The organism is Pseudomonas sp. YeP6b (assembly GCF_025642995.1).
Lineage (GTDB): Bacteria > Pseudomonadota > Gammaproteobacteria > Pseudomonadales > Pseudomonadaceae > Aquipseudomonas.
Window position 1 is genome coordinate 4,161,934 of record NZ_CP080090.1, and the last position, 115,343, is coordinate 4,277,276.

A 115,343-nucleotide genomic window follows, 5' to 3' on the forward strand; every position below is an offset into this window, starting at 1 on the left:
CACGACCTTTGCGAGTTGGCTATTGGCCGGCGTCGCCCAGAAATTGCACTCGTTCATAAAACCCAGGTCGGTCACGCTGTCGCCAAATCCCAACACCGGGCGCTCACCGTTAACGGCCTGGTCTCGACGCAGCAATTCCTGGACCGCATGGCGCTTGGCCAGACCATTGGGCAGGAACGCAAGGTTGTTGCCGTTGCCGTGAATGTGCATGTCTTCCAGAAGGCCGCGAGCCTGAACTTCTGCCAGCACCTTTTGCAGCACCGAGTCGTCGGACTCGTTGTGTTTGGTCACGACATAGTTGAGCAGGCCTTGTTCTTCGACCACCCAGCCGCGCAGGGAAAAGCCCATTTCCTGGCCGATCGCCAAGGTTGCTGCGCTGAGCGCAGGCAAACGGTTTTGATAGGCTGCGAGCAGCTCAGTCATCTGCCCATGCCAATCCTGGTCCAACGCCCCGTCGGGCTGAAGAATCACTCCACCGTGGGAGCACACCGCCCCCGCGACAAAGGGCAATTGCACGCGGCTGTAAGCCTCGACGCTGCGCGCGGTGACCGGAACCACGTCGGCCGATTCCAGCAGCCACTCGACAAAGGTTTTCTGCACCGCACTCATGTAACCGTTGGGCCGTCCATCAATATCCAGCGTCGCCGTGTGCCGGGCACAGCCTTCGGGCATCTTGCGTGCCGTCTGGAACAAGGTGTCATCAAGGTCGATGAGTATCAGGGGACGTTTACTGCTCATCGACGATGACCTCTGCGTTCAATGCATCTATTAACGATTGGGGAACCGCCTGTGCAGGTGTTTCGCTACAGATCAACACCCGCTCGAATTGGCCTGGCCGCACGTTGTAAAGAAAATTGGGGATGCCCAGGCCATAGTTGTCGGAGAACGACAACGCGTGCCCGATCTCATGCCCCAAGGCAATCGGCGAACGCGTGGTGGAGCTGAAATGAACGTCAGCCCCCGCCTGCTCAAGGCGTTCGGCCAACAGAAACGGACGCCACACGAATTCCCCGGTGCCCACGACGAGAATCCGCTCGCCCGGCTTGGCCTGAATATCCGGTGCAAGCGTGTCATCCACATGACACACGCCCAAGCGCCCCCAATCATTGCGCGGATCAATTGGCCAATCGCCCACCGCCACCGCCCCGACATCGGGCATGTGCGGCAACGGCGCGCTCACATCTTCAAGAAAGCGGTACGTGCCCTGAAGCAACGACACCTCATCGGCCGTCTCGCCGAGGGCATTACGCACAGCCCCTTGGGACCAGTCGGTCAGCACGCACGTCACCACCCGCTCGACCTTGCTCAGCCCGGCCTCTATCAGCGCGCGGTACAGATTGATGAACGTCTTGCCGGTTGAGGCCTCATCGTCCACCAGCACCAAGGAACGCGCCTGGTGCATCATTTCCCGAATAGCAGGATCGGTTGGCTGATGAATCAGATGTGCACTGGCGTGGCTGTGTTCCTCTTCGAAACGGGCAAACATCTCAGTGCCCACCGGATGCCGGGTGCTCACTAGATAGACCGTGTCCTGGCGAGTCTTGCTATATACACGGTGCACGCCGGCGCCAAGGCCCACGGCGGTCTCGGCCATGCCGATCACCAGCACCGGCCCAGGTAAATCTGCGGGAATCCTGGCGGCAAGGCTTGCGTAACTGGCCTGCATGGTCGATGGACGCACAGGAATATGCTTGCCCAACACCCGCGACACAAACAGGAACGCGCGCTTTGGATTGCGTCGTTCAGCGAATCCAAAGAGCGATTCGGGTTCGAAGGCGCATTGGTCTATATCAACCTCCATCAACCCGCGCTTGAGTTGCGCGCTGAGTCGGCGTGTCGATGTTTTTACTACTGCGGATTCCATGTACGACATTCCTAAAAGAGGCGTGTAGTGAGTGCAATACCCCTCACTATTTCTTAAAGCCGGGTGCCTCTACGGGTTTCTGGCTTCGATTCGCCAGAGCGAGGATTGAGCTTCACGGGCCATTTCCGAAGTCGAATACATTCGGCCCGTTGGGGATTTGGAAGGCGACACCTGGCAGGCATCCAGAAAGGCTAGGAGCAGGCCTGCCTTGACGGCAAAGTTCATGTTTTGCGCGTCCGGCAGGGTCGACGTCACCATCGCGATGACCCCGCCACTGGTATCAAACAGCGGGCTGCCACTGGACCCAGGCTGAATCGCCGCGGTGAACTGCAGCAAACTGGCATCGTTGTGCAACCCGAACAAACTCGACACGCCTCCCTGAGTCACATGCACACCGCCTCCCGCCAGGCCCGCCATTGGGAAGCCCAGGGCAATCACTGACTCGCCCAACGCACAACCCGCGCCGTCCTTGAAAAGCACGGGCAATAATGTCGGGCAGTCCTGAATCCGCAACAGCGCGATATCGTTACGTTGATCGACCAGGACCACTTCAGCGCGGTAACGGCCTGCAAAAGAAGAAATGTGCAGTTCCTGCATGTCCTCAATCACATGGGCACATGTCATTACGTGGTTGGGTGAAACGGCAAAGCCGGTGCCAGTGGCAGAACCACGGTTTCTTGGAGAGTCGCCGGAATAAGGGCGGCGATTGGGGTGTGCGTCATCAATGTTAATGCCCATGCGCCGCCCCATCGCGGCGAGGCCATAGGCGGAACCTTCTGCGAGCGCGCGGAACTTCCACTGATCGTTACGCTTATAAAATTCGCCGATGACAATGGCCGACTCGCCGTTGTTACGCAAATCCAGGTGCAACTCCACCTCATTGTCGACTTGAAGACGCAACTCTTTGAGTTCACTGACAGGGCCTGCTGCCGCAAAGGTGTAAACGACCAGCAACACCGCTTCACTGCCACCAGGCAACGCAGACAAATCAAGGGAACAACCAATCGAGGCTTGCTTGCCGCTCCACTCCATCCACTTCTGGGTGATTTGAAACAGCGCGGGATCACCCGTTGGCAGGCGCTTCTCGGTGACCGGGAGTAACGCCACGGCAGCGTACTCACCGAAAGCGGTGGCGTTACCGGAGTCAAGTGTCCATGCAGTCTTCACACCTGAAATAGCGGTGTTTGCTCCGGGCGTAAGCGCCTTCATCCTAACCTTCCCTGATCGACGTGGCGGCAATTATGTCAATACAGACACAATAATTCACTCTTTGTCTGGCGCTGTGACATCAAGAAGACGCTATCACGGCAACCGTGATGGGCTTCACGCGTACGCCCCCGACCCATCGGCTGGGCGGTTCTGGAAGGCCCAACCGACGAGTGGCGAATATTCCGGCCAGATTTACCCCGGTGGCGCGGGTATAGCCGATACCGCCGGAATAGCGCGGATTGATCTCCAACAAATAGGGAACGCCCAAGTCGTCGTCCCGCGTCTGCACATTCACCAAACCATCGCACTTGAAATGCGCTGCAGCCTTGAGGGCCAACTCCACGGCCGCTGATTCGCGCTCGAATGTCTGGTGAACGCCCTGCTTCCTTCTACCCACGAATGCCACGGGCCTACCCGCCTCGCACACCATGTCGACCGAACACTCGCTGCCGGCCAAGTAGGGCATGACCAGCATAGGCGCATGCTCTGCGCCCGACATGTAGATCTTCAGGTAGGTGTCGAAATCGACTTCCCGCGCGTCCGGATTTTGCAAACAGCGGAACGGGTCGACATCCGACTTGAACCGCCAGAACCCCTGGCCGTAGATCCCGACCACAGGCTTGATGCAAACCTCTCCCTGAGCCGACAACACCTCGTAAGCCGCAGCCAGCTCCTGAGCATTGGTGACCGTTATCGCGGGGGTGCAAGCAAGCCCCGCCCGTTCAGCCTCGGCGATGAACAGGCTTTTATCGTCCACCTTGTCAAAGGTGTCCATGGACATACCGCCGGTGACCAGGCGCAAACCTGCAGCCTCGAATCGGCCCCGTGCCGCTTCATACTGGCTGCCAATACGCCCCGCAAGGATGACTTCTATACGCTGCTCAAGTGCCGTCTCGATCACCCAGTCAATACGCGCCTGGTTATCCTGTGGCTCTTGAAAGCCAACGTCGGCCTGCCCTGTGATCTCAGGTCGATCCTGGCGGTGGGAGGCAAAAACCCTGACACTCGCCGGTAATGCCTCACGCGCACCGATAATAATGTCGCGCTGGCTGGATTGACCTTCAAGAAACCAGATCACGTGTAAGCTCCTAAATGAACATCGGCGAAAATCGCCGCACTCGTTGGGCAAAAGCTCCCAACGCCATGTAATTTTTCCGACACAATAAAGAACATCAGGCAAAAGGCTACTTAAATCCTGTTTCGCGATATGCCTCCACCCCATGCAGCGTCGCGCGCTCATCGCTGCGGCGAAAGGGACTCGCCCCTGATGATCCGGTGAACCAAGACGATTTGCGCAAAACATTGATCCAGAGCGGTATGTGCTCGGATCAAATCGGTTAAAAGGTCCCTTCAAGCAACTAGCGGTACTCAAGCAAGTAACGGCAACTTCCCCCGCTACACGAGAAACATTCGCTTAAACCCCGCGCAAACAATATTCATTATCATTTGGCGGATGAAAACTTCGTTACTCATTAAACAAAACAGAATTGATTAAATGCCCGCTAATCCCCGTCCCATAAGGGCTACAGCCCCAAAGAGGTGCACTATGTCCTTATTCCATCGAATAATTTCGCTATCGAAATTTTACTTGCCCGGTGTTTAGCCATAAAATCACCGCGATTGATTGCAGTGCGACATATCGTCACTGCATCGTTACTTTTTCGAGCTCAGAGACCTTTGCTCTCTGTTAAGGATTTCCAGCATGACCGAAGCGACAGGACTCATGGCCCACAACTGGGGCTTTGCCATTTTCCTCCTCGGTGTTGTCGGCCTTTGTGCCTTCATGCTCGGCGTCTCCAGCCTCCTCGGGTCAAAAGCCTGGGGCCGCAGCAAAAATGAACCGTTCGAGTCCGGCATGCTGCCTACAGGTGGCGCCCGCTTGCGGCTCTCAGCCAAATTCTATCTGGTCGCGATGCTGTTCGTGATCTTCGATATCGAAGCCCTCTTTCTCTTTGCCTGGTCTGTGTCCGTCCGCGAAAGCGGCTGGACCGGATTCGTCGAAGCCCTCGTTTTCATAGCAATTCTGTTGGCAGGCCTTGTCTACCTATTTCGAGTGGGCGCCCTTGATTGGGCTCCGGAAGCTCGTCGCAAGCGGCAAGCGAAGCTGAAACAATGAGGCTTTGGCGATGCAATACAATCTCACCAGGATCGACCCGGATGCTCCTAACGATCAGTACCCTATCGGCGAACGGGAAACCGTTTCCGATCCGTTAGAAGATCAAGTCCACAAAAACATCTACATGGGCAAGCTGGAAGACGTGCTGAGTGGCGCGGTCAACTGGGGACGTAAGAACTCCCTGTGGCCGTACAACTTCGGTCTTTCTTGCTGCTACGTGGAAATGACCACCGCCTTCACGGCGCCCCACGACATCGCGCGCTTTGGCGCCGAAGTTATCCGGGCATCACCGCGCCAGGCGGATTTCATGGTTATCGCCGGAACCTGCTTTATCAAGATGGCGCCGATCATTCAGCGTCTCTACGAGCAAATGCTCGAGCCAAAGTGGGTCATCTCCATGGGTTCGTGCGCCAACTCCGGTGGCATGTACGACATCTACTCCGTCGTTCAAGGGGTGGACAAGTTCCTGCCCGTGGACGTCTACGTGCCTGGCTGCCCGCCCCGCCCTGAAGCTTTTCTGCAAGGCTTGATGCTGTTGCAGGAATCGATTGGCAAGGAGCGTCGCCCACTTTCCTGGGTCGTCGGCGATCAAGGCGTGTACCGCGCCGAGATGCCTTCGCAAAAGGATGCGCGCCGCGAACAGCGAATCGCAGTCACCAACCTGCGCAGCCCCGACGAAGTCTGATCCAGCACCGCTTCTTAAATAGAACGAAAACCTGGCTTCATTCTTTACGTTGACCGAAAGCGATAAAAAACCATGACTACAGGCAGTGCTCGACGCATCCCGCCTTATAAGGCAGACGACCAGGATGTGGTTGTCGAACTCAATAACCGTTTTGGCCCTGACGCCTTCACCGCCCAGGCCACGCGCACCGGTATGCCGGTGCTGTGGGTGGCGCGTGCCAAGCTCGTCGAAGTCCTGAGCTTCCTGCGCAACCTGCCCAAGCCGTACGTCATGCTCTATGACCTGCATGGCGTGGACGAGCGTCTGCGCACCAAGCGCCAAGGGCTGCCGAGCGGCGCCGATTTCACCGTGTTCTATCACCTGCTGTCGATCGAGCGTAACAGCGACGTGATGATCAAGGTCGCCCTGTCCGAGAGCGACCTGAGCGTGCCGACCGTCACCGGTATCTGGCCGAACGCCAGTTGGTACGAGCGTGAAGTCTGGGACATGTTCGGCATCGACTTCCCCGGCCACCCGCACCTGACGCGCATCATGATGCCGCCGACCTGGGAAGGTCACCCGCTGCGCAAGGACTACCCTGCGCGCGCCACCGAATTCGATCCCTTCAGCCTGACCCTGGCCAAGCAACAGCTTGAAGAGGAAGCAGCACGCTTCCGCCCGGAAGACTGGGGCATGAAGCGCTCCGGCACCAACGAGGACTACATGTTCCTCAACCTGGGCCCGAACCACCCTTCGGCTCACGGTGCCTTCCGTATCATCCTGCAACTGGACGGCGAAGAAATCGTCGACTGCGTGCCGGACATCGGCTACCACCACCGTGGTGCCGAGAAGATGGCCGAGCGCCAGTCGTGGCACAGCTTCATCCCGTACACCGACCGTATCGACTACCTCGGCGGCGTGATGAACAACCTGCCGTACGTGCTCTCGGTCGAGAAGCTGGCCGGCATCAAGGTGCCAGACCGCGTCGACACCATCCGCATCATGATGGCCGAGTTCTTCCGGATCACCAGCCACCTGCTGTTCCTGGGTACTTACATCCAGGACGTCGGCGCCATGACCCCGGTGTTCTTCACCTTCACCGACCGTCAGCGCGCCTACAAGGTCATCGAAGCCGTTACCGGTTTCCGCTTGCACCCGGCCTGGTACCGCATCGGCGGTGTGGCCCACGACCTGCCGAATGGCTGGGAACGCCTGGTCAAGGAGTTCATCGACTGGATGCCCAAGCGTCTGGACGAGTACCAGAAAGCCGCCCTGGACAACAGCATCCTCAAGGGCCGCACCATCGGCGTCGCGCAGTACAACACCAAAGAAGCCCTGGAATGGGGCGTCACCGGTGCCGGTCTGCGCTCAACGGGTTGCGATTTCGACCTGCGTAAAGCGCGCCCGTACTCCGGCTACGAGAACTTCGAATTCGAAGTCCCGCTGGCGGCCAACGGCGATGCCTACGACCGTTGCATCGTGCGCGTCGAAGAAATGCGCCAGAGCCTGAAGATCATCGAGCAGTGCATGCGCAACATGCCGGCAGGCCCGTACAAGGCGGATCACCCGCTGACCACGCCGCCGCCTAAAGAACGCACGCTGCAGCACATCGAAACCCTGATCACGCACTTCCTGCAAGTTTCGTGGGGCCCGGTGATGCCGGCCAACGAATCCTTCCAGATGATCGAAGCGACCAAGGGTATCAACAGTTATTACCTGACGAGCGATGGCGGCACCATGAGCTACCGCACCCGGATTCGCACCCCAAGCTTCCCGCACTTGCAGCAGATCCCTTCGGTGATCAAAGGCGAGATGGTCGCGGACTTGATTGCGTACCTGGGTAGTATCGATTTCGTTATGGCCGACGTGGACCGCTAAGCATGAACAGCACGCTTATCCAAACAGACCGTTTCACCCTGAGTGAAACCGAGCGCTCGGCCATCGAGCACGAGTTGCATCACTACGAAGACCCGCGCGCGGCGTCGATCGAAGCCCTGAAGATCGTCCAGAAGGAACGTGGCTGGGTGCCTGACGGCGCCCTCTACGCCATCGGCGAGATCCTCGGCATCCCGGCCAGCGACGTTGAAGGTGTGGCCACGTTCTACAGCCAGATCTTCCGCCAGCCGGTGGGCCGCCACATCATTCGCGTGTGCGACAGCATGGTTTGCTACATCGGCGGCCACGAGTCCGTGGTCAGCGAGATCCAGAACAAGCTGGGCATTGGCCTCGGCGAAACCACCCCGGACGGCCGCTTCACGCTGCTGCCGGTGTGCTGCCTGGGCAACTGCGACAAGGCGCCGGCGTTGATGATCGACGACGACACATTCGGTGACGTGCAGCCTGCTGGCGTGACCCAATTGCTCGAGGGCTACCCATGACCCTGACTTCCTTCGGCCCGGCCAACCTGATCAAGCGTTCGGCCGAGACTCACCCGCTGACCTGGCGCCTGCGTGACGACGGCGAAGCCGTTTGGCTCGACGAGTACCAGGCCAAGAACGGTTATGCGGCTGCGCGTAAAGCCTTCGCCGACATGGCCCAGGACGATATCGTCCAGACCGTGAAAGACGCCGGCCTTAAAGGTCGCGGCGGCGCCGGCTTCCCCACCGGCGTCAAATGGGGCCTGATGCCCAAAGACGAATCCATCAACATCCGCTACCTGCTGTGCAACGCGGATGAAATGGAGCCGAACACCTGGAAAGACCGCATGCTGATGGAGCAACTGCCCCATCTGCTGATCGAAGGCATGCTGATCAGCGCCCGCGCGCTGAAAACCTACCGTGGCTACATCTTCCTGCGTGGCGAATACACCACCGCCGCCAAGCACCTCACCCGTGCCGTGGAAGAAGCCAAGGCCGCCGGCCTGTTGGGCAAGAACATCCTCGGTTCCGGTTTTGACTTCGAACTGTTCGTGCACACCGGCGCCGGGCGTTACATCTGCGGTGAAGAAACCGCACTGATCAACTCCCTCGAAGGCCGCCGCGCCAACCCGCGTTCCAAGCCGCCCTTCCCTGCCGCCGTGGGCGTGTGGGGCAAGCCGACGTGCGTGAACAACGTTGAAACCCTGTGCAACGTGCCGGCGATCATCGCCGACGGCGTGGACTGGTACAAATCGTTGGCCCGCGAAGGCAGCGAAGACATGGGCACTAAGCTCATGGGCTTCTCCGGCAAGGTCAAGAACCCAGGTCTGTGGGAACTGCCGTTCGGCGTGACCGCTCGCGAGTTGTTCGAGGACTACGCCGGCGGCATGCGCGACGGCTACACCCTCAAGGCCTGGCAGCCAGGCGGTGCCGGCACCGGCTTCCTGCTCCCTGAGCACCTCGATGCACAAATGTATGCCGGCGGCATCGGCAAAGTCGGCACCCGTATGGGGACTGGCCTGGCGATGGCGGTGGACAACACCGTGAACATGGTCTCGTTGCTGCGCAACATGGAGCAGTTCTTCTCCCGCGAATCCTGCGGTTTCTGCACCCCGTGCCGTGACGGTTTGCCCTGGAGCGTGAAGCTCTTGATGGCGATCGAGAAAGGCGAAGGCCAGCCAGGTGACATCGAGACCCTGCTGGGTCTGGTCGGTTTCCTCGGCCCAGGCAAGACTTTCTGTGCTCACGCACCGGGCGCCGTGGAACCATTGGGCAGCGCAATCAAATACTTCCGCTCGGAGTTCGAAGCCGGCATCGCGCCTACCAGCGCCGCCGTCCCGCCTCTGGCAAGGCCGATCGTAGTCGGCGCGTAACGCTTTAAAAGGCGAAGGGTCCGTGCCCTTCGCTTTCTCATGTGCTGACGCCGTTATGGCTGTGTTGATGCACATGAATAACAAGATTCCATTAGCCACGCCCGCTGACAACGGGCCAACGAAGAACTTTGAACCATGGCCACTATCCACGTAGACGGCAAAGCGCTCGAAGTCGATGGGGCAGACAACCTGTTACAGGCATGTCTCTCACTAGGCCTCGACATCCCTTATTTCTGCTGGCACCCAGCCCTTGGTAGCGTTGGCGCCTGTCGCCAGTGTGCGGTCAAGCAGTACACCGACGAAAACGACACCCGTGGTCGTATCGTCATGTCCTGCATGACCCCAGCCACCGACAACACCTGGATCTCCATCGAAGATGAAGAATCCAAGGCGTTCCGCGCCAGCGTTGTCGAATGGCTGATGACCAACCACCCCCACGACTGCCCGGTCTGTGAGGAAGGCGGTCACTGCCACCTGCAAGACATGACGGTGATGACCGGCCACAACGAGCGCCGTTATCGCTTCACCAAGCGTACCCACCAGAACCAGGACCTCGGCCCGTTCATTTCCCACGAAATGAACCGCTGCATCGCCTGCTACCGTTGCGTACGTTTCTATAAAGACTACGCTGGCGGCACCGACCTCGGCGTATTCGGCGCCCACGACAACGTGTACTTCGGTCGCGTTGAAGACGGCGTGCTCGAAAGCGAGTTCTCCGGCAACCTCACCGAGGTCTGCCCGACCGGTGTGTTCACCGACAAGACCCACTCCGAGCGCTACAACCGTAAGTGGGACATGCAGTTCTCGCCAAGCATCTGCCATGGCTGCTCCAGCGGTTGCAACATCTCCCCGGGCGAGCGCTACGGCGAACTGCGTCGCATCGAAAACCGCTTCAACGGCTCGGTCAACCAGTACTTCCTGTGCGACCGTGGCCGTTTCGGCTACGGCTACGTCAACCGCGAAGACCGCCCGCGCCAGCCACTGCTGGCCGATGGCGCCAAGCTGAGCCTGGACGACGCGCTGGATAAAGCCGCCGACCTGCTGCGCGGCCGCAACATCGTCGGTATCGGTTCGCCACGCGCCAGCCTCGAAAGCAACTACGCGTTGCGCGAACTGGTCGGCGCCGAGCACTTCTACTGCGGTATCGAAGCCGCTGAGCTGGAGCACATCCGCCTGGTCCTGCAAGTGCTGAACGACAGCCCGCTGCCGGTTCCGAACATGCGTGACATCGAAGACCACGACGCGATCTTCGTGCTCGGCGAAGACCTGACCCAGACCGCCGCGCGTATCGCGCTGTCGCTGCGCCAGTCGGTCAAAGGCAAGGCCGAAGAGATGGCCGACGCCATGCGCGTACAGCCTTGGCTCGACGCCGCGGTGAAAAACATCGGCCAGCACGCGCTGAACCCGCTGTTTATCGCAAGCCTTGCAGAAACCAAACTCGACGACATCGCCGAAGAATGCGTCCACGCCGCACCTGACGACCTGGCCCGCATCGGTTTCGCCGTGGCCCACGCCCTGGACGCCAGCGCGCCTGCCGTCGAAGGCCTGGACACTGAAGCCGTTGAACTGGCCCAACGCATCGCCGACGCCCTGCTGGCCGCCAAGCGCCCGCTGATCATTGCCGGTACCTCGCTGGGTTCCAAAGCGCTGATCGAAGCCGCCGCCAACATCGCCAAAGCCTTGAAGCTGCGCGACAAGAACGGTTCCATCAGCTTGGTCGTGCCGGAAGCCAACAGCCTCGGCCTGGCCATGCTCGGTGGCGAATCGCTGGACGCAGCCCTGCAAGCCGTAATCGACGGCAACGCTGACGCCATTGTGGTACTGGAAAACGACCTGTACACCCGCACGGATTCGGCCAAGGTCGACGCCGCGCTGGATGCCGCCAAAGTGCTGATCGTTGCCGACCACCAGAAGACCGCCACCAGCGATCGCGCCGACCTGGTACTGCCAGCCGCCACCTTCGCCGAAGGCGACGGTACCCTGGTCAGCCAGGAAGGCCGCGCCCAGCGCTTCTTCCAGGTGTTCGATCCGAAGTACATGGACGCCAGCATTCTGGTTCACGAAGGCTGGCGCTGGCTGCATGCCCTGCGCGCAACCTTGCTGAACCAGCCGATCGACTGGACCCAGCTCGACCACGTAACAGCCGCCGCCGCTGCCAGCGCGCCGCAGCTGGCGCGGATTGTCGACGCTGCACCGTCTGCATCGTTCCGCATCAAGGGCATGAAACTGGCCCGTGAACCGCTGCGTTACTCCGGCCGTACCGCCATGCGTGCTGATATCAGCGTGCATGAACCGCGTACGCCGCAAGACATCGACACCGCGTTCGCCTTCTCCATGGAAGGTTACTCGGGTTCGGTCGAGCCACGTCAGCAGGTGCCATTTGCCTGGTCGCCGGGCTGGAACTCGCCGCAAGCCTGGAACAAGTTCCAGGACGAAGTCGGTGGTCACATCCGCGCTGGCGACCCGGGCACCCGCCTGATCGAAAGCACCGGTGACTCGCTGAACTGGTTTGCCGCCGTACCGCGTCCGTTCAACCCGGCCCAGGGCACCTGGCAGGTTGTGCCGTTCTTCCACCTGTTCGGCAGCGAAGAGACCTCTTCCAAAGCCGCACCGGTTCAACAGCGCATCCCCGCCGCTTATGTGTCCGTGGCCAAGTCCGAAGCCGACCGCCTGGGCGTCAACGACGGTGCCCTGCTCAGCTTGAACGTGGGTGGCAAGACCCTGCGTCTGCCGCTGCGCATCAGCGATGAGTTAGGTGCCGGCCTGGTTGCACTGCCAAAAGGCCTCGCGGGTATTCCACCGGCGATCTTTGGCCAAACCGTTGACGGTCTGCAGGAGGCAGCGCAATGACCTGGTTCACCCCTGAAGTGATCGACGTGATCATCTCGGTCGTCAAGGCCATCGTGATCCTGTTGGCCGTGGTCGTCGCGGGCGCTTTGCTCAGCTTCGTCGAACGTCGCCTGCTGGGCTGGTGGCAGGACCGTTACGGTCCGAACCGCGTCGGCCCATTCGGCATGTTCCAGATCGCTGCCGACATGCTCAAAATGTTCTTCAAGGAAGACTGGACCCCGCCGTTTGCCGACAAGGTGATCTTCACCCTGGCACCGGTCGTGGCCATGAGCGCCTTGCTGATTGCCTTCGCCGTCATCCCGATCACCCCGACCTGGGGCGTGGCGGACCTGAACATCGGCTTGCTGTTCTTCTTCGCCATGGCCGGTCTGTCGGTCTATGCGGTGCTGTTCGCCGGTTGGGCCAGTAACAACAAGTTCGCCCTGCTGGGCAGCTTGCGGGCGTCGGCCCAGACCGTGTCCTACGAAGTGTTCATGGGCCTGGCGCTGATGGGCATCGTGGTGCAGGTTGGCTCGTTCAACATGCGCGACATCGTCGAGTACCAGGCGCAGAACCTGTGGTTCATCATTCCGCAGTTCTTTGGCTTCTGTACGTTCTTCATCGCTGGCGTCGCCGTGACTCACCGTCACCCGTTCGACCAGCCGGAAGCGGAGCAGGAACTGGCCGACGGTTACCACATTGAATACGCCGGCATGAAATGGGGCATGTTCTTCGTCGGTGAATACATCGGCATCATCTTGATCTCGGCATTGCTGGTCACGCTGTTCTTCGGCGGCTGGCACGGCCCTTTCAACATCCTGCCGCAACTGGCATTCTTCTGGTTCTTCTTGAAGACGGCGTTCTTCATCATGCTGTTCATCCTGCTGCGCGCGTCTATTCCCCGCCCACGCTATGACCAAGTGATGGATTTCAGCTGGAGATTCTGCCTGCCGCTGACCCTGATCAATTTGCTGGTGACGGCTGCTGTTGTGTTGTTGAACACGCCAGCCGGCGCGGTTCAGTGAGGATTTGACCCATGTTCAAATATATTGGCGACATCGTTAAGGGTACCGGTACCCAGCTGCGAAGCCTGGTGATGGTTTTCGGCCATGGCTTTCGCAAACGCGACACCCTGCAATACCCGGAAGAAGCGGTGTACCTGCCGCCGCGCTATCGCGGCCGTATCGTGCTGACCCGCGACCCCGATGGCGAAGAGCGTTGCGTAGCTTGCAACCTGTGCGCCGTGGCGTGCCCGGTGGGTTGCATCTCCCTGCAGAAAGCTGAAACCGAAGACGGTCGCTGGTACCCGGACTTCTTCCGCATCAACTTCTCGCGCTGCATTTTCTGCGGCCTCTGCGAGGAAGCTTGCCCGACCACCGCGATCCAGCTGACACCGGATTTCGAGATGGCCGAGTTCAAACGTCAGGACCTGGTGTACGAGAAAGAAGATCTGCTGATCTCTGGTCCCGGTAAAAACCCTGATTACAACTTCTATCGTGTTGCAGGTATGGCCGTTGCCGGTAAGCCGAAGGGCGCCGCACAAAACGAAGCCGAGCCGATCAACGTGAAGAGCTTGCTGCCTTAAGGAAGAAAGATGGAATTCGCTTTCTATTTCGCGTCGGGTATTGCAGTGGTGTCCACGCTTCGCGTGATCACCAACACCAACCCCGTGCACGCCCTGCTCTACCTGATCATTTCGCTGATCGCCGTGGCCATGACCTTTTTCAGCCTCGGCGCACCGTTCGCCGGTGTGTTGGAAGTGATCGCCTACGCCGGCGCCATTATGGTGCTGTTCGTGTTTGTGGTGATGATGCTCAACCTGGGGCCGGCTTCGGTCGCCCAGGAACGCGTCTGGCTCAAGCCCGGCATCTGGCTCGGCCCGGTCATCCTGGCAGCCCTGCTGCTGGGTGAACTGTTGTATGTGCTGTTCGCTCACCAGAGCGGCCAGGCCATCGGCCACACCACCGTAGACGCCAAGGCCGTGGGCATCAGCCTGTTCGGCCCGTACCTGCTGGTGGTCGAACTGGCTTCGATGCTGCTGCTGGCTGCAGCCATCACCGCCTTCCACTTGGGCCGCAACGAAGCCAAGGAGCAATGACGATGCCTGCTATCCCTTTGGAGCATGGTCTGGCGGTCGCCGGCATCCTGTTCTGCCTTGGCCTGGTCGGCCTGATGGTTCGCCGTAACATTTTGTTCGTGTTGATGAGCCTGGAAATCATGATGAACGCCGCCGCACTGGCCTTCATCGTTGCAGGTGCACGTTGGGGCCAGCCGGATGGGCAAGTCATGTTCATCCTGGTGATCAGCCTGGCAGCCGCCGAGGCCAGTATTGGCCTGGCGATCCTGCTGCAACTGTATCGTCGCTTCCACACGCTTGATATCGACGCTGCCAGTGAGATGCGCGGATGAACATGATCTTTCTGACTTTCGTATTTCCCCTGATCGGTTTCCTGCTGCTGTCGTTCTCCCGTGGACGCTGGTCGGAAAACCTGTCCGCCCTGGTGGGTGTGGGCTCCATTGGCCTGTCGGCAATTGTCGCCGCCTACGTCATCTGGCAATTCAACGTGGCGCCGCCGGAAGGCGGCCACTACACCCTGGTGCTGTGGCAGTGGATGTCGGTGGAAGGCTTCAAGCCCAACTTCGCCCTCTACGTCGACGGCCTGTCGATCACCATGCTCGGCGTGGTGGTGGGTGTGGGCTTCCTGATCCACCTGTTCGCGTCCTGGTACATGCGCGGTGAAGCCGGTTACTCGCGTTTCTTCGCCTACACCAACCTGTTTATCGCCAGCATGCTGTTCCTGGTGCTGGGCGATAACCTGTTGTTCCTGTACTTCGGCTGGGAAGGTGTGGGCCTGTGCTCCTACCTGTTGATCGGTTTCTACTACAGCAACCGCAACAACGGGAACGCGGCACTCAAGGCGTTCATCGTCACCCGCATCGGCGACGTGTTCATGGCCATCGGCCTGTTCATCCTGTTCCAACAAGTGGGCACGCTGAACATCCAGGAACTGCTGGTGCTGGCACCGCAGAAGTTCCAGGTCGGTGACTTCTGGATCACCCTGGCGACCCTGATGCTGCTGGGTGGCGCCGTGGGTAAATCCGCGCAACTGCCGCTGCAAACCTGGCTGGCGGATGCGATGGCCGGTCCTACTCCCGTTTCCGCACTGATTCACGCGGCAACCATGGTAACCGCCGGTGTCTACCTGATTGCACGTACCCATGGCCTGTTCACCCTGGCGCCGGAGATTCTGCATCTCGTCGGCCTGGTGGGTGGCGTGACCCTGGTACTGGCCGGCTTCGCCGCGCTGGTGCAGACCGACATCAAGCGTATCCTCGCCTACTCGACCATGAGCCAGATCGGCTACATGTTCCTGGCCCTGGGCGTGGGTGCCTGGGACGCGGCGATCTTCCACCTGATGACCCACGCCTTCTTCAAGGCCCTGCTGTTCCTTGCCTCCGGTGCGGTGATCGTTGCCTGCCACCACGAGCAGAACATCTTCAAGATGGGTGGCCTGTGGAAGAAACTGCCGTTGGCCTACGCCAGCTTCATCGTCGGTGGTGCCGCACTCGCTGCCCTGCCATTGGTGACCGCAGGTTTCTACTCCAAAGACGAAATCCTCTGGGAAGCCTTTGCCAGCGGTAACCAGAACCTGCTGTACGCAGGCCTGGTGGGTGCCTTCATGACCTCGCTGTACACCTTCCGCCTGATCTTCATCACCTTCCACGGTGAAGCCAAGACCGAAGCACACGCAGGCCACGGTATCTCCCACTGGTTGCCACTGTCGGTGCTGATCATCCTGTCGACCTTCATCGGCGCCATGATCACCCCACCACTGGCCGGTGTACTGCCGGAAAGCGCCGGCCATGCCGGTGGCGCGGCCAAGCACAGCCTGGAGATCGCCTCGGGCGCCATCGCCATCGCCGGTATCCTGCTGGCGGCCCTGCTGTTCCTCGGCAAGCGTCGCTTCGTTACGGCTGTTGCCAACAGCGGCATCGGGCGCTTCCTGTCGGCCTGGTGGTTCGCTGCCTGGGGCTTCGACTGGATCTACGACAAACTGTTCGTCAAGCCTTACCTAGCCATCAGCCATGTACTGCGCAAAGACCCGCTCGACCAGACCATCGGTTTGATCCCGCGCGCCGCCAAGGCCGGTCACACCGCCCTGAGCCGCAGCGAGACTGGCCAACTGCGCTGGTATGCAGCTTCCATGGCGGCCGGTGCCGTTCTGGTGATCGGCGCCATCGTGGTGGTAGCGGTCTGACTATGTCTATGCACTTTGCGAACTTGCGAAAGGAAACGAGCCCGTCATGATTCTGCCCTGGCTAATCCTGATCCCCTTTATCGGCGGCCTGCTCTGCTGGATGGGTGAACGCTTCGGCGCCACCCTGCCCCGCTGGATTGCGTTGCTGACCATGTCCCTGGAACTCGCGCTCGGCCTCTGGCTGTGGGCCCATGGTGACTATTCATTCGCTCCGGCACCGGGTGCCGATCCAACCTTCGCGCTTGAATTCAAGCACGTGTGGATCCAGCGCTTCGGCATTAACGTGCACCTGGCCCTCGACGGCCTGTCGCTGTTGATGATCCTGCTGACCGGCCTGCTGGGTATCCTCTCGGTACTCTGCTCCTGGAAAGAGATTCAGCGTCACGTGGGCTTCTTCCACCTGAACCTGATGTGGATTTTGGGCGGTGTTGTCGGCGTGTTCCTGGCGCTGGACCTGTTCATGTTCTTCTTCTTCTGGGAAATGATGCTGGTGCCGATGTACTTCCTCATCGCGCTCTGGGGTCACAGTTCTTCGGACGGCAAGAAAACCCGGATCTACGCGGCGACCAAGTTCTTCATCTTCACCCAGGCTTCCGGCCTGATCATGTTGGTGGCGATCCTGGGTCTGGTATTGGTCAACTTCAACAGCACGGGCGTGATTACCTTCAACTACGCCGACCTGTTGAAAACCAAGATGTCCCTGACCACCGAGTACATCCTGATGCTGGGCTTCTTCATCGCCTTCGCGGTGAAGCTGCCGGTGGTGCCGTTCCACTCCTGGCTGCCGGATGCTCACGCCCAGGCGCCGACTGCGGGCTCCGTGGACTTGGCGGGCATCCTGCTGAAAACCGCGGCCTACGGCCTGCTGCGTTTCGCCCTGCCGCTGTTCCCGAATGCCTCGGCCGAGTTTGCGCCGATCGCCATGACCCTGGGTCTGATCGGGATCTTCTACGGTGCGTTCCTGGCCTTCGCCCAAACCGACATCAAGCGTCTGATTGCCTTCTCGTCCGTTTCCCACATGGGTTTCGTACTGATCGGCATCTACTCCGGCAGCCAGCTGGCGTTGCAAGGCGCAGTGATCCAGATGTTGGCCCACGGTGTTTCGGCCGCCGCGCTGTTTATCCTCAGCGGCCAGTTGTACGAGCGCCTGCACACCCGTGACATGCGTGAGATGGGTGGCGTGTGGTCGCGGATCGCGTACCTGCCGGCGATCAGCCTGTTCTTTGCCGCCGCGTCCCTGGGCTTGCCGGGTACCGGTAACTTCATCGGCGAGTTCCTGATCCTGATGGGTTCGTTCGTGCACACGCCGTGGATCAGCGCCATTGCTACTTCCGGCCTGGTGTTCGGTTCGGTCTACTCGCTGATCATGATCCACCGCGCGTACTTCGGCCCGGCCAAGTCCGACACCGTTCTGCAAGGGATGGATGCTCGCGAACTGATCATGGTGCTCGGCCTTGCGGTACTGCTGATCTACATCGGCGTGTACCCGCAACCGTTCCTGGACACTTCTGCCGCGACGATGCATGGCGTGCAGCAGTGGTTCAGCACCGCCTTCACTCAACTCGCTTCGGCACGGTAAGAGCGCTATGGAATTCACGATCCAACACTTTATCGCGCTTGCGCCGCTGCTGATCACCAGCCTCACCGTTGTAGCGGTGATGCTGGCGATCGCCTGGCGCCGCAATCACTCACAAACGTTCCTGCTGTCCTGTGCCGGTTTGAACCTGGCCCTGCTGTCGATCATCCCGGCCCTCAAGGTTGCACCACTGGCGGTCACCCCGCTGATGATGGTCGATGACTTCGCGCTGCTGTATATCGCGTTGATCCTCGTCGCCACCCTGGCCTGCGTCACCCTCGCCCACGCCTACCTCGGCGAAGGCGGCACCGGTTACCCAGGCAACAAGGAAGAGCTGTACCTGCTGATCCTGCTGGCTGCGGCCGGCGGTATCGTGCTGGTCAGCGCGCAGCACCTGGCCGGCTTGTTCATCGGCCTGGAGCTGCTGTCGATCCCGACTTACGGCTTGGTGGCCTACGCCTTCTTCAACAAGCGCTCCCTGGAAGCCGGCATCAAGTACATGGTGCTGTCGGCCGCCGGTTCCGCGTTCCTGTTGTTCGGTATGGCCCTGCTTTACGCAGAAGCCGGCAGCCTGAGCTTCACCGGTATCGGTCACGTCCTGGCGACTACCAATAGCCCTGCACCGATTGCCCAACTGGGCCTGGCGATGATGCTGATCGGCCTGGCGTTCAAGCTGTCCTTGGTGCCTTTCCACCTGTGGACCCCGGACGTGTACGAAGGCGCCCCGGCGCCAGTGGCCGCGTTCCTGGCCACCGCGTCGAAGGTTGCGGTGTTTGCGGTGATGGTGCGTCTGTTCCAGATCTCCCCTGCCGCCAACACCGGCGTGCTGAGCAACGTGCTGACCATTATCGCGATTGCGTCGATCCTGTTCGGTAACCTGCTGGCCCTGACCCAGAACAACCTCAAGCGTCTGCTGGGCTATTCGTCCATCGCCCACTTCGGTTACCTGCTGATCGCCCTGGTGGCGAGCAAAGGCCTGGCCGTGGAAGCCATGGGCGTGTACTTGGTCACCTACGTGATCACCAGCCTCGGCGCGTTCGGTGTGATCACGCTGATGTCCTCGCCGTTCAAAGGCCGTGATGCCGACGCTCTGTACGAATACCGCGGCCTGTTCTGGCGCCGTCCGTACCTGACCGCCGTACTCACCGTGATGATGTTGTCCCTGGCGGGTATCCCACTGACCGCGGGCTTTATCGGCAAGTTCTACATCGTTGCCACCGGCGTTGAAGCCCACGAATGGTGGTTGGTTGCGTCCTTGGTACTGGGCAGCGCCATCGGCGTGTTCTACTACCTGCGCGTGATGGTCACCCTGTACCTGATCGAGCCAAACCTGCGCCGTGTGGATGCCGAGCTGCACTGGGAACAGAAAGCCGGTGGCGTGATGCTGCTGGCTATCGCCCTGCTCGCGTTCTTCCTGGGTGTGTACCCACAACCGTTGCTCACCCTGGTGCAGCACGCGGTGCTGGGCGTTTGATCGCTTAGTAACATGCGGTAAACAGAACGGCGCCTTCGGGCGCCGTTTTGCGTTTCTGGGGGCAGGTAGTTTTACCCTCCCCTACTCGCCGAAATTTCCTTCTCTATCTGCCTCTGCATCTGGCATCTGCGCGCCGAAGGCCGCCGTATGGTGGTTGCGTTTTAGGAAAGTTCCCACAACCAGGTCACTTGACCCATGGCGAGTGGGCCACCAAACTATACGCAGGCTAAGTACAGAACATGGATGCTCTATTTATCGAATTGCCGGCCTTCGAGCGGCATCGCAAGGACTATCTGAGTGACGAGCTTTTCCAAGGCTTTCAACAGGAGTTGATGAAAAACCCGGAAGCGGGTGACGTGATCGAGGGAACTGGCGGGTTACGCAAGGTTCGCTTCGTGGATGAGCGACGTAACAAAGGCAAACGCGGTGGCCTGCGGGTCATTTACTACTGGTGGTCGGGCGGTACGCAATTCTGGCTGTTCACCCTGTACGGCAAGCACGAACAGGACGACCTAGCCCCCCATCACAAAAAAGCCCTAAAACACATGCTGGACAGGGAAATCAAAGCGAGAACACACCATGAAACGTGAAATCTTTTCCGAACTGGTCGAAGGCTTCGACGCACTGGCTGAAGAACGCCAAGGCAAAGTCACCCTGCGCACCCACAAGGTCCGGCTCAACAACCTGGCCCCGCTGACGGCCGAAGAAGTGGTCGCCGTGCGCCAACAGCTCAACCTCTCCCGTTCGGTGTTCGCTATGTACCTGCGCACCAACGTCCGTACCCTCGAAAACTGGGAGCAAGGCCGCGCAAAGCCAAATGCCCAGGCCGCCACCTTGATTCGGCTGGTGGCGCGGTTTCCAGAAACCGTGGCGCAACTCGCTGCATTAGGTTGAGACACTCGCCGCAACCTCTGTGGCGAGCGGGCTTGCCCCGCGTTGGGCTGCGAAGCAGCCCCAAAACCAGGCGCAGCGCTTTATCTGAAAGAATGCAGCGATACTGCACTTCAGACATGCCACTGGCCGCAGTAGCGCGTTCGGGGGGGGTTGGCGGATACAAAGGAAGCTTGATGGCGCAGTCGAATGCGGGGCGTTGGCCGCCCCGCATCCAGGCGTTCGCTTAGAACGCGATACCGACTTTGAAACCGTACTCGTCACGCTTGAGCTTGGTGTTGTCGGCGACATACGAGTCATCGTCGAGCTTGTATTCGGTACGGGTGTAATACAGGCCCGCCATCACCGGCAAGTCGCCCTTCTGGTTCATCAGCAGGCTGACTTCGGCGTAAGGGTTGGTGCGGTCCTTGAGGTCCACGGTGTCGCTGCCGACGCCGTCGACCTTGAGCCTGGAGCGGCCGTCGATAGTACGACGGGCGCCGGCTTCGACGCGCAGGGTCATGTCATCGAACTGGTGGTTGTAACCCAGTGCGGCCTTGGCGAACGGCGATTTGTTGGTGAGCTTGACGTCGTAATCGTTGGTGTCCGGCTCGTAGCGGGTCCAGCTGTAGCCACCGCCCACAATCACGTCGACGAAGTTGCGCGCGTCCAGCGCGGCACGCCAGCCGAGGTCCAGGTCAGCCTGGCCTTCCTTGAGCTTGTTGTCGCTCTTTTCGCCGTACTTGGCTTCGATACCGGCCTGGTAGATAAAGCCGGACTCGGCGGTGAGCTTGTTGCCGAAGTTGTAGAACAGACCCGCTTCGGGCATGTGGTCCTTGTCGCTTTTGCTGCCGCCTTCAAGTTTGAAGTCGTTATAGCTGCCCTGCAAACCGAGGATGGAAATCGGGCCGGTGGACGGTGCGGCGAACACCACGGCAGGCGCGGCGACCAGCGCCAGCAGCGAGGAACCCTTAAGCAGTTTTCCGAATAGCTTGGACATCGTTTTACATCTCCTTGTCTGGTGAGCAAATTATTCAGGAAACGGTTCGAACCCCGGCTTTCGCCAAAGGTTCGAATTAATTTGCGTCGACTTGGAGCAAAAACGATTCAGTGAAGGCTCTACCTCAAGTTTCTTTTGAATTAGCCACTACTAAGCCATCAAGGGCTTCGCGAAGCAGAGGATGGGCCGGCAGACGAATGCCCAAGGTCTCGTGCAGCACTGTCAACAGCTCATCGGTGCTCTCGATTGCGCGCTTTTCACTGGGCCGATCCAGGTAGTGGACGGCATAGTTGGCGTTATTCAAGGTGTAGCGTTTGCCCGGCGCGAGCAGCGCGGCTTTGAGTTGACCGACAAACGTTGAAGCCGGGTGCGTCGACACGTACCAGTTGCCGATTTCATAGTCGATATCCGCCTGCTCTTGCAGGTCGAACACATACAAGCCACGCCACTCCTCGCCGACCTGGGCCCACAAGGTGTAATCGGCGCCATTGAACGTCAGGCGATAGGGTTCATGGGCGGTGGCCTGGGTTGCGTCCGTGTCCAACTGCAACGGGCTGCTCGGCACCATGCCGCCGAAGCCGACGTCGGTGACGTAGCGCACGCCATCCAGGGTGACCAGGCTCAGGCGATGGGTGCGACCGGTGCGCGCATCCGTTGGCCCGCCCATCACCACCCAGCCGGTATGGCCGCGCGCCTCGAAGCCCAATTCCTGCAACAGCGTCAGAAACATGTGGTTCAGCTCGAAGCAATACCCGCCACGCCCGTCGAGCAGTACCTTTTGCTCGATGCTCGGCAAGTCGATTGGCACCGGGGTGCGCAGCAGTGTCGACAGGCTCTCAAAGGCAAAGGTGCACACATGGCGCAACTGCAGTTCGCGTAAGGTTTGCAAGGTTGGCGGTGGCGGCGAGTCATAGCCCAGGCGTTGCAGGTAGAGCTGACGGTGAGTCAATCGGGGCATGGCGCGATCCTTGAGCGCGTGGCGAAGGCGTCACTATGCCGTGCCAGCCTGCGACTTGTCATTTTGACTGAACCTTTTTGAACACTTGCCTATCCATCTATAACAAGACAGGGAGGCAACATGAGTACCGCAAAAATCTACACCATCAACTATCAGCTGCACGGTCAACCGAAGTCCTTTGTGGTGCGCGCAGAAGTCATGAACAACGCCGAGGCCTGGCATTGGGCCGCGGTGGATGCCGACATCGCCCATGTCAGCCGCATTGGGCGTGTAGGTCACGAACAGGTGAAAAAAACCACCCGGCCTTGGGCGGAGAAGTTCGGTATTACCGAGGTCACTTGGGTACCGCCCAAGTAAGCACAGCCGCATAAACAAGCCCCATAAACATCAGCCCCGCGATGGCGGGTCTGATGCGGGTGCTTCACGTTGTCTTCAAGTCGCCCAACGGATCGTAGGGCGGCTTTTTTTTCGGCTGCTTTTCCTTGTCCAGCGGGGCTATCGCAGGCCCGATGGGGTCGACCGGGTCGGACACGTCGGGGGAATCCGGGTCAAAGCCCAGTTCGTCCTTGCCGCTGGCATGCTCGCTTGAACGCGGGCCTTTCGGGGGATTGCTCACAGTGACCTCCTAAACTTAAAGCGGGCGGGCTTTGTCGTGCAGGTTTTCCAGGTCTTCCTCGACCCGCTCCACATCGTCGTCATGACGCTGGGCCGGGTCATTGGGACGCAACGCATCGTTGTCACGTTCCTCTTCGCCGGGCGTGCGGTCGGGGTTGGGTGTACCAGGCGGTGGCTGTTTATAATCGGGCATGATGGTCTACCTCACGGTGGCTACACAGGTTTAGAGAAACCGCCGCGAGCCATCGTTCAACTTGATTGCGCAAAGCGTGCGAAGATGCCACCCCGCCCCTTCTTGAGACCTGACCCGGATGTTCGAGCTCAAACCCTGCGACCCTGCCACCTTCCGCCAACAGACCCGACGCAGCACGCTTATCATCGCCGTGCTGTTCGTGGCCCTGGCAATGCTGCTGTCGAGCCTGGCGGTGATGCTGTTTGGCACGCCCGGCGGTGACAACTTTCGCTTCAATGTCGGCGGCGTGTTCGCCGGCGTATTGATCACCGTCGCCCTGGTGCGCGGCCCGTTCTGGACTCAGCCTTGGCTGGCGCCGGCGGTGTATGGCTGGCAGCTCAAGCGCAGCTTGATGAGCGTCACCAACGTGATGCACAAGGTCACCGAACGCGTGCAAGCCAACGACCCGACGGCGATCAAACTGCTGCGTTTTTACCACTTGGGGCTCACGCAGATGCATGAACTGGACGCCAACTCCAGCGCCCAGGCGCAATTGGTCGGCGAGATCGACGTACACACCGCGAAGATGCAGGCCTTGGGGATAGACACCGAGCAAACCCGCCTCGACCCCGCCTGGCTAGGCAGCGTTAAAAAGGCCTGACAGCGTCAGTTAGAAAGCTTGGTTCGCCAGCAGAACACCGCGCTCACCGCGATTGCCGCGCCAGCCAGGCCAAACACCCAGGGCGCCGAGGCCACGGGCAGCAACAGGCCGGCCAGCAAAGGCCCGAGGCCGGCGCCGACGTCGCGCCACACTGCGTTGGAGGCCAGGGCTGAAACGCGCATCGAACCGGGGTTGCGCTCGGCCACCAAGGTGGTCACCAGCGGCAGTTGTAGCGCGCGCAGCACCAGCACCGCCGCCGCGCCGACGATCACCCAATAACTGCCGAACGCGGTCAGGGCCAGGGCACTCAAAAACGAAAACAGCAGCAGCATCGAGGTCGCGCCAAAACGTTGCGCCGCCCGGCCGCCCAACGGGCTCAGGAGCATCTCCGAGGCATACCGCAGGGCCATCAGGCCACCGGCGATCAGCACCGCATCGCCGCCGAGAAGCTTCTGTGCCTGGATCGACAAGCCAAAGATAAACAGCCCATCGAGCGCCACACCTTCGATAAACGACCAGGTTGCCACACTGTCAGGCCACTTGAAGCGCCGCCCGGTGCTGTGCAAGTCATGGCTTGCGGTGGGTAAGCCGCGCGCCACCCACAGGCCGACCAGGCAGCAACCGGCGAGAATCACAAAGATCGGGCGCGGCCCGGCCCATAAGGTCAGCCAGCCACCCAGCGGCAACGCCAGCATCGGCCCGAGGGCGATCACCGCCCGTGAACGCCCCGCACGGCGGGCTGCGCCAGCGGGTTCGGAAGTCGCCAACACTTGGGTCGAGAGGTTCAACGCGGCAAAACACAGGCCCCAGATCAGTCGTAACCCCAGCAGTGCGGCGAAACCCGACAACCGCGAGTTGCCCAAGGCACACACCGTGGCAGCACCGGCGGCGATCATGCAGGTCAGCCGGTCGCCGTTGCGCGCGTAGAAATTCAACACATGCCGGTAACCGAAAATCCGCACCAGGCGGTTGGCTGCCAGCAACACCCCGGCCTGGGCCAGCGTGATGCCAAAGGCCTGGGATTGCATGGGCAGCAGCAAGTAGAGCAGCACGTCACTGGGCAGGCATAACGCGAGGGTCAGCGCGGCGCGTCGGGAGGTGAGATCAGCAGTGCGTTGGGCCAGGCTGGGCATAAATCTGAAACATCCCGAAATATTCAGGTCGCAACGTTAGCCTTCTCACGCCGGGTTTTACAACGATCTATCCGGCTTTTTTCCATAGGGCAGTAAACGCAGGCCGCTGGCCACACTGCCCACCAGTGCAAACCCGCAACCCAGCCACAGCGCGTATTGCGGGCCGCTGCCCAGGGACAGATGAAAACAGAACGCCACCAACGACGCCCCCAGCGTCTGGCCCAGCAACCGCGAAATCGCGACGATGCCGCTGGCCCCACCGCTGCGGGCCAACGGTGCGCTGGTCATGATCGCCTTGAGGTTGGGCGATTGAAAAAAGCCAAACCCGGCGCCGCACAGGGCCATGCGCCAACCAATATCAAAGGCTGACGCGCCATTGCCCAAGTTCGCCAACGCGGCCATGCCCACGCTGAGCATCAGCAAGCCGACGCCGCACAGCACGCCCAGCGACACCCGATCCGCCAGGCGCCCCGCCACCAAGGCCATGACGGCGACCACTGCCGGCCACGGCGTCATCAGAAACCCGGTTTCTACCTGGCTATGGCCGAGCACCGCCTGCAACAGGAACGGCAGCGACACAAAGGCAAGGCCCTGGGCGCTGAACGCGCAGATCGCGGTGAGGGAAGACAGCGCAAACACCGGCCGTTTGAACAAATCCAGAGCCAGCATCGGCGCCGGATGACCGGCCTGACGGCGCAGCAACACCGCGCCGCACATCAGCGCCACGGCGATCAGGCCCAAGGTCAGTGCGCCCTGGGCACCGTGTACCGCCGTGCCCAGGCCGAGCACCAGCAGGGCAAACAACCCGGCACATAGCAACGCGGCGAGACGGTCGAAGGCGTGGCCGGTCATGGGCAGCGTGGGTAATGAACGCAGGCCCAGCCCCAGGGCCAGCAGCCCCAGCGGCACGTTGATCAGGTACAACCAATGCCAGGTCGCCACCGACAGAATCGCCGACGCAGCGGTCGGCCCGAGGGTGAACGCCAGCCCCACCACCAACGAGTTATAACCCAGGCCACGCCCAAGCATTTTTGAAGGGTAGATATGCCGCAGCAACGCGGTGTTGACGCTCATCACCGCCGCCGCGCCCAGGCCTTGCGCCACGCGCGCGGCGGTCAGCGTCAGCAGCGACCCGGCCAGCCCGCAAAACAGCGACGAGATAATAAACAGCAGCAACCCGCCGAGGTACACCCGGCGGTGCCCCAGCACATCGCTCAACGACGCGAACGGCAGCACCGTGGCGATAATCGCCAACTGGTAGGCGTTGACCACCCAGATCACCGAGGCGGAGTCGGTGCCGATGCCTTCGGCCAGGGTCGGCAGCGCCGTATTGACGATAGCCGTGTCCAGGGTGGCCATGCCGATCCCCAAAGAAAGGGCGATCACTGCCGGCAGGCGTTTATTGGCGGGCAACCCATCGGCAGCAGAAGACATGAACAACCTGGCGCTGGTAACAAAGGCGTTTAGATTACGGGCAGCCGGGAAATTTTTCAGTGGCCGTTTGCCTGTCTGTCAAAGTTTTCATGTCCACTGTGGAGCGATAGTGAGCAGAAGGCTTTCTGTGGAGAGCGGGCTTGTTGTGACAGGCGCAGATTGCGACGGACTTGGCGCGGTTGCAGGAGCCCAAGCTGCGCATCGCCTCCCTGCCCCGCTTCCAGCACCGCCAGTGTGATCGCTCCATAGACGCTCCGCGTCCACTCTCAAGGTGGTAACGCAGAGCGTCACGGGAGGCGTTCCCACACAGGGTGGGAACGATCATTCAGGTGGTCCCTGCCTTCAGTTGTTGTCGAAACCGAGCTGACGGTACAGCGTTTTCATGTCGTAGTAATCGGTGCATTCGACAATTTTATTGTCCTGAATCCTGATCACGCAGGTACCATCCACGTTGATCTGATTGTAAGTTGCGCCATAACCGAACAGCTCGCCCTTTTGGGTTCCCGTCATATGCCACTGAATCGTCCCGCCGCGCTCGCCAAGGCTGATCAGGTCGCTGATAACCTTGAAATCGGGCAATGCCTTTCTGATCTGGTCAAAAAAATCGCCCAACTCGTTCCGTCCGCGCATGATTTGCCGCGCGGCCTTGTCCTCATAGACAGTCGTCTCTGAAAATATCGCGAGAAATCGCTCTTTTGAGGGTGTGGACCAGCTCTCGGCCCACTCGTTGATCAAATTACGCTGTTGATCTGTCATGTTGAAACTCCTAGGAAAGTTGGAAACAGTTCAGCGACAACCTGACGGTTAACGCGTCCATCCCTCGCCTGTGACAGATACAACTTCAGCTCCTGCTGAGCAGATACTCCCTCTGAACCCAAAGCGCTAACCAAGCGTAGCCTGCACGGCGCTTAAATCAATCGCGCCACGACCCACCCATCCGCTACCGCTTGGAATGAGGCATACGACACCGAGTCGCCAGGCACAGCTTTTCGGGCAATCTGCGCCGCCGTTCGCTTGATCAGCGGGTTGCCGTCGATGTCTTTGCGTTCGCGTTTGGTTTCGCTGCGGGTCATTTTCATGTCGCGGCCCAATAGCCGGCGCTGCATGGATACCAAGCTGCCTGCATCGCAGGCAAGCCCTCTCCCACAGTTTCAGATGTGCGCCTAAACGCAGATTGCACTCAGGTCCAGATGCCCATCCTTGAGCGGCGGGCACCAGTAATAACCCCCGGTCAACGGCGTGCTGATGCGATACAACCCATCCACAATCCCATCCTCCAACCCGCTCATGCGCCGCAGTTGCGCTTCAAACGCATCAAAGGAATGACCAAAGGCAAGGAACATCAACCCCGCCTGACCGTTCTCGGCCCAAGGCATCGAGCGGCGCACCACGAAGGCTTCCGGGGTGAAGCTTTCCTGGGCCGTGCGTTTGGTGTGGGCGGACTCGGGTGCGTCTTGCAACTCTTCGTTATCACCATGGCGGCGGCCGATGATGTGGTCGCGCTCTTGCGCAGGCAACGCGGCAAAACCGTCGAGGTCGTGCTGCCATTGCTGGATCGCGGCAAAACTGGCGCCACTGTCGGTCATCGCGGCTTCAACCGCTGCATCGTCGTGGGGGTTTTCGGTGCCGTCTTCGTAGTCGGTCAAATCGAAACCGGTCTTGTAACGGAAGCCTTCGGTCATCTGCACCAGGCGAAACGCCGGGGCCAAGGCTTTTTCAAAGGTGCGGCTACGCAACAGCAGCTCACCACGATCCACGCCATGCAGCCACACCCACAGCGCCTGCTGGGTCGAGGGGTTATGCGCGCCCGGGCCGCTGACGGCCGGGAATGCGCGCAAGCCTTCAACCTTTGCACCCAAGGCGGTTACCAGCGGCTCACCAAAACCGACCACCGCGGCCGAATCCGCCAGCTGCACCAGCGCGTCCAATGCGGCGGGCACGGCTGCCAGGCTATCCACGGCAAAAAACAGATGGCGTGCCTGCAACGGCACCGGTGCGGCAAGAATGCCCGGCTGGTACTGACTCATGTGAACTCCTTCTGAAAAGCCGCGCAGTTTACTCCGACGAGCGTGACACACACAGCGGCGCGTACAAGAAAGCGCACAAGCCTTGCCATAGAGCCGGTTGTTGGGCGACTCTCTAGTCATGTTTTGCAACTATTCCAGGGGTAGCGACATGACCACCAGTAACCTGCTCGCTCAGTTGTTTCCGACTTCCGCCAACGATATTCCCGAGCAATTTCGCCTCGCAGCGCCCATTGAACAGCGTGATTACTTGGTCGACGGCCAGTTGCAGGTGTGGAACGGGCCGTTGGCTCAGGTGCTGAGCCCGGTGCAACTGGGCGATGAGCGCGTGCATATTGGCAGCACGCCGTTGCTGGACGCCGACACCGCCCTCACCGCCCTCGACGCCGCCGTGCGCGCCTATGACCGTGGCCAGGGCGAATGGCCGACGATGCGCGTGGCTGAACGTATCCAGCATGTGGAAGCCTTCTTGCGGCGCATGCGCGAACAGCGTGATGCGGTGGTCAAGCTGTTGATGTGGGAGATCGGCAAGAACCTCAAAGACTCGCAGAAAGAGTTCGACCGCACTTGCGACTACATCACCGACACCATCAATGCGCTCAAAGAGCTCGACCGCCGCAGCAGCCGCTTCGAGCTGGAACAGGACACCCTCGGGCAAATCCGCCGCGTACCGCTGGGCGTGGCGCTGTGCATGGGGCCTTATAACTACCCGCTGAACGAGACCTTCACCACGCTGATCCCGGCGCTGATCATGGGCAACACCGTGGTGTTCAAGCCGGCCAAGCTCGGCGTGTTGCTGATTCGCCCGCTGCTGGAGGCGTTCCGCGACAGCTTCCCGGCCGGGGTGATCAACGTGATCTACGGCAGTGGCCGCGAAACCGTCAGCGCGCTGATGGCCAGCGGCAAGATTGATATTTTCGCGTTTATCGGCACCAACAAGGCCGCCAGCGACCTGAAAAAACTGCACCCCAAACCGCACCGTTTGCGCGCGGCATTGGGCCTGGATGCGAAGAACCCTGGCATCGTGCTGCCCCAGGTGGACCTGGACAATGCGGTCAACGAGGCCGTCACCGGTTCCCTGTCGTTCAACGGCCAGCGCTGCACCGCACTGAAAATCCTGTTTGTACATGAAGACGTGGTCGACAGCTTTATCGAAAAATTCAACACCAAGCTTGCGACGTTAAAGCCTGGCATGCCGTGGGAAGACGGCGTGTCGCTGACGCCACTGCCGGAAGTGGGCAAGGTCGATTACCTCAACGCGCTGGTGGGCGATGCGGCGCAGCACGGCGCCCAAGTGGTGAATGCCAACGGCGGCATCAGCCGTGGTTCGTTCTTCTACCCGGCAGTGCTGTACCCGGTGAACCCGCAAATGCGCGTGTACCACGAGGAGCAGTTTGGCCCGGTGGTGCCGATCGTGCCTTACCGTAACCTGGAGACGGTGATCGACTATGTGCTGGACTCGGATTTCGGCCAGCAACTGAGCATTTTCGGCACCAACGCCTTGGAAGTCGGGCGGCTGGTGGATGTGTTTGCCAACCAGGTCGGCCGTATCAACATCAACGCCCAATGCCAGCGCGGGCCGGACACGTTCCCCTTCAACGGCCGCAAGAACTCGGCCGAGGGTACGCTGTCGGTCCATGACGCGTTGCGCGTGTTCTCGATCCGCACCCTGGTGGCGACCAAGTTCCAAGAGAGCAACAAGGCGCTGGTCAGCGATATCTTGCGCAACCGTGATTCGAGCTTTTTGACCACTGACTACATTTTCTAAGAACACCTCAATTCCTGAGTGAAAGCAGTCTTGTGTGGGAGCAGGCAAGCCAGCGCCCACACAAGCCCGGCTCCCACAATTTAGACCGCGTTCGCCCTGACTACCGAGGCCACTTAACTACCGATGAACCTGCCCTTCTTCGCCCGGCGCCTGTTGCGCCCCTTGCTCGACCCCTACCGGCGCTATCGCCATGCCAAGCTGATCCACGCCGTACGCGTGTCCATCGGTTTGTTGGCGACGATACTGCTTACCACCGGCATTAACCTGCCCCACGGTGAGTGGGCTTCGGTGACCATGCTGATCGTGATCGGCGGCTTGCAACACCACGGCAACATCGGCAAAAAAGCCGTGGAGCGCGCCTATGGCACCTTGATCGGCGCCAGCGTCGGCTTGCTGCTGGTGGTGCAACAGGCCTATTTCGGCCAGCCGTTGCTGACCTACTTGTTGATGTCGGTGGTGTGCGGGTTCTTTTCCTATCACGCCATCGGCAAGGGCGGTTATATCGCGCTGCTGTCAGCGATCACGGTGTTTATTGTCGCCGGCCACGGCGATAACCCGATCTCGGATGGCTTGTGGCGCACCGTGGACATCCTGATCGGCATTGTGTTGGCGCTGGCGTTCTCCTTCGCCCTGCCGCTGTACGCGGTGTACTCGTGGCGCTACAACCTGGCCAGTGCATTGCGCGACTGTGCCGAGATTTACAGCCGGATCATCAGCGGCCAGTCGGTCACCGATGATGAGCACTTCAAGCTGCTCAACCGCCTGAATGCAGCGATGCTGCAACTGCGCTCGTTGATGCCGTCGGTGTCCAAGGAAGTGCGCATCTCCATGACCGAGTTGGACGCCATCCAGCGACACTTGCGCATGTGCATCAGCACCCTGGAGATTCTCGGCAATACTCGGCCCGATCCACGCGATGAACAGGCGATGGCGCGCATGCAGGTGATGTTGAAGGCCGAGCATCGGCAGATTCGGGTGCATCTGGTGGGGATGGCGCGGGCATTGAAGTTGGGGTTTACCGACCGGCTGGATCGACCGGCCGCGCAGGTCTCGGATGAAGCCGGGTTGGAGGCGCCGGTACAGAGTGCACTGGATGGGTATCGGTTATTGACGTTGCAGTTGGCGAGCAACGTCGACGCCATGCGTCAGCGGTTGGCAAAAACGTCGAGCCATTGGAAGATTTGAGTTAGGGAAAAAGAACAGTCTACGGTTGAGTAGAACTGTCCCGACTCAGTACTCCTTACAGTGGCTTCAAGCAGGACCTATATAGCGACTGCGCAGAGTTTCTATGCTGACCTGAAAGACGTAAAAGGATTAGACCGTATCGTCGGATCGATCTGTTCCTCAAAAAGATAATAGGTAATGTATTGGTTCATAGGCCTGGGCCTGCGCACGCGTGCCAATGGTGACTGTTTGACGCAAGAAAGCGAGACAACGCTATGTTTACGATAGCGTTGTCTCACTGAGTTCAAGCGTATTACCGCACAGGCGTTTTGAGAAATTAAACAGCGCTAAGGAACAAGGAGCTCTGTCCAGGTGTGTTCACCGAAATCAGTGTGCGAGTTCCATTAAACTGGTTATACGCCATTGATACACCTCCTCCATTGACGACTGCCGTGGTCCAAAAATAGGTTGTGGCCTGAGGGCCGACTGAAATTGGAATTTTTCCAAAAGCGTGGTACAGCAACCCCCAGTCGGTTTCGGTCAGTTCACGTGCGCTTGGAAATCCGCCGCCTATCAGCGCATTCCGATTAATAACAAAGTTGGCTTGGCCATCTTTTGCATTGCCCCATCCCACTAAATGCAGCATCCAGCAGTTCGATACGTTCACCGTATAATTTACGCTGTTTCGATTTGCATCAGTGACCGTGATAACCGCTGAGCCGCTACGCAAACCTGTGATTTTTCCAGTATTTGCATCAACTGTTACCCGATCCCCTATAGCCGAGAAGGTGTAAGGGCGGCGCCCCCCTTCTGGTAGCCTGGTAATGGTATTACCAGGGAAATCATTAATCAGATTAATGCCCGAGAGTATGCTTTGCCCAGACAACATGACGAGTGAACTGTCTATTCGCAAGGGTGACAACAACAGGTACGTCGTCTGTGGAAATGCAATAGTCTGGCCGTTAGTGTTGATCGAACACGTGATGATTATTTTGTTGCCGTGGGGCACGCTGTTTAACCAACTTCTTGATACCGCTATATTCGCCAGTCCGTTCAGTGCCTCGGATTCCAAGATCCTATAGTCGCTGCGTACGGTCAACGGCACGACGCCCTCACTGTTCAGCGTTATCGTGATTGTTTGTCCAGCAACACTGAGAGGCCACTTGGTTATTGCGATGTACGCATCGCCCACGAGGTAGCTCAATTCCAGCGTCCCACCGTCAGCAATCCCATTAATAAGCGCCCTCGGATAGTCGGCGACACTGGCAGTTTGCACCGTCAGTTCCTGAGTCTCTGACGTCGGTGTTTTGCCCCCCACTGTCACCTGGTAACTTAACTTGATAGTTTGGCCCGCGCTCTGGGCGAGGATTTGCGCACTGATGGGGAAGAACACTGTTCCACCGGTTGTCCCGGTCTGGGGCGCAATGTTGACGACGTTGCCATTTGGAATGCTCCAGTTGAGGCGGATTACATCGGCAGGGGACATGCTGCGGTACGCCACCGCCACAGCGGCGCCATTGAGATAGTTCTGCAGCGTGATCGTCTGCGGCCCTGGCTTGTTGTCGAAGGCCGGCGCCGGATACGTCAATACGGGCGTGCCCACCACCCGCACCGTGCTGCTGCCCGAGCGCCCAAGCAATGCCCCTGTTGGGGTGAACAGCTCGAACGACATGCGAACAAACCCTTCCTCTTTGAAATACTCATTGGGCACCGGCGTTTGATTGCCGGCCCTTTGCGTGTGGGAAAACGGCGGCAAGCGCTTGCTCGTTTGTGTACCGTCAGCCTTGATCAGGGTCAGCGTCACAACGATCTGGTTGGGTGGGCTGGCGATCGCTACCGAGCGTGGCGGTGTCGCCAGCACGCTGAGAGGGAGATTACTTTGGGTGCCCAGATCCAACAGCGTTGACTCAAGGCCATTGACATAAAACAACGGTGGATCAAACAGCGCGGGGTCCAGGTTGCTGCTCAATAGGTAGGGCGGCGAAAACTTATCGTTCCCCTCCGGGATGTTTCCGGCCACATCTATCACGGTGCAAATGAGCGCTACGGTGCCCGATTGACTGATCCTCTGGAAAACCGCCGACGGAATAAACACTCGATACGGCCCCGCCCCGGCGGCCTCTGCGGCGCTCAAACGGCGTTTGGTGGCGATACCGTCCAAATAGACGAAAATTTCGTCGTTCTCACGGGCGTTCTGATACTTATCAACCAGGGCCCACATTCCGTTTGCTGCTGTGCTTGCATCAATATCCGCGTCTGCCGAAAAACCTTCAGCCACCACGCGCAATCCATCGTGCCCGAAGATGTCCGGCCTACGGTCTATGCCGGCAGGGCGGGTTTTCTTGACCAGATACTTCTCGGTAGTCGAACGACTTCTCTGACCGCTAGCCTTGCGCACCACTTCCCAGTAAACATCGACTAAGCCCTCCTGCAGGCTGGTCGGGAGGAGGTTGTTCAGGAGGACGTTCAAGAAGTACCGCGGTGCCTTGGTGGTAATGCTGCCCTTGCTCAACTCTTTGCCATTACCGTACAGGTAGAATTCGTCACCGATGGTGTCAGCGAACCAAGCCTCGGAGGAGAACTCGGCATAAGGGTCGCTGGCGCGTAGCCCCAAGGCCCATTTAGCTTTTTCAGGGTAATCGAGCTTATCTGGCGGGTCGGTTTTATCAAGCTGGATGCCGAAGGTCGCGGTGGGTGGATCCAGGGATATGTCAACGGTTGAGCCGGTTGGAGTCGTCATCATCATTACCTTGCTGGTTCAGGGCGCGCGGGAACCGCGCGATGGGCAAGGTGAATGAAGCGCTTGGGGTATTAACCGAATCTACTGTCAGAATTGACAGTGGCGACGAGTGGTCAGTGGGCCGCGATCAAGCGATACGTCAGCGGTTGGCGAAGACGTCGAGCCATTGGAAGATAGGGTAATAAAAAAGGGCCGCCTACCGTTAAGTAGAGCTGCCCCATTGCATGGTCACATGCGTTTACTGAAGTGACCAAGTACCTCAAGTCGGAATAAAACTCACTGTATTCGATGCTTGATTGGCGATCAGCGCGAGTCTGGTATTGGGCACGAAAGCAATGCTTGCAGCGTTTTCGAAGCCCGTGAGACGTCTGATGATTTGGTCCGTATCAACATTGATAACGAACACCGAATCACGGTAAGCCGCTAAACCTCCAGGGCCCACCGACCCCACCCAGAGCTCTCGCGCATTCGGATTGAGCGCAGCGCCCCAAGCGTAACGAACACCCGGTATCTTCTTGATAACGACGTTTTTAGCGGGATCAATAACGAGGATATTATCAACGTCAGTGACATAGACGCGGCTGGCCGCGCCACTGTCCGGGCCAAACACCATCTGTACGGGTCTATTAGTGCCTGGAATTCTTCCCACAAGGCCGCTGCGGCCGCTGGCATTAACGATACCCACCTCCAAATAGGAGGAGATGAAAACCTGTGTTTGCTCACGATTGATCGCCATAGCGACCGGGTCACGCGTCACGGCGATACGGTTAATACTTGTACCCGTTGCCGTATCATGCACAGATACCAGTGCGTTTCTGGTGCACGCTACGAACAAGCGCAAGCCATCGGCACTCATCGCGAGCCCCGAAACATCGTCACCGCCTGCGATCTGAACGGTCATAATCGTCTGGTAGGTCGAGGTATCGATGACCGTGTAGCTGCGGCTACCAAAATTGCTGACATACAAACGCTTATTATCTGGACTCAACACCGAATCGAAAGCCATCGGTACTCCAAAAATGGTGTTGATGACGCTACGCGTCTTGATATCAATCACCGAAATCGAATTGCTATCCCGACAGGTTACAAAAGCCCGCAGCCCGTCGTTGGTAATACTAATTGCGTGTGGCCCTACCCCTACAGCGACAGTGGCGGCAACCCCACCGGCCTGTGCTTGAAACGTCAGTACCTGAAAATCTGAGCCGGTTCTTTTCAGCCCCGACGTCACTTCGTAATTTAACCGGATAACTTGGCCCGCGCTCTGGGCAATAATTGACGAACTGATAGCGAAGAACACAAGCCCACCGATCACCCCGGCCTGCGCAGGAATGCTGGCGAAAGTGCCATTGGCAAAGGGCCATTTAAGGTTGATGGCGTGTGCAGGGGTCATACCCTGGTACGCCACTGCCACAATGGCACCACCCGCGTAATCATTCGGGGCGATAGTCTGAGGCCCAGGCCGGTTGTTGAAGGATGGCGCAGTGAGCCTCAAAGCCGGCGTGCCCACCATCCGCACCGTGCTACTGCCCGAGCGTCCAAGCAATGCCCCTGTTGGGGTGAACAGCTCGAACGACATGCGAACAAACCCTTCCTCCTTGAAATACTCATTGGGCACCGGCGTTTGATTGCCGGCCCTTTGCGTGTGGGAAAACGGCGCCAAGCGCTTGATCGTTTGCGTACCGTCAGCCTTGATCAGGGTCAGCATCACAACGATCTGGTTGGGTGGGCTGGCGATCGCTACCGAGCGTGGCGGTATCGCCAGCACGCTGAGTGGGAGATTACTTTGGGTGCCCAGGTCCAACAGCGTTGACTCAAGGCCATTGACATAAAACAACAGTGGATCAAACAGCGTGGGGTCCAGGTTGCTGCTCAATAGGTAGGGCGGCGAAAACTTATCGTTCCCCTCCGGGATGTTTCCGGCCACATCTATCACGGTGCAAATGAGCGCTACGGTGCCCGATTGACTGATCCTCTGGAAAACCGCCGACGGAATAAACACTCGATACGGCCCCGCCCCGGCGGCCTCTGCGGCGCTCAAACGGCGTTTGGTGGCGATACCGTCCAAATAGACGAAAATTTCGTCGTTCTCACGGGCGTTCTGATACTTATCAACCAGGGCCCACATTCCGTTTGCTGCTGTGCTTGCATCAATATCCGCGTCTGCCGAAAAACCTTCAGCCACCACGCGCAATCCATCGTGCCCGAAGATGTCCGGCCTACGGTCTATGCCGGCAGGGCGGGTTTTCTTGACCAGATACTTCTCGGTAGTCGAACGACTTCTCTGACCGCTAGCCTTGCGCACCACTTCCCAGTAAACATCGACTAAGCCCTCCTGCAGGCTGGTCGGGAGGAGGTTGTTCAGGAGGACGTTCAAGAAGTACCGCGGTGCCTTGGTGGTAATGCTGCCCTTGCTCAACTCTTTGCCATTACCGTACAGGTAGAATTCGTCACCGATGGTGTCAGCGAACCAAGCCTCGGAGGAGAACTCGGCATAAGGGTCGCTGGCGCGTAGCCCCAAGGCCCATTTAGCTTTTTCAGGGTAATCGAGCTTATCTGGCGGGTCGGTTTTATCAAGCTGGATGCCGAAGGTCGCGGTGGGTGGATCCAGGGATATGTCAACGGTTGAGCCGGTTGGAGTCGTCATCATCATTACCTTGCTGGCTTAGGGCGCGCGGGAACCGCGAGACGGGCAAGGTGAATGAGGCGCTTGGGGTATTAACCGAATCTACTGTCAAAATTGACAGTGGCGACGAGTGGTAGATATACGCAAGAATCTGACAAACAACGCAGTGATCATGAATCTGCCGTTACCCAGTCTTTTTCTTACATTTTTTTCACGATTTCTTCACATCCAGAGACGTAGGGTGAAGCCTCATCCGTTACAAATGTTGTACATCAAGCCCGCCGCCCCAGCGGGCTTTTTTTTGTTTTGTGAGTTATCGCGCCGCTTTGGTGGCGGGCGTGGCGGCTTGTTCACGGATGGCGCGCTGGGTATCGAGCACCTTGGCCAGCGCGGTTTCAGCTTCAGGGCTTTGCTGCGGCACGCGAATCGCTGCCGAGACCAGGGTAATCAACTTGGCCATCACCTCGGCGTCCGTCGCCGGGCGGCCCAAGCTCATGGAGTTCATCAGCAGGCGCAGCTCAGTCCCCGCCATCACCCCGGAAATCGCCTTGAGCGCAAATTGCAGGCGCACGCCCAGCTCATTGCGGGGCAGGTCCGGCAGGGCCAGAGCGAAGGCTTCGAAGAAACGCTGGAAGACCGGCTGGTAATGCACCTTGAGGTATTCCTGGATAAACGGCGAGGTGTCGCTGTAAACCCGGCCCAGGAACCGAATGAATGAACGCCCTTCCCCACTGGCCGGGTCACTGCGCTCCAGACCCATTGCCGGCGCGAACAACACACCGAGCAAGGTATCGCAGTCGAGAGGGCCGCTGGATTCGGCTTCACAGCGCGCCAGCAGTTCCAGGCGCTGCTCGTTGAGCGGCTCCAGACGCTGCATCAGCAAGGTTTTCATCAGGGAGTCCTTGTCCCCGAAGTGATAGTTCACAGCGGCCAGGTTCACCTGGGCACGCTCGGTAATCTGCCGGAGCAGAACGGCGTCATAACCGTATTTGATGAAGAGAGCCTCTGTCGCATCCAGCAGTCGAGTCTTGGTAACGTTTGGAGCGCTGAGTTTCTTCGCGACCATAGGAGTTCCACGGGGGAAATATTGTTTTAAAAAATAATTTGATTTTTTATACCGGGGCAGCCCTTCGAAAGCAAGTACTGCCACTGCAGTATGCATCTAAAAGCCCGTGTAACCGGGCCCTCTGAGACTAGCCGAGGGCAATGGGACCTGCCCGATCCGCTTGACTGAGAATTCGTTTCAAAGGGTAAAACCGCTCTACATCCGTGGCTGGCGAAGCGCATGGAACACGGTTACTATTCAAACAATATTTTAAAAACAAGAAATAAAACCAGTCCGTGACGCGTACCAGGCAACTCCCAAACTTGTTACAACCATTTACCGGGGGCAAGCGGTACCGTCAAGACTGCAGGCGTAGTCACGATGACAGACATCTCCGCGCACCCAGGCTTGATCTCCCTGCAAGGCATCGGCAAAAGCTATCAGCTCGCCGGGCAGCACCTGTCCATTCTTAATGATGTGTGCCTGTCGATTGCCAGCGGTGACAGCTGCGGCATTCTCGGCGCCTCCGGCTCCGGCAAAAGTACCCTGCTCAATATCCTCGGCTTGCTGGACTTGCCCAACTGCGGCCAGTACCACTTTGCTGGCCACGATATTTTCAGCGCCAGCCCGGATGAGCTGGCGGCGATTCGCAACCAGCAAATCGGCTTCGTGTTCCAGAGTTTCAACCTGCTGCCGCGCCTCAGTGCCCTGGACAACGTCGCCCTACCCCTGAGTTACCGCGGCGTGTCGCGCCATGAATCAGTGGAGCAGGCGTTGCGCATGCTTGAGCAAGTCGGCCTGGCCGAGCGCGCCCACCACCGCCCGGCTGATCTCTCCGGCGGCCAGCGTCAACGCGTGGCGATTGCACGCGCGTTGGTCGGCAAGCCTTCGGTGATTCTCGCCGACGAACCCACCGGCAACCTCGACAGCACCACCGCCCAAGAGATCATGGACTTGCTCCTGGCCCTCAACCGCGAGCAGCAGGTGACGCTGATTATCGTCACCCATGACGCGCATATCGCCGAGCGCCTGGAACGCAAGATCCTGGTGCGCAATGGCGTGGTGCATGAGGCCGGGCGCCTATGAGCCTGCGGGTCGAACAAAGCTTGAGCCAACTGCTGCACGAGGCGTTTGTGAGCCTGCGTACCCTTGGCAAACGTTCGGTCCTGGCGCTGCTGGGCATTGTGATCGGCAGTTCATCCGTGGTGGCGCTGATCAATATCGGCCATAACGCTTCCGTGGATGCGGCGATGATTTTCAAGGACATGGGCACCGACACCTTGGTCGCCCAGTTCCCACCCAAAGGCAACAGCAGCGCACCAATGCGCGCCAGCCTCGACCTCGAGGCGGTGCGCCAGGCAATACCGGGCATTGCCCATATCGGCGCGCTCAGCGTGTTCGGCGGCCCCGTCGTGTTTCACGGCCGCACCGTCAACGCCAACTTTGTCGGCACTACGCCGGATATCAAGGATGCCATGCGCCTGGCCGTGCGCGAGGGGCGTTTTTTATCGAGTTTCGACGCCGGCGAAACCTACGGCGTGATTGGCGACCAAGTCGCCCAGGCCCTGAGTACACCGGGCGACCCGCTGAAACTGGGGGATCGCATCCGCATCAACGACTACCTGTTCCTGGTGGTGGGCATCCTGCACAACCAACCCCGGGCCATGCTGATGCCGGTGCAAGCCAACGAATCGCTGTTCATCCCCGCCGAAGGCATGCGCCGCATCTACCCGACGCCGCAAATCGGCAACGTGATCATCCGCGCCGCGCCGGGCCAGGACATGGAGCGCATCGCCCGCGACGCCGCCAGCGCCCTGAAAAGCCAGCTCACTGACCACGATGTCGACATCCAGGTGCCCCAGCAAATGATCGATGGCATGACCCGCCAAAGCCGCACATTCGCCTATTTGTTGCTGGCCCTGGGCGCCATCTCGCTGGTGGGCGGCGGTGTCGGCGTGATGAACGTGATGCTGATGAATGTCTCGGAGCGCCGCCGTGAAATCGGCATCCGCATGGCCCTGGGCGCACGCCAACGGGACATTCGCAACCTGTTCCTGCTGGAGGCGGTCACCCTGACGGCCGTCGGTGCGCTCTGCGGCGCCGTGCTGGGCATGACCGCCGCCTGGCTCTACGCCTGGCTGTCGGGCTGGGTATTTTCCCTGGCCGCCGCCGCCCTGCCCTTGGGCGTGGGCAGCACGTTGCTGGTGGGCTTGTTCTTTGGCATCTATCCGGCGGTGTCGGCCTCGCGGCTGCAGCCGGTGGAGGCCTTGCGTGATGAATAAATGGCTATGGCTGCTCGCGCTGGTCAGCCTGCCCGGCACGGCCGCCGACGTGGTGATCAACCCTTCAGCTGCCAGCACCACTCGCAGCGGTTACGACCGAGGGGTGTCGTTGAACGCCCAGGTGACCACGATGACCCTGGGTGACGCGGTGTACCTGGGCTTGCGCAACAACCCAGCAATCCGCAGCGCCTACCTGCAACGGGTGGCGCAGAAGTTCGACCTGCGCGTGGCCGAAGACACGTTCAACCCCAAGCTCACCCTCAACAGTTATTACCGCAACAGCCGTGGCTCGGCCGACAATGCGCGCAACGCCAGCCTGGCGCCGAATGCGACCTTGCTCGGCGAGTACGGCACCCGGCTGAGCATGGCCTGGACCCAGCAACTGAACACCGCCGACCGCGCCGGCCGCTACCGTAGCGACGGCCTGGACCTGGCCCTCATCCAGCCGCTGATGCGTGGCGCAGGCTGGGACGCCACCACCGCGCCGCTGCGCCTGTCACGCCTGTCTGAGCAAGCCAACCGCCTGAACCTCAAGGCCACGGTGGCGCAGACCATCAGCCAGATCATCGCCACCTATCGCGAACTGCTGCGTGCCCAGGAGCAGTTGAGCATCGTCCAGGACGCCCTCAAGCGCTCCGGCACTTTGCTCGAGGTGAACAGAGCCTTGATCAGCGCCGGGCGCATGGCCGAGTTTGAAATCGTGCAGACCGAAGCCGACATTGCCACCCAGCAACTCGGTGTGGAAGAAGCCCAGAACCAGCTTGATACGAGCCGCCTCGCCCTGCTGCGCCTGCTGGCCTTGGACCTGTCAACGCCGATCCGCGCCAGCGAAGCCCTGGAGGCCCAGCCGATGACCATCGACAAACGCCAGGCCTTCAACCTGGCGCAAACCCAGCAACCGGAATACCTCGCCGCCCTGCTCGGCAGCCAGCAGGCCGACCTGAACCTGGTGATCGCCAAGGATTCCGGGCGCTGGCAGGTGGACCTGGTGGCCGGTGCCAACCAGATACGCGACGCCTACAACAACGACAATGGCAACACCAATAACCGTACCTGGAACAGCTACGCCGGGGTGCAGGTGCAGATCCCTATTGGCGACATCAGCACGCGCCAGGCCGAAGTGCGCGCGCGGGTCAATGTGGAGGATCAGGAGATCCGTATCACCGACGCCCGCCAGGAATTGGAACGCAACGTCAACGACGTGGTGCGCGACCTTGGCACGCGCTGGCGCCAATATGAAATCGCCCAGCGTGCGGTGGGATTGTCACGGCGCAAGATCGAGATCGAGCGGGAAAAACTCAGCGCCGGGCGCTCCACCAACTTCCAGGTGCTGAGTTTCGAGACCGACCTGCGCAACGCCGAAAACGCGCAGCTCAACGCGCTGATCGCTTATTTGAACGCCCAGACCCAGCTCGACTTGACGCTGGGCATGACGCTGGAAAGTTGGGAAATCGCCCTCAATGACTACTAATAAAAAACGCCTGCTGGGTGCTGTGTTGACCGTGCTGCTGGCGGGCGCGGGGATTGCCCTGTACACCCCCGCCGACACGCCCGTTGCGAGCACCGCACAGTGGCTGGCGGTAAAACCCGACCCGCTGGTGCACCAGATCGGTCTGGTAGGCAAAATCGAACCCGACACCACCATCACCCTCACAGCGCCGTTCGACGGCAACGTGCTGGCCAACCTGGTGGAGCAAGGCCAACGCGTCGAAGCCGGCCAGGTGCTGCTGCGCATGGACCCGGCCACCCTCGAAGTACAACTGCGTGACGCACTGTCCGCCCAACTCAAGGCGCGGCGCACCGTACAGGAGATGCAGGACTGGGACAGCAGCCCCGCCGTCAGCCGCGCGCGCCGCAGCCTGCGCACCGCCGAAATGACCGCCGGCAACACCCAGCGCAAACTCACCGAGAGCGAAAACCTGTTCAAGCGCGGCATCATCCCGCGTAACGAGTTGGACGACCTCAAACAGCAGACTCAGCAGCAACAGCTGGACCTCGCCTCTGCCCGCAGCGACCTTCAGCAAGCGCAGGATCAAGGCCGTGGCGAATATAAACAGATCGCCGATATGGAACTGACCAATGCCACGGTGAAATACGACGCCCTGCACAAGGTGCTCGACGGCAAGGAGGTCAAGGCGCCGTTCTCCGGCATCGTGGTGCCCGCGCCCGGCAACAACAGTTCGCCCCAGGGCGGTGGCAACAACAACGCGCCGGTACAGGCCGGCAGTAAGGTCAGCCAAGGCCAGGTACTGTTTGGCCTGGCGAATATCGAACGGCTGAAAATCGTCGCCAAGGTGTCGGAGCTGGACATCAACCAACTGCACCAGGGCCAGGCGGTGGAAGTGATGGGCGATGGCTTCGACGGCGAGCGCCTGACCGGTGCCGTCAGCGTGGTCAGTGGCCTGGCGATTGCCAGCGACAGCCAGGGCAGCGCGCAGTTTCCGGTGACGTTGTCGATTCCCAAGCTCACGCCCCAGCAGTTGCAACGGGTACGACTGGGGATGAGTGCGCGGCTGACCATCGTCACTTACAACAATGAACAGGCGATTGTGATCCCAAGCCAAGCGATCAACCGCGATGACATGACCGTGGAGTATCGCCCGGCAATGGACCTGCCGGTGGAACGGGTGAAGGTAACCACCGGGCAATCGACCGCCCAAGGCGTTGAAGTGTTTGGGCTCAAAACGGGTTTCGTAAAAGCCGGGGGCTGAACCCCTCCTCAAAATCAGTGGAGATCAACAATGTGGGAGCTGGCTGGCCTGCTCCCACATTTAGATTGAAGTGAGTTTGGCAGCCAATGCCTTAGCCTGAATCGCCACGTCGGTCACCGCCGTGCTCTCCCACCACATCCCCCGCAACGGCGGGCCCATGGCGAACAGGCGCCCGCTGACATTGCCTTCGGCATCCACCACCGCCCCCGACACATCCGCCGCAATCCCCAACGCCAGCGGCCCAGGCTGGATCAACCCGCGCTTGAGCAATTGCTGCGGCAATGCCCGGGCCACGCGACGCCAGTCGTATTCAATGCCGCTGGAGTTGATCAACGCCGCCCCTGACACCTGGGTCACAACCTGTTCACCCCGACGCCGTAAATGGATGGTTACGCCATCCGGCGAACCCACCAAGCCCTTGAACGACGCTGCCTGAACCCGCAACCGCCCTTCCCCCTGCAAGCGCGCCACCAGCTGCGCGCTCAATGGCGGTGAACGGTGGTGATGGCTTTCCCACCACGGCCGTACATGGCGCACGAACTGACGTTTCTCGCCTTCGCTGGCCTGGCTCCACAAACGGCCGATATGCGCACGCACGGTGTCCAGCGGCGCCTGCCAATCGATGCCCTGGGCCTGCGCAATCCGGCACTGGCGGCGTACCTCGCGCAGCAGTTGCCTCGGGCTGCGCAGACTATGGTCGGCAGCCAGAAAATCTTCCCAGCTCGGGGGCTGGCGGCGTACATGGGGCAGCAGACCATGGCGCGAGAACACCTCGATCGGCCCACGATGGCCCGCCTGCTCCAGCGACACCACGGCGTCCACCATGGTCAGCCCGGAACCGATGATCAACACCGCCGATTGCGGGTCGATCTGGGTCATCGCCTGCACATCCCACGGGTCGACCGCCGCAGCGTTCAATCCGCTGGACTCAGTCTGCGGCGTACGTGCCGCCGGGAACATGCCGGTGGCCAATACCGCATAGGCGCCGCGCAGTTGCTGGCCGTTATCGAGCGTGAGCACGGTGGACGTCTCATCCACTTGCAGGTCGACCCCTTCGCCACACACATGCTCGACAGTGGAGGCTGACAGCGCCCGGGCTTCGGCCAGCCGCTGCTGCGCATACAGCCCAAAAATCCCGCGCGGCGGGAACAGTTCGCTGATCGGTACGTGCTGCTGATCCGATTCCGGCCAACCGCCGGCGCCGATGTAGTCAGTGAGCCACTGGGTCAGGTCATCGGCATTGTCCGGGTCGACACTCATGCGCGCGGCATTGCCGTTCAAGGTGTGGCCCAGCTCGACCGCACTGTAGGCCTCGCCACGGCCCAGTTCGGCGCGGGGCTCGATCACCAGGATGCGACGCTGCCCGGGCAGGCGCAGCAGTTGCACGGCGAGCAGCGTGCCGCTCAGGCCGCCGCCGATGATCAACACATCAGCGTCGCGGATGGATTCAGTCATGCACGTTCGCCCTTACTGTTTACCCAGATAAATATCATGCAAATCGCCGCGTGCCAGCAACTCAGCGGCGCTGCCGCTCAAGACCACGCGCCCAGTATCCAGCACGTAACCCTGGGACGCATAGCTAAGCGCGACGTTGATGTTCTGCTCGGCGATCAGGAAGCTCACCTGCTGCTCGCGGTTGAGCTGCGCGATGATCTCGAAAATCTCCTGCACGATCATCGGCGCCAACCCCATGGAGGGCTCGTCGAGCAGCACCAACGTAGGGCGGGTCATCAACGCGCGGCCGATGGCGACCATCTGCTGCTCGCCGCCGGAGGTCAGCCCGGCGCGGGTCTGGCGTTTGGTCTTGAGCCGCGGGAACCAGGAGTAGATGCGTTCCAGGTCGTGCTCCAGGTCCTTGCGGCTCAGGCGCCGCACAAAGCCGCCACTGCGCAGGTTGTCTTCCACGCTCAGTTGGCCGAAGACATGCCGGCCCTCCAGCACGTGGACCATGCCCTGGCGCACGCGCTGGCTGGGGTCGATGCCGGCCAGGTCGCGGCCCGCATACTCGATCACGCCCCGGCTGACCTCGGCGCGTTCGGCCCGCACCAACCCCGAGATTGCCTTGAGCGTGGTGCTCTTGCCCGCGCCATTGGCGCCGAGCAAGGCGACGATGGCGCCCTTGGGCACGCTCAATGACACCCCGGCCACCGCCAGGATCGCGCCGTCGTAGATGACTTCAATATCATTGACCGTCAGCAGCGACGGCTGCGCAGGTTCAGCGGCGAGCTGGCTCATGGTTTATTCATCCCCGGTGCAGGTGCGTGGCGTCAGGCCTTTTTCCTTGGCAAACGCGGCGGACTTCTCATCGATCAGCGGGCGCAATAGCGCGCGGTCGGCGGCGATCCAGTCGCTGATCAGCGTCCAGTTGGCGCCGTCCCACTGCTGCACCCGCGCCGAGCCGCCGCCTTCATGGTCGCGGCACGACAGCTTGAGGTTCTGCATCAGGCCCAGGTAACCCATACCCTTCAATCGAGCGTCGTCGATGTTCAAGTGTTCCAGGCCCCAGCGGCCTTCTTCGCCGTTGAGTGGGCGCTTGCCGAATTTGGCCTGGCCGGTGCGGATCGCTTCCACGGCCACGGCGGCATTCACCAGGCCTGAGTTGTAGTAGACGCTGCCGAAGTTTTTCAGGTCCTTGAGGTCGCTGTGGCCCTTGTCGAGGATGTATTGCTTGAGGCGTTTGTGGATCTCAAAATCGCTGCCTGCCGGGTAAGGCGTCAGCGCCAGATAACCTTTGGCGGAAGCGCCGGCGGGCAGTACGTCTTCGCTGGAGCTGGCCCAGATATCGCCGATGATATGGTCGACCGGGAAGCCAAAGCGTGCGGCGGTTTTCACCGCCACGGGCGTGGATACGCCCCAGGTGCGCAGGAACACCCAGTCCGGATTCGCCTGGCGCACCTGACGCCATTGCGCCGACTGCTCGTTGCCCGGGTCGGCCACTGGAATCTGGATATTTTCAAAGCCGTATTTCTCCGCCAGCAACTTCAGCGGGCCGAGGGTTTCGCGACCATAGGCCGAGTCGTGATAAACCGTGGCGATCTTCTTGCCCTTGAGTTTGTCGAAGCCACCTTCGCGCTGGGCGATGTAGTTCACCAAGGTCGAGGCTTCGCTGTAGAAGGTCAGCATCACCGGAAAGTTATACGGGAACACCGTGCCGTCGGTGGCCTCGGTGCGGCCGTAACCGAGGGTGATCAGCGGGATCTTGTCCACCTCGGCACGCTCACTCAGCGCGTACGCCGCCGGCGCGCCATTGGGTTGATACACCGCGACCGGCGCGCCATCCAGGCCATTCTTGAAGCGCTCGTAGCACTCGATGCCCTTCTCCGCCGTCCACTCGGTCTCGCACTCCTGCCACACCAGTTTCACCCCATTGATGCCGCCTTCGACCTCGTTGATGTAACGCAGGTAGTCGATCATCCCGGCCCACACCTGCACGCCGCTGGACGCGTACGCGCCCACACGGTAGGTGGCCAGGGGAATGAATTGCTGGTCGGGCGAGGCCATCGCCTGAGGCACAGCGCCCGCCAATGCGGCCAGCGCGAAGGCGGCGCCGACCAGGGAACGTTTCAAGGTTGCACGCATGTTGGATTCTCTTGAGGGAATGTTAGAAGCGCAGCGGCCACTGCCGCAGACGGTCACGCAGGTTGTGCAACAGGCGAATCAACCCCTCGGGTTCCTTGATCAGGAACACGATGATCAGCACGCCAAAGATGATTTTCTGCAGGTTCTGCAACTGCCCCGCATCCACCGAGCCACCGAGCAACGCCTGGCCTGCATGGCTGAGAAAAATCGGCAGCAAACTGATGAAGGCCGCGCCGACAAAGTTGCCGGCGATGCTGCCCATGCCGCCGATAATGATGATGAACAGGATCTGGAACGAGCGGTTGATATCAAAGCTGCTGGCGCTGGCCGTGCCCAGGTAGGCGAAGGCCCACAGCGCGCCGGCAATGCCTAAATAGAACGAGCTGACAGCGAACGCCAGGCGCTTGTAGCGCACCACTGGGATGCCGACCACGGCGGCGGCGGTGTCCATGTCGCGGATCGCCATCCAGTTGCGCCCGACCTGGCTGCGCACCAGATTCACGGCGGTCCAGGTCAACAACAGCACCGTGATCAGGGTCAGCAAGTAGCGCCCCAACGGCGTGTTGAGGTCATGCCCGAACAGCGCCAGTTTTGGCGCGGAAATGGTCCCCGAGGAGCCGTAGTTGTAGAACCAGGGAAATTTGACGAACAGCCACTCCAGGAAGAATTGCGCCGCCAACGTGGTGACCATCAGGTAGAAACCCTTGATTCGCGAGCTGGGCAAACCGAACAACAGCCCCACCAGTGCGCTGATAATGCCCCCACCGAGCAGCGCCACCGGCAAACCCAACTCCGGCAGACGCAACAGAAAGCCGTAGGTGGCAAACGCGCCGACGGCCATGAAACCCGCCGCGCCCACCGAGGTTTGCCCGGTGTAGCCGGTCAACAGGTTAAGGCCCAACCCAGCCAGGGACAGCACTAGGAACGGGATCAGGATCGCGTTGAGCCAATAGTCATTGCCCCACAGCGGCACCACGATAAAAGCCAGCGCCAACAGGCCAAGCAGGCCCCACGGCACGCGCCGCTGGATCAACACTAACGGCGCGGTTTCTTGAGCAACGGGAATCGACATGGTTTCAGACTCGCTCGATGGCGCGCTCGCCGAACAGGCCGGCGGGACGGATATACAGGAAGGCCAGGGCCAATACGTAAGCGAACCACGGCGTGATACCGCCGCCGATCAACGGGCCGATATACACCTCGGCGAGGTTCTCCGCCGCGCCGACAATCAGCCCGCCGACAATCGCCCCACCAATCGAGGTAAAGCCACCGATGATCAATACCGGCAAGGCCTTGAGCACCACCAGCGACAGCGAAAACTGCACACCCTGACGCGCGCCCCACAACAGCCCCGCCACCAGCCCGACCACACCGGCCACGGCCCAGACGATCTGCCAGATGCGGTTGAGGTTGATGCCGATGGACAGCGCCGCCGTGGTGTCGTCCGCCACCGCGCGCAACGACACGCCGATGCGGGTCTTGTTGAACAGCAGCGCCAACACCGTGACCAGCACCACCGCAGCCGCTGCGGCGATCAGGTCGAACTGGCTGAGCATCAGCGGCCCGACAAACAGCGGCACGTCGTCGATGCCCAAATCCAGCGCGCGCACCTGCGAGCCCATCAAGCCTTGGGCCAGGCCTTCGATAATGAACGACAGGCCCAAGGTAGCCATGAACAGGGTGATCTGCGAACGGTTGACCAGCGGGCGCAACACCAGCCGTTCGATGAGCAAGGCGCCGACGATCATCACGATCACCGTCAGCAGCAGCGCCAGGGCGAACGGCACGCCTTGGTCATGCAGGCTGACAAAGGTCAGCGCGGCGAACAGCAGCATCGAGCCCTGGGCGAAGTTGAACACGCCGCTGGCCTTGTAGATCAGCACGAAGCCGATGGCGACCAGCGAGTACAGGGTGCCGGCGAGCAGGCCGCCGAGCAGGGTTTCAAAGAAGAAGGTCATCAGTGCACCACGCCCAGGTAGGCTGCGATCACCTCGGGGTTGGCCTGTACCTCGGCCGGCGTGCCATCGCCGACCTTGCGCCCGTAATCGAGCACCACCACGTGGTCGGACAGGCTCATGACCACGCCCATGTCGTGTTCGATCAACACCACGGTGGTGCCGAGGTCGCGGTTCACGTCGGCGACGAAGCGCGCCATTTCCTGCTTTTCCTCGGCATTCATCCCGGCCATGGGCTCGTCGAGCAGCAACAGGCTGGGGCCTGCGATCAACGCCCGGCCCAGCTCCACACGCTTTTGCAGGCCGTAGGACAGGTTGCCCACCAGCACGTCGCGATGGGCTTGCAGCTCGAGGAATTCGAGGATGCCTTGGGCGCGCAGGCGGAAAGCTCCAGCCTCACGCCGGGCGCGGGGCAAGCCTAGGGCCTGTTCGATAAAGGTGCTGCGCATATGCCGCGACAGGCCGGTGAGGATGTTGTCGAGCACGCTCATCTTCTTGAACAGCGCGTTGTTCTGGAACGTGCGGCCGATGCCTCGGCGCGCGGCGCCCAACGGGTCGATGCGGTGGAAGTGGTGTTGCTCAAACACGATCTCGCCGGCATCAAAGCGATACACGCCGTTGAGCACATTGAGTAACGAGCTCTTGCCCGCACCATTTGGCCCGATCAACGCGCAGATTTCGCCGCGCTGCACGTCAAACGACAACGCATTGATGGCCTTGACGCCTTTGAACGACAGCGAAATATCTCGCACCTGGAGAATGGCCTGGCTCATGCGATGTCCCGTTTTAATTCAGCCAGCCACACCGGCTCGGCCGTGGATTTGAGCGGTTGCCAGATATACGACAGGCGCTGAAAGCCGAGCAGCCTGCGCACGCGGTTTTTCAGCAACTGGCGCAGGCCGCTTTGCGGGTGGGCGATGGCCCAGTCGCACAGGCGTCGGCGCCACGTGCCGTGGGGTGCGAGGCGGCTTTCGATGTCGTCGGCCAGGTGCTGCAAACGCTCGGGCGACAGCAGCAAGCCCGTCGGCGCAACTTCACTGCGATCACGCCGGGCCGAGCCAGAGCTTTCGGGAAAGGCCAGGCCGTGGCCGCTGTTCAGCCACTGTTCCAGCACCACCGCCAACCCGCCTTGCCAATGGGTGCCCTCCTCGCTCCACAACGCGGTTTCAGCGCTGGGTTGCCACCAGCGATGCAGGTGCTGCGCCGGGTCTACGGGGCCGAGCAGTTGGGCGAAATCCACCGGGTTGGCGGACTGCCAGTGCCGCACTTGCTGGCGGCCCTGCGCATAAGAATGGGTGGGGCGAATGCGCCACAGCTGTTGGTACAGCACCTCGGGCTCAAGGTTATCGGCCAGGGTCAGTACCTGCCCGCCGATGGACTGAGCGGCCAAGGCCAACAGCAACAGGTTCGGCTCGAAAGCGCCGCTGAGGGCCAACCGCGATTGCTCGTTGAAGCCCTGCTGACGCAAGCCATCTGCCAGGCGCTCGACATCGCGCAAGGTGTCGATCCAGCGCCAGGCGCACCACTGGCCCTGGCGCTTATGGCGCAAGGCGGTGTGCAGCGGGGTGATCTGCGCCCAGTGGTGCAGTTGTTCCAGGGCCTTGGGCAGATTGCCAAGCAGCTCGGCGGGCCATTCCAGGGCCAGCGGACGTTTGAGTTCGTGCACGCTCATAGGGGTAATGCTCCTATTGGGTGGTTAAGCGTTCGGTGGTCCGCTGGCTGAGTTATTTGGATCAATACCGATCAACTGTGGGAGCTGGCTTGCCTGCTCCCACATTGAGCAAGGTGTTTCAGTTAGAGGGTGGTGGCCTTGAGGTCGCGATAACCGGCGCCCGGGTGGTTCGCCCCCAGCCGCGCGCCGTCGCCGAACAGCTTCTCGCGCAAGGTGCCCGGGGCGTATTCGGTCTTGTACACGCCGCGCTTTTGCAGCTCCGGCACCAGCAGGTCGACGGCGTCGATGAAGGTTTCGTGGGTCAGTGCATAGGCCAGGTTGAAGCCGTCCACGTCGGTCTCTTCGACCCATTCCTGCAACAGGTCCGCTACCGTCTCAGGGCCGCCGACGAACAGTGGGCCAAAGCCGCCGATACCGACCCAGTCGGCCAGCTCGTTCGGCGTCCAGACCTTGTTTGGGTCGGCCGTAGAGAAGGCTTCCACTGCCGATTGAATGGCGTTGGTGTGCACGTGCTTGAGCGGCTCATCCGGTTTGAACTGGCTGAAGTCGATCCCGGTCCAGCCGGAGATCAACGCCATCGCGCCTTCATAGCTGACGTAGGATTTGTATTCCTCAAACTTGGCCTTGGCCTTCGCGTCGGTCTCGCCGACGATCACGGTCTGCAAGTTGAAGATGAGGATTTTCTTCGGGTCACGCCCAGCGTCGGCCGCGCGGCGGCGGATATCGGCCACGGTCTTTTTCAGCAGCACCTTGGACGGCGCAGCGACGAACACGCACTCGGCTTGCTCGGCGGCAAACTGCTTGCCACGGTTGGACGCTCCCGCCTGGTAGAGCACCGGCGTGCGCTGTGGCGAGGGTTCGCACAAATGAATGCCGGGCACCTGGAAGTGTTTGCCGACATGGCGGATCTCGTGGATTTTGCTCGGGTCGCTGAAAATTCGGCGTTCGCGATCACGCACTACCGCGCCCTCTTCCCAGCTGCCTTCCCAGAGCTTGTAGCAAACCTCCAAGTATTCCTCAGCGTAGTCGTAGCGCGCGTCGTGTTCGGTTTGGGCTTTCTGGCCGAGGTTCTTCGCGCCGCTTTCCAGATACGAGGTGACGATGTTCCAGCCGACGCGGCCCTTGGTCAGGTGGTCGAGGGTTGAAAGCCTGCGGGCGAACGGATACGGATGCTCGAACGACAACGAGGCGGTCAGGCCGAACCCCAGGTGTTCGGTGACCAACGCCATCGGCGCGATCAATGACAACGGATCGTTGACCGGCACCTGCGCGGCCTGGCGAATCGCCGCGTCACCGTTGCCGTTGTACACGTCATAGATGCCCAGCACGTCGGCGATAAACAGGCCGTCGAACTTGCCGCGCTCGAGGATTTTCGCCAGGTCGGTCCAGTATTCGAGGTCTTTGTACTGCCACGAACGGTCACGCGGGTGCGCCCACAGGCCCGGAGACTGGTGGCCGACGCAGTTCATGTCGAAGGCATTCAAGCGGATTTCACGGGACATCAAAGCACTCCGTTGAGGTGGTAGTTGCCGACAATCTGGTATTTCCAGCGCAACGGATCATCAAGGCTGGGCGGCAGCGCGGTGCGTTGGCCGGTGAGTTCGAATTCGGTGTTGCTGGCGAAGATCAGCGCTTCGGCGGCAGCGATTTGCGCTTCGGTAGAGGCGACGGGGCTTGGGTGAGTGTCGGCGCGCTCCAGCAAGGCGGCGGCCACATCGACGCGGATCTGCCAATCGCCGAAACGGCTGATCACGTAGGGGTCGTCGCTTTTCTCAACCGTGCGGCGAGTGTCTTCCAGCAGTTGGCGAGCTTGATTCAGTGCAGTCATGGGGCAGGCTCCTCAGTTCCAGGCGTGGCGCGCGGGCTTCACGCCGTTGAGCACGAAGTTGCCGATCAGGTGGTATTTCCAGCGGGCCGGGTCGTGCAGGGTGTGGGTGCGCGCGTTGCGCCAGAAGCGGTCGAGGTTGTGCTTGCCGGTCACCGAGCGCGTGCCGGCCAGTTCGAAGAGCTTGCTGCTGGCGAGCAAGGCAGTTTCGGCCGACAAGACTTTGGCCTGGGCAACGACCAGCGAAGCGTGAGCCACCGTGTCTTCATTCGGTTCGGCCAAGGCGAGGTCGACCGCCTTGCCGGCCTTGGCGAGGATGGCTTCGGTGCCGTGCACACGCCATTGCAGATCGCCGATAGCGGCGATGGTGAACGGGTCTTGCCAGCCGTGTTCCTGCTGGCTGTCGATCCATGGGCGGGCCTGACGCGCGTAGATTTTTGCCTGCTCCAGCGCGCCAAGGGCGATGCCGGTGTCGACCGCCGCCTGGATAATCTGCGAAATCGGGCCATTGGCGGTGGGTTGGTCAAAGGCCAGGTGGGCCGGAATCACCGCCGTGCGGGGCACGGTCACGCCGTCGAGGGTCACGCCACCGCTGGCGGTGGTGCGCTGGCCGAAGCCATCCCAGCTATCAATCACAGTGAGGCCTGGCGCATCACGCTCGACGAAGGCAATAAAAGCCTGATCGTTTTCGTTATTGCCGACGGTGGGCACGATATGCGCGAACAACGCGCCGGTGCAGTAGAACTTCTCGCCGTTGATTTGTGCGGTGTCGCCGTCAAAACGAATCTGGGTATCGAAAGTGCCGGCGTTTTTGCTCTTGGCTTCGGAGAAGGCATTGCCGAAGCGGTAACCCGCCAAGACCTTGCCGAAGTAGTGCAGCTTTTGTTCCTCGCTGGCGGTTTGCAGCAGGATGTCGACGACGCCAAGGTGGTTTTGCGGGATTTGCCCCAGTGAGGGATCGGCGGCGGAGATCAATTTGATCACCTCTGCCACCGTCACATAGGACACCTCGGCGCCGCCGTAGGCCTTGGGAATGGTGATGCCCCACAGGCCGCTGGCAGAGAACGCCTCGAGTTCGTCCACGGGCAGGCGCCGCTCGCGGTCGCGCACGCTGGCGTCGATGGCGAAGCGGGCGGCCAAGCGCGTGGCGACCTCAATGGCTTCGGCATCCGAGCGGATGATATGGGCAGGGTGTTGAGGGTGGGCTGACATGGGCCGACTCCAGGCTCCGAGGGGATACTGGAGTGTTTGCAGGAGTCGTGCCTGAATTTAATCGCCAATAAAATCAGCAGGTTGCTGAATAAATAAGGCTATTTGGCGCGCTTCAAAGCAGCAAAGTGTCCATCCACTGTTGCCGGGTAAACAGTTAGATCACCACATTGCGCACAAAGCGCACCGCCACCTCACCCTCATTGCGATAGGCATGGGCCTGGCGACTGGCGAACATATAAAACTCACCGGCGGCGACGTGTTTTTCTTCGTCATCAAGGATCAGGGTCAGGCGGCCTTCGAACACAAACAGCTGCACGCTCCAGCCGTCCGGGTCGGGTTCCGGGCTGTAGCGGTCACCCGGCTCCAGGCGCATCTCCCACAATTCCACTTCGCGTCGAGCGGTGGCCTTGGCCAGCAACACGGCTTTACTGCCGGGGATGTCACCGGCCCAAGCCAGCTCGTTGATGCGGCTATGGTCGAGCGCATCGGGGGCCTGGATCAGGTCGCTGAAGGCCACGTCCAATGCCTCGGCCACGCGGTCCAGGGTCGACAGGCTGACGTTCTTCTCCCCGGCTTCGATGGCCACCAGCATGCGCCGACTGACCCCGGACTTTTCCGATAGCGCGGTCTGGCTCATGTCGGCAGCATGCCGCAGACGACGGACGTTCTGGCTGACGTGTTGCAGGACCGATGCCCGTTGTGGATTTTCTTTGTGCACTATATTGCTCATGAGGTAGGTGTGCGCAGTATACTGCCCAGCGTGCGGCGCATTGTGCGGTCCGTGCCTTTCCCTTGCAAGACCGAGCCGCCATGACAGCCCCGAACACGCCCTCACGTTTCAACCGTTTCAGCAAAGCCGAATGCATCCTGGTGGTGATCACCATGATTTGGGGCGGCACCTTTTTGCTGGTGCAACATGCGATGACCGTCAGTGGGCCGATGTTTTTCGTGGGCCTGCGGTTTGCGGCGGCGGCGATTGTGGTTGGGTTCTTTTCCTTGCGTACCCTGCGCGACCTGACCCTGTTTGAATTGAAGGCGGGCGCTTTCATCGGCACCTCGATCATGTTCGGCTACGGCATGCAGACCATCGGCCTGCAGACGATTCCGAGCAGCCAATCGGCGTTTATCACGGCGCTGTATGTGCCCTGTGTACCGCTGTTGCAGTGGCTGGTGCTGGGCCGTCGCCCAGGGCTGATGCCGGCCATCGGCATCATGCTGGCGTTTACCGGGTTGATGCTGCTCACTGGCCCGGCCGGCGCATCGCTGAACTTCAGCCCCGGCGAAATCGCCACGCTGATCTGTGCGGTGGCGGTGGCTGCCGAGATCATCCTGATCAGCGCGTTTGCCGGGCAGGTGGATGTGCGCCGGGTGACCGTGGTGCAACTGGCCACGGCGTCGTTGCTGTCGTTCCTGATGGTGGTGCCGATGGGTGAAGCCTTGCCGGGTTTCTCCTGGCTTCTGCTGTTCAGCGCAGTGGGCCTGGGCTTGACCAGTGCGGTGATCCAGGTCGCGATGAACTGGGCGCAGCAGAGTGTTTCACCGACACGTGCCACCTTGATCTATGCCGGTGAGCCGGTGTGGGCCGGTGTAGTTGGGCGGATTGCCGGGGAGCGCTTCCCGCCGATTGCGATGGTCGGGGCCGCGCTGATTGTGGCGGCGGTGATTGTGAGTGAATTGAAAACGAAGGGGCAGAAGGCGCTCGAACTGCAAGCTGAGAGGGAACAGGAACAGCAAGGGTAAGGTCAGACTGCTGGCGATGGCTGTCAGATCGCCATCGCGGGCAAGCCCGACTCCCACAGTGTGGGGTGTCGCTGGCTGGAATGGGTTCACCTGAAACAATGCTAAATCGGGGTTTTCAGCCTACTTTGTAGGATCCTGCCACATCTTGCCGTTTGGTGATCGAGAAAGCGGCACGTATGATGCATCCCAAACTCCCGCAGATTAGAAGCCTATGTCCCTGATAGTTCTACTGCTTCTGCCTTTTATTGGCAGCTGTCTGGCGGCCTTGCTGCCGCACAATGCACGTAACACCGAATCCCTGTTGGCCGGCCTTGTAGCTCTGGTCGGCACCATTCAAGTCGCCCTGCTCTACCCCCAGATCGCCCACGGTGGCGTGATCCGCGAAGAATTCATGTGGTTGCCCAGCCTTGGGCTGAACTTCGTGTTGCGCATGGATGGTTTTGCCTGGCTGTTCTCGATGCTGGTGCTGGGCATCGGCACGCTGGTGGCGCTGTACGCGCGTTACTACATGTCGCCGGACGACCCGGTGCCGCGTTTCTTCGCGTTTTTCCTGGCCTTCATGGGCGCCATGCTCGGGCTAGTGATTTCCGGCAACCTGATCCAGATCGTGTTCTTCTGGGAACTGACCAGCCTGTTCTCGTTCCTGTTGATCGGCTATTGGCACCATCGCGCCGATGCCAGGCGCGGTGCCTATATGGCGCTGATGGTCACCGGTGCGGGCGGCCTGTGCCTGCTGGCGGGCGTGATGCTGCTGGGGCATATCGTCGGCAGCTACGACCTGGACCAGGTGCTGGCGGCGGGCGACCAGATTCGCGCGCACTCGCTGTACCCGGTCATGCTGGCCCTGGTGCTGATCGGCGCCTTGAGCAAAAGTGCACAGTTCCCGTTCCACTTCTGGCTGCCCCACGCGATGGCGGCGCCGACCCCGGTTTCAGCCTACCTGCACTCGGCGACGATGGTGAAGGCCGGCGTGTTCCTGCTGGCCCGCCTGTGGCCGTCGCTGTCCGGCAGCGAAGAATGGTTCTGGATCGTCGGCGGTGCCGGCGCGATCACCCTCCTCCTCGGCGCTTACTGCGCTATGTTCCAAAATGATCTCAAGGGCCTGCTGGCCTACTCCACTATCAGCCACCTCGGGCTGATCACCTTGCTGCTGGGCCTCAACAGCCCACTGGCCGCCGTCGCTGCGGTATTCCATATTCTCAACCACGCCACGTTCAAGGCCTCGCTGTTCATGGCCGCGGGCATCATCGACCACGAAAGCGGCACCCGTGATATCCGCAAGCTCAGTGGCTTGGTGCGGCTGATCCCGTTTACCGCGACACTGGCGATGGTGGCCAGTGCGTCGATGGCTGGCGTGCCGTTGCTCAACGGCTTCCTGTCCAAAGAGATGTTCTTCGCCGAAACCGTATTTATCTCGTCGACCGCCTGGGTGGAAATCGCCCTGCCGGCCATTGCGACCATCGCCGGTACTTTCAGCGTGGCCTACGCCTTGCGCTTCACGGTCGATGTATTCTTCGGCCCGCCCGCGACCGACCTGCCCCACACACCCCACGAACCGCCGCGCTGGATGCGTGCACCGGTTGAGTTGCTGGTATTCACCTGCCTGCTGGTGGGCATCTTCCCGGCCCAGGTGGTCGGTTCGATCCTCGCCGCCGCCGCGCTGCCGGTGGTGGGCGGCGTACTGCCCGAGTACAGCCTGGCGATTTGGCACGGCTGGAACGCGCCGATGATCATGAGCCTGGTGGCCATGTCCGGTGGCGTGGTGCTCTACCTGCTGCTGCGCAAGCAACTCAAGCGTGGCCGCTTCAAATATCCGCCGATCATCAGTTACTTCGACGGCAAGCGCATGTTCGAGCGCTGCCTGGTGGTGATGATGCGTGGCGCGCGCAAGATCGAGAAACGCATCAACACCAAGCGCCTGCAGACCCAGCTGTTCCTGCTGGTGCTGGCGGCGGTGGTCGCCGGCTTGATCCCGATGCTCAACAGCGGCATCAGTTGGGGCGACCGGCCGAAGATCCCGGGTTCCATCGTGTTCGTCACCCTGTGGCTGCTGGCAATCGCCTGCGCTCTCGGCGCCGCGTGGCAAGCCAAGTATCACCGGCTGGCGGCCCTGACCATGGTCAGCGTGTGCGGCATGATGACCTGCATCACCTTCGTGTGGTTCTCAGCGCCGGACCTGGCGCTGACGCAATTGGTGGTTGAAGTGGTGACCACCGTGCTGATCCTGCTGGGCCTGCGCTGGCTGCCACGGCGGATCGAAGAAGTCTCGCCACTGCCCAGCTCGCTGCGCAAGGCGCGCATTCGTCGCCTGCGTGACTTCCTGCTGTCCACCGTAGTGGGCGGCGGCATGGCGCTGCTGTCCTACGCGATGCTGACGCGCCAGACGCCCAACGACATTTCCTCGTTCTACCTGAGCCGCGCCCTGCCCGAAGGCGGCGGCAGCAATGTGGTGAATGTGATGCTTGTGGACTTCCGCGGTTTCGACACCCTCGGCGAAATCACCGTGCTCGGCGCCGTGGCACTGACGGTGTATGCGCTGCTGCGGCGCTTCCGCCCATCGAAAGAAAGCATGCAATTGCCTGCACAACAGCGCCAATTGGCGCCGGACGTGGCCACCGACCTGGTCAACCCACGCCATGCCAGCGATACGGCCCTGGGCTTCATGATGGTGCCAGCGGTGCTGGTGCGCCTGCTGCTGCCGATCGCGCTGGTGGTGTCGTTCTACCTGTTCATGCGCGGCCACAACCAGCCGGGCGGCGGTTTCGTCGCAGGCCTGGTGATGTCAGTGGCGTTCATCCTGCAATACATGGTTGCCGGTACCCAGTGGGTAGAAGCGCAGATGAGCCTGCGCCCGATGCGCTGGATGGGCTTCGGCCTGCTCTCGGCAACGCTCACCGGGCTCGGCGCGTTGTTTGCCGGTTACCCGTTCCTTACCACCCACACCTGGCATTTCAGCGTGCCGGTGCTCGGCGACATCCACGTCGCCAGCGCGTTGTTCTTCGACGTCGGCGTGTACGCCATGGTCGTCGGTTCCACGCTGCTGATGCTCACCGCCCTCGGTCACCAATCCGTGCGGGCCCACAAACCGAGCAACCAGGCCAAAGTGGTTGCCGCAACGGAAGGAGCCGCCTGATGGAAGAAGTCATTGCAATTGCCATTGGGGTCCTGGCGGCCTCCGGCGTCTGGTTGATCCTGCGGCCACGGACGTTCCAAGTGGTGATGGGCCTGTGCTTACTGTCGTATGGGGTCAACCTGTTCATTTTCAGCATGGGCAGCCTGTTTATCGGCAAGGAACCGATCATCAAGAACGGCGTGCCGCAAGACCTGCTCCACTACACCGATCCGCTGCCCCAGGCCCTGGTGCTGACGGCCATTGTGATCAGCTTCGCCATGACCGCGTTGTTCCTGGTGGTGCTGCTGGCCTCCCGGGGCCTGACCGGCACTGACCATGTAGACGGCCGGGAGCCCAAGGAATGACGTGGATGAATCAACTGATCGTCGCGCCGATCCTGCTGCCGTTGCTGACCGCCGCGCTGATGCTGATGCTCGGCGAGAAACGCCGCCCGCTGAAGGCCAAAATCAATCTGTTCTCCAGCGTCGTCGGCCTGGGCATCGCTATCCTGCTGCTGTACTTGACGCAGCAAGGCGGCCCCGGCTCGATTGGCGTGTACCTGCCGGGCAACTGGCAGGTGCCGTTCGGTATTGTGCTGGTGGTGGACCAACTGTCTTCGATGATGCTGGTGCTCACCGGGATCATCGGCGTGAGTGCGCTGCTGTTCGCCATGGCCCGCTGGGACCGAGCGGGCACCAGCTTCCATGCATTGTTCCAGATCCAGATGATGGGCCTGTACGGTGCTTTTCTCACCGCAGACCTGTTCAACCTGTTCGTGTTCTTCGAGGTGCTGCTGGCGGCGTCCTACGGTTTGATGCTGCACGGCTCGGGCCGTGCGCGGGTGTCGTCGGGGCTGCATTACATCGCCATCAACCTGCTGGCGTCGTCGCTGTTCCTGATTGGCGCAGCGATGATCTACGGGGTCACCGGCACGCTGAACTTTGCTGACCTGGCGCTGAAAATCCCGCTGGTGCCGGAAGCCGATCGCGGCCTGTTGCACGCAGGCGCGGCAATCCTGGCGACAGCCTTTCTGGCCAAAGCCGGCATGTGGCCGCTGAACTTCTGGCTGGCGCCCGCCTATTCCTCGGCCAGTGCGCCGGTGGCGGCGATGTTTGCGATCATGACCAAAGTCGGCGTGTACACCGTGCTGCGCCTGTGGACCCTGTTGTTCTCCGGCCAGGCCGGTGCCTCAGCGCTGTTCGGCGGCGACTGGCTGGTGTACGGCGGCATGGCGACTATCATCTGCGCGGCGCTGGCAATGCTGGCGGCGCAGCGGCTGGAACGCATGGCGAGTTTGAGCATTCTGGTGTCGGCCGGGATCCTGCTGTCGGCTGTGGGTTTTGCCCAGCCCAGCCTGACCGCCGGCGCGTTGTTCTATCTGGTCAGCTCGACGCTGGCCTTGAGCGCGCTGTTCCTGCTGGCGGAATTGATCGAACGTTCGCGTTCGGCCAATGACCTGCCACTGGATGAAGAAATCGATGCGCTGCCCAAAGCCATGGAATCCCTGCATCCGCGTCCCGGCGTGAACCTGGACGATGAGCAGAAAGCCGTGGTCGGCCAAGTCATTCCCTGGACCATGGCCTTCCTCGGCTTGAGCTTTGTCGCCTGTGCACTGCTGATCATCGGCATGCCGCCGCTGTCCGGGTTTATCGGCAAGCTCAGCCTGCTAAGTGCGCTGGTTAACCCTATGGGCCTGGGCAACGCAGTGGATGAGCCAATCCGCCCAGCTGCCTGGGGCTTGGTGGCGTTGCTGATTCTGTCGGGCCTGGCCTCGTTGATCGCCTTCGCACGCTTGGGCATCCAGCGCTTCTGGACCCCGGAAGAGCGCCCCTCGCCGCTGCTGCGCCGCTATGAGTGCCTGCCGATCTTCTTCCTGCTCGGCCTGAGCATCCTGCTGACCTTCAAGGCCGAACCGTTGATGCGCTACACCCAGGCCACCGCCGATAGCCTGAACAACCCGGAACACTACGTGATGGCCGTGATGGCGACGCGCCCGATTCCGAGCCCTGAAGCCAAGGCCGCCGCCCTGGAGGTGCAGCCATGAAGCGTCTGCTCCCTGCCCCGTGGCTGTCGCTGGCGTTGTGGCTGTTGTGGCTGGTACTGAACGTGTCGGTCAGCCCCGGCAACCTGCTGCTGGGCGCATTGCTGGGCTTTCTCGCGCCGCTGCTGATGGCGCCGCTGCGCCCGCTGCCGATTCGCATCCGCCGCCCTGGCGTGATCATCCGCCTGTTTTTCCTGGTGGGTCACGACGTGATCATCTCCAACCTGAAAGTGGCCTGGGGCGTGCTCACGTGCGGCTCACGAGCACCGCGCTCGCGCTTTATCAAGATCCCGCTGGACCTGCGCAATGCCAATGGCCTGGCCGTGCTCTCGATGATCACCAGCGTGACGCCTGGCACCGTCTGGTCGGAACTGGCGCTGGACCGCAGTGTTTTACTGATCCACGTGTTCGACCTGGATGATGAAGCGCAGTTTATCCAGCACTTCAAACACGCCTACGAACGGCCCCTGATGGAGATCTTCGAATGAGCGCCCTGCTCTCCAATGCGATTCTGGTCAGCCTGTTCCTGTTCTCCTTGGCGATGGCGCTGACCCTGGTGCGCCTGTTCAAAGGCCCCTCGGCCCAGGACCGGGTACTGGCGCTGGACTACCTGTACATCCTGGCGATGCTGATGATGCTGGTGCTCGGCATTCGCTACGCCAGTGACACCTACTTTGAAGCGGCGCTGCTGATTGCGCTGTTTGGCTTTGTCGGGTCGTTCGCCCTGGCGAAATTCCTGCTGCGTGGCGAGGTGATTGAATGATGCCGATATGGGTTGAAGTAATCGTGGCGGTGCTGCTGGTGCTGAGCAGCCTGTTTGCGCTGATCGGCGCGATTGGGTTGTTGCGCATGAAGGACTTTTTCCAACGTATGCACCCACCGGCATTGGCCTCGACGCTGGGCGCGTGGTGTGTGGCGCTGGCGTCGATTATCTACTTTTCGGTGCTCAAGTCCGCGCCGGTGCTGCACGGGTGGTTGATTCCGATTTTGTTGGCGATCACCGTGCCGGTGACCACCTTGCTGCTGGCGCGCACGGGGCTGTTTCGCAAGCGTATGGCGGGTGATGACGTACCCGCCGAGGTGAGTAGTCGCCGAGCTGAAGACGTATCAAAATCAGCCTAGCGACTCCATCGACCCGCCGGCACTAAGGGGTTTTAGGGGTAAAGCCTGGCAGGGGCGAGCCGCCTGGCAAACCGCTGTCGGGATCGATCGCATACCATTTTTCCTGCTCCTTGATAGCCTTCAGCGTTACCTCGTTAACCGTGCCCTCTACAGGCGTCATAGGCTTGGCATTCGCCTTTTTGAGCATCTCGGATACGGTGGGAGCAGCATCCTTGGCAAAGCGAGCCTTTGCGAAAAGATCAACAGGTACGAACACCCCCATCCCGATCCTGACGGGAACGCCCTTGTGCGAACGCCTTAGAAAATTTCCAAGTCGACTCGGGTGGTTCGGCAGACCAAAGAAGCCTTCACCCGGATTAAATATCCCACGCAGCAATGCAGTGCCTTCCTGAATAACAGAGACACGAAATGCCTGCTTGTTCAGGCGTGATGCAAACTTGATCGCCTTCCATGCTTTGCGGGCGGCCTGTAAACCTCCCGCGCCAATAAACAGCAACGTATCAATTGCCAAGCCTTTCAAGCCGTCCTTAATGTTGCCCTCATAGATGTCAACCAACGGGCCGATGAACGAAATCATCGACACCAGCGCGCGACCATTTTCTTTGTTCATTAGACGATTGACGTAGCCCCGGACGTTATCTTCACTGGGCAGCACTGCATTTGCATGATCAATGAGTGCCTGGCGATGCCCGCTATAGTTGCCTATGTAATTACCCGAAAGTATAACGTCGATAATCGCCTGGCTTTTGGCGGAGCCAAAGGTGTCAGGCACCCACTCATTGCGGTTGTCACCAGCCCCTTTCAAAGCCGACCCTGCCAGGGAAACCCCTACTTTGGAAATGATGACCTTCGACGAGTATTTGTCACGAGGGGCCTCCCCCGTGTGGTGTGCGTTGAAATCAAAAGGTTGTTGAGTGCCCCGCAAATACCGAAGTGTCTTCGTACCACTTCGCCAGGCGGACACGGTATCTTCTTCAATGACACCCCCATTCAGGTCCAATTTTTTTCCCGCCAAACTGGCCGTGCGATCAATAATCGTCCCGGACGTTGGGAAATACTCAAGCGTCCGAGTTTTTCCCTCGTATTTGATCCGCAGCAGCACCCCGTACCACCCCCGATTCTGGGCTACTTTATTTCCCTTGTTAGCGTCTTGGCTCTGCGTCTCTCCGGTTTCCCGACGCAGCCTATAGACCTGAACATCCCCCCACTCAATAGCCTGCCGAACGTCCAGAGGTAAGTCTGCAAGAGTCATCTTCATAAGCGAGGGCATCGCTCCCTTGACATCGCTTAGATATTGATTGACTGCGCCCCCGACCTGACCGGCAATAGGCTCAAGTGTCTTTATGCGGGCGTCAAATTGCGCTTGTGTAATCCGAGGATGGGTGAAGGAAAGCCAACTTTCATGCAGTTCCCCCGTTGCATACGCCTCAACCAACGTGAGCCACTTAGTATTTGTGCCGACACCTGAGAGGCTGTATTTAGTTGGGGGCTTCTTCACTTCGACAGTTTCTATCTCACTGTCAGTCAACTCAGGAAACGCCCGTTTCAGCGCCTTGATTGCCAGACTGCTACGGGTGGGAGGTGCAGTCCCCAGGGTGACCACGGATTGCTCGACCGCCTCGGAACGACGAGTAATGCCGTCAGACGCCAACTGGTAATCGCCGGGCGTATAGTTACCGTCGCTGCGTCGGGGCACAGTACCGGTCATGACCCCCACATCGAGCACCCGCTTAGCACCAAGCGCTATAGCCAGAGCTTGTTGTTGCGGCAGAACGGCCTCCTGGGTGGTCAGTGCTCCAAGCTCATTCAGGCTCATGCCGCGACTGGCTCCAGCGCCGCCCCACACGTCGGCCAATGCACTGCCCAGGCTAACCGTCATCCACGCCGGGCTGCCTATACGTATTTTTTCTGGAGACTGAAGTAGCGGCACAGGGAGTTTTGCTGACGCCTGCTGGTCCGGTTTCACCAGAAACTCAGGTGCGGCGTGTGCCAGGAACAGATGAGCCACCAACGGCGCAGCACGTACGCTCACGCCTTTTTTCTCGATCAAGTGTTTTTCAAAGTCTTTGCGTACAGCCCCCATCTCACGGCCCATATTGGCCGGGGTGTAAAATTGATAACCGGCGGCACTTCCCGGGGCAGCGGGAACATTAGGGTCAACACTGAGCATGATGGCGGAGGTCAGCAGACTTTTTCGCTCCGCGGCATCCATATCGTCATCACCCTCCCCCTTATACCAACCCAACGCCTGGGCGAGTTCCCGCCCCCACTGCTGGGCCTGCGGGGTGTTGAGTAATTCGTCCCAGATCTGGTCTGCCTTGGCTGCTGCTTCCTGCGGGTCGACTTGAGTCACGATCCGACGACCCAATTCGATCCCTATCGTATTAGCTCCATACTTCTGATTCGTCGCCAACGAAATCAACGTACTTTTGTCGCTAGCCGACAAGGTGCCCGCAGCCCACTCCTGAGGAAGTAATTTCGCATAATTGCCGACAGGCGTCGTCGGGGCGAATTGGGTGCGCAACCATTTGGCAGCGGCGCGAGCCTGCCCTGCTGTGTCGAGTGCATCCAGGCCCATCGACCTCGCGACTTGCCGCAGATCGTGGCGATCGTCTGAGTAGAGCGCGTTACCCGTCTGTTCGCTCAGCACGACAACTGCCGCCAATGCGTCTTTCAACGGCTGGCTCCAACTATCACTGACAGCTACATCCAGCCACTGATTTGGGGTCAGTTGCAGCACTTGCAGGCGACCTTCGCTGATACGAACCGTCTGGTCCGGCAATGTTTGCCCCAGCTCCGCCAGCACACCCTGCATTTCAGGAAGTGCCATCAGCTCGGCCAAGCGCCTGCGGGCCTCTTGATCGCTCTTCAAGGGGTTTGTTCGTGAGACCTCGAACTCGGTACCCGCTAACGATAATGGCCCATTGTCCGCAACGCCCTTCGCCGCGCGCTCCAAAGCGTCTGCGAGATTTTCTCGATCATCGAGCTCATTGATACCCCGCTTTGACCATTCAAACCTGAGTTGGTGATTGCGTGTTTCTGCTGCAGACAGCGCGGGCCAGCCTGCCACCAGACTTGTCACAAGCGCACTCGCCTGATCCTCGGTATAAGGCGCACTGACGCCATAAAACAAGCTCGCCACATTCCGCGAAACTTGCTGGCTGTTCATAGACACATAAGGCACACCCTTGTGCTTGGGGTCTAACGCCTCAAGCGCTTGCATCACGCGCGCCGACACCTGCCACCAGCCGGAAGTGTCTTGCAGGGTGAATGTCTGAGGAGAGGTCACTCCATTCTGGGTAACAAGGCCCGATACGCTGTTTTTGCCGATAGTCACCGAGTCCAGGGAAAAACCCTTGCTCCTCAGCCAGGCTAAAACCTCGGGCTGATTCACCACGCGCTTGTAGATTTCGAACGGCTGAGAAATCAGAGACTGCTCGGGCACGGTCACCAGCGAATCCGACACACTGCCCATCTTCGCAATCAACTGCGCCTGAAGGGTTTTATCGGTATCGGCGGAATGAGAGTGCGGGCCCGCCCACATGCCCAGCGTGTTGCGCGCAGGTTTGTCAGACGTGCTCACAATCGCGCGTTTCTCGCGCCGGGCAGCGACAGGGTCGGCGTCATCAGAAGGTTCCCCGAATCGCCCGGGCGATCTCAGGCCTCCACGTGTTTCGATGGACGGGAACACGGGCAGTCGTTTTTGATCGTCTGTCGGTGCAAGCGACGGGGAGCCGCCCAGGCTTTGGCTTGCAGGTTGGGGAGGCGCGGAGGATGGAGCGAATGTGGAAGGTGAGTTATCCGCGGTCGATGGGTACCCACTCTGAGGCTTGGCGTACGGCATAAGGGAAATTGGCATCATCAATCCTCTGCAACAGAGCCACTGAAAAGTGTCCTCGTCCTAAGAACCGTTGCAGCCAAACTAGGAAAAAAATCCCGCACCCTCTATAAGAAAGTTCCGATCCGCCCATTGAAAAATCCAGGCAGCCGAAGACCGCCCACCGTTTTTTGTAGGTCTACAGTCAATGGTGGTGACAGGATCAAGGTGTCCGACTTCATCGCCAAATATGAAGGCACGGGGTACGCCGTCACCACGCTGGCGTTTTTCCTTTCGCCTTTTGCCTGTGCATGTCTTCTTAAGCAAGCGTGGGAAAACGGCAAAGTACTCTGTGGTGTCAGTGCCGGAGCCATTTGCTGGCTTGGCGCGGGGCACTCTGATTAAAGCGCGCCTATGCAGTCGACGATGGCGTTGCTTTGCATTTCAAAAATGGCAAATACCACTGGATGATCTTCAGCCGAACGATCGAATATGCGCCGCCAGCTGCGCCAATTCGGCATCATCGGCCCGCACAAAATCGTGGGATGAGATGTAACCCTCATACGCCTCAAAAAACTTATCCACCTTGGAACTGATAGGCTTGAACGCACTGTCCTGCCCCGTGCCATGCATGGGAAACAGCTTCGCGTGCAAGTGATCCACCCCATAGCCTTCCAGCATCATCCCCGTGCGTGCCACGTCAGGAAACGCCCGGTCAATCTGCAGCGCCGCCTTCTTGGAGGCCACGATCAGCGCCGACAACACCGCATCCGACTGCGCGAACGCGTAGCTGCCGTCATGCTGTTTGGGGATCACCACGCTGAAACCCGGTGTGTTCGGGAAGATCGACAGGAACGCCATGTGGTGTTCGTCCTCCCATAGAATGTGGGCTGGAGAGGTCTTTCGGACAATGCTGCAAAAAATACAATCCATTTAGATATCCGCCGGTTTCTTCATGAGTTTGGTCGTGGCGGACATCTAAAACCATGGTTCGGCGGGCGTCAAAACAAATGTATTTTCTGCAAGCCCCTAGGAAATAGCCCCCTCAGCGGCATGAATCGCCATCAAAGGCGGTGCGACGGTTGAGCAGTTGGCGGGTATTGCAGCGTTTGGGATACAGTCGGTGGGTGCAAAGCTGCCAATGGCTATGTGTTTAAGGAGGTCTACGTCTAATGGATATCAAATGCTCCGTCTTTATCGCAGTAAGCCTCGACGGTTTTATTGCTCGGCCAGACGGTGACATCGAGTGGTTGCACCGGCCGGAGTACGAAGCTGCGCAGCTGAACGGCGTGACGTATGAAAGCTTCATCGCCACGGTCGATGCGCTGGTGATGGGCCGTAAAACCCTGGAGAAAGTCTTATCCTTCCCGGAATGGCCCTATGAAGGCACGCCTGTCATCGCCCTCTCGCACCAATCATTCGAGCTACCTGCGCATGTGCGAGGCAAGGTTGAGATGATGTCAGCGGGCGTAACCACCCTAGTGGAACAGTTAGCCGAGCGCGGTATGAAACACCTCTATATCGACGGAGGCCAAACGATCCAGGCGTTTCTTGAAGCAGGCCTGATCGATGAGTTGATCATCACCCGTATTCCGGTGTTGTTGGGCCAAGGGCTGCCCTTGTTCAGCCAGGTCGGCAGTGAGCGTGAACTGCGCCATGTCGGCACGTATGTGTCGGACAATGGGTTTGTGCAGAGCACGTATCAGGTCGCCTGAATCAGCCTGACGCTCAGATTCGGGCAGCTCAAGACAACCGGAGGCCACCGTGGATAAGCACATCATTGTTATGGGTGGCGAATCCCCCGAGGACATGACGCGCATGACGCGTATTGACGAACAGATCGTCTCGTCTTCGGGCAAATTACATCCCACCGTTCTGTACATCTCTACCGCCAATGGCGATGACAGGGTCAAGATTTCCGACTTTATCGCCAAATACGAAGGCGCGGGTTGCGCCGTCACCACGCTGACGTTTTTCATCTCGCCGTTTCCCAGCGCAGAGCATATTTCGTCGTTGTTTGAACAGGCCGATATCGTTTATGTGCCAGGTGGGAATACGCGAGCCATGTTGGCTATCTGGCGCGAGTTTGGCGTAGCAGAGCTTCTTAAGGCGGCGTGGGAAAACGGCAAAGTGCTGTGTGGTGTCAGTGCCGGGGCCATTTGCTGGTTTGACTATGGGCACTCTGATTCAGGGGGGGCCTTCGCGCTGGTCGAGGGTTTGGGCTTACTTCCTGGAGCGTTGTGTCCCCACTTCAGCTCAGAGGCAGGAAGGGAAGCATCGTTTGTCGAGCTTGTTCGTCTTCAGGGTATACAGCCTGCGTACGCGGTAGATGATGGCGTTGCTCTGCATTTCAAAGAAGGCAAATACCACCAGACGATCCATGACGGCGCAGCGGGCAGCGCTTATGAAGTCAGCACGTCCGGGGCGTACCTGACACTCCGATAGCGATAGTGAAGCGGTTGATCGTTCCCACGCTCCGCGTGGGAATGCATCCCGTGATGCTCCGCGTCACCGTATTCAGGGTTTGAGGCGTTCGCTGAAAGCGCGACACAAAGCGTCCGGGGCGGCATTCCCACGCAGAGCGTGGGAACGATCCAAAAAAAACGCCCCGAACCAGTCGGGGCGTTTTTTATTCAGCGGGTAAATCAGGCTTGATCAGCCAACCGCCACGTCGTCCCACCCTTGCCGTCTTCCAACACCACACCCATCGCGGTCAGTTGGTCACGAACCCGGTCGGACTCCGCCCAATCTTTATTAGCCCGAGCAGCCAAACGCGCCTGAATCAGCGCATCAACCTCAGCCGCATCCACACGCCCTTCAGCGCCCGCTTGCAGGAAGTCATCGGCTTCCATCTGCAGAACACCCAAGACGCTAGCCAGCTCTTTCAAGCGCGCCGCAAGCCCCGCCGCTGCGTCGAGATCAGTCTCACGCAAGCGGTTGATCTCACGCACCATCTCAAACAGCACCGCGCAGGCTTCCGGTGTGCCGAAGTCGTCGTTCATGACTTGGGTAAACCGCGCAACGAACGCTTCACCGCCCGCAGGCGCAACGGCCGGCAGGCCTTTCAACGCATGGTAGAAACGCTCCAGGGCGCCTTTGGCGTCCTTGAGGTTGTCTTCCGAGTAGTTGATCGCGCTGCGGTAGTGGCTGGACACCAGCAGGTAACGCACCACTTCCGGATGGTACTTTTCCAGCACGTCGCGAATGGTGAAGAAGTTGTTCAAGGACTTGGACATCTTCTCGCCATTGATGCGGATCATGCCGCAGTGCATCCAGGCATTGGCGTAGGTCTTGCCGGTGGCGGCTTCGCTTTGGGCGATTTCGTTTTCGTGGTGCGGGAACTCGAGGTCGCTGCCGCCGCCATGAATGTCGAAGGTGTCACCCAGGCAGCAGGTCGACATCACCGAGCATTCGATGTGCCAGCCCGGACGCCCGGCGCCCCATGGCGACTCCCAGCTCGGCTCGCCGGGCTTGGTGCCTTTCCACAGCACGAAGTCGAGCGGGTCTTGCTTGGCTTCGTCGACTTCAATACGCGCACCAATGCGCAAGTCTTCGATTTTCTTACGCGACAGCTTGCCGTAGCCCATGAACTTAGCGACGCGGTAGTACACGTCGCCATTGCCCGGGGCGTAGGCGTAACCCTTGTCGATCAGGGTCTGGATCATCGCGTGCATGCCAGGGATATGATCCGTGGCGCGCGGTTCCATGTCCGGCTTGAGGATGTTGAGGCGCGCCTCGTCCTCATGCATGGCGGCGATCATGCGCTCGGTCAGCGCGTCGAACGACTCGCCGTTTTCGTTGGCACGGTTGATGATCTTGTCGTCGATGTCGGTAATGTTGCGCACATACGTCAAGTCATAGCCGCTGAAACGCAACCAGCGGGTCACCAGGTCGAAGGCAACCATGCTGCGGCCGTGGCCGATGTGGCAGTAGTCGTACACGGTCATGCCGCACACGTACATGCGCACCTTGTTGCCATCCAGGGGCTTGAAGACTTCTTTGGTCTTGCTGAGCGTGTTGTAGATCGTTAGCACGTTGAATCCCTTAAGACTTAATCACTGGCCCCACGAATCACGCAAGGTCACGGTACGGTTGAATACCGGCTGACCAGGTTTGGAGTCCTTGATATCCGCGCAGAAGTAACCTTCGCGCTCGAACTGGAAACGGTCTTCCGGCTGTGCGTCGCCAAGCGATGGCTCGGCACGACAACCGGTGAGAACTTGCAGCGAGTCAGGGTTGATGTTGTCCAGGAAGCTGGCGCTGTCTTCGGCCTTCTCAGGGTTCGGCGAGCGGAACAGACGATCGTACAGACGTACTTCGCACTCGATGCTGGCAGCGGCCGGCACCCAGTGCACCACGCCCTTGACCTTACGGCCTTCAGGGTTCTTGCCCAATGTTTCTGGGTCGTACGAGCAGCGCAGTTCAACGATGTTGCCATCGGCGTCCTTGATTGCTTCATCGGCACGGATCACGTAGCTGCCGCGCAGGCGCACTTCGCCATTCGGCTCCAGGCGCTTGTAGCCTTTTGGCGGCTCTTCCATGAAGTCATCGCGGTCGATGTAGATTTCACGCGCGAACGGCAGCTTGCGCACGCCGAGTTCTTCTTTCTGCGGATGACGCGGCAGTTCGAGGTTGTCGATCTTGTCTTGCGGGTAGTTGGTGATCACGACTTTCAACGGCCGCAGCACGCACATGGCGCGCGGGGCGTTCGCGTCGAGGTCCTGGCGGATGCTGAACTCGAGCATGCCGAAATCGACCACGCCGTCGGAACGGTTGGTGCCGACCATGTCGCAGAAGTTACGGATCGACGCCGGGGTGTAGCCGCGGCGGCGGAAGCCCGACAGCGTCGACATGCGTGGGTCGTCCCAGCCAAACACGTGCTTTTCATCGACCAGTTGCTTGAGCTTGCGCTTGCTGGTGATGGTGTAGTTCAGGTTCAGGCGGCTGAATTCGTACTGACGCGGGTGCGCCGGTACCGGCAGGCTGTCAAGGAACCATTCGTACAGCGGGCGATGGCTTTCGAACTCCAGGGTGCAGATCGAGTGGGTGATGCCTTCGATGGCGTCCGACTGACCGTGGGTGAAGTCGTAGTTCGGGTAGATGCACCACTTGTCACCGGTCTGGTGGTGGTGGGCATGGCGGATGCGGTACATGATCGGGTCGCGCAGGTTCATGTTCGGCGAGGCCATGTCGATCTTGGCGCGCAGTACACGGGCGCCATCCGGGAACTCACCGGCGCGCATGCGGGCAAACCAGTCCAGGTTCTCTTCGACCGAACGGTCGCGGAACGGGCTGTTCTTGCCAGGCTCAGTCAGGTTGCCACGGTATTCCTTGGCTTGTTCCGGGCTCAGGTCGTCAACGTAGGCCTTGCCAGCCTTGATCAACTCCACTGCCCAGTCGAACAGCTGGTCGAAATACTTGGACGCATAGCGCACTTCACCGGACCATTCGAAGCCCAGCCACTTGATGTCGCTTTCGATGGCGTCGATGTATTCCTGGTCTTCCTTGGCCGGGTTGGTGTCGTCGAAACGCAGGTGCGTAACGCCACCGAACTCCTGGGCCAGGCCGAAATTCACACAGATCGACTTGGCGTGACCGATGTGCAGGTAGCCGTTGGGCTCTGGCGGGAAGCGGGTGACGATCTGCGTGTGCTTGCCCGAATCCAGGTCCGCCTGGATGATCGGGCGCAGGAAATTGACCGGGACGGCAGGTCCGGCCTTGGAATTCGAGGTAGTGTCGACAGTGGGCTTGCTCATAGGATCCTTGAACAGACAGGTTCGTGGCCGGGTGAGGCCAGATAAAACAAAGGGCTCATAATAGCCGAAGCAGTCAAGACACTGACAGGCCACGACCAAAAACTGCTGCTTTAATTACTGCTTTAATGACAGGGGCGGTAAAAAACCACCTCGAAATTCCTGCTGGTCACGCTAAACTGCGCGCCTTGGCACACATTCAGCCAAACCGGTAGCGGCGCCCAGGCGTCCAAACCCACGAATTCCCTGAAAAGAGTAGTGAACATGACTCAAGTCAAACTGACCACCAACCACGGTGACATCGTCATCGAGCTGAACGCCGAGAAAGCGCCGATCACCGTCGCCAACTTCATCGAATACGTGAATGCTGGCCACTACGAAAACACCGTTTTCCACCGTGTCATCGGCAACTTCATGGTCCAGGGCGGCGGTTTCGAGCCTGGCATGAAAGAAAAGAAAGACAAGCGTCCAAGCATCCAGAACGAAGCGGACAACGGCCTTTCCAACGACAAATACACCGTCGCCATGGCCCGTACCATGGAGCCGCATTCGGCCTCCGCACAGTTCTTCATCAACGTGGCCGACAACGCCTTCCTGAACCACAGCGGCAAGAACGTGCAGGGTTGGGGCTACGCCGTGTTCGGTAAAGTCACCGAAGGCCAGGACGTCGTTGACAAGATCAAAGGCGTGCAGACCACCGGTAAAGCCGGTCACCAGGACGTTCCGGTAGAAGACGTTATCGTCGAGAAAGCCGAGATCGTTGGGTGATATTGCTGATTTCAGATTTGCATCTGGAAGAGGGGCGCTCGGATATAACCCGGGCGTTTCTGGATTTGCTCCACGGCCGCGCCCGTGGCGCCCAGGCGTTGTACATTCTGGGGGACTTTTTTGAAGCCTGGATTGGCGACGATGGGATGACACCGTTCCAGCGTTCGATTTGCGCGGCGCTGCGTGAGCTGAGCGACAGCGGCACCCCCATTTTCATCATGCACGGCAACCGCGACTTCCTGATCGGCAAGGCGTTCTGCAAAGCCGCAGGCGCCACCTTGCTCAAGGACCCGAGTGTCGTGCAGCTCGCAGGCGAGCCTGTGCTGTTGATGCACGGCGACAGCCTCTGCACCCGCGACGTCGGCTATATGAAGCTGCGGCGGGTCCTGCGTAACCCGATAGTGCTGTTTATCCTGCGGCACCTGCCCTTGCGCACCCGGCACGCGCTGGCGCGCAAGCTGCGCAGCGAGAGCAGCGCCCAGGTACGCATGAAGGCCAACGACATTGTGGATGTGACACCCGAGGAAGTGCCGCGGGTGATGCAGCAATTTGGCGTACGCACCCTGGTCCACGGCCACACGCACCGCCCCGCCATTCATAAGTTGCAGATTGGTGACCAGGCGGCCAAGCGTATTGTGCTGGGGGATTGGGACAAGCAGGGCTGGGCGTTGCAGGTGGATGAGCAAGGGTTTCAGTTGGCGGCGTTTGACTTCGTCAACCCGCAGCTGGCGTTGCCCGGGGCCTGAATCCCACAACACACATCAAATGTGCAAGCAGGCTTTTGTGGGAGCTGGCTTGCCTGCGATAGCATCGCCTCGGTGTATCTGATGTACCAAGGTGCCTGCATCGCAGGCAAGCCAGCTCACACACTTGATTGCATTTCACACTTTGCAGATCAGTGCCCGGACGCCTCCGGCCCCGCCTTCGCCGCAAACGGCGGCTTGGCCAGCCACACAATCACGATCAAGCCCATGAACATCCACCCCAGCAACGTGAAGTAATCCACGGTGGACATCATGTACGCCTGGCTAGTGAGGATCTGGTCCAGCTGCGCATAGGCCTTGTGCCCTGCCCCACCGAGCGCCTGCAAAGCATCGCGGGTCGCCGAGTCGTAGGTGGTCATGTTCTCGCTCATGTACGCATGGTGCTGGTCCGCGCGGCGAATCCAGATCCAGGTGGTCAACGACGCCGCAAAACTACCGCCCAAGGTCCGCAGAAAGGTCGCAAGACCCGCGCCATCGGCAATTTGGGCCGGCGGCAAGTCGGACATCAAGATGCTCAAGGTCGGCATGAAGAACAGCGCCACGCCAATACCCATGAACAACTGCACCAAGGCGATGTGGGTGAAGTCCACCTCGTTGGTGAAACCAGCGCGCATGAAACAGCTCAAGCCAATCGCCAGGAACGCCAGGCCCGCCAGCAAGCGCAGGTCGAACTTGTGCGCGTACTTGCCGACAAACGGCGACATCAGCACCGGCAGAATGCCGATCGGCGCCACCGCCAGGCCGGCCCAGGTGGCGGTGTAGCCCATCTGGGTTTGCAGCCATTGCGGCAGGATCAGGTTGATGCCGAAGAACCCCGCATAACCCAGCACCAACACGATGGTGCCGATGCGGAAGTTGCGGTAGGCAAACAACCGCAAGTTGACCACCGGGTGCTTATCGGTCATTTCCCAAATGACGAACACCGCCAGGGCTATCGCCGAAATCACTGCACCAATGATGATGAAGTTGGATTCGAACCAGTCCAGGTCGTTGCCCTTGTCGAGGATGATCTGCAAGGCGCCGACACCGACGATCAAGCTCAGCAGGCCGACGTAATCCATCGGCTGGTAGCTGGTGACCACCGGGCGTTTCTTCAGCTGCGAACGCACCACCATCACCGCAAAGATGCCGATGGGCACGTTGATAAAGAAGATCCACGGCCAGCTGTAGCTGTCGGTGATCCAGCCGCCGAGGATCGGGCCGGCAATCGGCGCCACCACCGTGACCATCGCCAGTAACGCCAGGGCCATGCCGCGCCTCGCAGGCGGGTAGACCGCGATCAGCAACGTCTGGGTCATCGGGTACAACGGCCCGGCGACCAAACCTTGCAGTACCCGAAAGCCGATCAGCTCGGGCATCGAGGTGGAAATACCGCAGAGGAACGATGCCAGCACAAACAGGATGGTCGCCCACAAAAACAGCTTCACCTCACCAAAGCGCCGGCTCAACCAGCCGGTGAGTGGCAAGGCGATGGCGTTGCTCACCGCAAACGAGGTGATCACCCAGGTGCCCTGCTCCGAACTCACGCCGAGGTTGCCGGAAATGGTCGGCAACGCCACGTTGGCGATGGTGGTGTCGAGCACCTGCATAAAGGTCGCCAGCGACAGGCCAATAGTGGCCATCAAGAGGCTGGGTGGCGTGAACGAGGCGTTATTGCTCATCAGCGTTGCACAGCCTTAGGCGCGGCGAGGCTGTTGTCATGGATCAACTGGGTGATCATGGCATCGGCTTCGGCCAATTGGCGGTCATACACGTTGGTGGTGAACGAGGCCTTTTGCGGCGCCTGTTGCGCCAGCACTGGGCCGCTCTTATCGTGCAGGTCCACATTGACCAGGGTGCTCAAGCCCACGCGCAGCGGGTGCTTGGCCAGTTCGTCGGCGTTGATGTGGATACGCACAGGCACCCGTTGCACGATCTTGATCCAGTTACCGGTGGCGTTCTGCGCCGGCAGCAGGGCAAACGCGCTGCCGGTACCGGCGCCCAGGCTGTCCACGGTGCCGCTGAACTTCACGTCACTGCCGTAGATGTCCGACTCGATGTCCACCGGCTGACCAATACGCATATCGCGCAGTTGGGTTTCCTTGAAGTTGGCATCGATCCACAGCTGGTCCAGCGGGATCACCGCCATCAACGCGGTGCCCGGCTGCACGCGTTGGCCCAGTTGCACCGTGCGCTTGGCCACGTAACCGGTGACCGGTGCGATCAAGGTACTGCGCGCGTTGGCCAGGTAAGCCTGGCGCAGTTGTGCGGCGGCGGCCTGCACGTCCGGGTGCGACGAAATCACCGTGTCGTCCACCAGCGCGCTGGAGGTCTTCAATTGCTGCTGTACGTTGGCCAGGGCGTTTTGCGCCGAGGTCAGGTCGTCACGGGCATGGGACAGTTCTTCCTGGGAAATCGCGCCGCCGGCGGCGAGGTTCTTACGACGGTTGTAGTTGTCCTGGGCCTTTTGCACGTTGGCATGCTGGGCCAGCACTTGGGCTTTCATGCCATCCACGTTGCTGTACAAGCCCCGCACTTGGCGCACGGTGCGCGCCAGGTTGGCCTTGGCACTTTGCAGGCCGACCGCGGCGTCATTCGGGTCGAAGTTGATCAGCACCTGGCCTTCGTGGACCAAATCGCCATCGTCGGCGCCGATGCTGACCACGGTGCCGGTGACCAGCGGGGTGATTTCCACCACGTTGCCGTTCACATATGCATCGTCGGTGCTTTCGTTGAAACGCCCGTAAAGCTCATACCAGGCCCACACGCCGATGACGCCGAGAATGACGATCAGCGCCAGGCTGAGCAGCATGATTTTGCGTTTGCGCGGGTTGTTGTCTTTGGGTTGCTCTGTTGCGTTAGTGTTTTCGGCAGTGGCCATCACAAATACCTCAAATTATTCCGTGCGTGTAGCGGGGGTGGTTACGGCCACGTTATCGGCGTTGAACCCGCCACCCAGGGCTTGCATCAATTGAATCGACAGATCGATCTGCGCAGCATTCAGGGTCGCCAACTGACGCTGGGCCTGCAGCAATTGCTGCTCGATACTGAGTACATCCAGGTAATTCCCGATCCCTGAGCTATAGCGCTGAACCCCGGTGTCGTAGGACTGCTGGGCAATGTCCGCAGCGTGTTGCTGGGCCTGGATCTGCCGACCGGTATCACGCAATTGCGAGAGGGTGTTGCCGATATCGCCCAAGGCTTGCACCAGGGTTTTGTTGTACTGGGCCACGGCCAGGTCGTAATCAGCGTCGCGCGCATCGAGGTCGGCGCGCAGGCGGCCGCCATCGAAGATCGGCAACGAAATGGTCGGCGCAATGCTGAAGAACCGGCTGGCCGAACCAAACATTGCATCGCCCAGCAACGACTCGGCCCCGGCGCTCGCGCTCAGGTTGAGGTTGGGGTAAAAACGGGTTTTGCTCGCGGCGACGTTCTTGCTCGCCGCCTCCACCCGCCAGCGTGCGGCGATCAAGTCCGGGCGACGGCCCAACAGCTCGGCCGGCAGCACCGAAGGCACGGCGACGGCGCTGGGCTTCAACACATTCGGGCGGCTGAGCTCGTTGCCACGGTCGGGGCCTTTGCCGAGCAACACGGCGAGGGCGATCTTGGCGCTTTGCAGTTGTTTTTCCGCATCGATCAATTGCGACTGGGAGCTGGCTTCCAGGCTTTCGGTCTGCTGGTACTGGTACTGGCTGTCGATGCCGGAACTCAGGCGGCGCTTACTCAACTCGAGCATCTGGCGGGTGCGCTTGAGGTCGTCGGTGGCCAGGTCCCGCACGATGTGCGCCTGACCCAAGTCGCTGTAGGCCTTGGCCACGTTGGCGGCCAGAGTCAGGCGCGCGGCTTGCTGATCGACTTCGGCGGCACGCGCCTGGCCCAAGGCCGCTTCCCAGGCGGCGCGCTGGCCACCCCAGAGGTCAAAGTTGTAGTTGAAGCTGGCGCCGATGTTACGCACGGTGGCGTAGGCATCGCCCTGCCCCAGCGGGTCCTGGTCTTTGGCCAGGCGCGAACGGCTCACGCCGGCGCTGGCATCCAGGGTCGGCATGCGTGCGGCATCGGCAGCATAGGCCGCCGCTTGCGCCTGATGGGCACGGGCGCTGGCGACTTGCATGTCCGGGCTGTTTTGCAGGGCTTCGTGGATCAGGCCGTCGAGCTGTGGGTCACCGAGGCTTTTCCACCAATCAGCAGTGGGCCAGGCGGCGCTGGACAAGGTCACGCCGCTCAAGGATTTGCCGGTTTGCAGCGTGTTAGCGTCGAGGCGTTGGCCTTGGGTGTCGAGGCCGCTGAAGTTGGCACAACCGGCCATGCTCATCGCCACCAGCACCAGGCTAACTGCGCGTGTGTTCATTGATTACCTACCCGCTGGATGACGATGGCGTCACCGGCAGCTACCAGAATTTTCGTGAGGATTTTTTCCAGGGTTTGCAACTCGCCGGGCTCTAGGGCGCCGGCCAGTTCGTTCATCGACTGCGCGCCGATGTGCGGCAGCATGTCCGCCAAGCGTTGGCCGTCTTCGGTGAGTACCAACTGCACCTGACGCCGGTCTTGCTCGGAACGCTTGCGCGCCAGCAGGCCCTTTTGCTCCAGGCGGTCGAGCATGCGGGTCATGGAACCGCTGTCCAGCGACAGGTTGCGGCACAGCTCGGCCGGGGTGTCGACGTCAAACTGGGCAATGATGATCAACACCTTGAACTGTGCGGCGGTGACGCCGTGGGGTTCCATGTGGGTATCGATAATGCGGTCTTTGAGCAGCGCCGCCCGGCCCAGCAACAGGCCGAGGTGGCAGTTGCGAAAGCTGTCAGGGGTGAAGTGGGTCATCGAAAGTCACCTTATTACTGCCTAGGCAGTGAATGTGTGACAAGATGTTACTGCTTAGGCAGCGAATGTCAAATGGAATTATTAGCTTGCTTGCTAATTTGGCGGCAGGTGGGCTGTAGTCCAAACAAATGTGAGAGCTGGCTTGTCTGCGATGACGGTGTGTTAGTCAATAAATCATCGACTGATGTACGGTCATCGCAGCATAGGTATCTACACATCTTTTTATGGGTTGAGTTCTTTGGTTGTCGTGGGGGCGCTGGGTACATATCCGTTGCTGCGGTAACGGCTACCTAGGGTTCCGCCCTTACGGCGGGTCACTTTTGGAAAAGAGCCCGGAATGCCGGCCCAGCCAAAGTAACCAAAAGGGCTCTTGCCCCACCACTCGGCACCTCGCCTAGGCTCGGTGTGCCCTTGTAAGATGATTTTCATCTGCTTCAGACCGTTATGCCCTCGGATTTCGAGATCGTGAGTGAGCGTGGGTCGAAGCAGATTCCTTCCTAAACTAGTCCGAACGGTTGCCAGGGCGCGAAGCCCGATTCTGCAAGGTTGGACGTGAGGAAAACACCATGGACCATGACTCTGCGTTTGTCGGAATTGATGTTTCCAAAACAAGCTCGACTCATTTGTCAGCACCACTGGCCAAGTCGAACAGTTTTCAATACTCAAGAAGGTATCCAGCGTTTAGCTAAACATCTCAAGGCTCAGGAGCCGGTTTTGGTGGTGTTGGAAGCAACTGGGGGTATGAGCGGCTTGCGGCTGCGGAGCTTTGCGCTGCGGGACTGCCAGTCGTTGTCGTCAACCCCGCCAGGTGCGTGATTTCGCCAAAGCTACCGGTCGGTTGGCTAAAACCGATGCTCTGGATGCCCAGGTGATTGCGGAGTTTGCCCAGGCGGTCAAACCCGAGATTCGAGAGATGCCAGATGAACACACTCGTGAGCTGGCAGATCTACTCACTCGACGCCGCCAACTCATCGACATGATCGTGGCGGAGGAGTCTCGGCTGAAGCAGGCGGTATTCAAGGCACTTCGAAGAGACATCAAGGCACATATCACCTGGCTTCAAAAGCGGCTTAAAAGCACAGACGATGACTTGCACGAAGCCATCAAGGCTTCCCCGGTCTGGAAGGCCAATTATGATTTGCTACGCGAGGTCGCTGGTGTTGGCAACGTGCTCGCACTTTCGCTGCTGGCGATGGTTCCGGAGCTGGGCAAGGTTAATCGCAAACAAGTGGCTGCCTTGGTTGGTGTGGCGCCTTTTACTGCGATAGCGGCCTCTACAAAGGGCGTAGACGGATATGGGGTGGTCGAGCTGAGGTTCGAAGTGTGCTTTACATGGCCGTCTTGTCCTCGAAGAGCCATAACCCGGTGATCGAGAGGTTCTACAACCATCTGCTTGCTGCAGGAAAGACGAAGAAAGTAGCGCTGGTTGCATGCATGAGAAAGCTGCTGACGATCTTGAATGCGATGGTGCGCGATCAAAAGCATTTCGCTGAAATGGCTTGAATTTCGACACGGTTGCTCACTCCGGCTTTGGACCGTGGGCCGCCGCCATGGGCCATCCTTGGCCCATCGCGGCTAAACCGGCGTCCTGCCGGTTTACCCACGCTCAAAGCCTGCGTTCGGCCAGCGTGGTTTAACGGGGCGCCTAAGATCAAGATCAAAAGCAGATCAAGATCAAAAGCAAGAGCACGGCGGCCTAGTAGCCGACCTGAGTGGTTAAATCAAAAAGCAAAACCGAGGCGGCCTGCTAGCCGACCTGATCTTAGTGGCTGAACTCAATCTAATGTGGGAGCTGGCTTGCCTGCGATGGCATCAACTGGCTATGCCTGATACACCGAGGTGCCTGCATCGCAGGCAAGCCAGCTCCCACAGAAAAACAGAGTGCCACGGTGCAGGCAGCTAAACTCGATCAAAATAATGAGATGGCTACCCCGCCGCCCCCTGTGAACGCCCACTAAGCTTTCACAGGGGATCTATCGGAGACCGCAGCCATGAGCAAAGTAGACATCACCGCCGTTGACCTTGGTAAGCACAGCTATCACGCTCACGAACAAGATGAGCGTGGCCATGTACTGCTGCGCAAAAGTTTAATCGAGCAGGATTGCTCCAGCATTTAGCTTCCATCGAGCCTTGTACTGTTGTGATGGAAGCCTGCGGCGGCGCCCACTTCATGGCGCAACAAGTCGCCATGCTGGGACACACCCCAAACTTATTGCTCCTCATCTCGTGCGCCCTTACGTAAAAGCAATAAAAACGACTTCGCTGATGCCGAAGCGATTTGTGAGGCAGCTAGTCGCCCAACGATGCGTTTCGTACCAGTAAAACCCAAGCTCAGCAAGCGTTGGCCATGCTCAACTCGGTCCGCGACTCGCTTATCAAGGAACGCACAGCCGCCGTTAATCGAATTCATGCAGGGCTTTTGGAGGTGGGTGTCAGCTTGGCACCGGGCTTTAAATCAGTCAAAGAGGTGCCCGCGTTACTCGAAACAGCCTCATTTCATGGGCTGATCAAAAAGCTGCTGCAAGGGCTGTATGACCACTACGTCTACCTGGATCGTCAGGTTAAGGTTCTCGACAAAGAAGTTGAGAGCCAAGTCGCTGAAGATGATCTGGCTTCTCGTTTGATGACAATTCCCTGCGTTGGCCCGATCACCTCCAGCGTCTTGGCTGCGGAGTTGGGCGATGGCAAGCAGTTCAAATGTGGTCGAGGCTATTCAGCCTCGATAGGACTTGTGCCAAAGCAGCATTCTACTGGCGGTAAAACCGTACTTTTGGGCATCAGCAAGCGCGGAGATCGAAACCAGCGACGCTTGTTTGTTCAATGTGCCCGTATCTACTTGATGCACTTGGATAAGCAAAAAGGGAGTTTGGCCGATTGGGTTCGCAAGCTGCTGGCAGGCCATCGGCACTCAATTTAGTGGTCTGCGCGCTAGCCAACAAGCTGGCAAGAATCGCTTGGTCGATCGCGGCAAACCACACTGAATTTGATGCAGGGCCAAGCGCGATGAACGCTTGACCCTGCTGTCACCCAAGCACCACCCACCTGGTTTTGCGATGCTGGATAACAGATGACGTGAACGGCCAACCGGCCTGACGACAACCCTGAGCTCCCACACGGCTGAAAGGCCGTCCAAATAATTAGGGTCGTTGGGCATCAATTTCTCATCGAGGCGCGGGGCCAATACCCCACTCAGACGCCGAATAGATGAAAGCAAGCCATACACGCCATCAAAGACAGTATTGCAGAAAAGGGGTAACCATAGATGTGGGAGCGGGCTTGCTCGCGAAGGCGGTGGGTCAGTCAGCTCATGTGTAACTGACCCACCGCCCTCGCGAGCAAGCCCGCTCCCACATTGGGATCTCATTACATCAGCTAGATAGGGTGGTGCTCTGCTTCTGCTCTGCTTCTGCTCTGTTTTTGCCCTGCTTTTGCTTCAACCACTCAGGTCGGCTACTAGGCCGCCGTGCTCTTGCTTTTGATCTTGATCTTGATCTTAGGCGCCCCGTTAAACCACGCTGGCCGAACGCAGGCTTGAATCCGTGGGTAACCCGGCAGGACGCCGGGTTAGCCGCGATGGGCCAAGGATGGCCCATGGCGGCGGCCCACGGATTCAAGCCGGAGTGAGGGCATGCCGAGCCTGGCGAGGCACCGAGTGGTGGGGCAAGAGCCCTTTGGTTACTTTTGGGGCTCTTTTCCAAAGTGACCCGCCGTAAGGGCGGAACCAATAGCCGCCGTTACCACAGCAACGGATATGTACCCATATCTACCTAACCCCGAGTTGCGTAGATACCCATGCCCATCGCAGACAAGCCAGCCCCCACATTTTTACGGCGTAAGGGTTTAGAAATCCCGCTTGTAGAAAATATCCAGCGAACTGGCCACACCACTGGCCACCTCCAGATACACCTTCTTGCTCAACAAGTAGCGCAAGGCAATGGTGCTCGCCGGCTCAAACACCCCAACCCCATAACGCAGGCTGAGCTTCTCGGTGATCTTGCCGCTGGCCACCACGGAAGTGTTATTGCCGGAGCCCTGGGTGTCGAGGTCGAAGTCCTGAATCCCCAGCTTAGTGGCGATATCCGAAGTCACCCCGGCACTGCCCATCAAGCCCAGGCCCAAGGCGGCTTCGGCGAGCATGTTGTTGTCTTCACCGGTGTTGTTACGCGAACGCCCCAGCACCAAGTACGACAGCGCATCCTCCTGGGACATGGCTGGCTCGGAGAAGATCTGCGTAGTCGGCTGTTCGGCGCTGCCGCTCAGGCGAATACCGGCGGTCACGGTCCTGGACGGCTCGGTGACCACGCGTATCGCTTCGATATCCAGGAACGGCTGGTCCAGCGGCCCTGCAAACAACAGCCGAGCGCGCCGCACGTTGAGCCGCTGCCCATAAGCGCGGTAACGACCGTCGTTGAGCCACAGCTCGCCACGGGTGTCCATGTTGTCGCCGATATGCACCTGGCCCTGCACCTTGGCGGTGAGGCCGAAGCCCGCGAAGTTGAGCTGGTCCTCGCCCACCACCACGTCGATGTCCATGGCCATTGCCATCGGCGGCTTGCCCTCTTCGGTCTGGCTGCCGACGATCAGCGTGTCATCCGACACCTTGACCGTCGACGGTGGCAGTTCACGCACAGTGATATCGCCACGCGGGATGTGCACCTTGCCGGCAATCGCCAACTTGTCGTTTTTAAGGCTGATTTTCAGGTCCGGCGCCACTTCCAGCGCCGCATAAGGCTCCACTGTAACCGGCAGTTTCGAGCCTTGCAGGCTAAGGTCCACCACCAGGGCCTGGCCCCAGTCGATCTGCCCCTTGAGGCTGCCCTGCCCGGCCTTGCCGCTGTGCCAAGCACCGTTCAACTGCACGCTTTCGCCGGCAATCAACGCCTGCACGTTCAAGCCTTCAAGGCTGATCGGCAACTCAGGCCCGGAGACCTCGCCGCCCACCAGGTTCACGCTGCCGTTGACCTGCGGCGCCAGCAACCCACCGGAGATGCGGCCGTTGCCGTTGAGCTTGCCGTTGAGTTTTTCCACCATCGGCACAAACGGCCGCGCCACGGCGAGGTCCAGGCCGTTGAGGCTGAAAGTCCCGGTGATCGGCTTGTTCTTCGGCAACGGGTTGATCTGTGCCTGCAACAGCAACTCGCCAAGCTTGCCGCCGCGGAAATTCAGCTGGGTGTCGATGCGCTGGGGATTAAGGGTGGTTTCCAGTTTCAGAGTGTCATAGGGGAAGTCCAGCCACTGGTCCTTGTCCTTGACGCGCAAGGTGCCACCGCTGGCATCCACCGCGATCACACCTTTAGGGCCGCTGGCGGGCAGGTCCAGTTGAACATCGGCATTGAGCTTACCCTGCCAGGCAAAATCTTTAGGCAAAAAGGCCGCCAGACTGTCGATGGGGAATTGCTTGAGGTGGTAGCGCAGCTTCGGCTCCGGCATCAGCCGTTGGTCTTCACCGCACAGGCTTGCAGGGCCGGACACCCAGCAGTGAGCGGAAAAGGTCAGCTTGCCGTCGGCCAAACGCTCGATTTTTGCCGGGGCTTGCAGCTTCCAGTCCTGGCCGCCGGCTTGTACATCACCGCTGGCCAGGCGCCCGCGCCAGTTGCCTTTGTCGAGGTTACCGTCCAAGGCCAGGGCCAGTTTGACCAAGGGGCCAGCCAGGTCCAGCTGGACTTTCTGGCTCTTGATATCGCCTTGGGCGCTGGCGGTCAGGGTGCCGACCTGGGTCTCACCGGCTTGGATGCCGCTGCCCTTGAGGTCGATCTTCGCGCGCTGGGCGTTGTCGAGCGTGGCGCCGAGGTTGAGGCTTTGCAGATGGTTATCGGCGAACGCCAGTTGCTGGCCCTTGAGGTCGAGCTTGCCCTGTGGCGCCTTCAATGTGCCGGCGACATCCACACGCCCATTGATTTGCCCACGTAACTGCGGCCACAGCTGGGCTAGGCGCGCCAGCTTGATGTCGATCTGCCCGGCCAGGCGCTGTTGCAGGCTGCCACTGCCGTTGATGCGGTTATCACCTAGGCGGATATCCAGGTTGGCCAGCGTCCATTGCTCACCCGCGCCTTCGGCCTTGGCCGCCAGCACGGCGGTTTGGCCGCGCAAACGACCCTTGAGATCGAGGTCGGCATTGAGCTTGAGCTGTTCATTTTTGAACTCGCCTTTGCTGCGCAAAGGGCCAGCCAAGGTGCCCGGCAACTCAGCGACCCAGTACGCCGGGTTCAACGCCGACAGATCCAGCGCGGTGTCCCAGGCAATGCCGTCGGCAAATTGCAGGTTCAGGTGGCCTTCGGCCTTGCCCTGGCCCGCCGTCAATTTAAGCTCAGGCAGGAAGACTTGCTTGAGGTCGCCACTGAACGGCGTGACCACATTGAACTTGCCGGCCGGGCCGTCGAGGTCAGCCTTGAGGTTGCCCAGGTAGTTGCCGTCTTTGTAGAAGACTTCGCCATTAAAGGTGCGCAATGCCACCTGCGGCTCGTCGATCAGTGGGTAGAGGCGGTGCCAGGGGAAATCCAGCCAGTCGATCTTGGCGTCGGCACTGAAGCCTTGTTGCCAGTCCAGATTGGCGCTGAGCTTGAGGCTTTGTTTGTCGCCGGCCGTCAAATCCAGGCCAGCGATCTGCGCACCTTTGGCGTCGACCTTGCCTTGCAGCAGCAAGTCCACAGGACCTTTTTGCGCAGGTAGCACGGCCTTGCCCAGTAGTTGATAGCCGTTACTCAGGTCGCCCTTGGCGGTGAGGTCCAGTTGATTGAGTTGCAGGGTATCGGGCAAATCGGCGCTGGGTTTGAAGCCGTCGGCGGTGATGCGTAATTGGGCGGGCAGGTTCTCCACCAGCGGTTGCAGCTCGCCGCTGAGTTTGGCGGGCAGGTAGCCGCTGCTGTCGGCATCCAGCGTGAGGGTCTTGAGCAAGTCGCCGTCGACCTTGAGCGCAACCTTCCACGGCGCGCCGCCGGGCGCATACGGCAGGCTCAGGTTGCCGGTGGCACTCAACGGCCAGTTGCCAGTAGGCTGCAGCAAGCCGGCCAGGTCCAGCACCAGATCATCACGCTGCAAATGCACCGAGTCGATCTGCATGCCCGCCGCCGTCCAATGCGCCGCCAGTTGCAAGCCCTTGAGTTCTTCGCTGCCGTTAAACAGCAGGCTACCGACGCGAACGTCGCCCAATTGGATGGCAACCGGCAACTTCAAATCCGGCAAGGAGATGGGGCCGCTGCTCGGCTCATTGCTCGGCGGGAATTGCAGGCTGACCTGCTCCACATCCAGCTGATTGATGCACAACGTCATGCGCAGCAAGCAGCCCGGTGACCAATCAAACTTCGGTGCATTGAGCTCGACCCGACTGGTGTCTTGCTGCCACAGGAGATGGTCGGCGCTCCACTGACCGCCCAGGTGCCCCTGGAAATTCTCCACGCTCAAACCCGGCACCTGGCCCAAGGCCCAGCGGCTGCCTGCTTGAGTGCCAAGCACGGTCCACAGCGCCAACAACACCAAGGCAAGGACCGCCACAATGGCCAGCCCCGCTATTTTCAAACCACGCATCACAGCTCAGGCCCCATGGAAAAGTGCAAACGAATGCCGCCCGGATCTTCGAGGGCATGGGCCAGGTCGAGGCGAATCGGCCCGACCGGCGACACCCAGCGCACACCCACGCCCACACCGGTTTTCAAGCTGGGCATTTCCAGGGTGTTGAAGGAATTGCCTTGGTCGATAAAGGTCGCGATCCGCCATTTTTCGGCGATGGAATATTGATACTCGGCGCTCAGGGCCATCATGTAGCGACCACCGATGCGGTCACCACGGTCGTTCTCGGGCGACAGCGTCTGGTATTCGTAACCGCGTACGCTTTGGTCACCACCGGCGAAGAAGCGCAGCGAGGGTGGCACGGACCTGTAGCCGTTGGTGGCACTGCCGCCGAACTGCGCACGGCCCAGGAAGCGGTGGTTATCCCACAGGGTGGTCAAGCCTTTGATCGTCGCTGTGCCGTACAGCAGGTTGGTGTCGGAACCCAGGCCTTCTTTGGCAACTTTGGTATCGAACATCAAACGATAGCCATGGTGCGGGTCGATACGGTTGTCGCTGCGCAGGTAGGAATAGTTGATCCCAGGCATCACCAGATTACTGAGGCCCGAGTCATTACCCAGGCGGTATTCTTCGCGCTGGTACTTGAGCGAGATGACGCGTGTCCAGCCGCTGGGCAATTTGCTGTGCCATTCAGGCCCCAGGGTGAGCAGCTTGCTCAGGGTGTCGGTATTGGCGATTTCTTCATTCTGGTAACCACCGGCAAAGCGCAGTTTGTCGGTCAGCGGCGGGTCCAACGGAATGTCGTACCACAGGCCGACGTTTTGCCGTGGCGCCGACAATTCGGCTTCCCAGCCATAGCTGTGGCCCTGGGGGTTGACCCAGTGGCGGGTCCAGTTGGCTTTGCCACGCGGGCCGACGTCGGTGGAGTAACCGAGGCCTAGGCCCATGGTGCGTGGCTTGCGGGTTTCCAGTTGCACCGCCACCGGAATCACATCATTGGCCGAGGCGGCGGGCGTGGCGTCCACGCGCACAGCCTCGAAGAAGCCGCTCGATTGCAGGTTCTGGTTGAGTTCGGCGATGAGTTCGGAATCGTAAGGCGCGCCGTTTTTGAACGGCACCATGCGCTGCAGCAGGTCTTCATCAAAGGGCGTGTCGCCGGCGAAGCTGACCTTGCCCATGGTGTAACGCGCGCCGCTGTCGTAGATGAGTTCGATATCGGCGACGCCCGCCTGGGGATCGACCAAAAGTTTCTGACTGGTAAAGCGCCCACTGAAAAAGCCGTAGCGTGAGGCCTGGTTCTGGATCAGACGCTTGGCGTCTTCGTAATTGCCGTGGTTGAGCACGGCGCCGGATTTGAGTTCGCTGCTTTCAGGCACGCGAAAGGCCTTGAGGCTCGCGGCCTGGCCGTCAACCCGAATGGTCACGTTGCGCAAATGAATCGGCTCGCCGGGGTCGATGGTGAGGATCAGGCGCGGGTTCTTGCCGCCTTTCACATCACTGGCGATCTGTGGCTGATAGAAGCCCAGCGCCTGGGCCGCCTTGCGCGCCTGTTCTTCAGCGCCACGGCTGAAGCGCTGCAAGGCTTCTTCGTCACGATCGCCGACCCCGCCGATATAGCCTTCAATGTTGGCTTTCAACGCGTCGTTTGAGGGTTTGACCCGCACGTCCAATTCGCTTTGCGCCAAGGCGCCGCAGCTTGTGAACAGCAGAATCAAGCCGCTGGTAAATCTTCCTGGAAACTTCATAGGCGCGGATGCTACACGAGCTAGGGAGACTCTTTGAACCCGGATTTATCTGAATAATTCTGTCTTAAGCTGTTGCAGCCTGTAACGCCTGGGGATTTGGGTGAAAAAACACATGTTCCAGGACGGGTCCTACGGCCACTTCACCGATTTCCTCATAGCCCTGGCGCTTATAGAAATCCAGGTAACGTGAGTTACCGGTATCGAGTACCACGCCGTTTGAATGCGGGTCTTCGGCGCACCAATTGTGCACGGCCTGCAACAGTTGCTCGCCGTAGTGTTTGCCCTGGAACTGCGGGTGAATGCCCAGTATCGGCAACACATGCACCGACTCGCTCGGCAGGCACGCCAGCACTGCGTGATGGTAATCCAGGTAACGCCGCGTGCCGCGCACGCCGGTGCTCAGCCACATGCGCAATTGCCAGGCCCAACTCTCGGTAATGCCCAGGCGCCGCTGCGGTGGCGCGATCAGGGCGATGCCGATCAGCCGGTCGGTGACGAACAGGCCGATGGCGGGAAGCTTTTGGAAAAAATGCTGCTTGACCAGTTCACGCACGGTGGCGCGAACCCGCTGTTCATAGCCTGCGCGTTCAGCTTCGAAGATGTAGGCCCATGTCGGCTCATGCCGATAGGCCTGGTAGAGCATGGAGCGCGCCTCGCGGGAATAGCCGCTGTTGAGCAGGCGAATCTCGGCAATGGCAGTCGAAGTGTCAGGCATACAGTGAATCTCCCTGGGCACCATTCAAAAAAGATGGCGTTCTTATGGGTACGAACCTACGCAGCACCAGTCGTTCCCAGACAGTAGCAGTGCATGCGCCCTACCGCCACGCTGGCCCCCGCCTGACTTGTCGGCTAGCATCGCCCTTTTGCCAGACTGGACTGCCGACCATGAAAATCGTCTCCTTCAATATCAACGGGCTGCGCGCCCGCCCCCATCAGCTGGCGGCGCTGATTGAAAAGCATCAACCCGACGTGATCGGCCTGCAGGAAACCAAGGTTCACGATGACCAGTTCCCGCTCGCCGAAGTGCAGGCTTTGGGCTATCACGTGTACTACCACGGGCAAAAAGGCCATTACGGCGTGGCCCTGCTTTCGCGCAAGCCGGCATTGAGCCTGCACAAAGGTTTTGCCACCGACGAAGAAGACGCTCAGCGCCGCTTTATCTGGGGCACCTTCGCCGATGAAAACGGCAACCCCGTGACCATCATGAACGGCTACTTCCCCCAGGGCGAAAGCCGCGACCACCCGACCAAGTTCCCGGCCAAGCAACGCTTCTACGAAGATTTGCAGCACCTGCTGGAAAGCCAGTTCAGCAATGACCAGCCATTGGTGGTGATGGGTGACATCAACATCTCCCCGCAAGATTGCGACATCGGCATCGGCGCCGACAACGCCAAGCGCTGGCTGAAAACCGGTAAGTGCAGCTTTTTGCCCGAGGAGCGCGAGTGGATGGCGCGCCTGAAAAACTGGGGCCTGGTGGACAGCTTCCGCCACCTCAACCCGGACGTGACTGACCGTTTCAGCTGGTTCGACTACCGCAGCCGGGGGTTTGAGGATGAGCCCAAGCGTGGGCTGCGCATTGACGTGATCATGGCGTCCAACGGCTTGCTGCCGCGGGTCAAGGATGCGGGCGTGGATTACGACTTGCGCGGTTTGGAAAAGCCGTCGGACCATGCGCCGATCTGGCTGGAATTGAGCTGACTCGACTCAATGTGGGAGCCAGCTCCCACCTTTGGGTTTGTTGTGCGCCAGTCACAATATTGAAATCCAATTGACTTAATCTCCCGGCACCCCCTTTGGCTTAAGAAGGTGCCGGCATGATGCTGCGCGTTCTGCTCCTGTTGATCCTGCCCCTGTGCGCAGTGGCTGCTCCCCTGCCCGTTCCCGACCAAGGCCCTGCTCTACGCATTCAGGGCTCCAACACCATTGGCGCAGCGCTCGGGCCCGCATTGGTCAAAGGCCTGATGGAACACCAGGGCCTGCAGGCAGTGCACAGCGAGCCTGGCGAAGGCGCCAATGAACAGCGGGTGATCGGCAAGACGCGCCAGGGCAAATCGGTGATTGTTGAGGTGGCCGCCCACGGCTCCAGCACCGGGTTTAGCGCGCTGAAAAAAGCCAGTGCCGACCTCGCCGCGTCTTCGCGCCCGATCAAGGACAACGAACTCGTAGACCTTGAACCCCTCGGCGACCTGAAAAGCCCAGAGGCCGAACAGGTGATCGCCATCGACGGCCTGGCCATCATCCTCCACCCGCGCAACCCGCTGGACACGCTGAACACCGAACAGCTGGCGCAGATCTTCAACGGTGAGATCAGCACCTGGGAGGCGCTCGGCGGGAGCGGCGGCGCCATTCATTTATATGCGCGCGATGATCAATCCGGCACCTACGACACCTTCAAGGAACTGGTGCTGCGCCTGCGCGGCAAGCCCCTGGCCGGGTCGGCCAAACGTTTCGAGTCCAGCGAAGCCTTGTCCGATGCCGTGAGCCATGACCCTCAAGGCATTGGGTTTATCGGCCTGCCATCGGTGCGCGAGGCCAAGGCGGTAGCCATTGTCGATGGCGACTCTCAGCCCATGTTGCCCGTGACCCGCCTGATTGCTACCGAGGATTACCCGCTGTCACGCCGGCTGTACTTTTACCTGCCGCCGTCGGGGCGTAATCCTTGGGCCAAGGCACTCGTGGACTTCACCCAAAGCAGTAAGGGCCAGGCGATTGTGGCAGCCAATGGCTTTATTGCGCAGCAAGTGCAGGCGATCAGCGTGGCGTCGCGCCCCTCAATGCCCGAGGATTATCAAGCCATCGCCCGTGACGCCCAGCGTTTGACCGTGAACTTTCGTTTCGAGGAAGGCAGTGCAAGCCTGGACAACAAGGCGCGCCAGGATTTGCAGCGGGTGGTGGCGTATATCAACAGCCACGGCAAGCTCGACAAGCAGGTCACGCTGGTGGGGTTTGGCGATGCCAAGAGTGATCCGCAGCGCGCGGCGCTGTTGTCGAAGTTGCGGGCGATGGCGGTGCGGCGTGAACTGGTCAAGAGCGGTGTGGTGCTGCGTGATATACGCGGGTTGGGTGCGCAGATGCCGGTGGCGGCGAATACGGCGGATGAGGGGCGGATCAAGAATCGACGGGTGGAGGTTTGGGTGTACTGACCCCTGGGTTGTGTGTTGTAAACACTGGCCTCATCGCGGGCAAGCCCGGCTCCCACAGTTGACCGAGTTGTTCTGGAGAACACGGGCAACTGTGGGAGCCGGGCTTGCCCGCGATGGGGACAACTCGGTCTTACTGCCCGCCGCGCATCAGTTCTTTAGGCACATACTTGCCAATCTCAAACTTGCCAATCGCCGCACGGTGCACTTCATCCGGGCCGTCGGCCAGGCGCAAGGTGCGTTGCATGGCATACATGTAGGCCAGCGGAAAATCGTTGGAAACCCCAGCGCCGCCATGAATCTGGATCGCGCGGTCGATCACTTTCAACGCCACGTTCGGCGCCACCACCTTGATCTGGGCGATTTCGCTTTTCGCGACTTTGTTACCGACGGTGTCCATCATGTACGCCGCCTTCAACGTCAGCAGGCGCGCCATGTCGATTTCCATCCGTGAGTCGGCGATCTTGTCGATATTGCCGCCCAGGCGCGCCAATGGTTGGCCGAACGCGGTACGGCTGACGGAGCGTTTGCACATCAATTCCAGCGCACGCTCGGCCATGCCGACGGAGCGCATGCAGTGGTGGATACGGCCAGGGCCAAGGCGGCCCTGGGCAATTTCAAAGCCGCGACCTTCACCGAGCAAGACGTTTTCGTAGGGCACGCGCACATTGTCGAACAGCACTTCGGCGTGGCCGTGGGGTGCGTCGTCGTAGCCGAATACCGGCAGTGGGCGGACGATTTTCACGCCTGGGGCATCCACCGGCACCAGAATCATCGAGTGCTGCTGGTGACGTGGTGCATCCGGGTTGCTCAGGCCCATGAAGATCAAGATTTTGCAGCGCGGGTCGCAGGCGCCGGAGGTCCACCATTTTTTGCCGTTGATCACCCATTCGTCGCCCTGGCGCTCGGCGCGGGCGGCCATGTTGGTGGCGTCTGAGGACGCGACGTCTGGTTCGGTCATGGCGAACGCCGAGCGGATCTCGCCGCGCAGCAGCGGTTCCAGCCAACGTTGTTTCTGTTCGGCGTTGGCGTAGCGCACCAGCACTTCCATGTTGCCGGTGTCGGGTGCGGAGCAGTTGAACGGCTCCGGGCCCAACAAGGAGCGGCCCATGATTTCGGCCAGCGGCGCGTATTCAAGGTTGGTCAGGCCGGCGCCCAGTTCGGATTCGGGCAGGAACAGGTTCCACAGGCCCTCGGCTTTTGCCTTGGCTTTCAGCTCCTCCATGATGGCGGTGGGCTGCCAGCGGTCGCCTTCGCTGACCTGGCGTTCGAACACCGGCTCGGCCGGGTAAACGTACGTGTCCATGAACGCAGTGACACGTTCACGCAGTTCCTGAACCTTGGGCGAATAGGCGAAATCCATGAGCAGCTCCCTTCTCTGAGAGGTTGTTTAGGTCATGCAATCGATGCTAGAACAGCGCTGATAATTTACCTAGCCTATTCTCGGCGTGTATTAACATTCATCACCGATATATGATCGGCGCCTGAGCACTTAACAATCGCTACCTAACAATAAGAGCGCAACGACATGAACCTGAGCAAGGTCGACCTCAACCTGTTTATCGTCTTCGACGCGATCTACACCGAAGCCAACCTGACCCGCGCCGGGCAGATTGTCGGTATCACCCAGCCGGCGGTGTCCAACGCCCTGGCGCGCTTGCGCGAGACCTTCAACGACCCGCTGTTCGTGCGCACCGCCCAAGGCATGGTGCCCACGCCCATGGCGCAGAACATCATCGGCCCAGTGCGCAATGCGTTGTCGTTGTTGCGGGTGTCGGTGCAGGAAAGCCGGATTTTCAACCCGCAACAGGCGGCCAAGACCTACCGCATCAGCATGACCGACCTCACCGAAGCGGTGATTTTACCGCTGCTGTTCCAGCGCCTGCGCCGCCTGGCGCCGACCGTGGTGATCGAGAGTTTCCTGTCCAAACGCCGCGAAACCACCAAGGAGTTGGCCGCCGGGCGCCTGGACTTTGCCGTGGATGCGCCGCTGAACACGGACCCGCAAGTGCGCCACGTCAAGCTGATGGAAGACCGCTACGTGTGCGCCATGCGCAAGGGCCACCCGATGGCGGGCAAGGACAAGTTCAGCCTGGATGACTACCTGTCGCTGACCCACATCCATATCTCCAGCCGCCGTAACGGCCTGGGCCACGTCGACCTGGCCCTGGGCAAGATGGGCATCCAGCGCAAGATCGCCCTGCGCTCCCAGCATTACCTGATGGCCTCGCAAGTGTTGCAGCAGACCGACATGGTCATGACCGTGCCCGAGCGTTTCGCCCGCCGTCATGAGTTGCATTGGTTCAACCTGCCGGTTAACGATGTACCGCCCGTGGAAACCCACCTGTACTGGCACGAAAGCACCGACCAGGACCCGGCCAACCGTTGGATGCGTGAGCAGATGATTGAGTTGTGCCAGCAGGTGACGGCACATGAAAAGAAACTCGACAAGCTGCAAGCCTGAACAGCTTTTGTGGCGAGGGAGCCAGCGCCCTCGCCACAGAGTAAGCCTCCACCCAGGCTATTTGCTTGACGTTTACGTCAACCTGACATTAGCTTAGCGCCAAGACCTTCTTGAGCGCCCCCATGAGCACGACCTACAGCATCTCCGACCTCGCCCGCGAGCTCGACATCACCACCCGCGCCATTCGCTTCTATGAAGAACAAGGCCTGCTGGCCCCGGAACGCCGGGGCCAGGAGCGCATTTACTCGGCGCGGGACAAGGTCAGCCTCAAGCTGATCCTGCGCGGCAAGCGCATCGGGTTTTCCCTGGCCGAATGCCGCGAGCTGATCGAACTCTACGACCCCACCAGCGGCAACCACATCCAGCTCAACAGCATGCTCGCCAAGATCGCCGAGCGCCGTGAGCAGCTTGAGCAACAGTTGCTGGATATCGAACAGATGAAACTGGAACTGGACACCGCCGAAGAGCGCTGCACCCAGGCCCTGGCGCAGACCATGAGCCAGGTTGGCCATTAACCAGAAGGTAGCCTTCATGTCCCTCCCCTCACACGTACGCTTGGTGGAAGTAGGCCCGCGCGACGGTTTGCAGAACGAAGCCCAGCCCATCAGCGTGGCCGACAAGGTCCAGTTGGTGGATGCCCTGACCGACGCAGGCTTGAGCTATATCGAAGTTGGCAGTTTTGTCTCGCCCAAATGGGTGCCGCAAATGGCCGGGTCGGCCGAGGTGTTTGCGCAGATCCAGCGCAAGCCCGGCGTAACCTACGGCGCGCTGGCGCCGAACCTGCGCGGTTTTGAAGACGCGCTGGCTGCCGGCGTGACGGAAGTCGCGGTGTTCGCGGCGGCGTCCGAGGCGTTTTCCCAGCGCAATATCAACTGCTCGATCAGCGAAAGCCTGGCGCGTTTTGCGCCGATCATGGCGGCAGCCAAACAGCATGGCATCAGCGTGCGTGGTTATGTGTCGTGTGTGTTGGGTTGCCCTTACGAAGGTGACATCGCCCCCGAACAGGTCGCGGCGGTCGCGCGCGAGCTGTATGCCATGGGCTGTTATGAGGTGTCCTTGGGCGACACCATCGGCACCGGCACGGCGGGCGCCACACGGCGGCTGTTTGAAGTGGTCGGCGCGCAGGTGCCACGGGACAAGCTGGCCGGGCACTTCCACGACACGTACGGCCAGGCGATTGCGAATATCTACGCCAGCCTGCTCGAAGGGGTCCAAGTGTTCGACAGCTCTATCGCAGGCCTCGGCGGTTGCCCTTACGCCAAGGGCGCCAGCGGTAACGTCGCCACCGAGGATGTGGTGTACCTGCTCAATGGCCTGGGTATCGACACCGGTATCGACCTGGAGCAATTGATGCACGCGGGCCAGCAAATCAGCAACGTGCTCGGCCGACCTACCGGGTCGCGCGTCGCGAAGGCGCGTAACGCCCGTTGAGTAGCATCGCTGTGACAATGTGTTACCGCACGCTTACGTAACGAGTAACACGGGAACATATTTTGTCTGATTTGCCGTGTGCCAATGCCCATCAAAAAATCAACCCATTGATTTTAAAGGACTTTTAAAAGTTGGCACGGCTTCTGCTATCTCTATTGCATAACAAGAATAAAAAGCGCCAAACCTAATAAAAATAAGACGAAACGACTCTGACATAACAAAAACAACACGGCAGAGACGCAGCTAACAGATTTTTTTGGAGAAGATGTGCTTCGCAGGGTACGGCATGCCGAAACCCGCAACCGGTTAGAGAAAAATAAAACTACCTCAGGTAGCTACCCACTGGTTGGATCGATAGCGAAGAAGCAGATCAGCGTTCAAAAAAATACGTTTGCTCTTGACCCCGGATGGGGGTCGCCAAAAACAGCGGTAAAGGGTAACGGTTGCCAAAAACAACAATAGACCGCCCCTCAATAATAAGAAAAGAGCACGCAACGACAAATTAAAGGGGACCTTCGGGTCCCCTTTGTGCTTTCTGACGCTTAAGGAATCAGACCTGAGCCACTTGCGCTGCGTCGTGTGTGCCCAGCACCTGACGCGTCAATGCCTTGAGTGCGATTCTCTCCTGCACGTTTCGCGCAGAGCTAAGCGCCTGCAATTGTTTCTCGAAGAAACCGCTCTGCATCGCATCATCCACCAGTATGTCATCGCGTTGCTTGCCGAGCAGCGTGGCCAGGCGGTCAACCGCCGCATTTCGTTTAACCAGCCACTGCGCCTGGGCAGCCGTGTCCGCCTTGATATCCTCCTCACCCTGGAGATCCGACACGTCATACAACGCGGTGCTTTTTTCATTGATGGGTTCAAGGCCGGGGGCCATCAGCTGCTCCAGCCTCGGTGCATAGTGGCTGCGAAGATGCTTGTCCCAAAAACCCAGCTTAATAAAGAAGCTTTCCTCATCGGCGTGGACACGTTCATCCCTGAGCACACTCGCATAGGCATCATCGATCGCCCCCTGACTCACACTGGCAACTTCTGGAAATAACATGTCCCTGGACTTGACCGGCAACGCTAGCCTGTCCGCCAACTTGATTCGATAAGCGAGTATGACCTCGACCTGCTCCTGAAACGACGACCCGCGCAAATCGACATCTCGTTGAGCAATAGCGTCTACCAAGTCAAGACGAAACAGTTTTCTGCCCGTGGTAATCAGTTGGGTTTCGGCGCCGGCCTCATCGGCCAACGCCAGGGTTTGCAATGCCAACACTTCACGTTCCGAGTTCATAAACTCAACAACGCTGCCATCGCCACAGGTGAATCGGTCATCCGCGACAGCGAACAACCGCTCGCGGATCTCCTGGTATTCATTGACCGCCTCGAGCATGTCCCACACGCGCTCGGTCAGTTGTGCACGGGTGGTCGTGGACCGGTATTCAGCGCAACGCGTGGTGTCGGCCAGCATCGAAAAGAACGCCGCCGACTCAGGGCTGGCGAGCGCATCGTCCCAGAGCCTGGCGCGAACTGCCTGCACGGCCGTCGGCGCGCCATCGAGCCACAAGCGCCGCCCCTCCTCGACCGTAACATGGACATCCGCCGGGGCATCGAGCCCAAGACGCACGCGCGTATCAGCCGACAGCGGGTTTTCATGATAATTAATTCGTTCGATGCGCTGATAAGCGTATTCAGGCAACGTGGTGAGCTGGTTGGAATGCAGATCAATTCTCGCAAGGTTGGCTAACTGGCCGGCGCCAGCGGGGAATGTTGTGGTTCCGGTATGCCTTAAATTGAGCTGGTTGAGGCTCCACATGCCTTCGAGATTGGCCGTCCAGCCCAATTGACGGTTGTAGGCCAGATCGAGGATCTTCAAGCCTTGCATCCCCTCCAGGCGTGCCTTTGTGAGCGCGGTCAGCCGGATGTCATTGCCGTTCAGGTACAGCTTGGTCAAACCGATGCCGTTATTCGCAAACTCCGGTAACTGAGTGAGGTTATTGTTTCTCATGCTCAGCCAGCGCAGGCCACCAAAGGCTCTGAGGAACCCCAGGGATTCGTTGGTCAGCGCCATTCGATTCAGCCGCAAGCACCCTACATGGCTCATATTCGCCGTTAATGTCGGCAGTTCGCCGATGACTTCGTCCGACAAATCGAGGATGTGCCCGATGGGCGTTCGATCACCCGCCAACGCTTGCGTTAAAGAACGCTGCCAAGCGTCACGAATGGTATGGGAGACGCGTGCCCTGGACCGGCCGTAGCCATCCGGTCGCCCCTCTTGCTCCCAGGTGTGCAGCGTTGCTTTAAGCTGCTCAAGCTCGCCTTCAAGTTCAGTCAACCTGGCCAGAACCTCGGCGTCAGCGAGGCCTTGAAGGCCAAGAAACGCCTCGACCTCTGCCATGGACTTGGATGGATAGAGTATCGCCGCTTTCATTTCACAGGCGAACGCGCGTTTGACGGTGCTTGGCAATGGGCTCAACAGGTAACCGATACGCCCGTCGGCCAGGCGCATCGGCGGTTTGTAACCCGGCTTGATCGGCTGCATCTTCAACAGGTTGCGTAATTCGCCACGGGGCATCAACGGCTGTTTTTCAAGCGCTTGTTTGAGGCTCGCCCCGCGATCATTCGCGGTCAATTTCAGGCTCACCCGATTCTCGGGCGAAATGGCGGCGTGCACCGCGCCATAGATATCCGCTTGCCCGGTCAATACGCCGAACCGGTCATCCTGCACTTCATAGAGGTTCGCCGAGCCAAACTTGATCAGGCGCCGCGTCACTGTTGCGTCCTGCGGCCCCAGCGAGTCCAGGAGGCGCTCCTTGCCGCCGGCGCCCTTCTCAACCACATCAATGCGCAGGTCTGTGGGCCACCCCTCCAGTTTATTCAGGCTGTGCAAGACCATTCGTTGCGTGTCGTTATTGCCCAGGGTTTTGCGATAGAGCCCTTCATACGCCCGCGCCAGGCGCACCTCTTGCTGGTAATAGCGAGCCTCTTCGCCCAAACGAAACGGCACACGTTGGTGCTGCTCGATCATCTGCATTTCGGCTTCACTGGCATGGCTCAGCAGCTCGCGTGCGATGCTGTCGGGCAGCGACACAAACGCGCGCTTGAGTAACTTCAGCGCCTCAGCGCTTTCGCTTTCAGCGGCCGCATAACGTTGCGCAAAAAGATCGGCCTGATGCCCCGCCAGTGATGAAGCTTTCACTGCCGGCGTTTCGCCCGCGAGGGTCTCGTCAATCTCAAAACGCTTGAGGGTATCTGCCAATAGCCCGGGGACAGGCGCCTGGTCGACGTACATCTTGCGCAACACGCTGCTGTCCGCCGCTGCAATTTCGCAAATGCGCTCGAGCTTATCGGGGTCGCCTGCAAACGTCTTCGTCCCTGACCCCAGGCGCTGCATCAGCTGCGGAGCGGCCCACTGCAATGGGTGTTCATGCTCATGTATCCAGGCCCCGCCTTCGGTACGGCGTACCTGCGGCGAGTAGGCTGATGGGCTATGCGGGTGCAGGATTTTATAAGTGTTACCGGTACCCAGCGCCTCGACCAAATAGTGCCCGTCTTTGTCCGGCAGGTATAAACCACCCTCATGTTCAAACAAGCCATTGGCATTGGCCGCCGAGGTCTCGGGCAAGTCGACCTGGCGCAGGTAAGGGTTGAGCCCAGGCGCAGACAAACGCACATTGGCGTCAGGGCAACGCACATGCGCCAGCGCATCAACAAACGGCGTCTGCGCCAACGGCAACAGCTTGGCGCCCAGAGCGGTTGTCGTCACATTAAACGCCACGGCCGAAACGTGCGCCCACGCTTCTTTCATGTCGCCCTCTTCCCAGGCTTCTACGCCGGTGGCGATCTCATAGAGCATTTGCACTGCGCCAATCATCAGCATCACAGGTGCCAGTTGCGGCACCACGAATGAGGCAACATTGAGGACCGTCAACGCAATGCTGGCCAACGACATCAGCCATGCGTTATGCGCGTTGTCGTCGGCCTTGGCAGTGGAGGTGGCCATGGCTTGAGCATTGCTGAGGATTAACTCGACTTTTTGCCGAGAGTGGTCGGTCCATGTCTGTGGCAACGCCTCGCCATAACCGGTTGACCATGTGTTGATGTTTTTCTTGTGCGGGTCGAAGTCTGCGTCCTCGGCATAGGCATTGCCGGGATCAAGGTGATGTTTGAGCGTTTTAAAAAAGCCTGTTTGTTGCTCATACGGCACATGCTGGCTGAAGAATCGTCGATATTGGGCCGAGCACAGCCTTTCAACCAGGTCGGTCTGAAACGCGCCAAGCCCTGCGTACTCTTTCAACATACACACCGGATCACCGGGGATATAGACGACACACGGCCCTTTGTTGAAAACCTTTACGCCGCGTACATAGCTGAAACTCACAGGCCCAATAACGATAATCTGAGTGAGCTCAACATGGAGCAATTTCAGCGCAGTGAACTGTACAGGCTCATCCCGCCACTTGACGCCCGCCTTCCAAAAGGCTAATTCACCCAGTGCCGAATAAGTGTCCTGTTTGATAGCTTCAACTTCCAGCGCTACTTCAGCCGCGAATAACAGCTGCTCTCGGGTTGACGCCGTAATCGCGCTACGCACTCTGGCGGCCGCACTGCCTTCAGCAACCCCACCCTTGTCCGGAGGGTTCACAATGGACGTTACATGCGCCAGATACAGCGCGCCCAGGTCCAGTTCCCGGCACAAGCCGGCAAACTCATGAGCGCTCAGAGGCTCCTTGCGCGCCAGCACCTCAGCCTCATTGAACGTTGACGGTGCGGGCTGCCGATGAAAGTCGTACCGCGTAATAACGCGCGAGGACGTATCTTCTGCTTCAACGGCTTCATCCGCTGAAAAGTTCTGCAGCGCTGCCTCAACCAGGCTCACACCTTTGTAGTAACAGTACCCGCTGGCTTCCAGGCCAAAGACCTTTGACCGATCACGTGGCATGAACTCCTTACGCGCAAAAAACACGCGCTTTACATCCACCACTTTCCCGAACTTTTTGCACATGGCGGTCAGCAGCAACGGTTCGGCAAATTCGATGGCGCCTTTTAGATCCTTTAAAACCTTATCCAGCTTATTCAGCGCATCGCTGCTGCGTTGATGGGCGGCTTCCATACGCAGCCGGTTGTCCGGGGATATTTTTTTATACCAATCCGGAAGGCTTAACGCCCACTCATGCAATTCCTTCTTTCGCTTGGATGCCGCAGCGCCATACCAGGCTGGCAGCCGCGCCTGTACGACGACGCTATGCACACTGAGTGCCGCGTTTATTGGAGTACTTTCATTTTGTTCAAGGCATGCCATGTGGCGAACTCTAATTAACCGTTTGAACGGTCAATATGTGACATTCGAGCGCCAGCGAAGGGGTATATAAAGACCGTCAGCCCTGCCGGAAATAAGCGGGCCAAGGCTGACAATTCATCAGGAACGGTGAGGGCTGTAGTCTTCGATACTGATCTCACGCATGCGAAACTTCTGGACCTTGCCGGTTACCGTCATCGGAAACTCGTCCACGAACTTGAAATACTTGGGCGTCTTGAAGTGCGCAATGCGGCCCTTGCACCAGGTTTGCAGCTCCAGTTCGTTGGCCACATGGCCGGGATGGAACTTGACCCAAGCGACGATCTCTTCACCGTAACGCGTATCCGGAATACCGATGATCTGCACATCGGCCACCGCCGGGTGGGTGAAGAAGAACTCCTCCAGCTCACGCGGGTACACGTTTTCGCCGCCGCGAATAATCATGTCTTTGTTGCGCCCGGCGATGCACACGTAGCCGTGCTCATCCATGGTCGCCAGGTCACCGGTGTGCATCCAGCCGGCGTCGTCGATGGCGTCGCGGGTGCCTTCGGGGTTGTTCCAGTAGCCGAGCATCACGCTGTAGCCACGGGTGCACAGCTCGCCTATTTCACCACGCGCAACCGTATTGCCATCGGTGTCGATGATCTTGTTTTCCAACTGCGGCTGGGTGCGACCGACGGTGGTGACGCGGCGTTCCAAGTCGTCATTCGCGCCGGTCTGCAGTGACACCGGGCTGGTTTCGGTCATGCCGTAGGCAATCTGCACCTCGCCCATGTGCAGCTCGCTGATGACGCGGCGCATCACTTCGATGGGGCACGTGGCGCCGGCCATGATGCCGGTGCGCAAGGTCGCCAGGTCGAATTCACCTCGGCGCGGGTGATCGAGCAGGGCGATAAACATGGTCGGCACACCGTACAGCCCGGTGGCGCGCTCTTCGGCGACGGCGCTTAAGGTCAGCAGCGGGTCGAAGCCGTCATTGGGGTAAATCATGGTGGTGCCGTGGGTGATGCAGCCGAGGTTGCCCATGACCATGCCGAAGCAGTGATACAGCGGCACCGGGATCACCAGGCGGTCCTGCGCGGTGAGGCCCAGGCTTTCGCCGACCATGTAGCCGTTATTGAGGATGTTGTGGTGACTGAGGGTGGCGCCCTTGGGGAAGCCGGTGGTGCCGGAGGTGTACTGGATGTTGACGGCTTGATCGAAGTGCAGGCTGGCCTGGCGGCTGTGCAGTTGTTCGGGCGGGACGCCAGCGCCGAGGGCCACCAGCTGCGACCAGGGCAAAAATCCCGTGGGCGGGCTGGGGTCGAGGCTGATCATGGCGCGCAGGTCGGGGTTCAGCTCCTGCAACATGGCGTGGTAATCGGAGCCCTTGAACGACCCGGCGCACACCAGCCATTGGCAGCCGGATTGCTTGAGCACGTAGTCCAATTCACTGGTGCGGTAGGCCGGGTTGATATTGACCAGGATCACGCCGAGCTTGGCGCTGGCGATCTGGCTGATGCACCACTCGGCGCAATTGGGCGCCCAGATGCCCAGGCGGTCGCCGGTTTGCATGCCCAGGGCCAGGAACGCACGGGCGTGCAAATCAACCGTCGCGGCCAGTTGCCGCCAGGTGTAGCGACATTGCTGATGGCGTACCACCAAGGCTTCGCCATCGGCATGTTGCGCAACGGTGTGATCGAAGGCCTGGCCAATGGTCATCGCCAGCAAGGTCTTGTCCTGAGCGCCACGGCTGTAGCTCTGATTCGGTTGATCCATAACGACCCCTGTTGTCTTTTTTGTAGGTTGACGTAAACGTAAACTACGATTGACAGCGCCGTAACGCAAGCTTACGTTAACGTAAAGGTGAGCGCCCTTCCCTGGCGCGCTCCCCACACAACAACAAAGCTCACATTAAGGTGCCTGTCCATGAGTTACCCGTCCCTGAACTTCGCCCTCGGTGAAACCATCGACATGCTGCGCGACCAGGTGCAGTCCTTCGTGGCCAAGGAAATTGCCCCGCGCGCAGCCCAGATCGACAGCGACAACCTGTTCCCCGCCGATATGTGGCAAAAGTTCGGTGACATGGGTTTGCTGGGCATTACGGTGCCGGAAGAGTACGGCGGCGCTGGCCTGGGTTACTTGGCCCACGTAGTGGCTCTCGAAGAAATCAGCCGAGGGTCGGCCTCGGTAGGCTTGTCTTATGGCGCCCACTCCAACCTGTGCGTCAACCAGATCAACCGCAACGGCAGCCACGAACAGAAGCTCAAATACCTGCCCAAGCTGATCAGCGGCGAACACATCGGCGCCCTCGCCATGAGCGAGCCGAATGCCGGCTCCGACGTGGTCTCAATGAAATTGCGCGCCGACAAACGCGGCGACCACTACGTGCTCAATGGCAGCAAGACCTGGATCACCAACGGCCCCGACGCCAACACCTACGTGATCTACGCCAAGACCGACCTGGAAAAAGGCCCTCACGGCATCACCGCGTTTATCGTCGAGCGCGATTGGAAAGGTTTCAGCCGCAGCACCAAGTTCGACAAGCTCGGCATGCGCGGCTCCAACACCTGCGAGCTGTTTTTCGATGACGTTGAAGTGCCCGAAGCAAACATCCTCGGCGCGCTGAATGGCGGCGTGAAAGTGCTGATGAGCGGCCTGGACTACGAACGCGTGGTGCTGGCCGGCGGCCCGATCGGCATCATGCAGGCGTGCATGGACCTGATCGTGCCGTACATCCACGACCGTAAGCAGTTCGGCCAGAGCATCGGCGAATTCCAGCTGATCCAGGGCAAAGTCGCCGACATGTACACCCAACTCAACGCCTGCCGCGCCTACCTCTACGCAGTGGCCCAGGCGTGCGAGCGCGGTGAGACCACACGCAAGGATGCGGCTGGGGTGATCCTGTTCAGTTCCGAGCGCGCCACGCAAATGGCCCTCGACGCGATCCAGATTCTGGGCGGCAACGGCTACATCAACGAATTCCCCGCCGGCCGCCTGCTGCGTGACGCCAAGCTGTATGAAATCGGCGCCGGCACCAGTGAGATTCGGCGGATGCTGATCGGTCGCGAACTCTTCAACGAAACCCGCTGAAGGAGCGCGCCCATGGCCACCTTGCACACCCAGCTCAACCCGCGCTCGGCAGAATTTGCCGACAACAGCGCGGCGATGCGCCTACAGGTCGACGCCCTGCACACCCTGCTCGCCCACGTGCAGCAAGGCGGCGGCGCCAAGGCTCAGGAACGCCACACGTCACGCGGCAAACTGCTGCCTCGCGAGCGAATCAATCGCCTGCTCGACCCCGGCTCGCCATTCCTCGAACTCAGCCAATTGGCCGCGTATCAGGTGTATGGCGAAGATGTACCCGCTGCCGGAGTGATCGCCGGGATCGGCCGCGTGGAAGGCGTCGAATGCATGATTGTCGCCAACGACGCCACAGTTAAAGGCGGCTCGTACTACCCGCTCACGGTGAAAAAACACCTGCGCGCGCAGACCATCGCCGAGCAGAACCGCTTGCCGTGCATCTATCTGGTCGACTCCGGTGGCGCCAACTTGCCGCGTCAGGACGAAGTGTTTCCTGACCGTGAGCACTTCGGGCGGATCTTCTTCAACCAGGCCAACATGAGCGCCCAAGGCATCCCGCAGATCGCCGTAGTGATGGGCTCGTGCACCGCAGGTGGCGCGTATGTGCCGGCCATGGCCGACGAGGCGATCATGGTGCGCAACCAGGCCACGATCTTTCTCGCAGGCCCCCCGCTGGTGAAAGCGGCGACCGGCGAAGTGGTCAGCGCCGAAGACCTGGGCGGCGCCGATGTGCACTGCAAGATCTCCGGCGTGGCCGACCACTATGCCGACAGCGACGAACATGCCCTGGCCCTGGCCCGACGCAGCGTGGCCAACCTCAACTGGCGCAAGCAAGGCGAGCTGCTGCAACGCACACCGGTAGCGCCGCTGTACAGCAGCGAAGAGCTTTACGGGGTGATCCCGGCCGACGCCAAGCAGCCATTCGATGTGCGTGAAGTGATCGCACGGCTGGTCGACGGCTCGGTGTTTGATGAGTTCAAGGCGCTGTTTGGGACCACGCTGGTGTGTGGTTTTGCGCACTTGCACGGCTACCCGATTGCGATCCTGGGCAACAACGGCATTCTGTTCGCCGAAGCCGCGCAAAAAGGCGCGCACTTTATCGAGCTGGCCTGCCAGCGCGGGATTCCCCTGCTGTTCCTGCAAAACATCACCGGCTTTATGGTCGGCCAGAAGTACGAAGCCGGCGGCATCGCCAAGCACGGCGCCAAGCTGGTGACCGCCGTGGCCTGCGCCAAGGTACCGAAATTCACGGTGATCATTGGTGGCAGTTTTGGAGCCGGTAACTACGGCATGTGCGGCCGCGCCTACGACCCGCGCTTTTTGTGGATGTGGCCGAACGCGCGCATCGGCGTGATGGGCGCCGAACAGGCGGCCGGCGTGCTGGTGCAGGTCAAGCGTGAGCAGGCCGAACGTGCCGGCGCACACTTCAGCGCCGAGGAAGAAACCGCGATCAAGCAGCCGATCCTCGACCAGTATGAAACCCAGGGCCACCCCTACTACTCCAGCGCACGCTTGTGGGATGACGGTGTCATCGACCCGCAGCAGACCCGTGACGTGCTGGCCCTGGCCTTGTCCGCCGCGTTGAATGCCCCCATCGAGCCGAGCCGCTTCGGCGTGTTCCGCATGTAAATGGAGCCGTACCCCATGAGCGATTTCAACACCCTCGAACTGATCACCGACAGCCGTGGCTTTGCCACGCTGTGGCTCAGTCGTGAAGCCAAGAACAACGCGTTCAACGCCGAGATGATCCGCGAACTGATCATCGCCCTCGACCACGTGCAGGGCGATCCGTCTCTACGTTTTCTGGTGTTGCGCGCACGCGGCAAACACTTCAGCGCCGGTGCTGACCTGGCGTGGATGCAGCAATCCGCCGAGCTGGACTACCACACCAACCTGGACGACGCCCGCGAGCTGGCGGAGCTGATGTACAACCTGGCCAAGCTGAAAATCCCGACCCTGGCGGTGGTGCAAGGCGCCGCCTACGGTGGCGCGTTGGGTTTGATCAGTTGCTGTGACATGGCGATTGGCGCGGATGACGCGCAGTTCTGTCTGTCGGAAGTGCGCATTGGCCTGGCACCGGCGGTGATCAGCCCGTTCGTGGTGCAGGCGATCGGCGAGCGCGCCGCGCGGCGTTATGCGCTGACCGCCGAACGCTTTGGCGGCCAACGTGCGCGGGACATCGGCCTGCTGGCGGAAAGTTACCCGGCCGGCGAACTGGACCAACAGGTCGAACACTGGATCGCCAACCTGCTGCTCAACAGCCCGGCGGCGATGCGCGCCAGCAAGGACCTGCTGCGTGAAGTGGGCAACGGCGCCCTCACCCCGGCCCTGCGCCGCTATTGCGAAAACGCCATCGCGCGGATTCGCGTCAGCGCCGAGGGCCAGGAAGGCCTGCGCGCCTTCCTGCAAAAACGCCCGCCCAGCTGGCAATCGCAGGAGCCGCGTTCATGAGCACACTGACCACCGTACTGGTGGCCAACCGCGGCGAAATCGCCTGCCGCGTGATGCGCACCGCCAAGGCCATGGGCCTGACCACCGTGGCCGTGCACAGCGCCATCGACCGCGATGCGCGCCACAGCCGCGAGGCGGATATCCGTGTCGACCTGGGTGGCAGCAAAGCCTCCGAGAGCTACCTGCAGATCGACAAGCTGATTGCCGCCGCCCAGGCCAGCGGCGCTCAGGCGATCCATCCGGGGTATGGTTTTTTGTCGGAAAACGCCGGCTTTGCAGGCGCGATTGAAGCGGCCGGTTTGATTTTCCTCGGCCCACCCGCCTCGGCCATCGATGCCATGGGCAGCAAATCGGCGGCCAAGTCGTTGATGGAAAAAGCCGGTGTTCCGCTGGTGCCGGGTTATCACGGCGAAGCCCAGGACCTGGAAACCTTCCGCGCCGCCTGCGAGCGTATCGGCTACCCAGTGCTGCTTAAGGCCACGGCCGGCGGTGGTGGCAAGGGCATGAAAGTGGTCGAGGACGTCAGCCAACTGGCCGAAGCCTTGGCGTCGGCCCAGCGTGAAGCCCTGTCGTCCTTCGGCAACGAACAGATGCTGGTGGAGAAATACCTGCTCAAACCGCGCCATGTGGAAATCCAGGTGTTTGCCGACCAGCACGGCCACTGCTTGTACCTGAATGAGCGCGATTGCTCGATTCAGCGTCGTCATCAAAAAGTCGTGGAAGAAGCACCGGCGCCCGGCCTAAGTGTTGAACAGCGCAAAGCCATGGGCGAAGCCGCGGTGCGCGCGGCCCAGGCCATCGGTTATGTCGGCGCGGGCACAGTGGAGTTCTTGCTGGACGCGCGCGGCGAGTTTTTCTTTATGGAGATGAACACGCGGCTGCAGGTGGAGCATCCAGTGACCGAGGCGATTACCGGGCTCGACCTGGTCGCCTGGCAGATCCGTGTCGCCCAAGGCGAGCCGCTGCCGATAACGCAAGAACAGGTGCCACTGATCGGTCATGCCATTGAAGTGCGCTTGTATGCCGAAGACCCGGCCAATGATTTCCTGCCGGCCACCGGGCATCTGGCGCTGTACCGCGAATCTGCGCCGGGCCCGGGCCGTCGTGTGGACAGCGGCGTAGAGCAAGGCGACGACGTTTCGCCGTTCTACGACCCAATGCTCGGCAAGTTGATTGCCTGGGGCGAAGACCGTGAACAGGCGCGCCTGCGGTTGTTGAGCATGCTCGATGAGTTTGCCGTCGGCGGGCTCAAGACCAACCTGGGCTTTTTGCGGCGCATCATCGGCCATCCGGCCTTTGCGGCGGCTGAACTGGACACCGGGTTTATCCCGCGCTATCAGGAGGAGCTGTTGCCGGTGCCGGGGGAATTGAGCGATGAGTTCTGGCAGGCGGCGGGCGCTGCGTTTATGCAGAGTTTGCCGCCCGGCAGTGGGCCGTGGGCGGACACGCGGGGTTTTCGCGCGGGGCTGCCTGCCGACGTATCGCTGCATTTGAGCTGCGCGGGGCAGGATCGGCTGGTGACGTTGAAAGGCGCCGCCGCGCAACTGCAAGGCGAGCAGTTGGTGATCGAACACGACGGCGTGCGTCGCACACATCTGGCGGTGCGCGGCGCAGCTAGCGTGTACCTGCGTTGGGACGGCGAAATGCTGGCGGTGAGCCTGTTCGATCCAATTGCAGCGGTCGAGGCCAACCAATCCCATCAGGGTGGCCTCACGGCGCCGATGAACGGCAGCATCGTGCGGGTGCTGGTGGAAGTCGGCCAGGCGGTCGAAGCCGGTGCGCAGTTGGTGGTGCTTGAGGCGATGAAGATGGAGCACAGCATCCGCGCGCCCCAGGCCGGGGTGGTCAAGGCACTGTTCTGCCTGGAAGGCGAAATGGTTGCCGAAGGCAGCGCCTTGGTCGAGCTTGAAACGGCGAACTAAAACTTCGCGGTGGCTTGCACGACAACGCCGAGGATTCGGCAATCGTCGCTGAACAGTAGCTTGGGGTAAGTGGGGTTGAGCGGCACCAGGTAAAGCTGGCCGCTCTCTTCCAGCAACTGGCGAAAGGTCGCCTGGGTGCTATCGGCCCATTGGGCGACCACCAGTTTGCCGGGTTCGGCGTCAATGGCCGGGTCCACCAGGATCATCATGCCAGCGCCAATGCTCAGGCCGCTGGGGGCCGTCATGGCGTCGCCCGTCACCGGCAGCCAGAACGCTTCGCCGCGGGCGTGGTAATCCGTCAATTCGAAACGCGCCGCACCGTAGGTCGGGCGCTCTTCACGTATTTCGCAGACGCCTTTCCAGTCGCTGACCGGGTAGCGGAAATACGGGTTGTAGTGGTGTTCCAAGGCTGGCGCGTCAGTGGCTTTCTCGCGGATTTCCAACGCAACTTCCAGGTACTCAAGGCCTAATTCAGCGAGCACCCGGTTCATATCCGCCAGGCTCGGCACGCGGCGCTTGTTGAGCCAATGGCCGACACCGCCCTGGGACATGCCCAAGCGTTCGGCCAGTTCATCCTGCGTGACCTTGCGGTCTTTCATGTTGGCTTTGACCAACGCTATCCAGTTATCCATGGGCCGTGACAATACGTTGCGTACTTGCCAGAACAATAAACAGTTTGTAGTAATCCATCAAATGACATAAATACGATTCGTACTATTATCAGGTACAGGTTTTCGACATCCACTCAGAGTACCTACCCTCATGATGACCAGCCCGTATCCCCTGCCCGACACACCTGAATCCGACGAACTGTTGGTGATGCGCAACAGCGGCGCTGCCCAGCGCGCACTCGACTATTACTTGAAAGAGAATGTGTCAGCACCGATCCCTGATGACATGTTTTTCGACATCAAGCCCGGCATCAGCCATGAAGACGCGTTGGTTCACGCGTCCGACCTGCTGCGCAGCGCGGCGGCAGCGGCCTACGAATCGGCAAGCAGCCGCCAGGGCAACCAGCGGGATCTGGCGTTTTCGGTGGTGTATTTGATTGATATGGCAAAGGCGATGGTGGAGCAGACGTTGCAGGCACCAGCCGGTCAGGCGAGCGCCTGACAGGTATGCAGCAAAAATATTTCTATCTCACGGATAAAAACATTTGACTTGCAAATGATAATGATTATTATTAGACCCAGCTGATCGCGAGATCAGTCGATAGACCAAGGGACCTTAGGTCGGACTCTTGGAATATCTCCTCATCAGGCTAATCACGGTTTTTGACCCGGCTCTTTGGCCGGGTCTTTTTTTTGCCAGTTTCCCTGGCATGGCTTCAGGCTAATGAAGACTGTGTGTTGCTCGATGGCGCGCATGGTAGCAAAAGACTATCGCCAAAAGAAGGCCGGGCGAGCGCTCTAACCCGGATCTTTGCGAAATAGCGCTTGAGAATCAATCTCATAGACTCTAAGCTGCTGCGGCGTCAAGGACGACGCCCCCTCCCCTCTGCAACAATTTTGCATCAGAATTTAGCCTCACTCCTTGTAAGATATCCGCCACAACTCTCATATTCAGGCAACCAGACTATGACCGTGGCCTTGACCTCCATTAAGATCAGCACCGACTTCGACAGCGGCAATATCCAGGTCCTGGATGCCAGCGATGCCTATCAGTTGCTGCTGGCGATCAAACCGGATACCCGCAGCGCGCATTTCCAATGGTTCCACTTCAAGGCCGAAGGCATGCACGTGGGCCACACCCACACCTTTCGCCTGAGCAATGCGAGCCAGTCCTCTTATAAAAACGCTTGGAGCGGCTACAACGCCGTGGCGTCCTACGACCATATCAACTGGTTCCGCGTGCCCACGCGCTTTGATGGCGAAACCTTGCACATCAGCCTGGAGACCCGTGAAAAACAAGCCTGGATCGCCTACTTCGAACCCTACAGCCGTGAGCGTCACGACTGGCTGATCGACCAGGCCTTAAACCGCGCCGGCACGCAATTGCTCGCAACCGGCAAAAGCGCCGAAGGCCGTGACATCCAACTGCTGCGCCGCGGCAAAGGTGGCGAAGGCCAGCGCAAGGTCTGGATCATCGCCCAGCAACACCCCGGTGAACACATGGCCGAATGGTTTATGGAAGGCATCATCGAACGCCTGCAACAGGACGGTGACGACGAGCTGAAAAAGCTCCTGGCCGTCGCTGACCTGTACTTGATACCCAACATGAACCCCGACGGCGCCTTCCACGGCCACTTGCGCACCAACGCCGTGGGCCAGGACCTCAACCGTGCCTGGCAGAGCGCCAGCCAGGAGATCAGCCCGGAAGTACTGTTCGCCCAACAGCAGATGGAAGAGTACGGCGTTGACCTGTTCCTCGATATCCACGGCGACGAAGAAATCCCCTACGTGTTCACCGCCGGCTGCGAAGGCAACCCGGGCTACACCCCGCGTCTGGAAGCGCTGGAAAAACACTTCCGCGGCCACTTAAGCGCACTGACCCGTGACTTCCAGACTACCCATGGATACGCCCGTGACCTGCCGGGCGAAGCTAATCTGACCCTGGCCTGCAATGCGGTCGGTGAGAAATACGACTGCCTGTCGCTGACCCTGGAGATGCCGTTCAAGGACAACGACGACGCGCCCAACCTGAAAACCGGTTGGTCGGGTGAGCGCTCGAAACAGCTGGGCAAGGATGTGTTGAGCACGGTTGCTGATATTGTGGATGTCTTGCGCTAAGCGTTGCCGACGATGGCGACCTAAGAAGTGCGGGGTGTATATCCGTTATTTGGGTGATGGCGGATATGGGTTCCGCCCTTACGGCGGGTCACTTTTGAAAGAGCCCAAAAGTAACCAAAAGGCTCTTGCCCCACCACTTGGCACCTCGCCTAGGCTCGGTGTGCCCTCACGCAGGCTTTGGAGCGGGGGCCGCCGCCATGGGCCATCCTTGGCCCATCGCGGCTAAACCGGCGTCCTGCCGGTTTACCCCCGCTCAAAAGCCTGCGTTCGGCCAGCGTGGTTTAACGGGGCGCCTAAGATCAAGATCAAAAGCAAGAGCACGGCGGCCTAGTAGCCGACCTGAGTGGTTAAATCAAAAGCAAGCCGAGGCGGCCTGACAGCCGACCTAATCGTGGAGGCTGAACTCAATCCAATGTGGGAGCTGGCTTGCCTGCGATGGCATCAACTGGTTATGCCTGATACACCGAGGTGTCTGCATCGCAGGCAAGCCAGCTCCCACAGAAAAGCAGATCTGCTTCTGCTGTGCTTCTGCTGTGCTTCTGCTGTGCTTTTGCCCTGCTTTTGCTTCAACCACTCAGGTCGGCTACTAGGCCGCCGTGCTCTTTGCTTTTGATCTTGATCTTGATCTTGATCTGAGGCGCCCCGTTAACCACGATGGCCGAACGCAGGCTTGAATCCGTGGGTAACCCGGCAGGACGCCGGGTTAGCCGCGATGGGCCAAGGATGGCCCATGGCGGCGGCCCACGGATTCAAGCCGGAGTGAGGGCATGCCGAGCCTAGGCGAGGCACCGAGTGGTGGGGCAAGAGCCCTTTGGTTACTTTTGGGGCTCTTTTTTCCAAAAGTGACCCGCCGTAAGGACGGAACCCTACGAAGCCGTTACCGCAGCAACGGATATGTACTCAATCCACCTCCCCCCCCAAAAAACCTGCACAAACTCAACAGCATCAGTCTCTGGTGCCAGTCATGCTCTGCAACACCCCATCCCGGCGTATCAACCCATGAAACAACGCCGCCGCCAAGTGCACCAACACCGTCAAAAACAGCAAATAAGCCAAATATCCATGAGCCTTGCGCAACACCGCAAACAGCGGCGCATTCGCTCCCAGCAACGCCGGTAACTGCACCGAGCTGCTGAGCATCACCGGGTCCCCGGCCGCCGAAATCATCGCCCAACCCAGCAGCGGCAACACCAGCATCAGCGCGTACAACAGCACATGGGACGCCTTGGCTGCCAGCACTTGCCACAACGGCAAATCAGCAGGCAGCGGCGGTTGCCGGGTAGAAACACGCACCACCAACCGCACAATCACCAGCGCCAGAATCGCAATGCCCAGCGGCTTGTGCAGGTGAATCAGCCACTCATGACGCTCCGACACAGACGCCGCCATGCCCGCACCGATAAACAGCATGGCGATGACCATCAATGCCATCAGCCAATGCAGCAGGCGGGCCAGCGGCGCAAAATAGCCTGGTTGAACATTCATGGCTTTGACTCCTGAGGGGCGCTGTGCAGCGGGCTGACTTCGCCGGCGCGGCGTAAGTACGAACTGGCATAGGCGGCCGAACGTGCGGCCAGCAGTGGGTCGTCAGAGGCTTGGATACCACTGGGTAAAATCAGCGGGTCAAAGTTGATATCGCGGCAATCGCCGTCCGCTTGCGGCTGGCTGCTTTGCAGCACCAGCGTGCCGGCGTTCAGCACTTTGTGTTCGCCGGCCCAGGTTTTGCTCGCATCGTCCAGCGGGTCGCCGGGGTTGGCCAGGGTCATGTTCAACTGCCAACGCAGTGGCCCTGAAGCCAGGCGCTGTACCAAGTCTTTTTCGAGGAAATCACCGCCCGACGGCGCGGTATCACCTGCCGCATCCTGGCTTTGTGGCACCACGCCCCAGCGCACCGCCTGGCGCTTACCATCAGCGCTCACCAGGTAGAAGGCATTGATGCCGTTGTAGGTTTCTGTCGCATAACTGGCCGACGGCTTGGCCGTCTTGACCCACGCCAGGAACGGCGCCGTCTCCGGGTGCGCGGCAAAAAACGCCGGCATGCTCGCTGGGTTCGGCTTGCCGGTGGCCGGGTCTGGCGCGCCGGCCTTGAGCATTTGGTAGAACGCCTCAGGCGTGCCCACCGGGAACACCGGCATGCTGTTCATCCCCGTACGCCACTGCTGGCCGTTGGCCTGGCTGAATTGCACGGCGAAACTGCGGATCGGCACACTGCTGTCCGGCGCGTAAGGGTTGCCGCTGGGCAAGGCAAATCGGCCGATTACCGGGGTTTTCGCTTCGCTGAACACCTGGGCACTCGAGTACGCACGTGCCTCGGGACTGCTCTGGAAGTAACCGGCCACACACACGCCCTTGGCATGGTTACGTCGCAAGCCCGGGTGCAGGCCGTTATTGGTTTCCAGGGCATTGACCAGGGTTTTGGGGCGCAGGCGCTGTGGGTCGAGCGTGCCGTTGACGTAGGCAAACGCCCCAGCAACAACCGCCACTACCCCGCCAATACACGCCAGCCTGACAAGCAAACTGGCGGTACTGAGTGGCGCACGTGGGGGCGATGAGTGATCTACCATGCAAAACTCCAGGGCACGTGGCCGAAAGGAAAATGAACTATGAGACGAGTCCCACGTAGGTCTATTCCCTTTTCACTGTAGTTTTTTTCGAAGCAGATACGCCGCCGATTCAAGTTTTCTTCTATATCCGATTGAACAATGCCGGCCGTTTGTTAAGAAACGCCTGCATCCCTTCCTGCTGATCAGGTGTGGCAAACAGGCCATGAAACAGCCGGCGCTCCAGACGCACGCCATCGTGCAAGCCGACCTCCAGAGATTGTTCAACCGCCTCCCGTGCCGCGCGGGTGGCGGTGCGGGAGAACCCGGCAATCTGCGCCGCCACCGCCAGTGTCTGCGCCAGCAAATCCGCCGCCGGGTAGACCCGTGACACGAGCCCCGCCTGCTCGGCCTCGGCGGCGGTCATCGCGCGCCCCGTCAACACCAGGTCCATGGTCTTGGCCTTGCCGATAAGCCCCGTCAACCGCTGGGTCGCGCCCATGCCCGGAATCACACCCAGCTTGATTTCCGGCTGCGCAAACGTCGCTGTGTCGGCGGCGAAAATCATGTCGCACATCATCGCCAGTTCACAGCCCCCGCCAAACGCGTAACCGGCCACTGCCGCGATGGTGGGCGTGCGCAGACGGCTAAAAGCCTCCCAGCCGACGAAGTAATCTTCGTTGAGCATATCCACGTAAGACTTGCCGCTCATCTCTTTGATATCAGCCCCCGCCGCGAAATACTCCGCAGTGCCGGTGATGACAAAACACCCGACCTGAGGGTCCAGGTCCACAGTCGCCAGGCTGCTGATCAACTCCGTCATCAGCGCCGAACTCAGCGCATTTTTGACCTGCGGACGATTGAGCCTGACCAGAACGACCCGGCCATAACGCTCCACTAACACATTCATAAACACCTCGACTGATTGATGTTGGCCCCTATAACGCGACTTCAGGAATCCCAGATCGCGCCATAAGCGGGTATGCCTCGTGCTTCCATCTCGTGCACCACACGTTGAGTCAACGCTTGGTTGGCAATACAGATCACCGCTTCTGCGCCCACGGTTTGCACCGCGCCGTAGGCCAGTTGCACCAGGTCCGGCTTGCCCCGCTCATCGGTGTCCCAGATCAACGCACCGGGCTGAGCACGCAGGATTTCATCGACCAGTTCATCGCCGTAGGTTTTCCTCGGGCTGCGGGTGGACCAGATCAACTGGATTGGCACTTGAGCAGCCAATAAGTGCGGCATGACCGGCCCGATGCCGCTGCCAGTGGCGATATACACCACTGACTTGAACAGGGTTTCCACATTGGCAACGCCCGCCGTGGTGATGCCCTTAACCCATACGTGGCAAGGCGAGTCCTCGATAAACCGCCCAGTCCAATCTCCGGCGCGAGAAATGATCAGGCGAAACCCTGCCTCGCCTGGCGCGGGAATATTGGCAAATGAGTGCCACTCCAACAGTGGGTTCCGGCTGATCGCGGTGGATGAACCGGCAAAGGGTGTGGTGTGGCTCAGGCGCGTAATCACCGCATGCCCCGACGGTTGCGCGTGTTCAACGACCACCTTGCGCAAACGCAACCAAGGCAACGCAATACTCAGCGTCAGCAGCACCAGCATCCAAAACGATCCACTGTGCAATAAGGGCGTCGAGGCTTCGCTGGACGCCAGTAACGTCAGCCCCCAGAACAACAGCAGCGCCCCCCAACCGGCAAACCGATGGACTCGCTCGAAGCCGTTGTGAAAGCGGCTACGAACCCGGGGCAGCGCCATGATCACCATCATCATCAACAGGCTGAGCAGCACACTGCTGAGCCACAACCAGGCTGACGAAACACTGCCAGGCTGCTGCAGATAACGCGCTACCTGAACACCGAGCATGGCCGCAAACCAGCCGGTCGCCGCCAGGGCTGCGCCGCTGTGCAGCCCGCCAAAGTGGTACACCTTCGCCGCACTGCGCCGCACACGTAGCGGCCATGCGCGCGGAACCCGGGTCGCCAACCAGAACAAGGCATTGATCAGGTATTGCTGGCGAATCAGAATGGCAACCGACAGGTTGATCAACACCATGTCCGCGAACCTCTCGACGGTGATGGCGCGAAAGTCGACAGCCAGCAGCACCAACGCGTTGCACATCAGCACCAGCGCCAACAGACGGTTGTAGTAAGAGAACATCGGCAGTGACGTCCAACGGCGCCATAGCGCCGGCTTGGGCGGTACAACGGTACGGGTCAGCGCATCAATCATGGCCGGCCCCCTCAGTCTTGAGCGCCAATAACGCCACGTGCCGCTCCCGAGCCCGTTGCAGTAACAGTGCCTTGTCGATCTTGCCCCTGGCGGTCAGTGGGAAATGCTCCACCGCATAGATCGATGACGGCACGCAGTAGTAGGCCAGGCGCTCCTGGCACCGGGCTCGGCACGACTCAACGTCAGCACTGGCCGGCGAAACAAAGGCCACCAGGTTGCGGCTGTCCAGCTTCAACGTGACCGCCCGCGTGCAGCCATCGCCCGCCTCCAGGGCGGTGGACACGGCGTCCAGCTCCACACGAAACCCGCGAATCTTTACCTGATCATCGACCCGCCCCAAGTGTTCAAGTTGCCCCTCGGTCGTCCAGCGCCCCAGGTCCCGCGTACGAAACATCATCGTGTCACCGCCCATAAAGGGGTCCGGGCGGTAACGCTCGTCAGTCAGCTCAGCATTGTTCAAGTAGCCGACCGTTACCCCTGCGCCGCCGGCCCACATTTCACCGGTTTCACCCAGTTCACAGGCGCGGCCGTGCTCATTGAGCACATACACGGTGTTATTGGGCGTGGGCTTGCCGATGGTCAATAGCGTGCCAGGCACGTGCCGATGCAGCGTATTGACGATCGTGGTTTCGGTGGGGCCGCAACCGTTGTAGAACGCGCAGTGCTCGGCCCAATGCTCGGCGAGCGCCTGGGAACAGGGCTCTCCCGCCACCGCGACCACCTTGAGGTCAGGGCACTGCTCAGGGTCAAGAGTCGACAGTATCGAGGGTGTGGCGATCAATACGTGACACTGTGCAGCGGTTTGCGCAATGTCTTTACCTCGAATCAGCAGGGTCGCTCCATGCGCCAGGCAACCGAGTATTTCCCAGGCAGCCATGTCAAACCCGATATTGAGGACCTGCCCCACGTTGTGCCCCGGTGCTATGCCCATCCTCCCCGGCTCCGTCAACAGGAGGTTGCACACGTTGCGGTGACTGACACACACACCGTTGGGCCGCCCGGTCGTGCCGGAGGTGAACAGCACGAAACACAGGTCATCGGTGTCAGCTGCGGCGAACACCTGATCGTTGTCCTGGGCGATCCAGGGCTCTTCGGCCAGAAACGTATCCAGGCCCAGGCAGCGGTGGGCCGCATCGGCCGGTATACGCTCAGCCAGGCTGGACAGGGTCAGAATCACTGGGCTGGTCAACGACTCCAGCACCATGCTCAGTTGCAGTGTCGGGACGATTCTGGCGTCTTGAGGGACATACGCGGCGCCCACCTTCAGCACCGCCAAGAGCCCTACCAGCATGGGAATCGAACGCTCGACAAACAGCCCCACGGTGTCGCCGCGCGTCACGCCCTGCTCTACCAGGCGCACGGCCAAGCGATTGGCTTGACGGTTGAGTTGTTCATAGCTGATACGCTGGCCCGCCCACACCGCAGCGATCGCTTGCGGCGCCAGTGCCGCTTGCACCTCAATGGCGTGGTGCACGGTGTCGCAGGCAGGTTTGGCGGTAGGGCCACAGCCCCATTGTTCAAACACGACTCGCTGCGCCGCAGGCAAATGAGCCAGCGCGGCTCGGGAAAAGAACTGTTTATCGATCGGAGAAAATGTCATGCATACACCCTCATCACTTAAACGCCGAAGGGGTTCCCGGCTGTTACGAGGGTTGATTGAGGTGTGGGAGCGGCATTACAGAGCCGTTCGCATTGCAGATTTCCCCTATACAAAAGCGCAACATTCGTACTGCTGTTGAT

The 115,343-nt window shown here is 60.1% G+C and carries 92 protein-coding genes and 3 pseudogenes (1 of these 95 running past the window's edge); 48 read left to right on the top strand and 47 right to left on the bottom strand.

Annotated features, from left to right (window positions below; genetic code table 11):
- The 4 genes from KZH41_RS18605 to KZH41_RS18620 all read right to left on the bottom strand — a co-directional run.
- Nucleotides 1-738 carry the 5' portion of a trehalose phosphatase gene (locus tag KZH41_RS18605; protein ID WP_263273447.1) on the bottom strand. It extends 21 nt beyond the left edge of the window, so 738 of the gene's 759 nt are visible here — the first part of the coding sequence; it begins with the start codon at nucleotides 736-738; the stop codon falls past the left edge of the window.
- Entirely contained in the window at nucleotides 728-1,864 is a 1,137-nt protein-coding gene (locus tag KZH41_RS18610) for a phosphoribosyltransferase domain-containing protein (RefSeq protein ID WP_094950611.1), read from the bottom strand. The genes KZH41_RS18605 and KZH41_RS18610 overlap by 11 nt, the downstream gene beginning before the upstream one ends.
- Nucleotides 1,865-1,933: 69 nt before the next feature.
- Nucleotides 1,934-3,073 (bottom strand): trypsin-like peptidase domain-containing protein, encoded by a 1,140-nt coding sequence (locus KZH41_RS18615; RefSeq protein ID WP_263273448.1) that lies wholly within the window; start codon nucleotides 3,071-3,073, stop codon nucleotides 1,934-1,936.
- Between the two features lie 79 nt (nucleotides 3,074-3,152).
- A complete protein-coding gene (locus KZH41_RS18620; protein WP_263273449.1) occupies nucleotides 3,153-4,151 on the bottom strand; it encodes an ATP-grasp domain-containing protein in 999 nt (332 codons plus the stop codon).
- 624 nt (nucleotides 4,152-4,775) lie between these two features.
- Between KZH41_RS18620 and KZH41_RS18625 the strand changes: the two genes are divergently transcribed.
- The 15 genes from KZH41_RS18625 (at nucleotide 4,776) to KZH41_RS18695 (ending at nucleotide 20,615) form a co-directional block, all read left to right on the top strand.
- Nucleotides 4,776-5,189 (top strand): NADH-quinone oxidoreductase subunit A, encoded by a 414-nt coding sequence (locus tag KZH41_RS18625; RefSeq protein WP_003219575.1) that lies wholly within the window; start codon nucleotides 4,776-4,778, stop codon nucleotides 5,187-5,189.
- Between the two features lie 10 nt (nucleotides 5,190-5,199).
- On the top strand, nucleotides 5,200-5,874 hold the full coding sequence (locus KZH41_RS18630; RefSeq protein ID WP_094950608.1) for a NuoB/complex I 20 kDa subunit family protein: 675 nt from the start codon (nucleotides 5,200-5,202) through the stop codon (nucleotides 5,872-5,874).
- A gap of 72 nt (nucleotides 5,875-5,946) precedes the next feature.
- On the top strand, nucleotides 5,947-7,731 hold the full coding sequence (gene nuoC / locus KZH41_RS18635) for an NADH-quinone oxidoreductase subunit C/D (RefSeq protein ID WP_094950607.1): 1,785 nt from the start codon (nucleotides 5,947-5,949) through the stop codon (nucleotides 7,729-7,731).
- A 2-nt stretch (nucleotides 7,732-7,733) separates the two neighbouring features.
- The gene (gene nuoE, locus KZH41_RS18640; RefSeq protein WP_094950606.1) at nucleotides 7,734-8,231 is read left to right on the top strand and encodes an NADH-quinone oxidoreductase subunit NuoE; all 498 of its coding nucleotides are present in this window, start codon (nucleotides 7,734-7,736) and stop codon (nucleotides 8,229-8,231) included.
- Nucleotides 8,228-9,583, top strand: a complete 1,356-nt coding sequence (nuoF, locus tag KZH41_RS18645; protein ID WP_242150623.1) for an NADH-quinone oxidoreductase subunit NuoF — start codon at nucleotides 8,228-8,230, stop codon at nucleotides 9,581-9,583. Before nuoE ends, nuoF begins: the two co-directional genes overlap by 4 nt.
- A gap of 135 nt (nucleotides 9,584-9,718) precedes the next feature.
- Nucleotides 9,719-12,433, top strand: a complete 2,715-nt coding sequence (gene nuoG, locus KZH41_RS18650) for an NADH-quinone oxidoreductase subunit NuoG (protein ID WP_094950604.1) — start codon at nucleotides 9,719-9,721, stop codon at nucleotides 12,431-12,433.
- Nucleotides 12,430-13,437 (top strand): NADH-quinone oxidoreductase subunit NuoH, encoded by a 1,008-nt coding sequence (nuoH, locus tag KZH41_RS18655; protein WP_083357964.1) that lies wholly within the window; start codon nucleotides 12,430-12,432, stop codon nucleotides 13,435-13,437. The genes nuoG and nuoH overlap by 4 nt, the downstream gene beginning before the upstream one ends.
- 11 nt (nucleotides 13,438-13,448) lie before the next feature.
- Nucleotides 13,449-13,997, top strand: coding sequence for an NADH-quinone oxidoreductase subunit NuoI (gene nuoI, locus KZH41_RS18660; protein WP_003174725.1), 549 nt, complete (start codon nucleotides 13,449-13,451; stop codon nucleotides 13,995-13,997).
- Nucleotides 13,998-14,006: 9 nt separating this feature from the next.
- Nucleotides 14,007-14,510 (top strand): NADH-quinone oxidoreductase subunit J, encoded by a 504-nt coding sequence (gene nuoJ / locus KZH41_RS18665; RefSeq protein ID WP_003219561.1) that lies wholly within the window; start codon nucleotides 14,007-14,009, stop codon nucleotides 14,508-14,510.
- Nucleotides 14,511-14,512: 2 nt separating this feature from the next.
- Entirely contained in the window at nucleotides 14,513-14,821 is a 309-nt protein-coding gene (gene nuoK / locus KZH41_RS18670; protein WP_003174727.1) for an NADH-quinone oxidoreductase subunit NuoK, read from the top strand.
- A complete protein-coding gene (gene nuoL / locus KZH41_RS18675; protein ID WP_094950602.1) occupies nucleotides 14,818-16,671 on the top strand; it encodes an NADH-quinone oxidoreductase subunit L in 1,854 nt (617 codons plus the stop codon). Before nuoK ends, nuoL begins: the two co-directional genes overlap by 4 nt.
- A 46-nt stretch (nucleotides 16,672-16,717) precedes the next feature.
- Nucleotides 16,718-18,250: an NADH-quinone oxidoreductase subunit M gene (gene nuoM / locus KZH41_RS18680; RefSeq protein WP_064452906.1), complete on the top strand. Its 1,533-nt coding sequence runs from the start codon at nucleotides 16,718-16,720 to the stop codon at nucleotides 18,248-18,250.
- A gap of 7 nt (nucleotides 18,251-18,257) precedes the next feature.
- Nucleotides 18,258-19,721, top strand: coding sequence for an NADH-quinone oxidoreductase subunit NuoN (gene nuoN, locus KZH41_RS18685; RefSeq protein WP_263273450.1), 1,464 nt, complete (start codon nucleotides 18,258-18,260; stop codon nucleotides 19,719-19,721).
- A 239-nt stretch (nucleotides 19,722-19,960) separates the two neighbouring features.
- Nucleotides 19,961-20,311, top strand: a complete 351-nt coding sequence (locus KZH41_RS18690) for a toxin (RefSeq protein WP_094950600.1) — start codon at nucleotides 19,961-19,963, stop codon at nucleotides 20,309-20,311.
- A complete protein-coding gene (locus tag KZH41_RS18695) occupies nucleotides 20,301-20,615 on the top strand; it encodes a helix-turn-helix domain-containing protein (protein WP_094950599.1) in 315 nt (104 codons plus the stop codon). The genes KZH41_RS18690 and KZH41_RS18695 overlap by 11 nt, the downstream gene beginning before the upstream one ends.
- Nucleotides 20,616-20,838: 223 nt before the next feature.
- Here the strand turns inward: KZH41_RS18695 and KZH41_RS18700 are convergent, their stop codons facing one another.
- Nucleotides 20,839-21,591 (bottom strand): outer membrane beta-barrel protein, encoded by a 753-nt coding sequence (locus KZH41_RS18700; protein ID WP_094950598.1) that lies wholly within the window; start codon nucleotides 21,589-21,591, stop codon nucleotides 20,839-20,841.
- A gap of 124 nt (nucleotides 21,592-21,715) precedes the next feature.
- Nucleotides 21,716-22,549 carry an arylamine N-acetyltransferase family protein gene (locus KZH41_RS18705; RefSeq protein WP_242150630.1) on the bottom strand — a complete coding sequence of 278 codons (834 nt, stop codon included), beginning with the start codon at nucleotides 22,547-22,549 and terminating at the stop codon, nucleotides 21,716-21,718.
- Nucleotides 22,550-22,669: 120 nt separating this feature from the next.
- Here KZH41_RS18705 and KZH41_RS18710 point away from each other — a divergent pair, with 120 nt between their 5' ends.
- Nucleotides 22,670-22,906 (top strand): DUF6555 family protein, encoded by a 237-nt coding sequence (locus tag KZH41_RS18710; RefSeq protein WP_094950596.1) that lies wholly within the window; start codon nucleotides 22,670-22,672, stop codon nucleotides 22,904-22,906.
- Nucleotides 22,907-22,970: 64 nt separating this feature from the next.
- Here KZH41_RS18710 and KZH41_RS18715 read toward each other — a convergent pair whose 3' ends face one another.
- A complete protein-coding gene (locus tag KZH41_RS18715) occupies nucleotides 22,971-23,165 on the bottom strand; it encodes a DUF6021 family protein (RefSeq protein WP_263273451.1) in 195 nt (64 codons plus the stop codon).
- 15 nt (nucleotides 23,166-23,180) lie between these two features.
- Nucleotides 23,181-23,357, bottom strand: a complete 177-nt coding sequence (locus KZH41_RS18720; protein ID WP_176462926.1) for a hypothetical protein — start codon at nucleotides 23,355-23,357, stop codon at nucleotides 23,181-23,183.
- 118 nt (nucleotides 23,358-23,475) lie between these two features.
- Here KZH41_RS18720 and KZH41_RS18725 point away from each other — a divergent pair, with 118 nt between their 5' ends.
- The gene (locus tag KZH41_RS18725; protein WP_094950594.1) at nucleotides 23,476-23,997 is read left to right on the top strand and encodes a DUF3087 domain-containing protein; all 522 of its coding nucleotides are present in this window, start codon (nucleotides 23,476-23,478) and stop codon (nucleotides 23,995-23,997) included.
- 5 nt (nucleotides 23,998-24,002) lie between these two features.
- Here KZH41_RS18725 and KZH41_RS18730 read toward each other — a convergent pair whose 3' ends face one another.
- From KZH41_RS18730 to KZH41_RS18750, 5 genes and pseudogenes are all read right to left on the bottom strand, one after another.
- Nucleotides 24,003-25,130, bottom strand: a complete 1,128-nt coding sequence (locus KZH41_RS18730; RefSeq protein WP_263273452.1) for an MFS transporter — start codon at nucleotides 25,128-25,130, stop codon at nucleotides 24,003-24,005.
- A gap of 57 nt (nucleotides 25,131-25,187) precedes the next feature.
- On the bottom strand, nucleotides 25,188-26,564 hold the full coding sequence (locus tag KZH41_RS18735; protein ID WP_242150639.1) for an MFS transporter: 1,377 nt from the start codon (nucleotides 26,562-26,564) through the stop codon (nucleotides 25,188-25,190).
- A gap of 342 nt (nucleotides 26,565-26,906) precedes the next feature.
- Entirely contained in the window at nucleotides 26,907-27,320 is a 414-nt protein-coding gene (locus tag KZH41_RS18740; RefSeq protein ID WP_094950591.1) for an ester cyclase, read from the bottom strand.
- A 211-nt stretch (nucleotides 27,321-27,531) separates the two neighbouring features.
- Nucleotides 27,532-27,676: pseudogene (locus KZH41_RS18745) on the bottom strand (EscU/YscU/HrcU family type III secretion system export apparatus switch protein); the annotation flags it as partial.
- Nucleotides 27,677-27,727: 51 nt separating this feature from the next.
- Nucleotides 27,728-28,591: a Dyp-type peroxidase gene (locus KZH41_RS18750; protein ID WP_094950589.1), complete on the bottom strand. Its 864-nt coding sequence runs from the start codon at nucleotides 28,589-28,591 to the stop codon at nucleotides 27,728-27,730.
- A 148-nt stretch (nucleotides 28,592-28,739) separates the two neighbouring features.
- Here KZH41_RS18750 and KZH41_RS18755 point away from each other — a divergent pair, with 148 nt between their 5' ends.
- Both KZH41_RS18755 and KZH41_RS18760 read left to right on the top strand, forming a co-directional pair.
- Nucleotides 28,740-30,356, top strand: coding sequence for an NADP-dependent glyceraldehyde-3-phosphate dehydrogenase (locus KZH41_RS18755; protein WP_263273453.1), 1,617 nt, complete (start codon nucleotides 28,740-28,742; stop codon nucleotides 30,354-30,356).
- A gap of 123 nt (nucleotides 30,357-30,479) precedes the next feature.
- Nucleotides 30,480-31,541 carry an FUSC family protein gene (locus KZH41_RS18760; protein WP_094950587.1) on the top strand — a complete coding sequence of 354 codons (1,062 nt, stop codon included), beginning with the start codon at nucleotides 30,480-30,482 and terminating at the stop codon, nucleotides 31,539-31,541.
- A gap of 316 nt (nucleotides 31,542-31,857) precedes the next feature.
- Here the strand turns inward: KZH41_RS18760 and KZH41_RS18765 are convergent, their stop codons facing one another.
- The 3 genes from KZH41_RS18765 to KZH41_RS18775 all read right to left on the bottom strand — a co-directional run bounded on the left by KZH41_RS18765 (nucleotide 31,858) and on the right by KZH41_RS18775 (nucleotide 37,949).
- Nucleotides 31,858-34,260, bottom strand: coding sequence for a hypothetical protein (locus tag KZH41_RS18765; protein ID WP_263273454.1), 2,403 nt, complete (start codon nucleotides 34,258-34,260; stop codon nucleotides 31,858-31,860).
- Nucleotides 34,261-34,519: 259 nt separating this feature from the next.
- Nucleotides 34,520-36,904, bottom strand: coding sequence for a YncE family protein (locus KZH41_RS18770; protein WP_263273455.1), 2,385 nt, complete (start codon nucleotides 36,902-36,904; stop codon nucleotides 34,520-34,522).
- Nucleotides 36,905-37,196: 292 nt separating this feature from the next.
- A complete protein-coding gene (locus tag KZH41_RS18775; protein WP_094953104.1) occupies nucleotides 37,197-37,949 on the bottom strand; it encodes a TetR/AcrR family transcriptional regulator in 753 nt (250 codons plus the stop codon).
- A gap of 360 nt (nucleotides 37,950-38,309) precedes the next feature.
- Here KZH41_RS18775 and KZH41_RS18780 point away from each other — a divergent pair, with 360 nt between their 5' ends.
- Genes KZH41_RS18780 through KZH41_RS18795 form a run of 4 tightly spaced genes read left to right on the top strand, consistent with a single transcriptional unit; the run spans nucleotide 38,310 to nucleotide 42,921 of the window.
- The gene (locus tag KZH41_RS18780; RefSeq protein ID WP_094953106.1) at nucleotides 38,310-39,014 is read left to right on the top strand and encodes an ABC transporter ATP-binding protein; all 705 of its coding nucleotides are present in this window, start codon (nucleotides 38,310-38,312) and stop codon (nucleotides 39,012-39,014) included.
- Nucleotides 39,011-40,210, top strand: coding sequence for an ABC transporter permease (locus KZH41_RS18785; protein ID WP_094953108.1), 1,200 nt, complete (start codon nucleotides 39,011-39,013; stop codon nucleotides 40,208-40,210). Before KZH41_RS18780 ends, KZH41_RS18785 begins: the two co-directional genes overlap by 4 nt.
- On the top strand, nucleotides 40,203-41,681 hold the full coding sequence (locus tag KZH41_RS18790) for a TolC family protein (RefSeq protein ID WP_094953110.1): 1,479 nt from the start codon (nucleotides 40,203-40,205) through the stop codon (nucleotides 41,679-41,681). Before KZH41_RS18785 ends, KZH41_RS18790 begins: the two co-directional genes overlap by 8 nt.
- Entirely contained in the window at nucleotides 41,671-42,921 is a 1,251-nt protein-coding gene (locus tag KZH41_RS18795; protein WP_263273456.1) for an efflux RND transporter periplasmic adaptor subunit, read from the top strand. Before KZH41_RS18790 ends, KZH41_RS18795 begins: the two co-directional genes overlap by 11 nt.
- A 60-nt stretch (nucleotides 42,922-42,981) precedes the next feature.
- Here KZH41_RS18795 and KZH41_RS18800 read toward each other — a convergent pair whose 3' ends face one another.
- From KZH41_RS18800 to KZH41_RS18850, 11 genes are all read right to left on the bottom strand, one after another.
- Nucleotides 42,982-44,376, bottom strand: coding sequence for an FAD/NAD(P)-binding protein (locus tag KZH41_RS18800; protein ID WP_263273457.1), 1,395 nt, complete (start codon nucleotides 44,374-44,376; stop codon nucleotides 42,982-42,984).
- Between the two features lie 12 nt (nucleotides 44,377-44,388).
- Nucleotides 44,389-45,156 carry an ABC transporter ATP-binding protein gene (locus tag KZH41_RS18805; protein WP_242150656.1) on the bottom strand — a complete coding sequence of 256 codons (768 nt, stop codon included), beginning with the start codon at nucleotides 45,154-45,156 and terminating at the stop codon, nucleotides 44,389-44,391.
- 3 nt (nucleotides 45,157-45,159) lie between these two features.
- Nucleotides 45,160-46,500 (bottom strand): ABC transporter substrate-binding protein, encoded by a 1,341-nt coding sequence (locus tag KZH41_RS18810; RefSeq protein WP_094953118.1) that lies wholly within the window; start codon nucleotides 46,498-46,500, stop codon nucleotides 45,160-45,162.
- Nucleotides 46,501-46,522: 22 nt separating this feature from the next.
- Nucleotides 46,523-47,572, bottom strand: coding sequence for a branched-chain amino acid ABC transporter permease (locus KZH41_RS18815; RefSeq protein WP_094953120.1), 1,050 nt, complete (start codon nucleotides 47,570-47,572; stop codon nucleotides 46,523-46,525).
- Between the two features lie 4 nt (nucleotides 47,573-47,576).
- A complete protein-coding gene (locus tag KZH41_RS18820; RefSeq protein ID WP_145164041.1) occupies nucleotides 47,577-48,458 on the bottom strand; it encodes a branched-chain amino acid ABC transporter permease in 882 nt (293 codons plus the stop codon).
- Nucleotides 48,458-49,228 carry an ABC transporter ATP-binding protein gene (locus KZH41_RS18825; protein ID WP_094953123.1) on the bottom strand — a complete coding sequence of 257 codons (771 nt, stop codon included), beginning with the start codon at nucleotides 49,226-49,228 and terminating at the stop codon, nucleotides 48,458-48,460. The genes KZH41_RS18820 and KZH41_RS18825 overlap by 1 nt, the downstream gene beginning before the upstream one ends.
- On the bottom strand, nucleotides 49,225-50,127 hold the full coding sequence (locus KZH41_RS18830; RefSeq protein WP_242150661.1) for an acyl-CoA synthetase: 903 nt from the start codon (nucleotides 50,125-50,127) through the stop codon (nucleotides 49,225-49,227). Before KZH41_RS18830 ends, KZH41_RS18825 begins: the two co-directional genes overlap by 4 nt.
- A gap of 122 nt (nucleotides 50,128-50,249) precedes the next feature.
- On the bottom strand, nucleotides 50,250-51,629 hold the full coding sequence (locus KZH41_RS18835) for an LLM class flavin-dependent oxidoreductase (RefSeq protein ID WP_242150663.1): 1,380 nt from the start codon (nucleotides 51,627-51,629) through the stop codon (nucleotides 50,250-50,252).
- The gene (locus tag KZH41_RS18840) at nucleotides 51,629-51,955 is read right to left on the bottom strand and encodes an acyl-CoA dehydrogenase (protein ID WP_094953127.1); all 327 of its coding nucleotides are present in this window, start codon (nucleotides 51,953-51,955) and stop codon (nucleotides 51,629-51,631) included. Before KZH41_RS18840 ends, KZH41_RS18835 begins: the two co-directional genes overlap by 1 nt.
- A gap of 12 nt (nucleotides 51,956-51,967) precedes the next feature.
- Nucleotides 51,968-53,164, bottom strand: coding sequence for an SfnB family sulfur acquisition oxidoreductase (locus KZH41_RS18845; RefSeq protein WP_094953128.1), 1,197 nt, complete (start codon nucleotides 53,162-53,164; stop codon nucleotides 51,968-51,970).
- A gap of 154 nt (nucleotides 53,165-53,318) precedes the next feature.
- The gene (locus KZH41_RS18850; RefSeq protein ID WP_094953129.1) at nucleotides 53,319-53,882 is read right to left on the bottom strand and encodes a helix-turn-helix domain-containing protein; all 564 of its coding nucleotides are present in this window, start codon (nucleotides 53,880-53,882) and stop codon (nucleotides 53,319-53,321) included.
- Nucleotides 53,883-53,974: 92 nt separating this feature from the next.
- Here KZH41_RS18850 and KZH41_RS18855 point away from each other — a divergent pair, with 92 nt between their 5' ends.
- The 7 genes from KZH41_RS18855 to KZH41_RS18885 all read left to right on the top strand — a co-directional run bounded on the left by KZH41_RS18855 (nucleotide 53,975) and on the right by KZH41_RS18885 (nucleotide 61,179).
- Nucleotides 53,975-54,904, top strand: coding sequence for a DMT family transporter (locus tag KZH41_RS18855; protein ID WP_263273458.1), 930 nt, complete (start codon nucleotides 53,975-53,977; stop codon nucleotides 54,902-54,904).
- A 211-nt stretch (nucleotides 54,905-55,115) separates the two neighbouring features.
- On the top strand, nucleotides 55,116-58,037 hold the full coding sequence (locus KZH41_RS18860) for a monovalent cation/H+ antiporter subunit A (protein WP_094952902.1): 2,922 nt from the start codon (nucleotides 55,116-55,118) through the stop codon (nucleotides 58,035-58,037).
- Nucleotides 58,037-58,381 carry a Na+/H+ antiporter subunit C gene (locus KZH41_RS18865; RefSeq protein WP_094952903.1) on the top strand — a complete coding sequence of 115 codons (345 nt, stop codon included), beginning with the start codon at nucleotides 58,037-58,039 and terminating at the stop codon, nucleotides 58,379-58,381. The genes KZH41_RS18860 and KZH41_RS18865 overlap by 1 nt, the downstream gene beginning before the upstream one ends.
- The gene (locus tag KZH41_RS18870; protein WP_094952904.1) at nucleotides 58,378-60,060 is read left to right on the top strand and encodes a monovalent cation/H+ antiporter subunit D; all 1,683 of its coding nucleotides are present in this window, start codon (nucleotides 58,378-58,380) and stop codon (nucleotides 60,058-60,060) included. Before KZH41_RS18865 ends, KZH41_RS18870 begins: the two co-directional genes overlap by 4 nt.
- Nucleotides 60,057-60,545 carry a Na+/H+ antiporter subunit E gene (locus KZH41_RS18875; protein ID WP_094952905.1) on the top strand — a complete coding sequence of 163 codons (489 nt, stop codon included), beginning with the start codon at nucleotides 60,057-60,059 and terminating at the stop codon, nucleotides 60,543-60,545. The genes KZH41_RS18870 and KZH41_RS18875 overlap by 4 nt, the downstream gene beginning before the upstream one ends.
- A complete protein-coding gene (locus KZH41_RS18880) occupies nucleotides 60,542-60,820 on the top strand; it encodes a K+/H+ antiporter subunit F (RefSeq protein WP_094952906.1) in 279 nt (92 codons plus the stop codon). Before KZH41_RS18875 ends, KZH41_RS18880 begins: the two co-directional genes overlap by 4 nt.
- On the top strand, nucleotides 60,817-61,179 hold the full coding sequence (locus KZH41_RS18885; protein WP_094952907.1) for a Na+/H+ antiporter subunit G: 363 nt from the start codon (nucleotides 60,817-60,819) through the stop codon (nucleotides 61,177-61,179). Before KZH41_RS18880 ends, KZH41_RS18885 begins: the two co-directional genes overlap by 4 nt.
- A gap of 22 nt (nucleotides 61,180-61,201) precedes the next feature.
- Here the strand turns inward: KZH41_RS18885 and KZH41_RS18890 are convergent, their stop codons facing one another.
- A complete protein-coding gene (locus KZH41_RS18890) occupies nucleotides 61,202-64,870 on the bottom strand; it encodes a hypothetical protein (protein ID WP_263273459.1) in 3,669 nt (1,222 codons plus the stop codon).
- Nucleotides 64,871-65,224: 354 nt separating this feature from the next.
- Here KZH41_RS18890 and KZH41_RS18895 point away from each other — a divergent pair, with 354 nt between their 5' ends.
- Nucleotides 65,225-65,401, top strand: coding sequence for a Type 1 glutamine amidotransferase-like domain-containing protein (locus tag KZH41_RS18895; RefSeq protein ID WP_176462991.1), 177 nt, complete (start codon nucleotides 65,225-65,227; stop codon nucleotides 65,399-65,401).
- Between the two features lie 69 nt (nucleotides 65,402-65,470).
- Here KZH41_RS18895 and KZH41_RS18900 read toward each other — a convergent pair whose 3' ends face one another.
- Nucleotides 65,471-65,929, bottom strand: a complete 459-nt coding sequence (locus KZH41_RS18900) for an HIT family protein (protein WP_094952909.1) — start codon at nucleotides 65,927-65,929, stop codon at nucleotides 65,471-65,473.
- Between the two features lie 239 nt (nucleotides 65,930-66,168).
- On the opposite strand from KZH41_RS18900, the gene KZH41_RS18905 reads away from it, so the two are divergent.
- Entirely contained in the window at nucleotides 66,169-66,711 is a 543-nt protein-coding gene (locus KZH41_RS18905; RefSeq protein WP_094952910.1) for a dihydrofolate reductase family protein, read from the top strand.
- Nucleotides 66,712-66,760: 49 nt separating this feature from the next.
- Entirely contained in the window at nucleotides 66,761-67,441 is a 681-nt protein-coding gene (locus KZH41_RS18910) for a peptidase E (protein WP_094952911.1), read from the top strand.
- Nucleotides 67,442-67,641: 200 nt separating this feature from the next.
- Here the strand turns inward: KZH41_RS18910 and cysS are convergent, their stop codons facing one another.
- Both cysS and KZH41_RS18920 read right to left on the bottom strand, forming a co-directional pair.
- Nucleotides 67,642-69,030, bottom strand: a complete 1,389-nt coding sequence (gene cysS, locus KZH41_RS18915) for a cysteine--tRNA ligase (RefSeq protein ID WP_094952912.1) — start codon at nucleotides 69,028-69,030, stop codon at nucleotides 67,642-67,644.
- A 21-nt stretch (nucleotides 69,031-69,051) separates the two neighbouring features.
- Entirely contained in the window at nucleotides 69,052-70,752 is a 1,701-nt protein-coding gene (locus tag KZH41_RS18920) for a glutamine--tRNA ligase/YqeY domain fusion protein (RefSeq protein ID WP_263273460.1), read from the bottom strand.
- Between the two features lie 261 nt (nucleotides 70,753-71,013).
- Here KZH41_RS18920 and KZH41_RS18925 point away from each other — a divergent pair, with 261 nt between their 5' ends.
- A complete protein-coding gene (locus KZH41_RS18925) occupies nucleotides 71,014-71,517 on the top strand; it encodes a peptidylprolyl isomerase (RefSeq protein ID WP_016977438.1) in 504 nt (167 codons plus the stop codon).
- Entirely contained in the window at nucleotides 71,514-72,263 is a 750-nt protein-coding gene (locus KZH41_RS18930; RefSeq protein WP_263273461.1) for a UDP-2,3-diacylglucosamine diphosphatase, read from the top strand. Before KZH41_RS18925 ends, KZH41_RS18930 begins: the two co-directional genes overlap by 4 nt.
- 149 nt (nucleotides 72,264-72,412) lie before the next feature.
- Here the strand turns inward: KZH41_RS18930 and KZH41_RS18935 are convergent, their stop codons facing one another.
- The 4 genes from KZH41_RS18935 to KZH41_RS18950 are packed head-to-tail and all read right to left on the bottom strand — an operon-like array spanning nucleotide 72,413 to nucleotide 77,078.
- A complete protein-coding gene (locus KZH41_RS18935; protein ID WP_242150690.1) occupies nucleotides 72,413-73,942 on the bottom strand; it encodes a DHA2 family efflux MFS transporter permease subunit in 1,530 nt (509 codons plus the stop codon).
- Complete coding sequence (locus tag KZH41_RS18940) at nucleotides 73,942-75,141, bottom strand: efflux RND transporter periplasmic adaptor subunit (RefSeq protein ID WP_263273462.1); 1,200 nt, start codon at nucleotides 75,139-75,141, stop codon at nucleotides 73,942-73,944. Before KZH41_RS18940 ends, KZH41_RS18935 begins: the two co-directional genes overlap by 1 nt.
- Before the next feature lie 15 nt (nucleotides 75,142-75,156).
- Nucleotides 75,157-76,608: an efflux transporter outer membrane subunit gene (locus tag KZH41_RS18945; protein WP_094952917.1), complete on the bottom strand. Its 1,452-nt coding sequence runs from the start codon at nucleotides 76,606-76,608 to the stop codon at nucleotides 75,157-75,159.
- Nucleotides 76,605-77,078 (bottom strand): MarR family winged helix-turn-helix transcriptional regulator, encoded by a 474-nt coding sequence (locus KZH41_RS18950; protein ID WP_177018411.1) that lies wholly within the window; start codon nucleotides 77,076-77,078, stop codon nucleotides 76,605-76,607. Before KZH41_RS18950 ends, KZH41_RS18945 begins: the two co-directional genes overlap by 4 nt.
- Before the next feature lie 566 nt (nucleotides 77,079-77,644).
- Between KZH41_RS18950 and KZH41_RS18955 the strand changes: the two are divergent.
- Together KZH41_RS18955 and KZH41_RS18960 are read left to right on the top strand one after the other, a co-directional pair.
- Nucleotides 77,645-78,581, top strand: a pseudogene (locus KZH41_RS18955) (IS110 family transposase).
- 488 nt (nucleotides 78,582-79,069) lie between these two features.
- Nucleotides 79,070-80,093, top strand: a pseudogene (locus KZH41_RS18960) (IS110 family transposase).
- Nucleotides 80,094-80,918: 825 nt separating this feature from the next.
- Here KZH41_RS18960 and KZH41_RS18965 read toward each other — a convergent pair.
- The 3 genes from KZH41_RS18965 to KZH41_RS18975 all read right to left on the bottom strand — a co-directional run bounded on the left by KZH41_RS18965 (nucleotide 80,919) and on the right by KZH41_RS18975 (nucleotide 87,044).
- Nucleotides 80,919-84,602 carry a translocation/assembly module TamB domain-containing protein gene (locus KZH41_RS18965; protein WP_263273463.1) on the bottom strand — a complete coding sequence of 1,228 codons (3,684 nt, stop codon included), beginning with the start codon at nucleotides 84,600-84,602 and terminating at the stop codon, nucleotides 80,919-80,921.
- Nucleotides 84,602-86,329, bottom strand: coding sequence for an autotransporter assembly complex protein TamA (locus KZH41_RS18970; RefSeq protein ID WP_094952538.1), 1,728 nt, complete (start codon nucleotides 86,327-86,329; stop codon nucleotides 84,602-84,604). The genes KZH41_RS18965 and KZH41_RS18970 overlap by 1 nt, the downstream gene beginning before the upstream one ends.
- 64 nt (nucleotides 86,330-86,393) lie before the next feature.
- Nucleotides 86,394-87,044: a GNAT family N-acetyltransferase gene (locus KZH41_RS18975; RefSeq protein ID WP_263273464.1), complete on the bottom strand. Its 651-nt coding sequence runs from the start codon at nucleotides 87,042-87,044 to the stop codon at nucleotides 86,394-86,396.
- A 170-nt stretch (nucleotides 87,045-87,214) separates the two neighbouring features.
- On the opposite strand from KZH41_RS18975, the gene xthA reads away from it, so the two are divergent.
- Nucleotides 87,215-88,027, top strand: a complete 813-nt coding sequence (gene xthA / locus KZH41_RS18980) for an exodeoxyribonuclease III (protein WP_094952536.1) — start codon at nucleotides 87,215-87,217, stop codon at nucleotides 88,025-88,027.
- 116 nt (nucleotides 88,028-88,143) lie between these two features.
- Nucleotides 88,144-89,472 (top strand): substrate-binding domain-containing protein, encoded by a 1,329-nt coding sequence (locus KZH41_RS18985; RefSeq protein WP_094952535.1) that lies wholly within the window; start codon nucleotides 88,144-88,146, stop codon nucleotides 89,470-89,472.
- A 130-nt stretch (nucleotides 89,473-89,602) separates the two neighbouring features.
- On the opposite strand, the gene KZH41_RS18990 is transcribed toward KZH41_RS18985, so the two are convergent.
- Nucleotides 89,603-90,832: an acyl-CoA dehydrogenase gene (locus KZH41_RS18990; RefSeq protein ID WP_094952534.1), complete on the bottom strand. Its 1,230-nt coding sequence runs from the start codon at nucleotides 90,830-90,832 to the stop codon at nucleotides 89,603-89,605.
- 165 nt (nucleotides 90,833-90,997) lie between these two features.
- Between KZH41_RS18990 and KZH41_RS18995 the strand changes: the two genes are divergently transcribed.
- The 3 genes from KZH41_RS18995 (at nucleotide 90,998) to KZH41_RS19005 (ending at nucleotide 93,364) form a co-directional block, all read left to right on the top strand.
- Nucleotides 90,998-91,933, top strand: coding sequence for a LysR family transcriptional regulator (locus tag KZH41_RS18995; protein WP_094952533.1), 936 nt, complete (start codon nucleotides 90,998-91,000; stop codon nucleotides 91,931-91,933).
- Nucleotides 91,934-92,055: 122 nt separating this feature from the next.
- Nucleotides 92,056-92,448, top strand: coding sequence for a MerR family transcriptional regulator (locus KZH41_RS19000; protein WP_094952532.1), 393 nt, complete (start codon nucleotides 92,056-92,058; stop codon nucleotides 92,446-92,448).
- A 16-nt stretch (nucleotides 92,449-92,464) separates the two neighbouring features.
- Nucleotides 92,465-93,364 carry a hydroxymethylglutaryl-CoA lyase gene (locus KZH41_RS19005; RefSeq protein ID WP_242150705.1) on the top strand — a complete coding sequence of 300 codons (900 nt, stop codon included), beginning with the start codon at nucleotides 92,465-92,467 and terminating at the stop codon, nucleotides 93,362-93,364.
- A gap of 550 nt (nucleotides 93,365-93,914) precedes the next feature.
- Here KZH41_RS19005 and KZH41_RS19010 read toward each other — a convergent pair.
- The gene (locus KZH41_RS19010) at nucleotides 93,915-98,654 is read right to left on the bottom strand and encodes an NEL-type E3 ubiquitin ligase domain-containing protein (protein ID WP_263273465.1); all 4,740 of its coding nucleotides are present in this window, start codon (nucleotides 98,652-98,654) and stop codon (nucleotides 93,915-93,917) included.
- 117 nt (nucleotides 98,655-98,771) lie between these two features.
- Entirely contained in the window at nucleotides 98,772-100,409 is a 1,638-nt protein-coding gene (locus KZH41_RS19015; RefSeq protein WP_263273466.1) for an AMP-binding protein, read from the bottom strand.
- Between the two features lie 150 nt (nucleotides 100,410-100,559).
- Between KZH41_RS19015 and KZH41_RS19020 the strand changes: the two genes are divergently transcribed.
- Genes KZH41_RS19020 through KZH41_RS19035 form a run of 4 tightly spaced genes read left to right on the top strand, consistent with a single transcriptional unit; the run spans nucleotide 100,560 to nucleotide 106,087 of the window.
- Entirely contained in the window at nucleotides 100,560-101,723 is a 1,164-nt protein-coding gene (locus tag KZH41_RS19020) for an isovaleryl-CoA dehydrogenase (RefSeq protein WP_094952529.1), read from the top strand.
- A gap of 12 nt (nucleotides 101,724-101,735) precedes the next feature.
- The gene (locus KZH41_RS19025; protein ID WP_263273467.1) at nucleotides 101,736-103,343 is read left to right on the top strand and encodes a carboxyl transferase domain-containing protein; all 1,608 of its coding nucleotides are present in this window, start codon (nucleotides 101,736-101,738) and stop codon (nucleotides 103,341-103,343) included.
- 15 nt (nucleotides 103,344-103,358) lie between these two features.
- Entirely contained in the window at nucleotides 103,359-104,165 is an 807-nt protein-coding gene (locus KZH41_RS19030) for a gamma-carboxygeranoyl-CoA hydratase (RefSeq protein WP_263273468.1), read from the top strand.
- Nucleotides 104,162-106,087: an acetyl/propionyl/methylcrotonyl-CoA carboxylase subunit alpha gene (locus KZH41_RS19035; protein WP_263273469.1), complete on the top strand. Its 1,926-nt coding sequence runs from the start codon at nucleotides 104,162-104,164 to the stop codon at nucleotides 106,085-106,087. The genes KZH41_RS19030 and KZH41_RS19035 overlap by 4 nt, the downstream gene beginning before the upstream one ends.
- On the opposite strand, the gene KZH41_RS19040 is transcribed toward KZH41_RS19035, so the two are convergent.
- Entirely contained in the window at nucleotides 106,084-106,719 is a 636-nt protein-coding gene (locus tag KZH41_RS19040) for a LexA family protein (RefSeq protein ID WP_242150714.1), read from the bottom strand. The genes KZH41_RS19035 and KZH41_RS19040 overlap by 4 nt on opposite strands.
- 130 nt (nucleotides 106,720-106,849) lie before the next feature.
- Between KZH41_RS19040 and KZH41_RS19045 the strand changes: the two genes are divergently transcribed.
- Nucleotides 106,850-107,200: a DUF3077 domain-containing protein gene (locus KZH41_RS19045; RefSeq protein ID WP_263273470.1), complete on the top strand. Its 351-nt coding sequence runs from the start codon at nucleotides 106,850-106,852 to the stop codon at nucleotides 107,198-107,200.
- Nucleotides 107,201-107,664: 464 nt separating this feature from the next.
- Complete coding sequence (locus tag KZH41_RS19050; RefSeq protein WP_094952523.1) at nucleotides 107,665-108,816, top strand: M14-type cytosolic carboxypeptidase; 1,152 nt, start codon at nucleotides 107,665-107,667, stop codon at nucleotides 108,814-108,816.
- A gap of 945 nt (nucleotides 108,817-109,761) precedes the next feature.
- Here KZH41_RS19050 and KZH41_RS19055 read toward each other — a convergent pair.
- The 5 genes from KZH41_RS19055 to KZH41_RS19075 form a co-directional block, all read right to left on the bottom strand.
- Complete coding sequence (locus tag KZH41_RS19055; RefSeq protein ID WP_263273471.1) at nucleotides 109,762-110,301, bottom strand: cytochrome b; 540 nt, start codon at nucleotides 110,299-110,301, stop codon at nucleotides 109,762-109,764.
- On the bottom strand, nucleotides 110,298-111,380 hold the full coding sequence (locus KZH41_RS19060; protein ID WP_242150720.1) for a catalase family peroxidase: 1,083 nt from the start codon (nucleotides 111,378-111,380) through the stop codon (nucleotides 110,298-110,300). The genes KZH41_RS19055 and KZH41_RS19060 overlap by 4 nt, the downstream gene beginning before the upstream one ends.
- 121 nt (nucleotides 111,381-111,501) lie before the next feature.
- Nucleotides 111,502-112,266, bottom strand: coding sequence for an enoyl-CoA hydratase-related protein (locus KZH41_RS19065; RefSeq protein WP_094953314.1), 765 nt, complete (start codon nucleotides 112,264-112,266; stop codon nucleotides 111,502-111,504).
- 41 nt (nucleotides 112,267-112,307) lie between these two features.
- Complete coding sequence (locus KZH41_RS19070) at nucleotides 112,308-113,603, bottom strand: hypothetical protein (RefSeq protein ID WP_263273472.1); 1,296 nt, start codon at nucleotides 113,601-113,603, stop codon at nucleotides 112,308-112,310.
- A complete protein-coding gene (locus tag KZH41_RS19075) occupies nucleotides 113,596-115,203 on the bottom strand; it encodes an amino acid adenylation domain-containing protein (RefSeq protein WP_263273473.1) in 1,608 nt (535 codons plus the stop codon). The genes KZH41_RS19070 and KZH41_RS19075 overlap by 8 nt, the downstream gene beginning before the upstream one ends.
- Nucleotides 115,204-115,343: the final 140 nt, after the last annotated feature.

What these genes read in the sequence shown, in the direction of transcription:
- KZH41_RS18710 (WP_094950596.1), top strand. Translation starts at nt 22,670, where the DNA reads ATGAGTACCGCAAAAATCTACACCATCAACTATCAGCTGCACGGTCAA.
- KZH41_RS19035 (WP_263273469.1), top strand. Translation starts at nt 104,162, where the DNA reads ATGAGCACACTGACCACCGTACTGGTGGCCAACCGCGGCGAAATCGCC.
- KZH41_RS19000 (WP_094952532.1), top strand. Translation starts at nt 92,056, where the DNA reads ATGAGCACGACCTACAGCATCTCCGACCTCGCCCGCGAGCTCGACATC.
- KZH41_RS18785 (WP_094953108.1), top strand. Translation starts at nt 39,011, where the DNA reads ATGAGCCTGCGGGTCGAACAAAGCTTGAGCCAACTGCTGCACGAGGCG.
- nuoC (WP_094950607.1), top strand. Translation starts at nt 5,947, where the DNA reads ATGACTACAGGCAGTGCTCGACGCATCCCGCCTTATAAGGCAGACGAC.
- KZH41_RS18975 (WP_263273464.1), bottom strand. Translation starts at nt 87,044, where the DNA reads ATGCCTGACACTTCGACTGCCATTGCCGAGATTCGCCTGCTCAACAGC.
- xthA (WP_094952536.1), top strand. Translation starts at nt 87,215, where the DNA reads ATGAAAATCGTCTCCTTCAATATCAACGGGCTGCGCGCCCGCCCCCAT.
- nuoH (WP_083357964.1), top strand. Translation starts at nt 12,430, where the DNA reads ATGACCTGGTTCACCCCTGAAGTGATCGACGTGATCATCTCGGTCGTC.
- KZH41_RS19025 (WP_263273467.1), top strand. Translation starts at nt 101,736, where the DNA reads ATGGCCACCTTGCACACCCAGCTCAACCCGCGCTCGGCAGAATTTGCC.
- KZH41_RS18825 (WP_094953123.1), bottom strand. Translation starts at nt 49,228, where the DNA reads ATGAGCCAGGCCATTCTCCAGGTGCGAGATATTTCGCTGTCGTTCAAA.
- KZH41_RS18815 (WP_094953120.1), bottom strand. Translation starts at nt 47,572, where the DNA reads ATGTCGATTCCCGTTGCTCAAGAAACCGCGCCGTTAGTGTTGATCCAG.
- KZH41_RS18865 (WP_094952903.1), top strand. Translation starts at nt 58,037, where the DNA reads ATGGAAGAAGTCATTGCAATTGCCATTGGGGTCCTGGCGGCCTCCGGC.
- KZH41_RS18920 (WP_263273460.1), bottom strand. Translation starts at nt 70,752, where the DNA reads ATGAGCAAGCCCACTGTCGACACTACCTCGAATTCCAAGGCCGGACCT.
- KZH41_RS19065 (WP_094953314.1), bottom strand. Translation starts at nt 112,266, where the DNA reads ATGAATGTGTTAGTGGAGCGTTATGGCCGGGTCGTTCTGGTCAGGCTC.
- KZH41_RS18805 (WP_242150656.1), bottom strand. Translation starts at nt 45,156, where the DNA reads ATGAGCCAGCTCGCCGCTGAACCTGCGCAGCCGTCGCTGCTGACGGTC.
- KZH41_RS18845 (WP_094953128.1), bottom strand. Translation starts at nt 53,164, where the DNA reads ATGTCAGCCCACCCTCAACACCCTGCCCATATCATCCGCTCGGATGCC.
- nuoF (WP_242150623.1), top strand. Translation starts at nt 8,228, where the DNA reads ATGACCCTGACTTCCTTCGGCCCGGCCAACCTGATCAAGCGTTCGGCC.
- KZH41_RS18700 (WP_094950598.1), bottom strand. Translation starts at nt 21,591, where the DNA reads ATGTCCAAGCTATTCGGAAAACTGCTTAAGGGTTCCTCGCTGCTGGCG.
- KZH41_RS18925 (WP_016977438.1), top strand. Translation starts at nt 71,014, where the DNA reads ATGACTCAAGTCAAACTGACCACCAACCACGGTGACATCGTCATCGAG.
- nuoE (WP_094950606.1), top strand. Translation starts at nt 7,734, where the DNA reads ATGAACAGCACGCTTATCCAAACAGACCGTTTCACCCTGAGTGAAACC.
- nuoK (WP_003174727.1), top strand. Translation starts at nt 14,513, where the DNA reads ATGCCTGCTATCCCTTTGGAGCATGGTCTGGCGGTCGCCGGCATCCTG.
- KZH41_RS19020 (WP_094952529.1), top strand. Translation starts at nt 100,560, where the DNA reads ATGAGTTACCCGTCCCTGAACTTCGCCCTCGGTGAAACCATCGACATG.
- KZH41_RS18860 (WP_094952902.1), top strand. Translation starts at nt 55,116, where the DNA reads ATGTCCCTGATAGTTCTACTGCTTCTGCCTTTTATTGGCAGCTGTCTG.
- KZH41_RS18970 (WP_094952538.1), bottom strand. Translation starts at nt 86,329, where the DNA reads ATGAAGTTTCCAGGAAGATTTACCAGCGGCTTGATTCTGCTGTTCACA.
- KZH41_RS19040 (WP_242150714.1), bottom strand. Translation starts at nt 106,719, where the DNA reads ATGGATAACTGGATAGCGTTGGTCAAAGCCAACATGAAAGACCGCAAG.
- KZH41_RS18855 (WP_263273458.1), top strand. Translation starts at nt 53,975, where the DNA reads ATGACAGCCCCGAACACGCCCTCACGTTTCAACCGTTTCAGCAAAGCC.
- KZH41_RS19015 (WP_263273466.1), bottom strand. Translation starts at nt 100,409, where the DNA reads ATGGATCAACCGAATCAGAGCTACAGCCGTGGCGCTCAGGACAAGACC.
- KZH41_RS18770 (WP_263273455.1), bottom strand. Translation starts at nt 36,904, where the DNA reads ATGACGACTCCAACCGGCTCAACCGTTGACATATCCCTGGATCCACCC.
- KZH41_RS18880 (WP_094952906.1), top strand. Translation starts at nt 60,542, where the DNA reads ATGAGCGCCCTGCTCTCCAATGCGATTCTGGTCAGCCTGTTCCTGTTC.
- KZH41_RS18800 (WP_263273457.1), bottom strand. Translation starts at nt 44,376, where the DNA reads ATGACTGAATCCATCCGCGACGCTGATGTGTTGATCATCGGCGGCGGC.
- KZH41_RS18950 (WP_177018411.1), bottom strand. Translation starts at nt 77,078, where the DNA reads ATGACCCACTTCACCCCTGACAGCTTTCGCAACTGCCACCTCGGCCTG.
- KZH41_RS18735 (WP_242150639.1), bottom strand. Translation starts at nt 26,564, where the DNA reads ATGTCTTCTGCTGCCGATGGGTTGCCCGCCAATAAACGCCTGCCGGCA.
- KZH41_RS18750 (WP_094950589.1), bottom strand. Translation starts at nt 28,591, where the DNA reads ATGAGTCAGTACCAGCCGGGCATTCTTGCCGCACCGGTGCCGTTGCAG.
- KZH41_RS18765 (WP_263273454.1), bottom strand. Translation starts at nt 34,260, where the DNA reads ATGACGACTCCAACCGGCTCAACCGTTGACATATCCCTGGATCCACCC.
- nuoI (WP_003174725.1), top strand. Translation starts at nt 13,449, where the DNA reads ATGTTCAAATATATTGGCGACATCGTTAAGGGTACCGGTACCCAGCTG.
- KZH41_RS18905 (WP_094952910.1), top strand. Translation starts at nt 66,169, where the DNA reads ATGGATATCAAATGCTCCGTCTTTATCGCAGTAAGCCTCGACGGTTTT.
- KZH41_RS18610 (WP_094950611.1), bottom strand. Translation starts at nt 1,864, where the DNA reads ATGGAATCCGCAGTAGTAAAAACATCGACACGCCGACTCAGCGCGCAA.
- KZH41_RS18830 (WP_242150661.1), bottom strand. Translation starts at nt 50,127, where the DNA reads ATGAGCGTGCACGAACTCAAACGTCCGCTGGCCCTGGAATGGCCCGCC.
- KZH41_RS18760 (WP_094950587.1), top strand. Translation starts at nt 30,480, where the DNA reads ATGAACCTGCCCTTCTTCGCCCGGCGCCTGTTGCGCCCCTTGCTCGAC.
- KZH41_RS19060 (WP_242150720.1), bottom strand. Translation starts at nt 111,380, where the DNA reads ATGGTAGATCACTCATCGCCCCCACGTGCGCCACTCAGTACCGCCAGT.
- KZH41_RS18625 (WP_003219575.1), top strand. Translation starts at nt 4,776, where the DNA reads ATGACCGAAGCGACAGGACTCATGGCCCACAACTGGGGCTTTGCCATT.
- KZH41_RS19010 (WP_263273465.1), bottom strand. Translation starts at nt 98,654, where the DNA reads ATGGCATGCCTTGAACAAAATGAAAGTACTCCAATAAACGCGGCACTC.
- KZH41_RS18740 (WP_094950591.1), bottom strand. Translation starts at nt 27,320, where the DNA reads ATGACAGATCAACAGCGTAATTTGATCAACGAGTGGGCCGAGAGCTGG.
- nuoJ (WP_003219561.1), top strand. Translation starts at nt 14,007, where the DNA reads ATGGAATTCGCTTTCTATTTCGCGTCGGGTATTGCAGTGGTGTCCACG.
- KZH41_RS19050 (WP_094952523.1), top strand. Translation starts at nt 107,665, where the DNA reads ATGACCGTGGCCTTGACCTCCATTAAGATCAGCACCGACTTCGACAGC.
- KZH41_RS18695 (WP_094950599.1), top strand. Translation starts at nt 20,301, where the DNA reads ATGAAACGTGAAATCTTTTCCGAACTGGTCGAAGGCTTCGACGCACTG.
- KZH41_RS18870 (WP_094952904.1), top strand. Translation starts at nt 58,378, where the DNA reads ATGACGTGGATGAATCAACTGATCGTCGCGCCGATCCTGCTGCCGTTG.
- KZH41_RS19070 (WP_263273472.1), bottom strand. Translation starts at nt 113,603, where the DNA reads ATGATTGATGCGCTGACCCGTACCGTTGTACCGCCCAAGCCGGCGCTA.
- KZH41_RS18900 (WP_094952909.1), bottom strand. Translation starts at nt 65,929, where the DNA reads ATGGATTGTATTTTTTGCAGCATTGTCCGAAAGACCTCTCCAGCCCAC.
- KZH41_RS18720 (WP_176462926.1), bottom strand. Translation starts at nt 23,357, where the DNA reads ATGCCCGATTATAAACAGCCACCGCCTGGTACACCCAACCCCGACCGC.
- KZH41_RS18990 (WP_094952534.1), bottom strand. Translation starts at nt 90,832, where the DNA reads ATGGATTTCGCCTATTCGCCCAAGGTTCAGGAACTGCGTGAACGTGTC.
- KZH41_RS18795 (WP_263273456.1), top strand. Translation starts at nt 41,671, where the DNA reads ATGACTACTAATAAAAAACGCCTGCTGGGTGCTGTGTTGACCGTGCTG.
- nuoN (WP_263273450.1), top strand. Translation starts at nt 18,258, where the DNA reads ATGGAATTCACGATCCAACACTTTATCGCGCTTGCGCCGCTGCTGATC.
- KZH41_RS18945 (WP_094952917.1), bottom strand. Translation starts at nt 76,608, where the DNA reads ATGAACACACGCGCAGTTAGCCTGGTGCTGGTGGCGATGAGCATGGCC.
- KZH41_RS18885 (WP_094952907.1), top strand. Translation starts at nt 60,817, where the DNA reads ATGATGCCGATATGGGTTGAAGTAATCGTGGCGGTGCTGCTGGTGCTG.
- nuoM (WP_064452906.1), top strand. Translation starts at nt 16,718, where the DNA reads ATGATTCTGCCCTGGCTAATCCTGATCCCCTTTATCGGCGGCCTGCTC.
- KZH41_RS18935 (WP_242150690.1), bottom strand. Translation starts at nt 73,942, where the DNA reads ATGAGCAATAACGCCTCGTTCACGCCACCCAGCCTCTTGATGGCCACT.
- KZH41_RS18775 (WP_094953104.1), bottom strand. Translation starts at nt 37,949, where the DNA reads ATGGTCGCGAAGAAACTCAGCGCTCCAAACGTTACCAAGACTCGACTG.
- KZH41_RS19055 (WP_263273471.1), bottom strand. Translation starts at nt 110,301, where the DNA reads ATGAATGTTCAACCAGGCTATTTTGCGCCGCTGGCCCGCCTGCTGCAT.
- KZH41_RS18840 (WP_094953127.1), bottom strand. Translation starts at nt 51,955, where the DNA reads ATGACTGCACTGAATCAAGCTCGCCAACTGCTGGAAGACACTCGCCGC.
- nuoL (WP_094950602.1), top strand. Translation starts at nt 14,818, where the DNA reads ATGAACATGATCTTTCTGACTTTCGTATTTCCCCTGATCGGTTTCCTG.
- KZH41_RS18965 (WP_263273463.1), bottom strand. Translation starts at nt 84,602, where the DNA reads ATGCGTGGTTTGAAAATAGCGGGGCTGGCCATTGTGGCGGTCCTTGCC.
- nuoG (WP_094950604.1), top strand. Translation starts at nt 9,719, where the DNA reads ATGGCCACTATCCACGTAGACGGCAAAGCGCTCGAAGTCGATGGGGCA.
- KZH41_RS18995 (WP_094952533.1), top strand. Translation starts at nt 90,998, where the DNA reads ATGAACCTGAGCAAGGTCGACCTCAACCTGTTTATCGTCTTCGACGCG.
- KZH41_RS18755 (WP_263273453.1), top strand. Translation starts at nt 28,740, where the DNA reads ATGACCACCAGTAACCTGCTCGCTCAGTTGTTTCCGACTTCCGCCAAC.
- KZH41_RS19075 (WP_263273473.1), bottom strand. Translation starts at nt 115,203, where the DNA reads ATGACATTTTCTCCGATCGATAAACAGTTCTTTTCCCGAGCCGCGCTG.
- KZH41_RS18690 (WP_094950600.1), top strand. Translation starts at nt 19,961, where the DNA reads ATGGATGCTCTATTTATCGAATTGCCGGCCTTCGAGCGGCATCGCAAG.
- KZH41_RS18820 (WP_145164041.1), bottom strand. Translation starts at nt 48,458, where the DNA reads ATGACCTTCTTCTTTGAAACCCTGCTCGGCGGCCTGCTCGCCGGCACC.
- KZH41_RS18985 (WP_094952535.1), top strand. Translation starts at nt 88,144, where the DNA reads ATGATGCTGCGCGTTCTGCTCCTGTTGATCCTGCCCCTGTGCGCAGTG.
- KZH41_RS18630 (WP_094950608.1), top strand. Translation starts at nt 5,200, where the DNA reads ATGCAATACAATCTCACCAGGATCGACCCGGATGCTCCTAACGATCAG.
- KZH41_RS19045 (WP_263273470.1), top strand. Translation starts at nt 106,850, where the DNA reads ATGATGACCAGCCCGTATCCCCTGCCCGACACACCTGAATCCGACGAA.
- KZH41_RS18615 (WP_263273448.1), bottom strand. Translation starts at nt 3,073, where the DNA reads ATGAAGGCGCTTACGCCCGGAGCAAACACCGCTATTTCAGGTGTGAAG.
- KZH41_RS19005 (WP_242150705.1), top strand. Translation starts at nt 92,465, where the DNA reads ATGTCCCTCCCCTCACACGTACGCTTGGTGGAAGTAGGCCCGCGCGAC.
- KZH41_RS18725 (WP_094950594.1), top strand. Translation starts at nt 23,476, where the DNA reads ATGTTCGAGCTCAAACCCTGCGACCCTGCCACCTTCCGCCAACAGACC.
- KZH41_RS19030 (WP_263273468.1), top strand. Translation starts at nt 103,359, where the DNA reads ATGAGCGATTTCAACACCCTCGAACTGATCACCGACAGCCGTGGCTTT.
- KZH41_RS18940 (WP_263273462.1), bottom strand. Translation starts at nt 75,141, where the DNA reads ATGGCCACTGCCGAAAACACTAACGCAACAGAGCAACCCAAAGACAAC.
- KZH41_RS18790 (WP_094953110.1), top strand. Translation starts at nt 40,203, where the DNA reads ATGAATAAATGGCTATGGCTGCTCGCGCTGGTCAGCCTGCCCGGCACG.
- KZH41_RS18835 (WP_242150663.1), bottom strand. Translation starts at nt 51,629, where the DNA reads ATGTCCCGTGAAATCCGCTTGAATGCCTTCGACATGAACTGCGTCGGC.
- KZH41_RS18810 (WP_094953118.1), bottom strand. Translation starts at nt 46,500, where the DNA reads ATGCGTGCAACCTTGAAACGTTCCCTGGTCGGCGCCGCCTTCGCGCTG.
- KZH41_RS18875 (WP_094952905.1), top strand. Translation starts at nt 60,057, where the DNA reads ATGAAGCGTCTGCTCCCTGCCCCGTGGCTGTCGCTGGCGTTGTGGCTG.
- KZH41_RS18705 (WP_242150630.1), bottom strand. Translation starts at nt 22,549, where the DNA reads ATGCCCCGATTGACTCACCGTCAGCTCTACCTGCAACGCCTGGGCTAT.
- KZH41_RS18730 (WP_263273452.1), bottom strand. Translation starts at nt 25,130, where the DNA reads ATGCCCAGCCTGGCCCAACGCACTGCTGATCTCACCTCCCGACGCGCC.
- KZH41_RS18780 (WP_094953106.1), top strand. Translation starts at nt 38,310, where the DNA reads ATGACAGACATCTCCGCGCACCCAGGCTTGATCTCCCTGCAAGGCATC.